Source organism: Zhouia amylolytica (genome assembly GCF_900116365.1).
Lineage (GTDB): Bacteria > Bacteroidota > Bacteroidia > Flavobacteriales > Flavobacteriaceae > Zhouia > Zhouia amylolytica.
The window spans coordinates 57672-173014 of sequence record NZ_FPAG01000007.1; the positions used below are offsets into that span (position 1 = coordinate 57672).

Annotated in this window: 100 protein-coding genes and 1 tRNA gene (2 of these 101 cut by a window edge); 48 read left to right on the top strand and 53 right to left on the bottom strand. The window is 34.9% G+C overall.

Annotation, left to right across the window (positions count from 1 at the left end; translation table 11 throughout):
- The 10 genes from BM361_RS12145 to BM361_RS12190 form a co-directional block, all read left to right on the top strand.
- On the top strand, positions 1 to 2683 hold the 3' portion of the coding sequence (locus BM361_RS12145; protein ID WP_074979133.1) for a beta-galactosidase, LacZ type. The gene continues 428 nt to the left of window position 1, outside the view; 2683 of the gene's 3111 nt are visible here — the last part of the coding sequence; the start codon falls outside the window, past its left edge; the stop codon is at positions 2681 to 2683.
- A gap of 114 nt (positions 2684 to 2797) precedes the next feature.
- Positions 2798 to 3430 (top strand): Crp/Fnr family transcriptional regulator, encoded by a 633-nt coding sequence (locus tag BM361_RS12150; protein ID WP_038263392.1) that lies wholly within the window; start codon positions 2798 to 2800, stop codon positions 3428 to 3430.
- Between the two features lie 574 nt (positions 3431 to 4004).
- Positions 4005 to 5318, top strand: a complete 1314-nt coding sequence (locus tag BM361_RS12155) for a TolC family protein (RefSeq protein WP_074979135.1) — start codon at positions 4005 to 4007, stop codon at positions 5316 to 5318.
- A gap of 5 nt (positions 5319 to 5323) precedes the next feature.
- Positions 5324 to 6400: an efflux RND transporter periplasmic adaptor subunit gene (locus BM361_RS12160; protein WP_074979137.1), complete on the top strand. Its 1077-nt coding sequence runs from the start codon at positions 5324 to 5326 to the stop codon at positions 6398 to 6400.
- A 7-nt stretch (positions 6401 to 6407) separates the two neighbouring features.
- On the top strand, positions 6408 to 9608 hold the full coding sequence (locus tag BM361_RS12165; RefSeq protein ID WP_074979139.1) for an efflux RND transporter permease subunit: 3201 nt from the start codon (positions 6408 to 6410) through the stop codon (positions 9606 to 9608).
- Position 9609: 1 nt separating this feature from the next.
- Complete coding sequence (locus BM361_RS12170; RefSeq protein ID WP_074979140.1) at positions 9610 to 9915, top strand: hypothetical protein; 306 nt, start codon at positions 9610 to 9612, stop codon at positions 9913 to 9915.
- A 17-nt stretch (positions 9916 to 9932) separates the two neighbouring features.
- On the top strand, positions 9933 to 10142 hold the full coding sequence (locus tag BM361_RS12175; protein WP_074979142.1) for a YgaP family membrane protein: 210 nt from the start codon (positions 9933 to 9935) through the stop codon (positions 10140 to 10142).
- Positions 10143 to 10269: 127 nt separating this feature from the next.
- Entirely contained in the window at positions 10270 to 10824 is a 555-nt protein-coding gene (locus tag BM361_RS12180) for a YeeE/YedE family protein (protein WP_139226718.1), read from the top strand.
- Positions 10825 to 10830: 6 nt separating this feature from the next.
- A complete protein-coding gene (locus BM361_RS12185; protein ID WP_038263415.1) occupies positions 10831 to 11244 on the top strand; it encodes a DUF6691 family protein in 414 nt (137 codons plus the stop codon).
- 12 nt (positions 11245 to 11256) lie between these two features.
- Complete coding sequence (locus tag BM361_RS12190; protein WP_074979146.1) at positions 11257 to 12333, top strand: AMP-binding protein; 1077 nt, start codon at positions 11257 to 11259, stop codon at positions 12331 to 12333.
- A 3-nt stretch (positions 12334 to 12336) separates the two neighbouring features.
- On the opposite strand, the gene BM361_RS12195 is transcribed toward BM361_RS12190, so the two are convergent.
- From BM361_RS12195 to BM361_RS12205, 3 genes are all read right to left on the bottom strand, one after another.
- A complete protein-coding gene (locus BM361_RS12195; protein WP_038265262.1) occupies positions 12337 to 12759 on the bottom strand; it encodes a DoxX family protein in 423 nt (140 codons plus the stop codon).
- Positions 12760 to 12845: 86 nt separating this feature from the next.
- Positions 12846 to 14462, bottom strand: a complete 1617-nt coding sequence (locus BM361_RS12200; RefSeq protein ID WP_074979148.1) for a M1 family metallopeptidase — start codon at positions 14460 to 14462, stop codon at positions 12846 to 12848.
- 25 nt (positions 14463 to 14487) lie between these two features.
- Positions 14488 to 16116 (bottom strand): acyl-CoA carboxylase subunit beta, encoded by a 1629-nt coding sequence (locus tag BM361_RS12205; RefSeq protein WP_074979150.1) that lies wholly within the window; start codon positions 16114 to 16116, stop codon positions 14488 to 14490.
- 157 nt (positions 16117 to 16273) lie between these two features.
- Here BM361_RS12205 and BM361_RS12210 point away from each other — a divergent pair, with 157 nt between their 5' ends.
- The 3 genes from BM361_RS12210 to BM361_RS12220 all read left to right on the top strand — a co-directional run bounded on the left by BM361_RS12210 (position 16274) and on the right by BM361_RS12220 (position 19463).
- Positions 16274 to 16456, top strand: coding sequence for a CAL67264 family membrane protein (locus BM361_RS12210; RefSeq protein ID WP_038263429.1), 183 nt, complete (start codon positions 16274 to 16276; stop codon positions 16454 to 16456).
- A gap of 28 nt (positions 16457 to 16484) precedes the next feature.
- On the top strand, positions 16485 to 18179 hold the full coding sequence (gene ettA, locus BM361_RS12215) for an energy-dependent translational throttle protein EttA (RefSeq protein ID WP_074979152.1): 1695 nt from the start codon (positions 16485 to 16487) through the stop codon (positions 18177 to 18179).
- A gap of 114 nt (positions 18180 to 18293) precedes the next feature.
- Positions 18294 to 19463, top strand: a complete 1170-nt coding sequence (locus BM361_RS12220) for a C1 family peptidase (RefSeq protein WP_074979436.1) — start codon at positions 18294 to 18296, stop codon at positions 19461 to 19463.
- Positions 19464 to 19491: 28 nt separating this feature from the next.
- On the opposite strand, the gene BM361_RS12225 is transcribed toward BM361_RS12220, so the two are convergent.
- A complete protein-coding gene (locus tag BM361_RS12225; protein ID WP_074979153.1) occupies positions 19492 to 20226 on the bottom strand; it encodes an MBL fold metallo-hydrolase in 735 nt (244 codons plus the stop codon).
- A 123-nt stretch (positions 20227 to 20349) separates the two neighbouring features.
- On the opposite strand from BM361_RS12225, the gene BM361_RS12230 reads away from it, so the two are divergent.
- Positions 20350 to 22548 carry a tetratricopeptide repeat-containing hybrid sensor histidine kinase/response regulator gene (locus BM361_RS12230; protein ID WP_139226713.1) on the top strand — a complete coding sequence of 733 codons (2199 nt, stop codon included), beginning with the start codon at positions 20350 to 20352 and terminating at the stop codon, positions 22546 to 22548.
- Here the strand turns inward: BM361_RS12230 and BM361_RS12235 are convergent.
- Both BM361_RS12235 and BM361_RS12240 read right to left on the bottom strand, forming a co-directional pair.
- A complete protein-coding gene (locus BM361_RS12235) occupies positions 22545 to 23015 on the bottom strand; it encodes a GNAT family N-acetyltransferase (RefSeq protein ID WP_074979156.1) in 471 nt (156 codons plus the stop codon). The genes BM361_RS12230 and BM361_RS12235 overlap by 4 nt on opposite strands.
- A gap of 192 nt (positions 23016 to 23207) precedes the next feature.
- On the bottom strand, positions 23208 to 24224 hold the full coding sequence (locus tag BM361_RS12240) for a formimidoylglutamase (RefSeq protein ID WP_074979158.1): 1017 nt from the start codon (positions 24222 to 24224) through the stop codon (positions 23208 to 23210).
- A gap of 126 nt (positions 24225 to 24350) precedes the next feature.
- Between BM361_RS12240 and BM361_RS12245 the strand changes: the two genes are divergently transcribed.
- Positions 24351 to 25241, top strand: coding sequence for an intermediate filament family protein (locus tag BM361_RS12245; RefSeq protein WP_038263447.1), 891 nt, complete (start codon positions 24351 to 24353; stop codon positions 25239 to 25241).
- Positions 25242 to 25292: 51 nt separating this feature from the next.
- Here BM361_RS12245 and hutI read toward each other — a convergent pair whose 3' ends face one another.
- On the bottom strand, positions 25293 to 26528 hold the full coding sequence (gene hutI / locus BM361_RS12250; RefSeq protein ID WP_074979159.1) for an imidazolonepropionase: 1236 nt from the start codon (positions 26526 to 26528) through the stop codon (positions 25293 to 25295).
- 125 nt (positions 26529 to 26653) lie between these two features.
- Here hutI and pta point away from each other — a divergent pair, with 125 nt between their 5' ends.
- Together pta and BM361_RS12260 are read left to right on the top strand one after the other, a co-directional pair.
- Complete coding sequence (pta, locus tag BM361_RS12255) at positions 26654 to 28747, top strand: phosphate acetyltransferase (protein WP_074979161.1); 2094 nt, start codon at positions 26654 to 26656, stop codon at positions 28745 to 28747.
- 13 nt (positions 28748 to 28760) lie between these two features.
- Positions 28761 to 29951 carry an acetate/propionate family kinase gene (locus BM361_RS12260; RefSeq protein ID WP_074979163.1) on the top strand — a complete coding sequence of 397 codons (1191 nt, stop codon included), beginning with the start codon at positions 28761 to 28763 and terminating at the stop codon, positions 29949 to 29951.
- 44 nt (positions 29952 to 29995) lie between these two features.
- Here the strand turns inward: BM361_RS12260 and BM361_RS12265 are convergent, their stop codons facing one another.
- Both BM361_RS12265 and fumC read right to left on the bottom strand, forming a co-directional pair.
- Positions 29996 to 30421: an META domain-containing protein gene (locus BM361_RS12265; protein ID WP_074979164.1), complete on the bottom strand. Its 426-nt coding sequence runs from the start codon at positions 30419 to 30421 to the stop codon at positions 29996 to 29998.
- A gap of 579 nt (positions 30422 to 31000) precedes the next feature.
- On the bottom strand, positions 31001 to 32398 hold the full coding sequence (fumC, locus tag BM361_RS12270; protein WP_074979166.1) for a class II fumarate hydratase: 1398 nt from the start codon (positions 32396 to 32398) through the stop codon (positions 31001 to 31003).
- 178 nt (positions 32399 to 32576) lie between these two features.
- On the opposite strand from fumC, the gene BM361_RS16995 reads away from it, so the two are divergent.
- A complete protein-coding gene (locus tag BM361_RS16995) occupies positions 32577 to 32750 on the top strand; it encodes a hypothetical protein (protein ID WP_038263462.1) in 174 nt (57 codons plus the stop codon).
- An 82-nt stretch (positions 32751 to 32832) separates the two neighbouring features.
- Here the strand turns inward: BM361_RS16995 and BM361_RS12275 are convergent, their stop codons facing one another.
- From BM361_RS12275 to prfB, 3 genes are all read right to left on the bottom strand, one after another.
- On the bottom strand, positions 32833 to 35334 hold the full coding sequence (locus tag BM361_RS12275; protein WP_074979167.1) for a TonB-dependent receptor: 2502 nt from the start codon (positions 35332 to 35334) through the stop codon (positions 32833 to 32835).
- 128 nt (positions 35335 to 35462) lie between these two features.
- Positions 35463 to 35804 carry an arsenate reductase (glutaredoxin) gene (arsC, locus tag BM361_RS12280; protein ID WP_038263468.1) on the bottom strand — a complete coding sequence of 114 codons (342 nt, stop codon included), beginning with the start codon at positions 35802 to 35804 and terminating at the stop codon, positions 35463 to 35465.
- A 20-nt stretch (positions 35805 to 35824) separates the two neighbouring features.
- A complete protein-coding gene (prfB, locus tag BM361_RS12285; RefSeq protein ID WP_051413426.1) occupies positions 35825 to 36919 on the bottom strand; it encodes a peptide chain release factor 2 in 1095 nt (364 codons plus the stop codon).
- A gap of 92 nt (positions 36920 to 37011) precedes the next feature.
- Here prfB and BM361_RS12290 point away from each other — a divergent pair, with 92 nt between their 5' ends.
- The gene (locus BM361_RS12290; RefSeq protein ID WP_074979169.1) at positions 37012 to 39411 is read left to right on the top strand and encodes a zinc-dependent metalloprotease; all 2400 of its coding nucleotides are present in this window, start codon (positions 37012 to 37014) and stop codon (positions 39409 to 39411) included.
- A gap of 18 nt (positions 39412 to 39429) precedes the next feature.
- On the top strand, positions 39430 to 40470 hold the full coding sequence (locus BM361_RS12295; protein WP_074979170.1) for a threonine aldolase family protein: 1041 nt from the start codon (positions 39430 to 39432) through the stop codon (positions 40468 to 40470).
- A 35-nt stretch (positions 40471 to 40505) separates the two neighbouring features.
- Here the strand turns inward: BM361_RS12295 and BM361_RS12300 are convergent, their stop codons facing one another.
- Positions 40506 to 40835, bottom strand: a complete 330-nt coding sequence (locus BM361_RS12300) for a YegP family protein (protein ID WP_038263478.1) — start codon at positions 40833 to 40835, stop codon at positions 40506 to 40508.
- 47 nt (positions 40836 to 40882) lie between these two features.
- Positions 40883 to 41206, bottom strand: a complete 324-nt coding sequence (locus BM361_RS12305) for a YbaB/EbfC family nucleoid-associated protein (protein WP_074979172.1) — start codon at positions 41204 to 41206, stop codon at positions 40883 to 40885.
- A 71-nt stretch (positions 41207 to 41277) separates the two neighbouring features.
- Here BM361_RS12305 and BM361_RS12310 point away from each other — a divergent pair, with 71 nt between their 5' ends.
- The 3 genes from BM361_RS12310 (at position 41278) to BM361_RS12320 (ending at position 45950) form a co-directional block, all read left to right on the top strand.
- On the top strand, positions 41278 to 43413 hold the full coding sequence (locus BM361_RS12310) for a S9 family peptidase (RefSeq protein WP_074979174.1): 2136 nt from the start codon (positions 41278 to 41280) through the stop codon (positions 43411 to 43413).
- Between the two features lie 71 nt (positions 43414 to 43484).
- A complete protein-coding gene (locus BM361_RS12315) occupies positions 43485 to 44525 on the top strand; it encodes a cysteate synthase (RefSeq protein WP_038263487.1) in 1041 nt (346 codons plus the stop codon).
- A gap of 165 nt (positions 44526 to 44690) precedes the next feature.
- A complete protein-coding gene (locus BM361_RS12320) occupies positions 44691 to 45950 on the top strand; it encodes a cysteate-C-fatty acyltransferase (RefSeq protein ID WP_038263490.1) in 1260 nt (419 codons plus the stop codon).
- A gap of 115 nt (positions 45951 to 46065) precedes the next feature.
- On the opposite strand, the gene BM361_RS12325 is transcribed toward BM361_RS12320, so the two are convergent.
- Positions 46066 to 47475: a TlpA family protein disulfide reductase gene (locus BM361_RS12325; protein ID WP_074979438.1), complete on the bottom strand. Its 1410-nt coding sequence runs from the start codon at positions 47473 to 47475 to the stop codon at positions 46066 to 46068.
- A gap of 172 nt (positions 47476 to 47647) precedes the next feature.
- Here BM361_RS12325 and BM361_RS12330 point away from each other — a divergent pair, with 172 nt between their 5' ends.
- The gene (locus BM361_RS12330) at positions 47648 to 49273 is read left to right on the top strand and encodes an ABC-F family ATP-binding cassette domain-containing protein (RefSeq protein WP_038263493.1); all 1626 of its coding nucleotides are present in this window, start codon (positions 47648 to 47650) and stop codon (positions 49271 to 49273) included.
- Between the two features lie 46 nt (positions 49274 to 49319).
- Here BM361_RS12330 and BM361_RS12335 read toward each other — a convergent pair whose 3' ends face one another.
- On the bottom strand, positions 49320 to 49559 hold the full coding sequence (locus tag BM361_RS12335; RefSeq protein ID WP_074979175.1) for a putative signal transducing protein: 240 nt from the start codon (positions 49557 to 49559) through the stop codon (positions 49320 to 49322).
- A 69-nt stretch (positions 49560 to 49628) separates the two neighbouring features.
- On the opposite strand from BM361_RS12335, the gene BM361_RS12340 reads away from it, so the two are divergent.
- Positions 49629 to 50363 (top strand): sulfite exporter TauE/SafE family protein, encoded by a 735-nt coding sequence (locus BM361_RS12340; RefSeq protein WP_074979177.1) that lies wholly within the window; start codon positions 49629 to 49631, stop codon positions 50361 to 50363.
- On the opposite strand, the gene BM361_RS12345 is transcribed toward BM361_RS12340, so the two are convergent.
- Together BM361_RS12345 and BM361_RS12350 are read right to left on the bottom strand one after the other, a co-directional pair.
- On the bottom strand, positions 50353 to 51075 hold the full coding sequence (locus tag BM361_RS12345) for a hypothetical protein (protein WP_074979179.1): 723 nt from the start codon (positions 51073 to 51075) through the stop codon (positions 50353 to 50355). The two genes, BM361_RS12340 and BM361_RS12345, sit on opposite strands and share 11 nt — an antisense overlap.
- Positions 51076 to 51300: 225 nt before the next feature.
- Complete coding sequence (locus BM361_RS12350; protein ID WP_038263505.1) at positions 51301 to 52779, bottom strand: nicotinate-nucleotide adenylyltransferase; 1479 nt, start codon at positions 52777 to 52779, stop codon at positions 51301 to 51303.
- Between the two features lie 214 nt (positions 52780 to 52993).
- Between BM361_RS12350 and BM361_RS12355 the strand changes: the two genes are divergently transcribed.
- From BM361_RS12355 to BM361_RS12365, 3 genes are read left to right on the top strand one after another with little or no spacing between them, the layout of a single operon-like run.
- Positions 52994 to 53761: an MBL fold metallo-hydrolase gene (locus tag BM361_RS12355; RefSeq protein WP_074979182.1), complete on the top strand. Its 768-nt coding sequence runs from the start codon at positions 52994 to 52996 to the stop codon at positions 53759 to 53761.
- A gap of 4 nt (positions 53762 to 53765) precedes the next feature.
- Positions 53766 to 54257, top strand: a complete 492-nt coding sequence (locus BM361_RS12360) for a hydrolase (RefSeq protein WP_074979184.1) — start codon at positions 53766 to 53768, stop codon at positions 54255 to 54257.
- 12 nt (positions 54258 to 54269) lie between these two features.
- Positions 54270 to 55229, top strand: a complete 960-nt coding sequence (locus BM361_RS12365) for a TerC family protein (protein WP_038263517.1) — start codon at positions 54270 to 54272, stop codon at positions 55227 to 55229.
- Positions 55230 to 55297: 68 nt separating this feature from the next.
- Here the strand turns inward: BM361_RS12365 and BM361_RS12370 are convergent, their stop codons facing one another.
- Together BM361_RS12370 and exaC are read right to left on the bottom strand one after the other, a co-directional pair.
- Positions 55298 to 55678 (bottom strand): DUF779 domain-containing protein, encoded by a 381-nt coding sequence (locus BM361_RS12370; protein ID WP_038263520.1) that lies wholly within the window; start codon positions 55676 to 55678, stop codon positions 55298 to 55300.
- Position 55679: 1 nt separating this feature from the next.
- Complete coding sequence (gene exaC, locus BM361_RS12375) at positions 55680 to 57203, bottom strand: acetaldehyde dehydrogenase ExaC (RefSeq protein WP_038263522.1); 1524 nt, start codon at positions 57201 to 57203, stop codon at positions 55680 to 55682.
- A gap of 205 nt (positions 57204 to 57408) precedes the next feature.
- Between exaC and BM361_RS12380 the strand changes: the two genes are divergently transcribed.
- Positions 57409 to 58314 (top strand): AraC family transcriptional regulator, encoded by a 906-nt coding sequence (locus BM361_RS12380; RefSeq protein WP_074979186.1) that lies wholly within the window; start codon positions 57409 to 57411, stop codon positions 58312 to 58314.
- 11 nt (positions 58315 to 58325) lie between these two features.
- Here BM361_RS12380 and BM361_RS12385 read toward each other — a convergent pair whose 3' ends face one another.
- The 6 genes from BM361_RS12385 to BM361_RS12410 all read right to left on the bottom strand — a co-directional run bounded on the left by BM361_RS12385 (position 58326) and on the right by BM361_RS12410 (position 64848).
- Positions 58326 to 58988, bottom strand: a complete 663-nt coding sequence (locus tag BM361_RS12385) for an alpha/beta hydrolase (protein ID WP_038263527.1) — start codon at positions 58986 to 58988, stop codon at positions 58326 to 58328.
- The gene (locus tag BM361_RS12390) at positions 58988 to 59317 is read right to left on the bottom strand and encodes a magnetosome magnetite crystal formation protein family (protein WP_074979188.1); all 330 of its coding nucleotides are present in this window, start codon (positions 59315 to 59317) and stop codon (positions 58988 to 58990) included. The genes BM361_RS12385 and BM361_RS12390 overlap by 1 nt, the downstream gene beginning before the upstream one ends.
- Positions 59310 to 60566: a dihydroorotase gene (locus BM361_RS12395; RefSeq protein ID WP_074979190.1), complete on the bottom strand. Its 1257-nt coding sequence runs from the start codon at positions 60564 to 60566 to the stop codon at positions 59310 to 59312. Before BM361_RS12395 ends, BM361_RS12390 begins: the two co-directional genes overlap by 8 nt.
- On the bottom strand, positions 60563 to 62482 hold the full coding sequence (locus tag BM361_RS12400) for a BatA domain-containing protein (RefSeq protein ID WP_074979192.1): 1920 nt from the start codon (positions 62480 to 62482) through the stop codon (positions 60563 to 60565). The genes BM361_RS12395 and BM361_RS12400 overlap by 4 nt, the downstream gene beginning before the upstream one ends.
- 63 nt (positions 62483 to 62545) lie before the next feature.
- Entirely contained in the window at positions 62546 to 63352 is an 807-nt protein-coding gene (locus BM361_RS12405) for a patatin-like phospholipase family protein (protein WP_074979193.1), read from the bottom strand.
- 8 nt (positions 63353 to 63360) lie between these two features.
- Complete coding sequence (locus BM361_RS12410) at positions 63361 to 64848, bottom strand: S10 family peptidase (RefSeq protein ID WP_074979195.1); 1488 nt, start codon at positions 64846 to 64848, stop codon at positions 63361 to 63363.
- 259 nt (positions 64849 to 65107) lie between these two features.
- On the opposite strand from BM361_RS12410, the gene BM361_RS12415 reads away from it, so the two are divergent.
- Together BM361_RS12415 and BM361_RS12420 are read left to right on the top strand one after the other, a co-directional pair.
- Positions 65108 to 66655 (top strand): PhoX family protein, encoded by a 1548-nt coding sequence (locus tag BM361_RS12415; protein ID WP_038263546.1) that lies wholly within the window; start codon positions 65108 to 65110, stop codon positions 66653 to 66655.
- A 76-nt stretch (positions 66656 to 66731) separates the two neighbouring features.
- Positions 66732 to 68534, top strand: a complete 1803-nt coding sequence (locus BM361_RS12420) for a cytochrome-c peroxidase (RefSeq protein WP_074979197.1) — start codon at positions 66732 to 66734, stop codon at positions 68532 to 68534.
- Positions 68535 to 68583: 49 nt separating this feature from the next.
- Here BM361_RS12420 and BM361_RS12425 read toward each other — a convergent pair whose 3' ends face one another.
- From BM361_RS12425 to BM361_RS12460, 8 genes are all read right to left on the bottom strand, one after another.
- Positions 68584 to 69363 (bottom strand): HD domain-containing protein, encoded by a 780-nt coding sequence (locus BM361_RS12425; RefSeq protein WP_074979198.1) that lies wholly within the window; start codon positions 69361 to 69363, stop codon positions 68584 to 68586.
- 67 nt (positions 69364 to 69430) lie between these two features.
- Complete coding sequence (locus tag BM361_RS12430) at positions 69431 to 70351, bottom strand: helix-turn-helix domain-containing protein (protein ID WP_074979200.1); 921 nt, start codon at positions 70349 to 70351, stop codon at positions 69431 to 69433.
- 90 nt (positions 70352 to 70441) lie between these two features.
- Entirely contained in the window at positions 70442 to 70867 is a 426-nt protein-coding gene (locus tag BM361_RS12435) for a DoxX family protein (RefSeq protein ID WP_074979202.1), read from the bottom strand.
- Positions 70864 to 71325: a carboxymuconolactone decarboxylase family protein gene (locus BM361_RS12440; RefSeq protein ID WP_074979204.1), complete on the bottom strand. Its 462-nt coding sequence runs from the start codon at positions 71323 to 71325 to the stop codon at positions 70864 to 70866. The genes BM361_RS12435 and BM361_RS12440 overlap by 4 nt, the downstream gene beginning before the upstream one ends.
- 77 nt (positions 71326 to 71402) lie before the next feature.
- Complete coding sequence (locus BM361_RS12445; RefSeq protein ID WP_038265279.1) at positions 71403 to 71972, bottom strand: Crp/Fnr family transcriptional regulator; 570 nt, start codon at positions 71970 to 71972, stop codon at positions 71403 to 71405.
- Between the two features lie 4 nt (positions 71973 to 71976).
- A complete protein-coding gene (locus tag BM361_RS12450; protein WP_074979206.1) occupies positions 71977 to 72741 on the bottom strand; it encodes a TIGR02757 family protein in 765 nt (254 codons plus the stop codon).
- Positions 72742 to 72749: 8 nt separating this feature from the next.
- Positions 72750 to 73421, bottom strand: coding sequence for an ABC transporter ATP-binding protein (locus BM361_RS12455; protein WP_074979208.1), 672 nt, complete (start codon positions 73419 to 73421; stop codon positions 72750 to 72752).
- A gap of 53 nt (positions 73422 to 73474) precedes the next feature.
- Positions 73475 to 75904, bottom strand: coding sequence for a DUF5916 domain-containing protein (locus tag BM361_RS12460; protein WP_074979210.1), 2430 nt, complete (start codon positions 75902 to 75904; stop codon positions 73475 to 73477).
- Between the two features lie 136 nt (positions 75905 to 76040).
- On the opposite strand from BM361_RS12460, the gene msrA reads away from it, so the two are divergent.
- From msrA to BM361_RS12475, 3 genes are read left to right on the top strand one after another with little or no spacing between them, the layout of a single operon-like run.
- A complete protein-coding gene (gene msrA, locus BM361_RS12465) occupies positions 76041 to 76598 on the top strand; it encodes a peptide-methionine (S)-S-oxide reductase MsrA (protein ID WP_038263566.1) in 558 nt (185 codons plus the stop codon).
- Positions 76588 to 77184: a GTP cyclohydrolase I FolE gene (folE, locus tag BM361_RS12470; RefSeq protein ID WP_038263569.1), complete on the top strand. Its 597-nt coding sequence runs from the start codon at positions 76588 to 76590 to the stop codon at positions 77182 to 77184. Before msrA ends, folE begins: the two co-directional genes overlap by 11 nt.
- Positions 77185 to 77190: 6 nt before the next feature.
- On the top strand, positions 77191 to 77499 hold the full coding sequence (locus tag BM361_RS12475; RefSeq protein WP_074979212.1) for a hypothetical protein: 309 nt from the start codon (positions 77191 to 77193) through the stop codon (positions 77497 to 77499).
- A gap of 43 nt (positions 77500 to 77542) precedes the next feature.
- Here BM361_RS12475 and BM361_RS12480 read toward each other — a convergent pair whose 3' ends face one another.
- The 7 genes from BM361_RS12480 to BM361_RS12515 form a co-directional block, all read right to left on the bottom strand.
- Positions 77543 to 79828, bottom strand: a complete 2286-nt coding sequence (locus tag BM361_RS12480) for a TonB-dependent receptor (RefSeq protein WP_074979214.1) — start codon at positions 79826 to 79828, stop codon at positions 77543 to 77545.
- 413 nt (positions 79829 to 80241) lie between these two features.
- Complete coding sequence (locus BM361_RS12490; protein WP_038263577.1) at positions 80242 to 80538, bottom strand: DUF6787 family protein; 297 nt, start codon at positions 80536 to 80538, stop codon at positions 80242 to 80244.
- A 29-nt stretch (positions 80539 to 80567) separates the two neighbouring features.
- Positions 80568 to 81020, bottom strand: a complete 453-nt coding sequence (locus tag BM361_RS12495) for a DUF6146 family protein (RefSeq protein WP_074979216.1) — start codon at positions 81018 to 81020, stop codon at positions 80568 to 80570.
- A 73-nt stretch (positions 81021 to 81093) separates the two neighbouring features.
- Positions 81094 to 81732, bottom strand: coding sequence for a DUF937 domain-containing protein (locus BM361_RS12500; RefSeq protein WP_074979218.1), 639 nt, complete (start codon positions 81730 to 81732; stop codon positions 81094 to 81096).
- A gap of 90 nt (positions 81733 to 81822) precedes the next feature.
- A complete protein-coding gene (locus tag BM361_RS12505; protein WP_038263586.1) occupies positions 81823 to 82773 on the bottom strand; it encodes a D-2-hydroxyacid dehydrogenase in 951 nt (316 codons plus the stop codon).
- 24 nt (positions 82774 to 82797) lie between these two features.
- Positions 82798 to 83862: a 3-phosphoserine/phosphohydroxythreonine transaminase gene (serC, locus tag BM361_RS12510; RefSeq protein WP_074979220.1), complete on the bottom strand. Its 1065-nt coding sequence runs from the start codon at positions 83860 to 83862 to the stop codon at positions 82798 to 82800.
- Between the two features lie 82 nt (positions 83863 to 83944).
- Positions 83945 to 85006, bottom strand: coding sequence for an acyl-CoA reductase (locus BM361_RS12515; RefSeq protein WP_074979222.1), 1062 nt, complete (start codon positions 85004 to 85006; stop codon positions 83945 to 83947).
- Between the two features lie 81 nt (positions 85007 to 85087).
- On the opposite strand from BM361_RS12515, the gene BM361_RS12520 reads away from it, so the two are divergent.
- The 5 genes from BM361_RS12520 to BM361_RS12540 all read left to right on the top strand — a co-directional run bounded on the left by BM361_RS12520 (position 85088) and on the right by BM361_RS12540 (position 92268).
- Positions 85088 to 85441, top strand: a complete 354-nt coding sequence (locus BM361_RS12520; RefSeq protein WP_038265285.1) for a 4Fe-4S dicluster domain-containing protein — start codon at positions 85088 to 85090, stop codon at positions 85439 to 85441.
- A gap of 96 nt (positions 85442 to 85537) precedes the next feature.
- The gene (gene ychF / locus BM361_RS12525; RefSeq protein WP_074979224.1) at positions 85538 to 86629 is read left to right on the top strand and encodes a redox-regulated ATPase YchF; all 1092 of its coding nucleotides are present in this window, start codon (positions 85538 to 85540) and stop codon (positions 86627 to 86629) included.
- A gap of 82 nt (positions 86630 to 86711) precedes the next feature.
- On the top strand, positions 86712 to 87629 hold the full coding sequence (locus tag BM361_RS12530; RefSeq protein WP_074979226.1) for a DMT family transporter: 918 nt from the start codon (positions 86712 to 86714) through the stop codon (positions 87627 to 87629).
- Positions 87630 to 87762: 133 nt separating this feature from the next.
- Positions 87763 to 89622 (top strand): DNA topoisomerase IV subunit B, encoded by a 1860-nt coding sequence (locus BM361_RS12535; protein ID WP_074979228.1) that lies wholly within the window; start codon positions 87763 to 87765, stop codon positions 89620 to 89622.
- Positions 89623 to 89655: 33 nt separating this feature from the next.
- Complete coding sequence (locus tag BM361_RS12540) at positions 89656 to 92268, top strand: DNA gyrase/topoisomerase IV subunit A (protein WP_074979230.1); 2613 nt, start codon at positions 89656 to 89658, stop codon at positions 92266 to 92268.
- Between the two features lie 26 nt (positions 92269 to 92294).
- Here BM361_RS12540 and BM361_RS12545 read toward each other — a convergent pair whose 3' ends face one another.
- The 3 genes from BM361_RS12545 to BM361_RS12555 form a co-directional block, all read right to left on the bottom strand.
- Positions 92295 to 93110, bottom strand: a complete 816-nt coding sequence (locus tag BM361_RS12545) for a TerC family protein (RefSeq protein ID WP_074979232.1) — start codon at positions 93108 to 93110, stop codon at positions 92295 to 92297.
- A 1-nt stretch (position 93111) separates the two neighbouring features.
- Entirely contained in the window at positions 93112 to 93489 is a 378-nt protein-coding gene (locus tag BM361_RS12550) for a hypothetical protein (RefSeq protein WP_074979234.1), read from the bottom strand.
- Positions 93490 to 93555: 66 nt separating this feature from the next.
- Positions 93556 to 93993: a helix-turn-helix domain-containing protein gene (locus BM361_RS12555; RefSeq protein ID WP_074979236.1), complete on the bottom strand. Its 438-nt coding sequence runs from the start codon at positions 93991 to 93993 to the stop codon at positions 93556 to 93558.
- A gap of 411 nt (positions 93994 to 94404) precedes the next feature.
- Here BM361_RS12555 and BM361_RS12560 point away from each other — a divergent pair, with 411 nt between their 5' ends.
- The 3 genes from BM361_RS12560 to BM361_RS12570 all read left to right on the top strand — a co-directional run bounded on the left by BM361_RS12560 (position 94405) and on the right by BM361_RS12570 (position 98798).
- Positions 94405 to 95529, top strand: a complete 1125-nt coding sequence (locus tag BM361_RS12560) for a M14 family metallopeptidase (RefSeq protein WP_074979439.1) — start codon at positions 94405 to 94407, stop codon at positions 95527 to 95529.
- A 91-nt stretch (positions 95530 to 95620) separates the two neighbouring features.
- Positions 95621 to 96100, top strand: a complete 480-nt coding sequence (locus tag BM361_RS12565; protein WP_038263617.1) for an Lrp/AsnC family transcriptional regulator — start codon at positions 95621 to 95623, stop codon at positions 96098 to 96100.
- Between the two features lie 109 nt (positions 96101 to 96209).
- The gene (locus BM361_RS12570) at positions 96210 to 98798 is read left to right on the top strand and encodes a phosphoenolpyruvate carboxylase (protein WP_074979238.1); all 2589 of its coding nucleotides are present in this window, start codon (positions 96210 to 96212) and stop codon (positions 98796 to 98798) included.
- A 43-nt stretch (positions 98799 to 98841) separates the two neighbouring features.
- Here BM361_RS12570 and BM361_RS12575 read toward each other — a convergent pair whose 3' ends face one another.
- The 5 genes from BM361_RS12575 to BM361_RS12590 form a co-directional block, all read right to left on the bottom strand.
- The gene (locus BM361_RS12575) at positions 98842 to 99531 is read right to left on the bottom strand and encodes an LOG family protein (RefSeq protein ID WP_038263623.1); all 690 of its coding nucleotides are present in this window, start codon (positions 99529 to 99531) and stop codon (positions 98842 to 98844) included.
- Between the two features lie 145 nt (positions 99532 to 99676).
- The gene (locus BM361_RS16880; RefSeq protein WP_139226714.1) at positions 99677 to 99844 is read right to left on the bottom strand and encodes a lmo0937 family membrane protein; all 168 of its coding nucleotides are present in this window, start codon (positions 99842 to 99844) and stop codon (positions 99677 to 99679) included.
- A gap of 97 nt (positions 99845 to 99941) precedes the next feature.
- Positions 99942 to 102773: an excinuclease ABC subunit UvrA gene (uvrA, locus tag BM361_RS12580; RefSeq protein WP_038263626.1), complete on the bottom strand. Its 2832-nt coding sequence runs from the start codon at positions 102771 to 102773 to the stop codon at positions 99942 to 99944.
- Positions 102774 to 102856: 83 nt separating this feature from the next.
- On the bottom strand, positions 102857 to 104533 hold the full coding sequence (gene ggt / locus BM361_RS12585; protein ID WP_074979240.1) for a gamma-glutamyltransferase: 1677 nt from the start codon (positions 104531 to 104533) through the stop codon (positions 102857 to 102859).
- Between the two features lie 6 nt (positions 104534 to 104539).
- Complete coding sequence (locus BM361_RS12590) at positions 104540 to 105145, bottom strand: acyl carrier protein phosphodiesterase (RefSeq protein WP_038263630.1); 606 nt, start codon at positions 105143 to 105145, stop codon at positions 104540 to 104542.
- 118 nt (positions 105146 to 105263) lie between these two features.
- Between BM361_RS12590 and glmM the strand changes: the two genes are divergently transcribed.
- Entirely contained in the window at positions 105264 to 106646 is a 1383-nt protein-coding gene (glmM, locus tag BM361_RS12595) for a phosphoglucosamine mutase (RefSeq protein WP_074979242.1), read from the top strand.
- A 127-nt stretch (positions 106647 to 106773) separates the two neighbouring features.
- Positions 106774 to 107553 carry an endonuclease/exonuclease/phosphatase family protein gene (locus BM361_RS12600; RefSeq protein WP_074979244.1) on the top strand — a complete coding sequence of 260 codons (780 nt, stop codon included), beginning with the start codon at positions 106774 to 106776 and terminating at the stop codon, positions 107551 to 107553.
- Here BM361_RS12600 and BM361_RS12605 read toward each other — a convergent pair.
- Positions 107550 to 108437 (bottom strand): lysophospholipid acyltransferase family protein, encoded by an 888-nt coding sequence (locus tag BM361_RS12605; protein ID WP_074979246.1) that lies wholly within the window; start codon positions 108435 to 108437, stop codon positions 107550 to 107552. The two genes, BM361_RS12600 and BM361_RS12605, sit on opposite strands and share 4 nt — an antisense overlap.
- 60 nt (positions 108438 to 108497) lie before the next feature.
- Between BM361_RS12605 and BM361_RS12610 the strand changes: the two genes are divergently transcribed.
- Both BM361_RS12610 and BM361_RS12615 read left to right on the top strand, forming a co-directional pair.
- The gene (locus BM361_RS12610; protein WP_038263639.1) at positions 108498 to 109145 is read left to right on the top strand and encodes a rhomboid family intramembrane serine protease; all 648 of its coding nucleotides are present in this window, start codon (positions 108498 to 108500) and stop codon (positions 109143 to 109145) included.
- 43 nt (positions 109146 to 109188) lie between these two features.
- Entirely contained in the window at positions 109189 to 109878 is a 690-nt protein-coding gene (locus BM361_RS12615) for an SIMPL domain-containing protein (protein WP_074979441.1), read from the top strand.
- A gap of 292 nt (positions 109879 to 110170) precedes the next feature.
- Here the strand turns inward: BM361_RS12615 and BM361_RS12620 are convergent.
- From BM361_RS12620 to BM361_RS12630, 3 genes are all read right to left on the bottom strand, one after another.
- Positions 110171 to 110253: transfer RNA gene (locus BM361_RS12620), tRNA-Tyr, on the bottom strand.
- A gap of 180 nt (positions 110254 to 110433) precedes the next feature.
- Positions 110434 to 111543: a TlpA disulfide reductase family protein gene (locus BM361_RS12625; RefSeq protein ID WP_038263642.1), complete on the bottom strand. Its 1110-nt coding sequence runs from the start codon at positions 111541 to 111543 to the stop codon at positions 110434 to 110436.
- A 126-nt stretch (positions 111544 to 111669) separates the two neighbouring features.
- Positions 111670 to 112167: a hypothetical protein gene (locus BM361_RS12630; RefSeq protein WP_074979248.1), complete on the bottom strand. Its 498-nt coding sequence runs from the start codon at positions 112165 to 112167 to the stop codon at positions 111670 to 111672.
- A 66-nt stretch (positions 112168 to 112233) separates the two neighbouring features.
- Between BM361_RS12630 and BM361_RS12635 the strand changes: the two genes are divergently transcribed.
- Positions 112234 to 115131 carry an FAD-binding and (Fe-S)-binding domain-containing protein gene (locus BM361_RS12635; RefSeq protein WP_074979249.1) on the top strand — a complete coding sequence of 966 codons (2898 nt, stop codon included), beginning with the start codon at positions 112234 to 112236 and terminating at the stop codon, positions 115129 to 115131.
- A 10-nt stretch (positions 115132 to 115141) separates the two neighbouring features.
- Positions 115142 to 115343, top strand: partial view of a glycoside hydrolase family 16 protein gene (locus BM361_RS12640; RefSeq protein WP_074979251.1) — the beginning only. Its footprint extends 587 nt past the window's final position; 202 of the gene's 789 nt are visible here — the first part of the coding sequence; it begins with the start codon at positions 115142 to 115144; its stop codon lies beyond the right edge, outside the window.

Here is a 115343-nt window from a genome sequence, read left to right on the forward strand (position 1 = left end):
TAAAAGATCATTTAATATACCGGATAATTGGAATGGAGAAGAGATTATAATGCACTTTGGAGCTGTTAAATCGGCATTTTATATTTGGATCAATGGAGAAAAGGTAGGCTATAGTCAAGGATCTAAACTTCCGGCTGAATTTGATATTACCGAATATATTAACACAGGTGAGAATACTGTTGCTTTGGAGGTTTACAGATGGAGTGATGGTAGCTATTTAGAATGTCAGGATTTCTGGAGATTTTCTGGAATTGAAAGGGATGTGTATGTCTATGCTCGTCCTAAAATGTTTGTAAACGATTTTACTATTCATGCAGGATTAACGAATAATTATAGAGATGGTTTATTTAATATTGAGGTATTATTAGAGAATCATAATGATAAAAGACAGAAGGGGGCTTTAGGAATTGAGCTTTTTAAAAGTGGTACTAAAATTTATTCAGAGGAAAAGACATACAAATCGGAGTCGGGAGAAACAATAGCTATTTCCTTCGAAAAAGAACTGAAAGATGTGGCAGCATGGTCAGCTGAAACACCAGAGTTGTATGAATTAAAAATAATTCATAGAAATCAAAAAGGTAATATAAAGGAGGCTATAATCAGAAAAATTGGATTTAGGACTTCTGAAATCAAAAATGGTCGTTTTTTATTAAATGGTAAAGCGATTCTATTTAAGGGGGTTAACAGGCACGAGCATGATCCGGTAAAAGGTCATGTGATTTCAAGAGAAGATATGTTGAAAGATATCCGTTTATTTAAAGAATACAATATTAATGCGGTACGAACATGTCATTATCCAAATGATCCTTACTGGTATGAACTCTGTGATGAATATGGTATTTATGTGATAGATGAAGCAAATATAGAATCGCATGGTATGGGTTACAATCTTACAAGGACTTTAGCTAACAACCCAAAGTGGTTAAAGGCCCATATGGAAAGGACTGAACGTATGATTGAAAGAGACAAGAACCACCCTTCTATTGTGATTTGGTCATTGGGTAATGAAGCAGGAAACGGATACAATTTTTATAATACTTATTTATTGGCGAAGGAAATGGATGCAACACGCCCGGTTCAATACGAACGTGCAGGTTTGGAATGGAATACCGATCTATATGTTCCGATGTATGCTACGCCTAAATGGGTTAAGGAATATGCAGAAGATCCCCAATATGAAAGGTCTCTTGTACAATGTGAATACGCTCATGCTATGGGAAATAGTATGGGAGGATTTAAAGAATATTGGGATCTATATGAAAAATATGAAAAGCTTCAGGGTGGTTTTATATGGGATTTCGTAGATCAAGGTTTGAAAACGGTTAAAAATGGCAAAGAAATTTATGCTTATGGAGGTGATTTTGGACCTGAAGGTACGCCTAGTTCAAACAATTTCTTAAACAATGGTTTGGTTCAACCTGACAGAAAACCAAATCCTCATATTTATGAGGTAAAACACATACAACAAAACGTCAAGTTTTATGAACAGGATTTAAATAATGGTTTAATAAAAATAAAGAACTGGTATTTCTTTAGAAATCTTGAAAATTATCAATTAAACTGGGAGGTAATTGCCGATGGAGAAATCGTAGAAAAGGGATCGCTGAATGATATAAATGTGACACCACAACAAACGAAAACCTTTAAGATTCCTTTTAGTTCTGATTTTAAAAGTGGACAAGAATACTTTCTAAATTTAAGTGCAGTTCTTAAAAGCGATGAGTCTTTACTTTCTCAAGGGCATGAAGTTGCATATCAGCAATTTCTATTAAAAGAGGGAACCATACTAAAACCATCTGAATCTGATGCAGCAGTTACATATACAACCAAAAAAGAGGGTATTGTAGAAGTTTCAGGAGATAACTTTGTTTTAAATTTTAATAAAAATAAGGGGAGACTTGTTTCGTATATCTATAATGGTTCCGTGATTATAAAAGATGGCCCGGAGGTGAACTTCTGGAGAGCACCTATTGATAATGATTATGGTGCAAGAACTCAAAATAAATTTAAAGAGTGGAAAGACGCTGGTAGTAGTTCTGAGGTAAGTTTTAATATTAAACGAATAACGAATAGTCAAATATCTATTGAAATTATTAAGGATATTTTTAATGGCGATGCTTCCTATACCCAGACTTTTGTAATAAATGGAGATGGGGTTTTAGAGGTAATAAATGATTTCAAGAAAGTAAAAGGGACGCATAGTAATATGTTTAAGTTTGGAAATGAAATTGTACTTCCTGAAACCTACACTAACATTTCCTGGTATGGTAAAGGACCTTTTGAGTCATACCCAGACAGGCAACATGCGGCAAAGGTAGGGCTCTATAATAGTTCAATTGAAGATCAATATTTTCCATATATAAGGCCACAGGAAACAGGAAATAAACTCGATGTTCGCTGGGTAGAATTATCTGGCGGTAAAACAACCAAAATAAAAATAATTGGAAACTCATTATTAAATGTTTCAGCACTCCATTATACAAAAGAAGATCTTGACTCTGGAGACAAAAAAACGCAAAAGCATGCTGGTGAGTTAACAGCAAGAAGAGACGTGTATCTTAATGTTGATGGATATTTACAAGGGTTAGGTAGTATAAATAGTTGGGGAGCACTTCCATTAGAGAAGTACCGATTGCCTTATGCATCTTATCATTACTCCTATTGGATTGTTCCAGAACAATAAAATATAAGGGTATTTAATAAAAAGAGGAATTTATCGAATTCCTCTTTTTTATTTAAGTTCAATCCTTGTTTTTTTTAAGATTAAAGTATCTTTATCTAACATAGAAATTAATTTATGGTAAATATTATAAAAGATCGGTACGGTTATATATTCGAGGATGAATTGATTAATGAGATTAATGAAGTTGCTACAATAAAAGAAGTCAAGGAAGGTGAAAAATTAATTGAAATTGGCGACTATATTAAATTAATGCCATTGGTAATTTCAGGTGCAATAAAAATTATGAGAGAGGATAGTGATGGCGATGAATTACTCTTGTATTTTCTCGAAGGAGGAGACACCTGTGCTATGACTCTGGCATGTTGCATGGGACAGAAAAAAAGTGAAATTAGAGCTGTTGCAGAAACTAAAGCTACTTTGATTATGATTCCAGTCCAAAAAATGGAAGAATGGATGACAAAATATAGTACGTGGCGAAGTTTTGTTTTGGAAAGCTACCAAAATAGATTAAACGAAATGCTTGAGGCTATTGATACCATTGCTTTTTTGAAGATGGATCAGCGATTACTGAAATACCTTAAAGATAAAGCCATGGTAACCAGAGATGATGTTATAAGCACGACACATCAACAAATAGCTTACGACCTTCATACTTCGAGAGTGGTGGTTTCAAGGCTGTTAAAAGCATTAGAAAAAGAAGGGAAAATAAAATTGAATCGAAATAGCATTTTGGTTAAGGATCTTTAAAATATCAGTTAAATTTCAGCCATATCTACCCCGTTCGAACGGGGTTTTTTTATTTATTGAATTATGTAACATAAGTTACTGTGTGTGTGCTAGTTAGTTTTTAATTTTACCACTAAGAAAACATAAGGTAGGTTGGTTTATATTTCATGATTGATTTGTTTATTTATTGAAAAGGGCATTCTGTTTATAAGAATGCTCTTTTTTTATGGTATAAATGATACCATTGTAGCTTTTAAAAACTTTAAAACAGTGTTTGTCATTGAAATGATATTAGTCATTGAAAATTTCTTAATTAATGCTGTAATTAGAGAGGTAGAATGCTAAAATGATATAACATAGCGTTTGTTTTAAGGTCATTATGCCTGGTAATATCAAAAACTTTAATATTACTTAAGGATTTGATTCTTTCAAAATGTATATTCAAACAATCTACAGGATACTTCAGTTTTATTAAATGAAGGGATATTACCCTTGATCTTCAACTTCATACTATTTGGCTAACCATAGTTGGTAACATTAGTTACTGACTGGCTTTACACTCAAACTTAATTTTGCTTACATAAATTATAAATTCATGAAAGGAAAGATTTTAATAGTAGTAATAACAACAATTCTTTATGGTAATAAAGTTTTAGCACAGGAGGAAGTCGCTATATCTAAATCACATGTTTTAGAGATGATTTCCGAGCGAAACATGTCTTTGAAAATTTCACAATATGACTACAAAGGTGCACAGGCTGATTACAGGCAGTCTAATACTTTGTTTTTGCCAAACATTTCCATTTCATATACAGGAATGGCGACGACAAATCCATTGATGGCCTTTGGCGCTAAGTTAAATCAGGAAGTATTAACCCAGAATGATTTTAATCCGGTATTACTAAATGATCCGGATCAGGTTGAAAATTATGCTACGGTAATAGAAGTTCAACAACCATTGATTAACCTGGACGGACTATATCAACGGAAAGCAGCTAAGGCAACAATGGAAGCTGTGAACTCACAAACAAAACGGACGGAAGATTATTTAATTCTGGAAGCTGAAAAAGCTTATATGCAACTACAATTGGCCTATAAAGCAGTAGCCGTAATTAAAAAAGCTCAGGAAGCTGCCGAAGAAAATCTCAAAATAGCACAAAATAGTTTTAGACAAGGATACCTTCAAAAATCGGATGTGCTGGCAGTTGAAGTTCGAGTGTCTGAGGTACAAAATCAATTACAGCAGGCCAAAAGTAATGTGAAAAATGCTTCTGACTATTTAGCGTTTCTAATGGATGAAAAGACCGATGAGATATATATCCCAAAAGATAGTCTGGTTGTCAATGCTTCAATAGAACAGTTTAAGGAAGAATTAAATCAGGAGCGAGCAGATATAAAGGCCATGGAGTTTACTACTGAGGCTTTTAAGCAAAATTATAAGGCAGATAAAATGGCATTCTTACCAAGTTTAAATGCATTTGGAAGTTATGAACTCTATGATGATGAAATATTTAATGCAGGAGCCAATGGCTATGTTTTTGGAGCTCAATTGAAGTGGGACATTCTCGAAGGTAGTAGTAGGTTTGGTAAATCTCAAAAGAGTAAGGCTTTATATGAGAAGTCTAAATTGGAATATGCCCAATATGTATCTCAAAGTGAATTAGAACTCAATAAAATAAAAAGAAAATTATTGGACGCTAAGAATAAATTAGAACTTACTTATTTGGCGTTGCAACAGTCTGAGGAATCCTTGCGAATACGCACAAACAGATTTGAGGAAGGACTTGAAAAAACTTCAGATCTTTTGTTATCTGAATCTAAATATGCTCAAAAGCAATTGGAGTACTATCAAACAGTATTTGAATTCAATTATACACAATCATACCTACAATTTTTAACTAAAGAATAAGAATAATGAGAACAAATAAGAATCTAATATTATTGGCCTTGGTAGCTTTATCACTTCAATCATGCGGTACGGACCATTCGAATAAGTCTGAAAGTTCAGAAATTATTTCGGTGAAGGTTAGCACTGTTAATGTCGATCAAAAAGAGGGTGTTTTGAATGCAAGTGGTAAAATCGAAGCAGTAAATAGTGCAAATCTAAGTACCAGAATGATGGGATATGTAAATAAGATTTATGTAAACATCGGTGAGAAGGTTAAAAAAGGGCAACTCTTAGTTTCCATCAGTAATAACGAACTCCAGGCACAGAGGGCTCAAGTCAATGCTAAAATTACTGAGGCTTCCGCTGCTGTTAATAATGCTAAGAAGGATTATGAACGTTATAAAAATCTTTATGAGCAAAATAGTGCTTCTCAAAAGGAGTTTGACGACGTTACCGCAAACTTTAAGATGGCCAAAGCACGTTTGGAAGCCGCAAATGAAATGAAAAATGAGATTGCTGCTCAATTTGCTTATATAAATATCCGAGCACCCTTTAATGGGGTTGTGATCAATACCTTTATAGATGAAGGAGATATGGCAAACCCGGGAGTACCCTTATTAGCAATTGAAGGACCTGGCAAATTTGAGGTAACCGCTATGGTACCAGAGAATGAAATTTCTAATATAAAATCAGGTATCCCTGTAGCGGTATTTATTAAGGCCATTGACACTACAATTAAGGCTCAGGTATCAGAGCTTAGCATATCGGCTAAAAATACTGGAGGACAGTACCTTATGAAAGCAGTCCTTGATGATACCGAAGCACCAGTCTTGTCGGGAATGTATGCTACGGTAATGATTCCTACCGAAAATAAGTTAAAAACCTCGACAGTTTATTTACCAAAGGATGTTCTTGTTAAAAAGGGACAATTGACAGGGATTTATACTCTCAGTGAACAACAAACGGCAATTCTTAGATGGCTAAGAATAGGTAAAACCTTTGGAGATAAGGTAGAGGTATTATCTGGCTTGAACCCAGATGAAAGCTATATAGTCAGTGCTAAAGGTAAATTGTATAACGGAGCCAAAGTCTCAATAGAATAAAATACTTATGAAAGAAGGATTAGCAGGAAAAATAGCTAAAGGATTTATTAGCTCTAAGCTTACAGTTCTACTGATGATCGTGTTTATGATCATTGGAGTATATAGTTCATTCTTAATACCCAGGGAGGAAGAACCTCAGATAGATGTACCCATGGCAGATATTTTTGTGGGATATCCCGGAGCAAGCCCTACGGAGGTGGAATCAAGGGTTATAAAGCCATTAGAAAAACTAATATCTAATATTAACGGTGTAGAATACGTATACTCCACTTCGATGAAAGAACAAGGAATGGTAATTGTTCAGTTTTATGTTGGAGAAGATATAGAAAGATCATTTGTAAAGCTTTATAATGAAATAAATAAACATATGGATGTCATGCCCCAGGGGGTAACTATGCCATTGGTAAAAACCAGAGCTATAGATGATGTACCTATGTTGGGATTAACGTTATGGAGTGAAACATACGATGATTTTGAACTGCGGCAAATAGCTCAAGAACTTACCAATGAGATAGAAAAGGTACAAGATGTTTCCTCTACCCGAAAAATTGGGGGACGTGATCGTCAGCTGCGCGTGGTATTGGATAAAGATAAGCTTGCTTCGAGCGGGCTGGATTTTTTATCCGTAGCCGAAATGATTAGGGTTAACAATGAGCAACTAATTTCGGGATCTTTTGATAAGAATGATACTGAGTTTATTATTAATACGGGTCAATTTATTGCATCTGTATCGGATGTAGAAAATCTTGTTGTTGGAGTACATCAAAACAAGCCAATTTACCTGAAGCAGATTGCCGAAGTTGAAGATGGACCTGAAGTGCCAAAAAACTATGTGTCTCATGGTTATGGGCAAGCCAGCCTTAAAGCAACTGAATTTAACGGAGAGTATCCGGCTGTAACTATTTCCGTAGCAAAGAGAAAAGGAGCCGATGCTATGAAAATCTCTGATGTAATACTTGATAAAGTAGACCATTTAAGACAAAATTTAATTCCAGATGATGTTCATGTAGAGGTAACTAGAAATTATGGTGAAACAGCCTCCCAAAAGGTTTCCGAATTATTACTACATCTAATCGGTGCCATAGTAGCTGTTACATTTGTTGTTATGTTAGCTATGGGATGGCGAGGAGGTTTAGTTGTTTTTCTATCGGTGCCAATAACTTTTGCACTTACATTGTTGAGTTATTATATGCTAGATTATACCCTTAACAGAATTACCCTTTTTGCCTTGGTATTTGTTACAGGTATTGTGGTGGATGATTCCATTATTATAGCAGAGAATATGCATAGGCATTTTAAAATGAAACAATTACCGTTTAAACAAGCGGCACTTTATGCTATTAATGAAGTAGGGAATCCTACAATTTTGGCAACGTTCACCGTGATAGCATCTGTTTTGCCTATGGCGTTTGTTTCAGGTCTGATGGGACCATATATGAGTCCAATGCCGATTGGCGCATCTATAGCAATGATATTATCACTCTTTGTGGCCTTGACAATTACGCCTTATCTGGGATATTTATTTCTTAGGGAGAAGGATAAAAAGAAGAAAGGTAAGACCCCTGTAAAAGAAAAACAACTTGAAGATTCATTCATTTATAGAATATATGAAAGATTGGAGCGACCGCTCATTGAGAATAAAAAGAAAAGATGGCTGTTTCTGGGTATTACAATAGTATTATTACTTGGGTCACTAAGTATGTTTTTTACAAATTCAGTGGCTGTAAAGATGCTTCCTTTTGATAACAAAAATGAATTTCAAGTGGTAATAGACATGCCTGAGGGAACCACTCTGGAGCGTACAGCGGTTGTAGTAAGAGAAATAGGTCAATACCTGGCAACGCGTTCGGAGGTTGTAGATTATCAGTCATATGTTGGTACATCTGCTCCAATTACTTTTAATGGTTTGGTAAGGCATTATGATTTAAGGAGAGGCAGTAATGTGGCTGATATACAAGTAAATCTTATCGATAAACATGATAGAAGTCAACAGAGCCATGATATCGCCAAGCTTTTACGTCCAGATATACAGAAGATAGCAGCTAAATTTAATGCCAACGTAAAAGTTGTTGAGGTTCCCCCCGGACCGCCGGTGTTATCAACGATTGTAGCTGAAGTTTATGGGCCGGATTACGACGGGCAAATTGCAATAGCTAATCAAATTCAAAATCTTCTTCACAATACGGATGATGTAGTTGATATAGATTGGATGGTAGAGGCAGATCAAACTGAATATCAGTTTATTGTAGATAAAGAAAAGGCTATGCTCTATGGTGTAGCTCCTCAACAAGTAGTTCATACTATGAATATTGCATTGTCAGAAAATCCGGTTACAACGTTATATGATGAGAATGCAGTTAATCAAGTTGGTTTGATCTTAGCATTGGATGAAAAGGAAAAATCCTCACTGACAGAAATATCCCAATTAAAGGTCGCTTCGAATCAGGGCAATATGATCCCGATATCCGATCTGGTATCGATTGAAGAAACGACTGCCGCTAAAAGTATTTATAGAAAAAACCAAAAGCGTGTGGTCTATGTTTTGGCTGACATGGCAGGTAAATTAGAAAGTCCTGTATATGCAATACTAGGTATGACAGACAAGTTAAATGAGTTAGAATTGCCAGCCGGATATAACATGAATGAATTGTATATCGAACAACCGCAATATGAAGATGATTATACGGTTAAATGGGATGGAGAATGGCAAATAACACTTGAGGTGTTCAGAGATTTGGGAATGGCCTTCCTAGGGGTAATTATAATTATCTATATGCTAATTGTTGGATGGTTCCAAAATTTTAAGGCGCCAATTGTTATGATGGTTGCAATTCCACTTTCCATGGTGGGAATAGTTTTAGGGCATTGGCTAATGGGGGCCTTCTTTACCGCAACATCCTTTATAGGCATGATCGCTTTGGCTGGAATAATGGTTCGGAACTCTGTATTGTTAATAGACTTTGTCAATCTTCGACTGGCAGAAGGAATTCCACTAAAACAGGCTGTAATTGAAGCAGGAGCAGTACGAACCACACCAATTTTATTAACCGCCGGTACTGTGGTGATTGGGGCTTTCGTAATTTTATTTGATCCTATCTTTCAAGGATTAGCAATCTCATTAATGGGAGGAACAATTGCTTCGACAGTATTAACATTATTGGTTGTCCCGTTGGTATATTATTTAATAGAACGCAAAAATCATAATTAATATGAAATTGTTATTAGTAACTGCGGTGGAAGAATTTCAAAAAGACATTCTGAAATTGTTTAGTGAGGCTAAAATAGAGAGCTTTAGCGGATCAGGTATAGACGGATACAAAGAACCAGCATCGGTAATGTTGACTTCGAGCTGGTTTCCTGCAGAAAAAGAAGCAGTTGAATCTATTATGTTTTTTTCATTTACAGATGACGAAAAAATAGATAAAGCCTTTGAATTAATTAAAACCTTTAACGCACAAATAGACACCAATAACCCAGTAAAAGCGGTGGTTGTGCCTATTGAAAAATGGATATAACTCAAAATTAAATTATTATGATCAATAGATATATTAGAGCAATAGCGGGTACTTTTGTAATTATAAGTGTACTTATGGGAATGTTCGTGAATCCAAACTGGCTTTGGTTCACATTATTTGTCGGTGCAAATTTATTTCAATCAGCATTTACTCAATGGTGCTTAATGGAAAAATTCCTGGTAAAGCTGGGAATAAAGGATGAAGGAGATTGTTGCTCCGAGAAATAAATAGACAAATTTATATTTAATGAAAAGATCATGATAATTCATGATCTTTTTTGTTTTACCAGGTTCTGATACTTATTTCATATAAAATATAGTATTTTCACAGTCTAATATTAAGTAGGTAACTATGATTGAAATTATTTCTCAACCTTGGCCATGGTACGTTTCTGGATTTTTAATAGCCTTGATCATGTTGGTTTTATTATTAATGGGTAAAAGGTTTGGTATGTCGTCTAATTTGAAAACTATTTGCACGATTTGTGGCGGGGGAAAGGCAAGTGATTTTTTTCGATTTGATTGGAGAAAAGATAGTTGGAATTTATTAATAGTCTTCGGAGCTGCTTTAGGTGGGTTTATAGCATCACATTATTTATCAGATAATACAATTCCTAAGGTTAGCGAAGCTACGATTGAAGCTTTAAGTGAAATGAACTTCAGTAGTGAGAATGCTTATTTGCCTAAAGAGTTGTTTTCACTGGAAGCATTCACCGATTTTAAAACGGTTTTAATTTTGATTATTGGTGGAATCTTAGTCGGTTTTGGTGCAAGATATGCTGGGGGATGTACTTCCGGACATGCAATCTCAGGATTAAGTAATCTGCAAAAAGGTTCGTTAATTGCTGTTATAGGATTTTTTATAGGAGGTTTGGTAATGATTCATTTAATATATCCATTAATTTTTTAGATCGCGATGAAAAGAATTTTATATATCATAATTGGTTTAATTTTCGGAATTGTTTTATACAAGTCTGAAGCTGCATCCTGGTTTCGTATTTATGAGATGTTTAGATTTGAATCTTTTCATATGTACGGAATAATTGGTACAGCTTTAATTTTTGGAAGTTTTTTTATTTGGAGTATAAAACGATTTAAAATCAAGTCTTTTGACGGGAGACCTATTACCATAGAACCAAAAGACAGTTCATTTCGAAAAAATCTTTTTGGCGGAATCATCTTTGGATTAGGCTGGGCTTTGGTAGGAGCTTGTCCAGGACCATTATTTGTGTTAATAGGAGCAGGGTTTGCACCTGTATTGTTGGTGTTAGTTGCTGCAGTATTCGGAACATTTTTATATGGAATTTTAAAAAATAAACTACCACATTAAAGTCTAAAGTTCATGACACCATCATTTGATAAAATACATAATCAGTTTAAAATTAATGGTTATCATTACGATAGGGAAGGATTAGCAGAAGTAGCTTACAGTTTTATTAAAGAAGGAAAAGCTTATGAAAAAAGTATTGGTGATTTTCTTTTAGATTGGCTTAGTTCAAATAATGAAATTCAAGTTTTTACTTCGGGTTCTACTGGAAAACCAAAGCAAATTAGCCTTAAAAAGGAACATATGGTCAATTCGGCCATTGCAACCGGGGATTTTTTTGGCTTGAAACCAGGGAATACAGTTTTATTGTGCTTGCCAGCGAATTATATAGCAGGTAAAATGATGTTAATCAGAGCTATAATCTTAGGGTTAGAAATTGATTTTGTTGAGCCAAATTTAGAACCTTTGAAAGGTATTAAGAAGTGTTATGACTTTGTTCCTATGATTCCTGCTCAAGTTGAGAAATCATTAATTCAAATAGAGCAAATCAAAACGGTTATAATTGGAGGTGCTCCAATTTCTTCGGAATTATCTAGCAAGTTATTAGGTAAGAATACCGAATTCTATAGTACCTATGGAATGACGGAAACAGTAACACATGTTGCGGTGAAAAAATTAAATCAATTGAAACCTGGTGAATCTTTTAATTTTAAAACGCTACCAAATGTTAGTGTATGTGCTGACGAAAGATCTTGTTTGGTAATAGACGCTCCATTGGTTTCAGACAAAAGAATAGTAACAAATGATGTAGTAAATATTATTTCCGAATCTGAATTTGAATGGCTAGGGCGATTTGACAACGTAATCAACTCAGGAGGTATAAAACTTTTTCCTGAAAAATTAGAAGATAAATTGTCTCAGGTTATAAAGGAGCGCTTTTTTATTGCCTCTGAACCTCATGAATCATTCGGTGAACAATTAATATTGGTGATCGAAAGTGATGAAGCTGATGCGAATGAGCTTTTCAGTAGTATAAGAGGCATAAAAACGATTGAAAGATACGAAATACCAAAAAAAATCTACTCCATTAGCAAATTTGTCGAATCTGAAAATGGTAAAATACTAAGGCATGATACGCTTCAAAGTATATAAGGACTATTTTTGCATTTTAAAGTAATAATCCGCTGAGTGCTTTCCGCTACCATAAACCAGGAAAAAGGCACAAATGACTAAAATAATAAGTGCGGATAAAAAACCTTTTGTATCCATAGGGCCAAAGAAATTAATAGCTACAGCCCCAATTAATATTGGTAACTGAGCTATAATGGCCCAACGGGTTAATAATCCAAAGGCAATTAACAGACCACCTATTAAATGAGCAGGTGCTACATAATGTACCATCATGAGTGATCCTGCCCAGTTTTTTAAAGGGTCAATGAGTTCTATAAGAAGCTCAGTGTTCCCAATAAAATGTATTCCTTTAAAAAATAAAAAAACACCTAAGGCAACACGTATTAAGTCTAGCGGATAATAAGTATGCGCATTCGCCCACTTATTTAAAGTTTTAACCGTTCCCATATCTATTTGATTTACTCTAATATACTGATTTTCATTAACTTTTAAAAGCTAAATCATAATAGATAATTAAGGTGTTTTATTTTAGACTACATGCGCTTTACGTTAATATAAAATTCAGAGGTCATAACTTTTAGATCGTCTACCCTTGATTTCTTTAGTTTTTTCCATCTAGTGGTAGGTGTTAATCTTTTAGGTTCAGATTGTAACGACACATCTACAGGCATGTTAAAGTTTGCTACATCAGCATTCCATCGGTACAAAATATCTTTTCCGTCTTGCTGAATTTCAAGGGTGGGTATTTTGGTATACCTAAGGTATTGATCAAATACGGGTTTTAACTTTAATCCTGATTCTTTTTCAAAATAATCTACAACATCTTTTGTGCTAATAATTTGATGTTTAAAGTGTTCAGCATAGCTACGTAAAATCGTCCACCATTTTGTATCATTGTCAATGATGTGTCTGATGGTATTAAGCATTAAAGCCCCTTTATAATACATATCTCCACTTCCTTCACTATTTACACCATAATCACCAATTATAGGGATATCGTTTTGGATCATTTTAGCGGTACCATTAACATATTTTTGCCCATCTTCATATCCCCATCTACATTCGGTGTATACGTTCTCAGAATAAGCGGTAAAACTCTCATGTATCCACATGTCAGCGATATCGGAAGAGGTTAAACTGTTTCCAAACCATTCATGACCTGTTTCGTGAATAATGATAAAATCCCATTTAAGACCCACGCCAGTACCTGACAGATCACTGCCCATATAACCCTTTTTATATTTATTTCCATATGCTACGGCGCTTTGATGTTCCATTCCCAGATGAGGTGTTTCAACCAATTTATAGCCATCTTCTTTGAAAGGATATTGTCCAAATTTTTCTTGGAAACAATCCATCATAGGTTTGACTTCTTCGAATTGAATTTTAGCTTTATCAAGATTATAACGCAATACATAATAATCGAGATCTAAACCTTTGTAGGTTTCACCAAAGTGTACATAATCTCCTATATTAAGAGCTACATCGTAGTTGTTGATAGGGTTTCTCACTTCCCAGTCCCAGCGGGTAAATCCATTACCCAGATCTTTATTTCCTTTAAATCTGCCGTTTGAAACATTCATAAGACCATTTGGTACGGCTACTTTTATGCTCATACCTTCTTCGGGTTCGTCAGACTGATGATCTTTATTTGGCCACCATAAACTTGCTCCTGTACCCTGACATGCTGTAGCAATCCAATCATTTCCGTTTGCATCTTTAGTAAATACAAAACCTCCATCCCAAGGAGCTCTTTTAGCTATGATAGGGTTTCCCGAATAATAAAATACAATACGATCTTTTGAACCTTTCTTAAAGTTACCATTTATAAAAACAGCATTAAATTCTCTTTTATAATTTAGCTGTTTTCCATGATGTGTTATGGAGTCAACATTCATGTTGTCAAACAAATCGATTTGAATTGTACTTAAATTTTCGTGAGGAATAAATTCAATTGTGTTAGATCCATTTATGAATTTTTTAGCTGGATGAACAGTAATATCTAGATGATATTTTTTAACATCAAAATTTCTTTCTGTTCTCAAAGAACCTCTAAGAGTATCAGCTCTTGTATATGCTCTTTGGCCTGTTAATACTTGCGCTTTAGAAGTTAAAACAGTAAGAAAGGCAATTAATAATAATTTTTTCATGAATGTAAGTTTTGATATTGAATGATCAGACCTGGATAACCCCAAGGTTAAATTTCTTCTCAATAGGAGCATGGTTAGCAGCATTAATTCCCATGCTAATCCATTTCCTTGTTTCTAACGGATCAATAATAGCATCGGTCCACAATCTTGCGGCAGCGTAGTATGGAGAAACCTGATCATCATACCGCGATTTAATTTTATTAAATAATTCTTCTTCTTGCTCTTTAGTTATTGTTTCTCCTTTTTTCTTGAGAGAAGCAGTTTCGATTTGAAGTAAAACTTTGGCTGCCTGAGCTCCTCCCATAACAGCTAATTCGGCACTTGGCCATGCAAAAATAAGCCTTGGATCATATGCTTTTCCGCACATTGCATAATTACCTGCACCGTAACTATTTCCAATCACTACAGTAAATTTAGGTACCACTGAATTACTAACTGCATTTACCATTTTGGCACCATCTTTAATAATACCACCATGTTCGCTCTTGCTACCAACCATAAAACCGGTAACATCTTGTAGAAATACAAGTGGAATTTTTTTCTGATTACAATTGGCAATAAAGCGTGTAGCTTTATCAGCAGAATCAGAGTAAATTACACCTCCAAATTGCATTTCTCCTTTTTTACTTTTTACTACTTTTCTTTGGTTAGCGACAATACCCACGGCCCAACCGTCAATTCTGGCATAACCCGTAATTATTGTTTTACCATAACCAGCTTTGTATTCTTCAAATTCAGAATCGTCAACTAAACGCTTGATGATTTCCATCATGTCGTATTGATCACTTCTGCTCTTGGGGATAATACCATAAATATCGTCAGGATTCATTTTAGGCTTTTTAGCTTTAACCTTATTAAAACCTGCTTGATCTGCATCTCCTATTTTACTAATGATATTTTTAATGGTATCTAACGCATCTTTATCATCTTTAGCTTTATAATCAGTAACTCCGCTGATCTCAGAATGAGTTGTAGCACCTCCGAGAGTTTCATTATCAATGGTTTCACCGATGGCTGCCTTAACCAGGTAACTACCTGCCAAGAAAATACTGCCAGTCTTTTCTACGATAAGAGCTTCATCACTCATTATAGGTAAATATGCACCTCCGGCAACACAACTTCCCATTACAGCTGCTATTTGAGTAATTCCCATACTACTCATAATAGCATTATTTCTAAATATTCTGCCAAAATGTTCCTTATCAGGAAAGATTTCGTCTTGCATAGGAAGGTATACGCCCGCACTATCCACAAGATAAATGATAGGTAATCTATTATCCATGGCAATTTCCTGAGCTCTTAAATTCTTTTTACCTGTAATTGGAAACCAGGCTCCTGCCTTCACAGTGGCATCATTGGCTACCACAATACATTGCTTATCCTGGATATACCCAACTTTGACGACAACCCCCCCAGATGGGCATCCACCATGCTCCTTATACATACCATTACCTGCCAGGGCTCCTATTTCTATAGACTCTTTATCCTTGTCTAGAAGGTAATCAATGCGCTCTCTGGCTGTTAACTTCCCTTCTTTATGTAGTTTTTCAATTCTTTTGGCTCCACCTCCTAATTTAATCTTTGCCAGTTTATTTCTTAAATCAGAAGCTAATAACTTATTATGATCTTCGTTTTTATTGAAGTTTAAATCCATAGTTCTTTTTAGTATGTTTGCGCTAAAATACAAAATAGGCTTATATATCATTCGATAATATTTGCTTAAATTGTACGACCTTTGTAGCGTTATAAAATTGCTACACGTGCAGTAATCATTACATTTTGCACAAAATTTTAAAACAGAACGGATTATTATGGGTATGAATAAGAATACGGTATTGGCATGGGCAACTTTTATAATGATTATCGTAGGGATATCGCTAATTGCATTAGGCGCATTTCGTTACGATGATGTAGCAGGATGGGGGTTTGCCTCTGTAGGAATTGGGTTCTTTGCAATTGCCTGGGTCTTTAATGCCCTTAAGGGACGTGTATAAAATTTTAAAGAATTAACTATAAATAAATATGTCAGACGATAAGAAAGTCATCTTTTCGATGAATAAGGTCAGTAAGACCTATCAAAGTACCAATAAGCAAGTACTTAAAGATATCTATTTAAGCTTCTTTTATGGAGCAAAAATTGGGATTCTGGGGCTTAATGGTTCTGGTAAATCAACATTATTAAAAATTATTGCTGGTGTTGAAAAGAATTATCAGGGAGATGTGGTTTTCTCGCCAGGATACTCTGTGGGTTATCTTGAACAGGAGCCAAAATTAGATGAAGAAAAGACAGTTATAGAAATTGTGAAAGAAGGGGCTGCTGAAACTGTTGCCGTTTTAGATGAATACAATAAAATAAATGATATGTTCGGCCTTCCTGAAGTTTATGAAGACGCAGATAAAATGCAGAAACTGATGGACAAGCAGGCGGTACTTCAAGATAAGATTGATGCCCTTGGTGCCTGGGAACTCGACAATAAGCTAGAAGTGGCTATGGACGCTTTGCGTACACCCGATCCGGATACTCCGATTAAGGTGTTATCAGGGGGTGAAAGGCGCAGAGTTGCTTTGTGTCGACTTTTATTACAACAACCAGACGTTCTATTATTAGATGAGCCTACCAACCACCTCGATGCAGAATCAGTTCTTTGGCTGGAACAACATTTACAGCAATATAAAGGAACAGTGATTGCCGTAACCCACGATCGCTATTTTTTAGATAATGTTGCCGGGTGGATATTAGAACTGGATAGAGGAGAAGGAATCCCTTGGAAAGGGAACTATTCATCCTGGTTAGATCAAAAGGCGAAACGTTTGGCTCAGGAACAAAAACAGGCCTCTAAGCGACAAAAAACACTTGAACGAGAATTGGAATGGGTTCGAATGGCTCCTAAAGGACGTCAGGCAAAACAAAAAGCCCGTCTAAATAATTATGATAAATTATTAAATGAAGATCAAAGAAAGCTTGAAGAAAAATTAGAGATTTATATCCCTAATGGTCCGCGCTTGGGTACTAATGTCATCGAAGCAAAAGGAGTGGCTAAAGCTTTTGGTGATAAGTTATTATACGAAGATCTTAATTTTACCCTACCACAGGCAGGTATCGTTGGTATAATTGGTCCAAATGGAGCTGGTAAAACCACCATCTTTAGAATGATAATGGGAGAAGAAACTCCGGATAAAGGAACTTTTGAAGTGGGTGAAACCGCCAAAATAGCCTACGTAGATCAATCTCATAAAGATATTGATCCTGAAAAATCTATTTGGGAAAACTTTTCAGAAGGTCAGGAATTAATAATGATGGGGGGAAAGCAAGTGAATTCAAGGGCTTATTTGAGTCGATTTAACTTTTCGGGAAGTGAACAAAATAAAAAGGTAGCAACATTATCAGGAGGGGAACGCAACAGATTGCATTTAGCAATGACGTTAAAAGAAGAAGGAAATGTTCTCTTACTCGATGAGCCTACCAATGATCTTGATGTGAATACTTTACGAGCGCTGGAAGAAGGTTTGGAAAATTTTGCAGGATGTGCTGTAGTAATTTCTCACGATAGATGGTTCTTAGATCGTATTTGTACACATATATTAGCCTTCGAAGGAGATTCACAAGTTTATTTCTTTGAAGGAAGTTTCTCGGAATACGAAGAAAATAAAAGAAAACGATTAGGTGCAGATGTAACGCCTAAACGAATTAAGTATAAAAAATTAATAAGAGATTAATAAAAAGCCCTGCGATCGCAGGGCTTTTTTATTCTTTACAAAAAGTTAAAAATTACACCAGATCAAGTTGTAATAATTATTTTAGCGAGCAAATTAAATTAATTCATGATGTATATAAAAAGATCTCTTCTATCCGTGATGCTACTAGCTTCAGTAACATTATCGGCTCAAGATGATTTAATTAAATCTCTCGAGGGAAATAAAAGTATTAAAGCTACGGAAGGATTTCAGTTTACCCCCGTGATCAATCTGGAAACTACTTCTGTGAAAAATCAAGGAAGTAGTGGTACCTGTTGGAGTTATTCCGGAAATTCATTTTTGGAAACCGAAATGATTAGAATGGGTAAACAACCTGTTGATCTCGCAGAGATTTATACTGCCAGATGTACATATATCGAAAAAGCTATTAACTATGTACGTATGCACGGTAATTTAGGCTGGGGAGATGGAGGAGAACTTCATGACGTGGTTAATATCTATAAAAAATACGGAGCTTTGCCTCAGGAAGTTTATGACGGATTAAACTATGGAACCGACATCAATAAGTTTGGTGAAATGCAAGCTGCTCTAAAAGGGTTTTTAGATGGCATTGTTCAAAATAAGAATGGCAAATTAACTCCAAATTGGTTGAGTGCATTTACTGCGGCCCTCGATAGTTACTTAGGTGAAATTCCGGAAGAATTTGAATATCAGGGTAAAACATATACCCCTCAAACATTCGCAGAAGAAGTAGTAGGAGTAAAGGCAGATGACTATATCGAAATGGTTTCTTATTCAGATCAGCCGTTGTATAAAGATGTATTTATGGCAGTACCTGATAACTGGAGTTTCGATACGGCTTATAATGTAGCCATGAATGACATAACGAAAACAATAGACAACGCCCTTAAGAATGGATACAGTGTAGGTTGGGCTACCGATGTAAGTGAAAAATATTTTAGCTGGAAAAACGGGATCGCCTATTTACCGGAACTTGATTACACTCACATGACCAGTGAAGAACGTCAAGCTATGTTTTCAGGACCAAAACCAGAACTTGATGTTACAGCTGAAATGAGACAACAGGCATTTGATGACTACACAACCACAGACGATCATGCTATGCAAATTGTTGGGGTAGTAAAAGATCAAAATGGAAAAGAATATTATATTGTTAAAAATTCTTGGGGAGTAAGTAATGATTATAACGGATATTTATATGTCACCAAAGAATTTGTCAAATATAAAACGACCGCTCTTTTAGTGCACAAGGATGCAGTTCCGAAAAATATTTTAAAGAGTTAAATAAAAGCCTGGAATTTTCCAGGCTTTTTTAATACCATTTTCGCAATCGTACATCAATGTTATTGTTTTTATCATTTACCTTCTTTTTAAAAAGGTTGATATCACTTACATCTGGTCTCCCTCTGTAATGATAAGGATAGATAATTTTTGGTTGAAATTCAAGAACAGCATCAGCTGCTTGCTCTATATTCATCGTATAGGGTAGATTCATGCAAACAAACGCAACATCGATATCATTCAAACTTCTCATTTCCGGGATGTCTTCTGTATCCCCACTTACATATATACGAGTGTTATTGAGTGAAATAATATAACCATTACCAACACCTTTTTTGTGTCTTGCGGTTTCATCATGAGGTAAGTTATACATAGGAAGGGCTGTAACAGATATCTCCTTAATTTGCTTCTTATTTCCATTGTTAAGTATTACTAATTGGTTTTTATATCTGGATGGTATTTTTTTAGCGACCGCTTCTGGCACAATAAAGGTTGCATGTGCTGTATTTAAAACCTCGAGCGTGTTTAAATCTAAATGATCACCATGAGTATGGGTAATTAAAATAAGGTCGGGATCTGAAATACCTTTAAATTTTTCAATTCCTCCATGAGGATCAACGTAGATGGTACTTTCATTATAGTCAAAAACAACAGAACCATGATAAACAGGGAAAATAGTTATACCATTAACGATGTCTGAATTATTTATTTGGGTAAAGCCTGATGAGGCATAGATAAAACAACCAATGGCAAGTATATATTTCATAGTTTTTAATTTAAAAATACAAAAAATTGAAAATCAGTTAAGATGTTCTTTATCGGTTAATAGTATAAAACCTTCAAGAAGATATAAATATTTCATAATATTGTATGTTATACAATTCGAATTTTGAGAACATACATCTGTTACATATTCTTCGTTTTATGCTGTTCTTTTTGGATGGAGGCTCAAGATTCAGAGCACCATTCAAAAACGCTGGATTCACTTACGAGAGCAGCAGAAAAAGCTCAGTTTAAATATCGTTTAAAAGAGTCCTTTGAAATTGCAAATAAGGTTGTAGATATTGCATCAAAAGAAGAAAGACCAGATTACCTAGCCAGGATTTATAATGTGATTGGAATTAATTATGAAATAATTCTGGATTATACCAATGCTGAAAAAAATTACCAGAAGGCATTGTATTATGCCGAACAGGATAAAAACATAAAGTTTATTGGATGGATTTATAATAATTTGGGGAATGTATACTCAGACGGACTTAAAAATCATGAAAAAGGACTGCAATATTACCAGAAATCTCTTGAAAGTGCTAAGGAAGTAGGAGATTCAATAGATATTTTAACCCCTATATTAAATATTGGTTGGACTTATATCGATGAAAATAAATTTGATAAGGCATACCCATATTTAATAGAGGCTTCCTCTTACATTGATCAAGTAGGAGATAAAACTAGTAAATTACAAATTAGTTATTTGTTGGGTAAATATTATTCCTCTAAGGAAGCCGATCAAGAAGCGGAAAAGAATTTTAATGATGCAATTGCTATTGGGGTAGAAAATGACTTTTACCTGGACCTGGCCGAAGTGTATAAAGCATCTTCTGAGCATTATAAAAATAAAGGAAACTTAAATCAGGCATTTAAAGATTTAGAACAGCACAATTTTTATAAAAATAAAGTTTTTGATAAAGATCGACTAAAGCAGTTAGAAGTTGCAAAAGCGAGATTTGATGCAGACGAGTATCGTCGGGATTTGGAACTGGCCAAAAAGGAACGGGAAGCCCAAAACCGTGTTTTAAAGAAATCCAAACAGCTTGCTTTATTTACTGGAATAGGTGTTTTGGTGTTATTCATTTTACTCATGCTCTTGCTTGCAAGTATTAAACATATAAAGCATATTAACAAAGAATTAGAGCTTCAAAATGTACAGCTTGAGGTCGCTAAAGAGGAAGCTGAAAAGCTTTCAAATGTTAAATCTCAATTTATTTCAACAGTAAGTCATGAATTAAGAACACCGCTGTATGGAGTGGTCGGCTTAACTTCTTTATTGCTGGAAGAAGCGAAATTAACCCAGAAAGAATTTCAATATTTAAAATCATTAAAGTTTTCAGGTGATTATTTATTAAACTTAATTAATGATGTTTTGCAATTAAGTAAAATTGAATCCAATAAAGTGGTTCTTGAAAATACTAAGTTTAATATAAAACAATTAGGGAAAAATATAATTAATTCATTTGGTTTTCAAGCTGAACAGAAAGAAAACACCCTTGAATTTCGATTTGATAATGAAATACCAATTGCCATAAATGGAGATCCGGTTCGATTATCTCAAATATTAATTAATTTAATAGGGAATGCTATCAAGTTTACTTCCAATGGTAATGTTGTATTGGCAATGAAACTCGTTTCGAAATCAGAAAAACATGTTGAGATTAATTTTAATGTGGAAGATAATGGTAAAGGAATTTCAAAAAAGGACCAGGAACAAATTTTTGAAAATTTTGCTCAATTAGATAGAGGTAATAATGAGTATCAAGGTACAGGTTTAGGATTGTCTATAGTTAAGAAATTAATAGAAATATTTGACAGTCAGATTACTTTAGAAAGTGAATTAGGAAAAGGTTCAAGATTTAGTTTTACAATAAAATTCGATTACAATGAGGGAGATATTATCGAAAATGTATATGAGGAATTGCCATCTATTCTTGGTTTCAAGAATAAGGTATTAATAGTTGAAGATAATAAAATCAATCAAATAGTAACGCAAAGTATTTTACAAAAAGTTAAGTTTAAATGTAAAATAGTTAGTGATGGTCAGGAAGCAGTTGAAATATTGAAAAAGGAACATTTTGATTTGGTACTTATGGATTTAAACATGCCCAATATGAATGGAATGGAGGCAAGTAAGCTCATTCGGGAGTTCAATAAAAATGTTCCAATAATAGCTTTAACAGCATTGCAAATAGACGAAATTCAGTCTGATATTTTTGAATACGGAATTAATGACATTATCAATAAACCCTATGACCAGCATGAGTTTTTTCAAATTATAGTGAAAAACTTAAATAAAGTTCAATCCCAAACTTAAGGGGTGATGGGTAGTTCCATCTTTATATCACACCTTAAATAAGAACAATTATCCTCTACAGGAATTTCTTTAAATCCAAATTTTCGGTATATATGAATGGCATTTTCAAGTTTGGTGCTGGAATAAATAATTAGCTTTTTCCATTTTTTTTCCCTGGCGAAATCAAGAGCATACTGCATTAATTTTTGACCGACCTTGAGACCTCTTTGCTCGGTTACGACCCCCATCTTGCTCAACTCAAAAATGCCCTCCTCAATTTTAATTAAAGCGACAGTTCCAATAATTGCATCATTGTGTTTTGCAAAAAAAATATGTCCTCCATTTCCAATAATATATGTTTCAGCATGATCCAGCACTTCCATGTCATGTTGTTCTACAAAAAAATATTTTTGTAGCCATTCAATATTAATGTCTTTGAAGTCTTTAGCATATTCTGGTTTGAATGGAATGATCTTTAATTCTTGCACAGTTTAATTGTTAAAGGATTTGATTTTAATTTTTCAGGGTATTTCGAAAGAGAGGATTCTCGGAACCCTCCATGTTAGTAATATGGGAAAAATTAATCAACCGGTTTATTATAATTTAATTATCAATATGTTTTGCTCTGGAGTGGTTGAATCATCCCCACGTTAAACGATATTAATTAATGAAAATTTTTATTATTTTCTTATAAAATCAGTTATTAAATAACTTATAAGTTTTCCGACCAGAATCATTTCATTTTCCAGCTTCGGGTTAGGAGCAGCTTCACATATATGTACGTATTGTATATTTTTACTTCTACTAAATTTATGCGTTAGATATCTGATGTCATTAACTGATAAACCAGACGGAGTCATCGCGCTGGAAGGTATATTTATTATGGAATCGCAATCGATCTCCAATCCAAAAAAGTCATCCTCAACGAAAGATAAAGCTCTCTCGGCCTCATGAATTATTTCTGTTTCTTTTCTAACCGCAAGAGACTCGAAGGTGTTATACTGAATTCTTTCGTCTTCGTCATTTAACATATTAAATATTTCTTTGGAGGTATAGTTTTCATGAAGTCCAAATATGAAATATTTATTTAAAAAACCTTCCTCAAAAGCATATGAAAAGCCATTACCACTATGTCTTGTTTCAGTGGTTCGAAAATCGGTATGGGCATCAATATTTATAACATTAACAGGTTTACCATGGGCAAGAGCACAACCCTTTAAAATACCATATGCATTATTATGACCGCCACCAATTATGATAGGCGTTTTTCCACTACTTACTATTAAGTTTATTAAATAGGTGATTTCTTTATCAATAATATTAATAACGTTCTGCAGCCTTTTAGGTAATTCAGGACTGTTGAAATCAACGTTTTCTACCTCTTTTGAAAAATCCAAATGTCCTAATAATAGTATTTTACCTCCTTTATTAAATTTATTTTGCTGTACATTAAGAAGCGACTTTAGCGTAGCGGTCCAGGCACTTTTAGCTCCAGGACGACCATAATTAGCCTGAACTCCATAATCTTCCGGAATACCCAGGATTACATGTTTTGTTTTTGAAGCTGTCAGTTCTTCTTTAAGAGCGGTAGGATCGTTTATAAATTTAAACTTTTCTCCTATTTTCACCTCTCCCTTTCTATGACCTATGTACTTATTAATTGTTTTTAATTGATAGGTAATTAAATATTTACTCATATTTTTCTTTACTAAATCTTTGAAAAAATCTAAAAATTAAATTGGAACGTATATAATAATTGTAATATGTTTATACAAATTACCAGATAAACCTAAATTTAAATTTAACTAATTAAAACCACAATCATGACTGCAACAAACAGTAGTAACAGTTTAAAAGTAATTGCCGGTTTGCTTGGCGCAGCTTTGGTAGGAACATTAATTTATACCATTAGCTTATACAACGATAAAAAGCAAACTACTGCAAAGTTAAACGAAGAAAAGGATCTAGTAATAGAAGATCTTAATAATCTTAAGTCTGATTATGATAAAGCAATCGCAAACAATGAGGAAACAAGTGGAGAACTTGAAGAAGCAAGAGATAAGATTGCAAGTTATATCGATTCAGTAAAAACGATGAAAGCAGATATTTCTGCACTTTACAGATATAGACGACAAGTTAATCAGCTGAGAAAAGAAAGAGAATATCTATTGGCTCAAAACGATTCATTGAAGAAGTCTAATGAAATGATTGCTATGCAAAGAGATAGTACAATTGTAGCACTGGAAGAGCAAACAACTTTTACGGATTCTTTAGTTGTTCAAAATACACAGCTGGCAAAAATAGTAGAAGCTGGATCTGCCTTAAACTTAAACAAGTTTAATGTCGATGCCGTAAGAGAAAGAAATAGCGGGAAATTAGTTTCAACGAATCGCAATAATAGAGCAGACAAGATTAAATTGTGCTATACGGTAGGAGATAACAAGATTTCAAATCCAGGACCAAAACAATTTTATATTCAGGTTACAGATCCTTCAGGTAATATTATGGGAGAAAAAGCTATAGCAGCTAATGAAGAGGAAGGAACAAATATTACTTATACCAAGGCGTCTAGTTTTTACTATGAAAATACTGCGTTAGATGTATGTGAATTTGTTTCTAAGGAAGGAAGTGAATTCCCGGAAGGAACATATACAGCTAAGGTATTTGATGATAAGTTGAGAGAGTTAGGAACCTCTACATTTACATTGAAATAAAGTAAATAATACTCTTTAAAAAAGGCGTCGTTTTAACGACGCCTTTTTTTATTAAATTTTTTTTCCATTAATGAAAACGCTGTCAATATTATTGGTGCCAAAGGCATAGGGTAGAAATCCATAAGATGGGATTTCCTTTGTAAGAATTAAATTTGCCTTTTTACCAACAGTAATGCTACCATGACTTTCTGCAATGCCCATGGCATAAGCAGCATTGATAGTTGCCGCATTAATAGCCTCTTCAGGAGTCATTTTCATTTTTATACAGGCGGTTGAAATAACAAAATTCATATTACCGCTAGGTGTAGAACCAGGATTGAAATCAGTAGCTAATGCAAGAGGTAATCCTGCATCTATTAATTTTCTTGCTGGGGTATATGGAATACTTAAAAAGTAAGAACATGAAGGTAATGCAACAGGCATTGTTTCTGAATTCTTTAATATTTCTATATCCTCATCAGATATCACCTCTAGATGATCCACCGATAAAGCATTGTATTCAACTCCTGCCGCAACACCACCAATAATGTTGAATTGATTGACATGAATTTTAGGCTTAAGTCCATATTTTTTTCCAGCTGCCAAAACTCGTTTGGTATCTTCTATTGAGAAATATCCTTTTTCACAAAAAATATCGATATAATCAGCCAGATTTTCATTTGCAATTGCAGGAAGCATTTCGTTAATAACTTGATCAATATAGCCAGCCGTATTATTTTTAAATGCCTTTGGTACTGCATGAGCCCCCAAAAAAGTTGCTTTAACAGGTAACTTATACTCCTGTTTAAGTTTTCTGATTACTCTTAACATTTTCATTTCAGCTTCCGGAGTCAAACCGTAACCGCTTTTAATTTCTACAGCCCCCGTTCCTAATTGCATGACTTCTTCTAAACGTTTCTTGGATTGTTTATACAGATCTTCTTCTGAAGTATTCTGAAGCTTTTCTGCAGAATTTACAATTCCTCCTCCGCGATTGGCAATCTCCTCATAGGTTAATCCGTTTATGCGGTCAACAAATTCTTGTTCACGATTTCCTGCATATACAATGTGTGTATGACTATCAATCCATGTGGGCATTACTATTTTACCAGTACAATCAATGACTTCGTCAGCAATACCAAAACAAGTATCATTCATTACCCCATAGTCAATTATTTCATCATCCTTAACAAGAAGATATGCATTTTTTATACTAGGTAAGATCTTCATTTCCTGACCGGAAACCTTTTCGATGGTAGAGGTTCTGGTTTGAAGTAACTCTTTTATGTTTATGAATATCGTAGTCATTATAATTTTTTTGTAGGGGCTAAAGTTATTTAAAAGAAATTACTTTAAAACTGATAATACTTAGTTTTTCTTTTGTTTAAATCTCCGTATTTTACATAAAATTTACCACTCATAATACGTATGCTATGAATAAAGGATTATATATTGCTACACTCGAGGCTAATAGTGGAAAGTCACTTATTGCATTGGGGCTTATGCAAACGCTTTTAGCTAAAACTCCTAGAGTTGGTTATTTCAGACCAATTATTAATGATCCAAAAGATCAAAATAAAGATAATCACATCGATACTGTTTTATCATTTTTTAATGTTGAAATACCATATGAAAAAACTTATGCTTATACAGTTAGTGAGGTTGTCCAAAAAAGAAACGAAGGTAAGACTGGTGAAGTATTGGATAACATCATTCAAAAATATAAAGAAGTAGAAGAAAACTTTGATTTTGTTTTGGTGGAAGGTTCTGATTTTTCAGGGGAAACCAGTGTTTTTGAATTTGATGTTAATGTACATATAGCCAAAAACCTTGGTATTCCCGTAATTATTATAGGAAGTGGAGTTAATAAGACAAAGGAAGAGCTTCTTGGGAGTTTGCAATTGGCCTATAATACATTTGTAAATAAAGATGTTAAAGTAATTGGAGTAGTAGGGAACAAAATCCAGGAAAATAATTTAGAAATCGTAAATGAAGGTATAAAATCCTTTTTAACCGATGACGTAGATGTTTTTACCATTCCAATGCAAGAAATGTTAGCAAACCCTACGATGAAAGAAATCGTAGAAGAATTGGATGGAGAAGTGTTATTTGGGGGAGACCTTTTGGATAACCAAACGGGTAGTTTTGGGGTAGGAGCAATGCAATTGAGAAATTATTTAAATCACCTTAAAGAAAATAGTCTGGTAATTACTCCGGGAGACAGAGCAGATATCATTTTGGGAGCCTTACAAGCGAATATATCAGCTAATTATCCCAGGGTATCCGGTATTATCTTAACTGGTGGTATTACTCCTGAGGATACCATTTTACGATTAATTGATGGTGTTTCTCAAGTAGTTCCAATCATTTCAGTCAAAGGAGGAACTTTCCAGGTTACGAACCAAATAGGTAATATTAAATCTAATATTTATGCAGATAGTATACCAAAAATAAATGCTTCTATCAGTGCATTTGAAAAGTATGTGAATGTTGATGGGTTAATGGAAAAGATAACGGATTTTGAAAATACAGGAATCACTCCTCGAATGTTTCAATATAGTTTGATTCGAAAAGCTCAAATGGAAAGAAAACATATAGTATTACCAGAAGGTATAGATGAAAGAGTACTAAAAGCAGCCTTTAGACTCTCTACCTTAGACTTGGTAGACTTGACGCTTTTAGGAGATGAAGACAAGATTAAAGAAAAAGCCACTGAATTAGGACTTCCGATTGATTTTAAAAAAGTGCATTTAATTAATCCTCCCAAGTCCAAATATTTTGATGATTATGTAAAAACATTTTATGAGCTTCGTAAGCATAAAAATGTGAATATGGATATTGCTCGAGATTGCCTGACTGATGTTTCTTATTTTGGAACCATGATGATTTATAAAGGTCATGCTGATGGCATGGTGTCAGGGGCAATGCATACAACTCAGCACACGATACGTCCGGCTTTACAGTTTATTAAAACTAAACCAGGTGTTTCCTTGGTTTCTTCTATATTTTTTATGTGTTTAGAAGATCGGGTTGCCGTATTTGGAGATTGTGCAATTAATCCGAACCCTTCAGCTAAAGACTTGTCAGAAATAGCCATATCATCTGCAGAAAGCAGTATCAATTTTGGTATTGAACCTAAAATTGCAATGCTGTCATATTCTTCCGGAACATCTGGGAAAGGAGAAGATGTTGACCGAGTTCGTGAGGCTACAGAAATGGTTAAAAATCAGCGTCCGGATTTAAAAATAGAAGGACCTATTCAATACGATGCAGCGGTAGACATTACAATCGGGAAAAGTAAATTGCCAGAATCTGAAGTGGCGGGTCAAGCAAGTGTTCTAATATTTCCTGACTTGAACACTGGTAATAACACCTATAAAGCTGTACAAAGGGAAACAGGAGCCTTGGCTATCGGACCGATGCTTCAAGGTTTAAACAAGCCAGTTAATGACTTAAGCAGAGGCTGTACAGTTGATGATATATTTAATACAGTAATTATTACAGCCATTCAAGCACAAGGAATTTAAATCTATAGATGGAATGAAAAATATTTTAGTGATAAACTCGGGGAGCTCATCCATTAAATTTCAATTATTTAAAATGCCTGAAGCTAAAGTTGATGCATCAGGCTTAGTAGAAAGGATTGGATTAGATGATGCAACTATTCATTATAAAACATCAAAACTTAATCTTCAGGAAAAAATAGCTATTCCTGACCATAAAACGGGTTTAAAAGAAGTAGCTAAACTACTAATGGACCCTGAAAACGGTGTTATATCAGATGCTAAGGATATTGATATTGTAGGACATCGGGTTGTTCATGGAGGGGCATCATTTTCTGATACAATTTTAATAGACAATATCGTAAAAAAGAAAATTAAAGATCTATTTAATTTAGCTCCTTTGCATAACCCTCATAATTATACGGGTATTGATGTAGCAGAAAATATATTTCCCAATGCCAAACAGGTAGCGGTTTTTGATACAGCATTCCATCAGACCATCCCTGAAAAGGCTTATAAGTATGCTATTCCTAATAAGTTTCTTGAAAAAAACCGGATACGTTTATATGGGTTTCACGGTACAAGTCATAAATATGTGTATACCAAAACCGTAGAATACCTGGCTAAACCTTTACCTAAGGTAATAACAGTACATTTAGGAAATGGGTGTAGTATTACAGCTATTCATGAAGGTAAAAGTGTAGATCATTCTTTAGGGTTTGGCCCTGTGAACGGATTAATAATGGGTACACGAAGTGGAGACATTGATCAATCCGTTATATTTTATATGATTGATAAACTAGGATATACTCCTGCTCAGGTCAGTGAATTGCTCCATAAAAAGAGTGGTATGTTAGGGCTAACGGGATATAGTGACTTAAGAAATATTGAAGAGGAAGCATCCAAAGGTAATACAGACTGTTTGTTAGCATTAGAAATGAACGCCTATAGAATAAAGAAATATATCGGATCTTATATTGCGGCAATGAATGGGATAGATGCTTTGGTCTTTACTGCTGGGATAGGAGAAAATAGTAGCACTTTAAGACGTATGGTTTGCTCAGAATTGGATTATTTGGGTATACAAATAGATCCAGATAAAAATAACATTCGATCAAAAGATATTCGTCTCATCAGTCATGAAGATGCAAGGGTTGATGTTCTGGTGGTTCCAACTAATGAAGAATTAGAAATAGCCAGGCAGGCATATGGCTTATTAAAAAACTAAACAAAAAAGCTCAGTTTAAACTGAGCTTTTTTGTTTGAAATAAACTATTGCTTTTTGAAACGCATTAGTTCGATATCATCCATATAGAAACTGAGGGTTTCATTTATTACTTTATAGCTTTCTATTTTTGAAAACAGTTTTGTGAATGCTTGCTCTCCACCACCTTCACAGAATCTCATGGTTGCTATAGGATCGTTGATGAAAATTTTATTTCCTTCAATGGTAATTTTACTGCTATAGGCATTACAACTGGTACTACCTCCAATACTGTTTTCTTCTAAATTGAAAATTAAAGTGGGTCTTTCTTTTGGGAATAAGCCTTCAAAAGAAATTCTCGGACCTGTTAAATAAACCAATTCCCAGGTGGCTCCTTCTAACTTATCAATATCCTTAGAGATACTATTTTTAGAACTTTTACAAGAAACTGCCGTAAATAAAATGAGCGTGCAAATAAAAATCTGATTTTTCATATGTGTGTGTATTAATTACGTTTTAAATGCTTTAAGATAATGTTATTATTAATTTTTAATTGTGTAATGTCTTTGTAATTGAGTTAACCGTTCTTTCTTCTACTACAGGTCTGTAATCTTAATTATAAGCATCATCATTTTTAAAGACTTCCCTGTTTGCAGTTAGTTCCTCTGAGGCAATTGATATCCTGCAAGAATCTTGTCTCCTTTGACCGTACCATTAATTATGCCATAACGGTATTCTTTTTCAAAGAATTAATATGATAAACTTCCAATTATTTTATTGTCAGTTATTTAAAGGGAAAGATTTATGACATATTTTGATTTGTAAACATATATCACTCCATGTCTTGTTTATTAATAGCTATTTAGGTGAGCTCTGAATTAGTTTCTTGAATAGTATTATGCCTCAAAATGGTATGATAAGAAAAAATAGAAACAGTAAGAATATAAATATAATAGATTGCATTATGCAATATCTGCTAAGTTCATTGTTTTCTAATTCAATCCATTTTAAAAATCCCTTAGGAACAAAAAAAGCATCCTTTAAGGATGCCTTTTTATGTTGTTAGATATACCTTATTTCAAGGATCCAACCATATCTTCTGGTTTAACCCATTCATCAAATTCTTTTTCTGTAAGGTAACCTAAACTAACAGCAGCCTGTTTAAGAGTGGTTCCATCTTCATGTGCCTTTTGAGCTATTTCTGCAGCTTTATAATAACCAATTTTAGTGTTAAGCGCCGTTACCAACATTAAACTATTGTCTAAAAGTTGTTTGATGCGCCCATGATTAGGTTCTATTCCCTGAGCACAATGTAAATCAAAGCTTACACATGCATCACCTATCAGGCGAGCAGATTGCAATAAATTAGCGGCCATCATAGGCTTAAAAACATTAAGCTCATAATGACCCTGGGTTCCACCAACGCTTATGGCTACATCATTACCCATAACCTGTGCACATACCATGGTTAAAGCTTCACATTGAGTCGGGTTTACCTTTCCTGGCATTATTGAACTACCTGGTTCATTTGCAGGAATTATGATTTCACCAATACCACTTCGAGGTCCAGAGGCCATAAGTCTAATGTCATTAGCTATTTTATTAAGTGATACGGCCAATTGTTTGAGAGCCCCATGAGTTTCAACAAATGCATCATGAGCTGCCAGGGCTTCAAATTTATTCAGTGCAGATTGAAATGGCAATTCTGTGAATTTGGCAATGTATTCGGCAACCTTTACCGCATATCCATTAGGGGTGTTTAAACCTGTTCCAACTGCAGTACCACCAAGTGCTAATTCAGATAAGTGATCCAAGGTATTATTCAAAGCCTTCAGGCCATGATCTAACTGAGAAACGTATCCGGAGAATTCCTGTCCAAGAGTAAGAGGAGTGGCATCCATCAAATGGGTTCTACCAATTTTAACTACATTGTTAAACTCTTTGGACTTTTTCGCTAAAGTATCTCTTAATTGTTTAACACCAGGAATGGTTTGTTCTACCACCATTTTATATGCAGCAATGTGCATGCCTGTAGGGAAAGTATCATTTGAAGATTGTGATTTATTTACATCATCGTTAGGTTGTAATGTTTTTTCACCTTCTCCAATTTTTTTACCAGCTATTTGATGAGCACGGTTTGCGACAACCTCATTCACATTCATGTTACTTTGAGTTCCACTTCCGGTTTGCCAAATTACCAAAGGGAATTGATCGTCATGCTTGCCTTCTAAGATTTCGTCACATGCTTTTGCAATTAAGTCTCTCTTATCTTCAGGTAAAACGCCCAATTCACAATTTGTATAGGCGGCAGCCTTTTTAAGATAAGCGAAGCCATATACAACTTCCAGAGGCATAGATGCAGGAGCTCCAATCTTAAAATTATTTCTCGAACGTTCCGTTTGAGCACCCCATAGTTTGTCAGCAGGTACTTTAACTTCGCCCATCGTATCTTTTTCTATTCTATATTCCATATAAATGCGTGTATTGTTTTTCTGTAGGACAAATTTAAGCTTTTCGTATTATTTCAGGAATATTCATTGCATCAGATTTAAAATATGTAACATAAAAACAAAAGGATTTTTTAAAATTTATGGGGAAATAAAGAATTGTGTGTATCTTTGAAGCGAATTCAGAAAATTTCCGGAAATTATGTTCGAATTTGATCAGTATCTAGGCTTTTTAGCGTTCTTAACCATTTTAACAATTGGTTTCTGGTTAATGATCTTTTTATTGACTTTTGTTATTCCTTATTGGGTAGGAGGAGCAATTATGGAGATGATTAAAGAAAAGAGAGAAGCTAAAAAAGCTGCACAGAACAGTTAAAAACAAAAAAGAAGCTCATGAGCTTCTTTTTTTATTTAGAAAAAGAAAGACTACCATTTGGTAGTCTTTCTTTTTGGTTCTGTTAGCCTTCGAAGTCCATATCTTCTCCGCCACCGTTTCTATTATTTCCACCGCCTCGGCCATTTCTTTCCTTAGGTTGATTGAATCTATATATAAAAGAAATATTGAATTGTCTTTCTCTCCATTGGAATTCACTTTCTGAGGTAAATCTTAGATTACCATTAGCGTCATAAGACTCAGTGAATGATTGTCTCTTACGACTGTTTAATAAATCTCTGACATTGAAGCTAATGGTCGCATTATCGTTCAATATGTCTTTACTGAAGGCAAGGTCTAATGAAAACATTCCTTCCGATTTAGTCTGTGAGTTTTCTCTAGGCCCCATGTAAAAAGCATTTGTTTGCCAGTCTATCTTTCCAGGTAGCGTTACTTTTGAACTAAATCTGGCAAACCAACTTGAACTTTTTGTTCCATAATCGATTCCATTAAATTCGCCATCAGAATCAAAATGGAAATAATTAAAACTACCGTTAAACCGCAACTTTCTTGATGGATTATACATCAAACTACCTTCAAAACCTACCCGTTGATTAGTAGCCAGGTTAATTGGGATAGAGCGGATGATTTCAATACCATCAGAGGTCGTTTCTCCTGTTTCTTCCTGAATACGTTCAAAAGCGTTGGTTTCACGTTGATAGTACACAGATGTGTTAAAAGTGATTTTTTCCCATCTTTTAAGGTAGCCTACATCAAAGGCATTGGCATACGCCGGATCTAAATCAGGATTACCTTGAAAAACATTCGTTCTACTAGATCTGGAAGGGAAAGGATTAATAAACCATCCTCTCGGTCTGTTTATTCTTCTGTTATATCCAATAGAGATATTTTCATACTCATTCAATTCATAAATAAGGTTTACCGTAGGGAATAGGCCCAAATAATTCTTATCGAAATTAGCCTCTACATTAATACCTGGAATATTGTCTACAGGTGTGCCATCTAATGTTTTTACCTTACCAATTAACTGGGTGTTTTCAAGTCTTAAGCCCAAGAGGAAAGAAAACTTTCCAAATTTATTACCATATTGAGTATAAAGTGCATGTACGTTTTCTGTATAATCAAAAATATTAGACAGATCATTATTGGTAATGTATTCATTAGAATTACGATCTAGCGTGTCTAATCTGTATTCATTTTGCTCTTTTTCAAAATCTCCACGGTATCCAGCTTCAAACTGCGCCTCTCCCATAGGAAGGACATAATCAGCTTGAATTAGGTAATCTTTTTGAGTTTCTATCTCATAAATATTTTCAGAGGCAATAAGTGAGTTGTTTGGATATGTAGCATTCTCAATAATATTTGAAAGAACGTCTTCATCATCAAAGGAATACTGTAGATCTGCTGTAAGTTGATGACCTTCATCATTAAACTTATTAATATAACTTAATGATACCTGATAATTGGTGTCATCCTCATTCTCCTCTTCCTTTCTATTGGTGCGACTATCTACGACAGAATTAATAAATCGTTCCGTTTTATTTTCTGTAACATCTTGTTCGTCTGATAATCTGGTAAAGAAGCTACCAGTAATAGAAGATTGATCATTAATGAAGTATTCCATACCTATGTTCATGTTAAACCCCTTATCTTTCCTGGACATATCCCGATCTTCTATAATTCTGTCAAATTTACCATCCTCGTAACGGTTGTCAAAAAAACCATTGCCAGGTGGTTCTCTATAAAAATATCCCAGGGTATTGAAGATATTAAACTTATCGGTTCTATAGTTGAAGTTAGTAGTGATCTGGCTACTATTTGGATATCCCATAGTTAAATTAGCAGACCCGTTAACACCTAAAGTTTTTTCCTTTTTCAGAACAATGTTCAAAATACCTGCTGTTCCTTCAGCATCATATCTTGCAGATGGACTGGTAATTACTTCTACTTTCTCAATGGCATCTGCCGGAAGCTGACGTAAAGCCTCAGTGCTACCAAAACCGGCCATGGCAGAAGGCTTACCATTAATTAGGATTCTAACATTTTCGTTTCCTCTTAAACTAATAGCTCCGTCAATATCAACAGTAACTGACGGTACATTATTCAGTGCCTCACTTACGGTACCACCACTTGTGGTAAGATCTTTTCCGATATTATAAATCTTCTTATCTAACCTAACCTCTACAGTAGTACGTTCGCTAACAACTTCTACGGCTTCAAGCTGGGCTACATCTAACGATAGTTTAATAACTCCTAAGTCTTTATTTTTGGTTAAATTTTGATTTTTAATTTCATAGGTGCCATATGAGATGAATTCAACACGAATGTTATAAACACCGGAATTTGCTTCGACATTAAATTTACCTTGGGCATCGGTAATTCCACCAGTTACATTATTGGGGTTTTTTACACTCTGTAAAACAATGGTGGCATATTCCAAGGGTTCGTTAGTGTCGGCATCTATAACTTGTCCTGTTAAACGAATTTTCTTTGCAATTGGAGATTGTGCCTCGGCAGTAAATAGGCCAATGATAATGACACAAAAAGCAAATAATTTAAATTTCATAGTAGTTTTTTTGATTTAGCTTATTTCGATTACTAAATCCATTGACCCTAAAAACGGCAACGGGTTTAATTGATTTTGGTTAAAAGATTGTTAAATAAAAAAGCCCGGTGTTAATACCGGGCATGTTTTTATAAAATAGATTTTATGTTTTCAGGAGGTCTTCCAATGATAGCCTTATTGTCTTTAATAACAATTGGCCTTTCAATTAACTTTGGATGTTCAAGCATGATATCAATAATCTCATCATCAGAAAGTAATTTACCTTTAAAGTTTTCTTTCCAGATAGATTCATTTTTACGAATTAATTGTTCTGGTTTAATATCAAGGCAATTCAGAACCTGTCTGAGTTCTTTTTCAGTTGGAACATCTTCCAGATACTTAATAATTTCAAAGGTTTCTCCGGATGCTTCTAGTATTTGAAGCCCCTCTCTGGATTTTCTACACCTTGGATTGTGATATATTTTAATCATAATTACTTTTACTTTTCAGATTATTCTTGTTTCTGTCCCATCATCATCAGATAGGATTTTAAAAATTCGTCAATAGCGCCATTCATTACACCATCAACATCGGCAGTTTCGTGACTAGAACGAACATCTTTTACTAATTTATAAGGATGCATAACATAATTACGAATTTGAGACCCCCATTCAATTTTCATTTTACCTGCTTCAATTTCATCTCGCATCGCTTGTCTTTTCTTTAATTCAATTTCATACAATTGAGATTTCAATAATTGCATTGCCTTAGTTTTGTTATCCAGCTGTGATCTGGTCTCTGAGTTTTCTATAATAATTCCAGTTGGATGGTGGCGAAGTCGAACAGCTGTTTCAACTTTGTTAACATTTTGCCCACCAGCTCCACTTGCTCTCATGGTTTCAAAGGTAATATCGCCTGGGTTTATATCTACTTCGATAGAATCATCTACTAATGGATACACATAAACAGAGGCAAATGATGTATGTCTTTTGGCATTGCTGTCAAATGGAGAGATTCGTACCAATCTGTGAACTCCGTTTTCACCTTTAAGCCATCCAAAAGCGTATTCACCGTCAATTTCTATAGTTACTGTTTTAATTCCGGCGACATCGCCATCCTGATAATTCAGTTCACGTGTCTTAAACCCATGATTTTCAGCCCACATTAAATACATTCTCATCAACATGCTGGCCCAATCACAACTTTCGGTTCCTCCGGCACCTGCCGTTATCTGTAAAATAGCACTCATGCTATCACCTTCGTCCGATAACATGTTTTTAAACTCTAATTCTTCAACCAGAGTTTTGGTAATTTCATATTGATTTTGAACATCTTCTTCTGAAGCTTCATTTTCCTTATAAAACTCATATAGAACCTCTAAATCACCAATGTGAGTTCTGCTTTTATTATAATCATCAACCCATTTCTTTTTTGATCTAAGCTGTTGCATGAATTTTTCAGCTTCTTTTGGGTTATTCCAGAAATCAGGGTCTAATGTTTTTTCTTCATCATTAGCAATTTCAATTAGCTTTGCGTCAATTTCTAAATATTTTTTTAGAGCATCCAGACGCGTAGAGAGTTCCTTAATCTGATCTGAGTTTACCATTAATTTTAATTATGTTAAGCAAAAATACTATTTAACGAAGGGAATAAAAACAATTATACATAAATTTAGCCAATACTCTTATTAGCAAAATTATGTATAAAAAATTTGTTCTAGCCGCCTTAATTTTCATTAACTATACGAATGCTCAGTTTCTAGAAAAGAAAAATGATTTAGAAAAACAGGAAGGTTTCTTTAACATTTACTACCAGCCAAGTGAAGATAAAATATTTTTAGAAGTAGATAAGCTGGAGGAAGAGTTCCTTTACGTGAATTCATTGAGTAGTGGAGTAGGAAGTAATGATTTGGGATTGGATAGAGGGCAGTTAGGAGGCGAACAAGTGGTTTTGTTTAAGAAAGCAGGTAACAAACTTTTATTAATACAACCGAATTTAAAATATCGTGCTAATTCTGAAAATGATTTAGAAGTAAAGTCTGTAGAACAGGCTTTTGCTAAATCTGTTTTATTTGGTTTTGAAATAAAAGAACATGAAGGCAAAAGTTATATTATTGATTTTACTCCTTTTTTATTAAGGGATGCTCATGGTGTTGCGAAGAAGTTAAAAGATAACGATCAGGGAACCTACAAATTAGATTTAAGTAAGAGTGCGCTCTATATGGCCAGAACGAAGGCTTTTGTTGAAAATAATGAATTTGAGGCCATGCTCACTTTTAATGGAGAGGCTAAAGGGAATTATATTAGATCAGTATCACCAAATTCAGATTTTGTAACAGTTGTTCAGCATCACTCGTTTATTAAATTACCTGATAATCAATACAAGCCAAGAGTATTTGATCCAAGAAGTGGTTCGTTTTCAATTTCTTACATGGATTATGCAACACCCGTATTTGAACCAATTCAAAAGAGATATATTACCAGACATCGATTGGAAAAAAAGAATCCTGAATTACCAATGAGTGAACCGATAGAGCCTATAATATATTATTTGGATAATGGAACACCTGAACCCATTAGATCGGCTTTGCTTGAGGGTGCAAGTTGGTGGAATCAGGCATTCGAGGCAATTGGTTTTAAAAATGCATTTCAGGTAAAAGTATTACCTGAGGACGCCGATCCTATGGATGTAAGGTATAATGTAATTCAATGGGTTCATAGGTCAACAAGAGGCTGGAGCTATGGCGCCAGTGTGAAAGATCCCAGAACCGGAGAAATTATAAAAGGTCATGTGAGTTTGGGTAGCCTTAGAATCCGGCAGGATTTTTTAATTGCTCAAGCCCTTATGAATAAACCTTTTGAAAAAGATGACGACAATTATGAACCGATGTTAGCGTTAGCTTTAGCTAGAATCAGACAATTGGCTGCTCATGAGGTTGGACATACATTAGGGTTTGCTCATAATTTTGCGGCAAGTGCATTAGATAGGGCTTCAGTTATGGATTATCCACATCCGCAGTTTAGTGTTAAAGATGGTCATGTCGATTTTTCTAAAGCATATGAAACCGGGATAGGTGAATGGGATAAAGTAACTGTTGCCTATTCTTACAGTGTGTTTTCAGATTCAATTAATGAAAATAAAGCTTTGAGTAAAATATTGAGGAATGCTTTTGAAGAAGGACATCAGTTTATTTCAGATAGTGACGCAAGAGCTAAAGGAGGAGCTCATCCAAATGCTCATTTATGGGATAATGGGCCTAGCGCAACAGAAGAATTGAAGAATGTATTAGCGGTTAGGCAAGCGGCCATTGAAAATTTCACAAGTGATAATATTCGAACTGGTGAACCCTTCACTGTTTTGGAGGATGTTTTTGTTCCACTGTATTTTTTTCATAGGTATCAGACAGAAGCGGTCATTAAAGTTATCGGTGGGGTAGATTATAATTATGCCGTAAAAGGAGGAAATCAAAAAGTAGTGGAAGAAGTTGATGTTGCAACTCAAAATGAAGCTTTAAAAGTGTTGTTACAAACTATTGATCCAAAAACATTAATGATTCCTGAAAATATTTTAAATCTTTTTCCGCCACGTGCATACGGATTTAATAGGAGTAGGGAATCTTTTAAAAGTCATAATGGTGTTACCTTCGATCCAATCGCCGCTGCAGAGACAGCAAGCGACTTTACTTTAAGTTTATTGTTCCATCCTGAAAGGGCAAATAGGCTTCTTCAGCAAGCTGCTTTGAATTCCAATCAATTGGGTTTAGAAGATTTAATAGATATTATACTCCAATCGACCATAGAGAATCCTTATCGTTCAGGTTACGAAGGTGAGATTCAAAAAATAATTAATTATAATGTTGTTAAAAGTCTAATCAGGTTATCAGTGAATAAGAACACCTCTCCTGGCGTTAAAGCAACAACTGATTTTAAATTGAAAAGATTGAAGACTTGGTTGGAAAGAAGGAAAAAAGATAGTTTTGCATCATTCTTAGCTACAGAAATAGACATTTATTTTAAGGAACCGCAAAAGTATCAGTTGTTTCAAACACCAAAAATACCGGATGGTTCCCCAATTGGAGTAGATTGTTTAATGAATTAAAAACTTTAGAATAAGAAAATGGAAGTAAATTTAATTAGTGATACCATAACAAAACCAACTAAAGCCATGTTGGAAGCCATGATGAGTGCTGAAGTTGGTGATGATGTTTTTAAGCAGGATGCAACCGTAAATGCTCTTGAAAACAAATTGACTGAAATGTTTCAGATGGAAGCTGCTTTGTTTTTTCCAAGTGGAACCATGGCTAACCAAACCGCAATAAAGCTGCATACCCAGCCATCAGATCAGTTAATTTGTGATAAAGACGCTCATATTTATAATTATGAAGGGGGAGGAGTGAGTTTTAATAGCGGAGTGTCATGTAAATTAATAGATGGTACGCGAGGTACTTTTACTGCGGCTCAAGCGGCGAGCTATATAAATCCACCTGATTTCTATCACAGTCCTTTAACAAAGTTGATTTGTACTGAAAATACAGCAAATAGAGGAGGGGGTACGTGTTGGGATTTCAATGAATTAATGAAATTAAAGGATGTATGTGAGCAACATCAGCTGGCATATCACCTTGATGGTGCAAGGCTATGGAATGCGTTGGTTGCTAAAAATGAATCTCCCGAGCAGTATGGACTTTTATTTGACACTATTTCTGTATGCTTAAGCAAAGGATTGGGATGCCCGGTAGGGTCTGTACTCCTGGGTTCAAAGGAACATATTGACAAAGCCTTGCGAATTCGAAAAGTATTCGGAGGAGGGATGCGTCAGGCAGGGTATTTAGCTGCTGCCGGTATGTATGCTTTAGACCATCATATTAGTCGTTTAGCAGAAGATCATAAAAAGGCATTGGAAATAAGAGATGCCTTAGCAGATAGACCATTTGTCAAGAAGGTTGAACCCGTAGAGACTAACATTGTTATTTTTTATTTACAGGATGATATAGATGAAGTTCATTTTATGAATGAACTCATGAAGAATAATATTAAGATAATTAGTATGGGTATGGGAAAACTCAGAATGGTAACACATTTAGACTACACGGATCCAATGCATGAATATCTCCTAAAGACCTTGAAAATTTTGAAAATAAAAAAAGCTGCTATTTAGCAGCTTTTTTTATTAGGGAAACCATGTTTGTTTAATTATTCAGTTTTGTCTTCAACCCCTGCGCTACTGGCATTAGTTTTAACAGACTCTATTCCATTTTCCATTCCAGCTTCGGAAGCGTACATTTGGCTACTACCAATAATTTGACCGTTTCCAGCTTTTAAGTTAAAATGAAACTTTCCGTTAGATGCAGTTTTACGTTCATATTTACTGTCATCTTCGGCATTTTCTTTAATTGAATTAATGCCATTAGAAGCTCCTGATTTACTCTCGTATCCTTGACTTGACAGGATTACCTGGCCGTTCTTAGCTTTCAGGTTAAAATAGAATTTGTCATTTTTTTCGCTTTGAAAAAGTTCAAACATGATGATTTTTTTTTATGATTAGTCTGTCATAAATATAACTAAATTCTTTATTTAAAAAAATCCATTCCTGGAATATTAGGCATGCCATCTTTTGCTACCGCTCCTAATTCGGCCTCATTTACTTTAGTTGCTTTTTCAATAGCTTTGTTGATAGTTAGCACCAGATAATCCTCAAGTTGTTCTTTGTCAGCAAGTAGGCTGTCATCAATATCGATTGATTTAATCTCCCTATTGGCCGTTAAAGACACTTTAAGCAATTCGTCGGAACTTGATTCATCTACTATTACAGAATCCAATCGCTTCTTTGTTTCTTCAATTTTTTTCTGGGTTTCTTTCAGTTTACCCATCATACCCATAAGATCTCCAAACATAATTTTATAATATTTATAAGTTTAAGCTCACGCAAAAATACTAAATTAGAGGCTGTACAATAAAAATCTTAATGGAAAACAAAATTTTTGTTTTAGTACTATGTGCTATTTTTGCTACCTCATGCAAACTGGAAAAGCAAAAAGATAATATGATTCACATTCAAGCTCCAAAGGCTAAGATAGAGCCTACCTCATTAGAAAAACACGGTGATATTAGAATAGATAACTATTTCTGGATGAATCAGAGAGATAGTAAAGATGTTTTGGCTTACTTAGAGGAAGAAAATGCCTATTACGATGAAATGACCAGGCATACCAAGGAATTTCAGACAAGCTTATTCGAAGAGATGAAAGGGAGGATAAAGGAAGACGATTCCTCAGTTCCATATAAATATAATGGATACTGGTATATAACGAGATATGAAACTGGCAAGGATTATCCTGTTTATACCCGTAAAAAAGGATCTTTAAAAGCCAAAGAAGAAGTGTTGTTCGATTGTAACCAAATGGCTGAAGGACATTCTTACTTTCATCTTAAAGGAATAAATATTAGTCCGGATAATAAGTTTGTGGCTTATGGGATCGATACAGTAAGTCGAAGACAGTATGATATAAAGATAAAAAATATTGAAACCGGAGAGGTACTTCCTGTAGTTATAAAGAATACAACAGGAGGAAGTGTTTGGGCTAATGATAATATCACTTTGTTTTATACTCGTAAAGATCAGCAAACCCTTCGCTCAGATAAAATTTACAAACATACTTTAGGAACAGATGTTTCTAAGGATAAGCTTGTCTACGAAGAAAAAGATGAAACTTTTAATGCATTTGTTTATAAAACCAAATCTAGAAAGTATATAGTTTTTGGAAGTTCGAGTACCCTTACGGCAGAGTATAGTATTTTACCCGCTGATAATCCTGATGCTGCATTGAAAATTTTTCAAGGTAGAGAGCGAGGTATGGAATATGGGTTATCTCATTTTAATGATTCTTTTTATATACTTACCAATGCAGATGGAGCTATCAATTTTAAATTGATGAAAACTCCTGAACATGCAACTGAAAAAGAAAACTGGATAGAAGTAATAGGGCATAGAGAAGATGTTTTATTGGAAGATATCGATATATTTAAAGACTTTTTAGTGGTTAGTGAAAGAAGTGAAGGATTAAATAAAATAAAGGTAATAAGATGGGATGGACAGGATGAATATTACCTTCCATTCGATAATGAAACCTATACAGCTTACTCCACAACTAACATTGAGTTTGATACTCAGATCCTTCGATATGGTTATACCTCCTTAACTACACCTGCCTCCATTATCGATTTTGATATGGTAACTAAAGAAAAAGAGGTTAAAAAGGAACAAGAGATTTTGGATCCGAAATTTGATAAAAGGAATTATGTTTCCGAAAGGGTTTGGGCAACTGCAGAAGATGGCACCAAAGTTCCGATTTCCTTAGTGTATCGTAAAGGGATAAAAAAAGATGGGTCAAATCCGCTTTTACAGTATGGATACGGGTCATATGGAGCTACTATTGATCCATATTTTTCTTCATCGAGATTAACCTTACTGGATAGAGGTTTTATTTATGCCATTGCACATATACGAGGTGGTGAGTATCTAGGAAGACCTTGGTATGATGATGGAAAGCTACTCCGAAAAAAGAATACATTTACTGATTATGTTGCTGTTTCAAAATTCTTAATTGATCAAAATTATACGTCACCTGAACATTTATATGCCATGGGTGGTTCTGCAGGAGGACTGCTTATGGGGGCCGTTATGAACATAGCGCCGGAATTGTATAATGGTGTAATTGCATCTGTGCCTTTTGTGGATGTTGTTACAACGATGTTAGACGAATCAATCCCTTTAACAACCGGCGAGTACGATGAATGGGGAAATCCAAATGATAAAGAGTATTACGAGTATATTAAATCATATTCTCCTTACGATAATATTGAAAATAAAAGCTATCCTAACTTACTGGTTCTTACAGGATATCATGATTCTCAGGTTCAATATTGGGAGCCTGCAAAGTGGGTGGCAAAATTAAGAGAATTAAAATCAGACGATAACAAATTATTATTTCATACGAATATGGATGCTGGTCATAGCGGTGCTTCGGGTAGATTTGAAGCGTTAAAAGAATTGGCAGAAGAATATGCATTCCTGTTGGATTTAGAACATATTCAGGACTAATTCAAAAAAAAGTTTAACTTTGCACCGTTTGAATTCAGCTAATAAACCATTTTGTACCTAACCCCACTATTATGGAACAAAAGATAAATGCTTACGATAATGTTTTAGACCTAGTAGGCAATACCCCATTGATTAAGCTAAGCAAAATAGCTAAAAATTTTAAAGGTAATTTTTATGCTAAGGTAGAAGCTTTTAATCCTGGGCACTCCACGAAAGATAGAATTGCTTTATATATTATTGAACAAGCTGAAAAGAAAGGGATATTAAAGCCAGGTGATACTATTGTAGAAACAACATCAGGTAATACTGGTTTTAGTGTCGCCATGGTGAGTATTATAAAGGGATATGATTGTATTCTTGCAGTAAGTTCTAAGTCTTCTAAAGATAAAATTGATATGTTACGGGCAATGGGTGCAAAAGTGTATGTTTGTCCAGCTCATGTAAAAGCAGATGATCCAAGGTCTTATTATCAGGTTGCAAAGCGCATTCATGAAGAAATGAAAGGATCTGTATATATTAATCAGTATTTTAATGAGCTAAATATGGATGCTCATTATAATTCTACCGGTCCTGAAATTTGGAAACAAACCGCAGGTAAAATAACTCACCTTATTGCCTGTAGTGGAACCGGAGGTACCATTTCCGGAACTTCAAAATTTTTAAAAGAACAAAATCCTAACATCAAAATAATCGGGGTTGATGCCTATGGCTCAGTGTTGAAAAAATATCACGAAACCAGAGAATTTGATTCCAATGAAATTTACCCATACCGCATAGAAGGGTTAGGAAAGAACCTGATACCAACAGCTACAGATTTTGATTTAATAGATAAATTTGTTAAGGTAACGGATGAAGAAAGTGCGCATACGGCAAGAGATATATCCAGAACAGAAGGAATGTTCGTTGGGTATACTTCCGGAGCGGCATGGCAGGCTATTAAACAATTGGAGATAGAAGGCGAGTTTGATGAGCATAGTAATGTAGTTGTAATATTTCCGGACCATGGATCTAGATATATGAGTAAGATTTATAGCGACGATTGGATGAATGAACAAGGCTTTTTCGATAGTGTGAATACCGAAGAAGAATGTAAAATAGAACACGTTAAATAATAGGAATTTAACGAATATAAAATAGCACCTAAGGGTGCTATTTTGCTTAAAAGTATTAATATAAATAGCATTTAGGCTATCGATTTTTTATGATATCAATCGAAAAATCTTTAGTTTTGCATGCTTTTTAATTTTAACTGAGTTGTAATTAACCCGAAAATCTACATGAGAGATTTATTTGAAAGAATACAGAATAACAAAGGGCCTCTAGGTAAATGGGCATCGCAAGCAGAAGGATATTATGTGTTTCCTAAGTTGGAAGGAGAATTGGGGCCACGAATGAAGTTTCGAGGAAAAGAGATACTTAACTGGAGTCTTAATGATTATCTGGGGTTGGCAACACATCCTGAAATTAGAAAAGTAGATGCGGAAGCAGCTGCGGAATATGGTGCTGCCTATCCTATGGGAGCAAGAATGATGAGTGGACATACGGACATTCATGAGCAATTAGAGCAGGAACTGGCTAGTTTTGTTAAAAAAGAATCTGCCTATCTGTTAAACTTTGGATACCAGGGAATGGTATCTATTATTGATGCTTTAGTTACAAAAAATGATGTTATCGTTTATGATGTAGATTCTCATGCCTGTATCATAGATGGTGTTCGTTTGCACATGGGTAAACGTTTTACTTATAAGCACAATGATATCAGTAGCCTGGAAAAGAATCTGGAGCGTGCTACCAAAATTGCCGAAGAAAATGATGGGGGTATTTTAGTAATTACCGAAGGGGTCTTTGGAATGAGAGGACAACAGGGTAAATTAAAAGAAATTGCCGCATTAAAAGAGAAATATAACTTTAGAATGCTTGTTGATGATGCACATGGTTTTGGTACACTAGGTGAGACCGGAGCGGGTGCAGGTGAAGAACAAGGAGTTCAGGAGGATATAGATGTGTACTTTTCTACCTTCGCGAAGTCAATGGCAGGTATTGGTGCATTTGTTGCCGGGAACAAAGATGTTATAGACTTTTTAAAGTATAACATGCGTTCTCAGATGTTTGCCAAATCCTTACCAATGATTTTTACCAAAGGAGCTTTAAAACGTCTTGATATGCTAAGAACCATGCCTCAGCTTAAAGCTAAGTTATGGGAAAATGTTAATATGCTTCAAAACGGATTAAAAGAACGTGGTTTTGATATTGGCGACACAAATACATGTGTAACTCCTGTATATCTGGAAGGTAGTATCCCTGAAGCCATGGCTATGGTAAATGACCTTAGAGAAAATTATGGTATTTTCTTGTCTATTGTGGTTTATCCGGTAATCCCTAAAGGAATCATCTTGTTAAGAATGATTCCTACAACCTCGCATAATAAAGAAGATATAGAAGAAACGCTTTCAGCATTTGAAGCTATTCGTGAAAAACTAACGAACGGTACTTATAAAAGATTGTCAGCTGCAGTAGCACAAGCCATGGGCGAATAACAATATTACATAAATACTAATCATAAAAAAATCCGTCCAAATTTGGACGGATTTTTTTATGAGGTTATACATCTTAAAGATATGATTCGAGTTTTATTCAATAAACTATAATGATTTATCGACTAATGGTGTTTTCTATATTTTGATAATTTGCATTAGCAAAAGCATTCGTAATGATTCCTTGGTTATCTGTAATAATAACCTTATTCAAATGGTCTATAACCAGCTTTTTGCTGGTTTCCTGCTGATTGACAGTCTTGTATTGCGATAATTGATTTAAACCATTCGCTTTTACCGTATTCAACCATTGTTCAGGTGAAATGTCATCGAAATTAATCCCAACAAATTGATAAGAAGGGTATTTATTTTGCAATTCAAGCATTCGCTTGTTAATATAGATAAGGTGTCTTTTTTGATTTGTTGACCAGAAATAGAAGATAGTACCTGAGGTTTTAGGATTTTCTACAACATCTGTAATATGTACTGTATCGTCGCTGATTGATGTTAGTAAAATGTCAGGTAGTTTATTCCCAGGTTGTAAATTTCGAATATTTTGAAAGACATTGTTAATTTCTGCTTTGTGACCTTTGTTTTTCGCCACCTCATTGTAAGCTGCAATGAATTGCTCATTATTTTTAAGGTTGTGGTCTCTCAAAAGATAGGAGTAAGCGGCATTTCTAAAGAGGTTATCTCTTAATTCACTACCATCAACCAAGCTATCAATCAAATGAAGTTTGTGAGTATGATAGTGAAGGGTGCGCTCTATTATTTCATCCTTGGAGCAGAACTTTTTACAGTTATTATAAGATAGATTGTTTAAGTGCATTACCAAGAAATCCATATATGGTTTGTAATGAACCATATCATCGTTTCCGTAATCGATAAAACTTCTGTAATCATAAAAATCTCCTGGCATTTCGGGAGCCTGTTTCAGTCCGTGATTCAATCTGTACATGGTAGGATAGTGCTCAAAGGACACAAAATGATTATAATCAATACTGGCTTTAGCAATTTTTTTGGCGCGTTCAGAAATGTCAAAATTTTGAGCGAAAGATTCGAACTGCTCCAGTTTCATTTCTTGAAGGGAATCCATCTTATGTTTAAATGTGAGAGGCTCCAGGCGATAGTAATTGTAAACAAGTTTTTTTTCATCCTCATCTAATAAGAACATATCGATAAGAAAGTTATTTTTTATGGACCCTTTACCAGAAAATACTAAGGAACCGTCAAAGTCAAGCGTATTTAAACGAAACAGGATACTGTCTCCTTTTTCTATAAAAACGTATTGATACTCAGGGTAATGTTTAAAGTTATAGAGTCCCTCTTGCAGATTGTCAAGTCTCATTAAAAATCGATTGTCTTGGTCTAAAACAGCAGAATCGACAACCTCTTCATTATGGTATAATACTACATAGTTTGCTTTAGGGTTTACGATTTCCCCACCAAAGTATGTCGTAGTATTCCGTTTTTCTTCTTGGCAACTGATTAGGGTAATAGTAATAAGAACTAAAAAGAATCTATTCATCTTTATTTCATTAAGCACTTTAGGTAGCTTACTTATAACAAATCTAACAAAGCTTGAGATTTCGTCGTGTTAATGGCTAGTTAAAAAAGTAATTTAAAAGTTATTTAACACCCTTAATTTCATTAGATATTTCTTAATTTTGCGGCAATTAAGAACATCAAAAATAGAATAAATGCTTACAGTATCAAATCTTTCTGTACAATTTGGAAAAAGAGTGTTGTTTGATGAAGTAAATGTCGTATTTACTCAGGGCAACTGTTATGGGATTATTGGAGCCAATGGTGCAGGAAAATCTACTTTTCTGAAAATATTAGCCGGAAAGATGGATCCTACAAGTGGAAATGTTCATTTAGAACCGGGTAAAAGGATGTCCGTTCTGGAACAGGATCACCATGCATATGATGAATATAATGTACTTGATTCCGTTTTAATGGGGAATAAACCTCTTCACAAAGTTAAAACAGAAATGGATGCATTGTATGCTAATTATTCTGATGAAAATGCCGATCGAATTGGAGAGCTTCAGGTTGAGTTTGAAGAAATGAATGGTTGGACAGCTGAAAGTGATGCTGCTTCTATGCTTTCTAACTTGGGTGTTACTGAAGATATGCATTATACTCAAATGGCAGATTTGGATCCTAAACTAAAAGTTCGTGTGTTATTGGCCCAGGCCCTGTTTGGTAATCCCGATGTGTTGATTATGGATGAGCCTACCAATGATCTGGATTTTGAGACTATTGGGTGGTTAGAGGATTTCTTGGCGAATTATGAAAATACAGTGATTGTTGTTTCCCACGACCGTCACTTTTTAGATGCTGTTTGTACGCATATTTCTGATATTGATTTTAGTAAAATCACGCACTTTACAGGGAACTATACCTTTTGGTATGAGAGTAGTCAGCTAGCAGCAAGACAGCGAGCTCAGCAAAATAAAAAAGCAGAAGAGAAGGCTAAAGAGCTTCAGGAGTTTATTCAGCGATTCAGTGCCAACGTAGCAAAAAGTAAACAGGCAACCGCACGAAAGAAAATGCTCGATAAAATTAAAGTCGAAGATATCAAACCATCAAGTAGAAGATACCCTGCTATCATATTTGATATGGATAGGGAAGTGGGAGATCAGATTCTTAACGTTGAAAACCTTTCGGCATCCCTGGATGGAGAAACACTTTTCCAGAATGTGGATATTAACCTGGCTAAAGGAGATAAAGTAGCCTTGATTTCTAAAAATTCCAAAGCAACATCGGCTTTTTATGAAATTGTAAATGAGAATTTAAAACCAGATACAGGTAAATTTCAGTGGGGTGTAACCACCTCTCAAGCATATTTACCAGCTGATAATTCATCTTATTTTGAAAGTGATGATAATCTGGTCGATTGGTTACGTCAATGGGCACAGACTGAAGAAGAGCGTGAAGAAGTCTATATAAGAGGATTTTTGGGAAGAATGTTGTTTAGTGGAGATGAGGCTCTCAAGAAATGTAATGTGCTATCTGGTGGAGAAAAAGTAAGATGTATGACCAGCCGAATGATGATGATGCGCGCTAATGTATTAATGCTGGACGAACCTACGAACCACTTGGATCTGGAGAGTATTACTGCCTTTAATAATTCATTAAAGAATTTCAAAGGGAATGTGATTTTAACAACACATGATCATGAGTTTGCGCAAACGGTAGCAAACAGGATAATAGAACTTACTCCTAATGGAGTTATTGACAGATATATGAGCTTTGATGATTATATGTCAGATAAAGGCGTTCAGGAATTAAGAGATAAAATGTACGGGGTAACCGTTTAAATAAAAAGCCGCTTAATAGCGGCTTTTTAACTTTTTAATTGAATTTTTAATTTCCTTCTTTTGCGATGTCGCCCATTTGATCCATTATTATTTGGGCTTTTTCCAGTTCATCTTCATGAACAAACACTTGTATATATCCGTAGACCTGCGGAGCGAAACCAGCGAGTCTTCCAGACTCAGATTCATCCTTTAAAAGTGGAATGATATCAACCTCTTTCAGCCTCGTAGCTATTTGATCAGCTATTACACCTGGACCCGTATAAATTCTTTTGTAATGTGATTCCATATCTATTTTATTTACTTATAAAGATAATCAGAATAATTTACTTAAATTAGAATTAGTTAGCCATCACTAATGAAAAATTTAGAATATTTCTTTTTGTTCTTAGCTCTTATAGCTGAAATAGTAGGGACTATTGGAGGCTTTGGTTCGTCTGTGTTTTTTGTACCATTGGCAAATTTTTATTTTGACTTCCAATCAGTTTTAGCTTTAACTGCATTATTTCATTTTTCCAGTAATTTGAGTAAAATAGCGCTGTTTCGTAGAGGTCTTAATAAGAACCTTTTAATTTATATCGGTATTCCATCAATAATATTGGTTATAATTGGTGGGGTCTTAACCAAATTATTTAAAACGGACCTACTGGAAATTGCATTGGGAGCTTTTTTGGTAATCCTTAGTCTGGTACTGCTTTTAAAAAGTGAATGGGTATTGAAGCCAAATAAAATAAATGCCCTGCTGGGAGGTAGTGTGTCGGGGTTCATAGCCGGATTGCTGGGTACAGGAGGAGCTATTAGGGGTTTAACCATGGCGGCTTTTAATCTGGAGAAGAGCTCTTTTATTGCTACATCGGCCTTTATAGACTTCTTCGTCGATTCATCAAGGACTATCGTGTATTACCTTAATGGGTATATGAAGAAAGAGTTATTCATTTATATTCCATTTTTATTTGTTATAGGATTTATTGGAACCTATATAGGGAGGTATCTTCTAAAGTTTATTTCACAAGATAATTTCAAAAGGGTATCACTAGGATTAATTTTATTAATTGGATTGGCAACATTAATTAAAATTATATTTACGCATTAAAATACTTACTATTCCAAATAGCATGATTAAAGTTTTTCCCTAGCGCAAAGCCATAAAAGATCACAATGCTACCAATCATTTTAAAAACAAACATATATAATAACCAAAAAGTAGCTTTATCCGGATTAGTAGTAAACAACCTAATGGGTAATAGGCTTGTTACCAAAAGGCTCAGTAATAAAACCAAGAGAATTAAATTTCTTAAATTTTTAAAAGGTAACATCAGGTATTTTCGTAATGGATGTAAATCTTTACCCCATTTATCAATTAAATAAAAATAATTATTACCAATCGGCGCAAATAGTAGCGGATCATCAGCGTTCTTTAATTTAAATAATTTGGAAGGTGCAATAATTCTATATCCTTTAATTTGAATTTGATGTTGTGTTTCAATTAATTTAATTTTGTTTATAGTTTTTTGAGGAAAATCACCTTTAAAATAGGTAGTGCTTAAAAAACGTAAACGGTAATCAATGCATATCTTTTTGATCTGGTTAATATGAAAAATGCTTTCAGTATTAAGGAGATCGAAATTAAAATTATTTTCTAATATTTCAGATTCGGAATCAAGCTGAGATTTTATTCTGATGTCTCTGTTTTCTTCCTTATTTAATATAGCATGTACCTCCTCCAGAATTAACTTGGATGATCTTAAAGCATCTCTGTAATTCTGAAGTTTTGAAACAACATCTACCCGACTTAAAATAGCCATTTGTCAACGTATTTTTTTGTTAACCATCTTAAAATTAAATAATTATGTTTTTTTCGCCAAGATTTCAATACGCAAATTTCTTCAATTAACACTTATGCTTTTGGTTTCTTAACGGTTAATAGAGTATAAGGAGGAGCGTTGTGGAGGAAATATCCTTCTTTGAGAAGAAATGAAATAAAAAAAGCTGTCTATTAAGACAGCTTTTTAATTTATCCATTCTATGAGTTAATTATCTTCAATTAAGTTCTTCGACTTCTTTTTATCAAAGTTTTGAGGAAGATAGCCAAAGAGTTGCTGTTCTTTAATTAATTGAGATATTCCTTCTGGTAATAAATCTTCCCATCCATCTTCACCATCGGCAATCATCTTAAGAACCTCTCTAGAGTATATTTTTAATATTTCAGGATTATAGTCAAATATATCTACTACTTTGCCATTGTATTTAAAAAACTTATATAGTTCTTTCATACGAGGATGCACCTTTAAGTTGTTACTGGTGCTTACAGAACCCGTTTCCGGATTAATCATTGGATACAGGTATACCTTAAGGTCTTTATAGAATAGTTTACCGAATGCCTCTAGTATTCCACCACTAAGATGTCTGTAGTACTTTTCATCAAATATTTCAACCAGGTTGTTAACACCCATAGTAAGAGCCATACGTTCTCTTGAGTAATTCGAAAAGTATTCAACCAGTTTGTAGTATTCCTGGAAGTTTGAGATCATAACCTTATGACCTAATGAACAAAGCAATTGAGCCCTATCCATAAAGTCTTTTTCATCGATCTCACCCTCTGCTCTAAGGTTGGATAATGTTATCTCAAATATCACTACTGCATTATCTTGCTCAACCTTATTCTCACGTATAAAAATCTCATAAGATTTCTTATACATATCCATATTCACAAGCGTAACCGGTCGGAAGCTTCCACGCAACGCTAATATATTTTTTTTGTATAGGACAGCCGCTGGCAATATATTATTACCATCAGGACCAAACATAACTGCCTGAGTCATGCCATTTTTTACAAGCTGCAAGCTCATTAATCGGTTATCAACATCTTTAAAGCTAGGCCCTGAAAAGTTGATTGTATCGATTTCTAAGGTATCTTTATCTATATGATCATATAGATATTTTAAAAGCTTTTTAGGTTTATCATGTTTGTAAAATGCACCGTAAATAAGGTTTAAACCAACAATTCCAAGCGTTTCCTGTTGTAGTCTGGCCTCTGTTTGTTTAAAACGAATATGGAGTACAATTTCATTATAGTCTTCATTCGGATCTACCTGAAACCTAATACCCATCCAACCATGTCCTTTATACTTTTTGCTAAAATCAATAGTAGCTACTGTGTTAGCGAAGGAAAAGAAAAGTTTATTCGGATGTTTTTCACGAGTTATACGTTCTTCCATAAGGCGCATTTCGTGAGAAAGCATTTTTTTAAGTCTAGATTCTGTCACATAACGTCCATCTTCTTCCGGACCATAAATTGCATCACTAAAATCTTTATCATAGGCACTCATCGCCTTGGCAATAGTACCGGATGCTCCACCAGCTCTAAAAAAGTGTCTAACGGTTTCTTGTCCTGCTCCAATTTCAGCAAAAGTACCGTAAATATCTTCATTCAGATTAATCCTAAGAGCTTTGGATTTTAAAGAAGGGATGTTTTCAAAATTTTTATCACCTTGTAAAACAATAGCCATTGTTAAGTTGTTTTGTTTATTGCAAAGTTAATAAGATTCATGAAGGTATTGCTGAAAAACCGGAGAAATTTAAATTGTTTCGACGATCCAATATTTCTTATAATTTCTGTGTTTTAAATACCACGAAAGTTAATTTTTTAAAAACTCTTCATTTTAACTTCAGCACTCTTTTAATGAGAAAAATTTATGTAAGTTTGATTTAAAATACAGCGATTTGAAGGTAACATTTTTAGGTACAGGAACCTCTCAGGGTATTCCTATTATAGGTAGTGATCATCCGGTTTGTTTGAGTGAGGACCCAAGAGATAAACGCCTGAGGGTATCAGTCATGGTTGAATGGGATGACTATCGTTATATTGTAGATTGTGGTCCTGATTTCAGACAGCAAATGCTTACAAATAATGTAGATAGAGTAGATGGTATTTTATTTACCCATGAACATGCAGATCATACGGCCGGCTTAGACGATATTAGGCCTTTCTATTTTCGTCAGGGAAATTTACCTATTTACGGGCATAAAAGAGTTTTAAGATCTTTAGAGAAACGTTTTGATTATATATTCGTAGAACCGCATCAAAGATATCCCGGAGCTCCTGAAGTTGATCAATATGAAATTAAAAATAACCAATCATTTAAGTTAGGAAACTTAAATATAATCCCTGTTAATGTATGGCATCATAACTTACAGGTGTTTGGATACAGGTTCGATAAATTTGCATATTTAACGGATGTAAAAACTATAGATGCTTCAGAACTTCAAAAGTTAAAAGGACTGGATGTGCTAGTGATCAATGCCTTGCGAATTCAGCCACACATATCCCATCTCAACCTCGAGGAGGCATTGGCATTGATCGAAAGAATTAACCCCAAAAAGGCATACCTGACTCACATAAGCCATATGTTAGGTTTCCATGCAAAAGTAGAAGCTAATTTACCAAATAATGTATTTTTGGCTTTCGATAACTTAACTATAGAAATATAACGCTATGAAGAATAAAATTTTCATGTTTTTGTTTTTTTTCTCAGTATTGTTCATTTTATTTCAATACGTGAATTCTAAAAAATATTTTGATGCTGAAACAAAGAAAATGGAAGATCTGAAGGAACAACTAAAAGTCTTAGATGATTCTATTCAGCAACTTACCCTTAATAATTTTAAACTACAATATTTTTCTCTGGAGAATAATGATGATGCACTTACTTATTTTGATGCTGTCAACATAGATGATCTGCCGAGGTATATAGCGGATAAATTATTGGAAACTAATGAGATTAAAGGAGATAATCCCTTAGTTCCATATGCAGGAATGAACGGGTCTATAAAGATTAATAAAATTAAGGTTTTAAACCATAAATGGATTATTGCTGATTTCTCTGATGGTAAATACTGGGGAGAACTTTTTATAAAATATGAACTTAAAGAGGATCTTGGAGTAGATTTTACATTAATTGATCATTTACTTTATACATCGTATTAGGGTAGGGGAAATATGGAAACAAATTTAGTTTGGGGAATTTTTATAGCTGGTATCATCGTTTTTTTAGCGTTGGATCTCGGAATATTTAATAAAAAAGCCCATGTGATTAGTAATAGAGAAGCTGGATTTTGGACGACTGTTTGGGTTAGTTCAGCGTTATTGTTTTCCCTGGTAGTGTACTTTATTTATTCTAAAGGATATATTGATAATCCTGATGATTTAACTCCATCAAATGCTACCCTTAAGTATATTACCGGATATTTAATAGAGCTCTCACTAAGTGTAGATAATATATTTGTGATTGCAGTTATTTTTTCATCCTTTAGTATTCCTCAAAAATATCAACACAGAGTATTGTTTTGGGGAATTTTAGGTGCTATTGTCTTTAGGGCTCTGATGATATTCTTTGGTGTTATTTTGATTAAAAAGATTTATTGGGCAACCTATGTATTTGGAGGATTTTTAATTTTTACGGCTATAAGGATGCTCTTTCAAAAAGAGGAAAGTTTCAATCCTAAAAACTCTTTTGTTTATAAATATGTTCGTAAGGTAATTCCAATTACATCGCAGATTGACGGAGAACATTTTTTGGTTAGACGAAGACATATTTTGGCAGCCACCCCGCTATTAATAGCTTTGATTGTTATAGAATTTACAGATGTACTTTTTGCACTCGACAGTATACCGGCAATTTTAGCAATTACACACGATCCTTTTCTTGTTTTTAGTTCGAACATTATGGCTATAATGGGCCTTAGATCGATGTATTTCTTTCTATCCAATATGCTTAACAAATTTTCTTATTTAGAATATAGTTTGGTGATAATATTAATCTTTGTAGGGATTAAACTAATTGTTTCGCATCATTATAGTTTACCCGAATGGTTGTCGTTAACAATCATCGGAGGTTCGCTTGCAGGAGGAATACTAGCTTCGTTATATTTAAAGCCAAAGAAAAATAAAGAACATTAACTTTAGAAAAAAAGGCTTGCCCCAAGCATTAGACAAGCCTTAAATCTAAACAACCTAACCAACTATTACTATTCTATTTCCGTTGCTAACTTTATTGGAGATAGATTTGCTGTCTCACCCTCAGAATAAAGTCTGGATTTAATAATGAATCGTATTCCTAAAGGTATTTCCAGTGAAAAACTGGAACCTCTTCCTTTTACGATATCAACGGTTAATTGGGTGTGTTTCCAATATTCGAATTGTGACTTAGATATAAAAAAATCGCAATTATGAATAGTACCAAGCCAGATATCATTATGGTCTAAGATAAACTCTCCTTTTGGAAAACACATTGGGGAAGACCCATCACAACACCCTCCACTTTGATGAAATATTAGTTCACCGTGTTGGGCTCGTAATTGATCTATAACCTCTTTAGCGTTATCGCTAATTTCAACCCTCTTTACCATCTTAGAAAAAACCTAAAGCTTTTTTATCATAAGAGATCAACATATTTTTAGTTTGACGATAATGATCTAGCATCATTTTATGTGTTTCACGTCCGATTCCCGATTTTTTATAACCACCGAAAGGTGCATGTGCCGGATAATTATGGTAATTATTTACCCATACACGACCCGCTTTTACAGCTCTTGAAATTTGATAGGCCTGATGCATATCTCTTGTCCATACTCCAGCTCCAAGACCATAAAGGGTATCGTTCGCTATTTCTATAGCTTCAGCTTCATCTTTAAATGTGGTTACACATACTACAGGTCCGAATATTTCTTCTTGAAAAACTCTCATTTTGTTATTTCCTTTCAGAATGGTAGGTTGAATATAGTAACCGCCGTCAAGACCTTCATTATATGCCGCTTCACCACCTGCCAGAACTTCGCAACCTTCTTCTTTTCCTATAGCGATATAGTTTAATATTTTTTCATATTGATCATTTGATGCTTGCGCTCCCATCATGGTAGCCGGATCTAATGGATGTCCCAGTTTAATAGCATTAGTACGTTCAATAACTCTTTCTATAAACTTATCATAAATACTTTCTTGCACTAATATTCTGGAAGGACAAGTACAAACCTCCCCTTGGTTCAATGCGAACATTACAGCACCCTCTAAACATTTGTCAAAGAAATCATCATCTGCGTCCATTATGCTTTCAAAGAAAATATTCGGAGATTTCCCTCCTAATTCAAGGGTTACCGGTATAATGTTTTTGGAAGCATATTGCATAATTAATTGACCAGTTGTTGTTTCACCTGTAAAGGCTACTTTGTTAATTCTTGGGTTAGATGCTAAAGGCTTTCCAGCTTCAACACCAAAACCATTGACAATATTTAAAACCCCAGCAGGAAGAATATCTTCAATTAGCTCCATTAAAACCATGATACCAACAGGCGTTTGTTCTGCGGGTTTTAAAACCACACAATTACCAGCTGCTAAGGCTGGAGCGATTTTCCAGGTAGCCATTAGTATCGGGAAATTCCAGGGTATAATCTGTCCTACCACTCCAAGTGGTTCTGGCACGTTTAGTGAAACTGTATTAGCATCAAGCTCACTCACAGTTCCTTCTTCTGCACGAATAACACCGGCAAAATATCTAAAATGATCAATCGCTAAAGGTAAGTCGGCCGCCATAGTCTCTCTAACCGCTTTACCATTATCCCAGGTTTCAGCTCTTGCCAAGCCTTCCAGGTTTGCTTCCATTATATCAGCGATCTTTAGCAAAAGATTACTTCTTTCAGTTGCTGATGAATTGTTCCAGGAAGGAGCTGCTTTCCATGCAGCATCTAATGCTAATTCTATATCCTCGGCTGTTGAACGAGCTACTTTTGTAAATGAATTTCCGTCAACGGGGGAGATGTTTTCAAAATACTGACCTTTAACAGGCGGGATCCATTTTCCACCGATATAATTGTCATATTGATTTTTGAATTTAGGCTTTTCTATAGCATTTTTTTCAGTTGTTTTGACGTTGCTCATAATTTAATTTTTAAGTTAACATACTGGTTATGAATTTCATAGTGATCTAATGAGGTCACTAAATCAAAAATAGGGAAGCACGCGTTTCTAATTATGAACTATACTGCTATTATGATGAACAATTCTATTAAAAATTGATAATATGACATATTTAGGCTAAATTTATTGAGTATTATTACTTCTGAAGAATATAAAATTATGCATAATGCAATTACCTGAAAGTTTTTTTAAACAAAGGAGGCTCGAAACCTTAGTAGAAAATCAAACCTCCTACACACTTGAAAATGCAGCTTTACATGTTTTTGAGACTCATAAACAAGCAGAACATGTTTTATTACAATTTGATAATCCTGTTTTGGCTAGTATGCTTAAGGGAAAAAAGATAATGCACTTAAAAGATCATAGGTCATTTGATTTTTTGCCAGGAGAATCTTTAATTTTACCTTCAGATGAATTAATGTGTATTGATTTCCCTGAGGCCAGAGAAAACAGTCCTACACGCTGTCTTGCAATGGCAATTTCTGATGACTTAATTAAAGAGGTCATCTCCTTTATGAATGATAAAATGCCTAAATGCGATCAAAGAGAATGGAGTTTTCTTGATTATAATTTCCATTTTACGAATGATATAGGTATTCATCAAATTCTACAACGACTCTTGTTTTTATTTACTGAAGCACATCCTTCAAAAGATTATTTTGTCAACAACATGCTTAAAGAGTTGATAATTAGAATAATGCAAACAAACTCAAATAAGATTTATACGGAAAAAACCATGGATTCATCTAAAGATGGCAGGCTTTCTTATATTATAGAGTACATAAGAAAAAACTTACAAAAATCTATAAGTGTGATGGAGTTAAGTAAAAAAGCCTATATGAGTGAATCCAATTTTCATCGGGTTTTTAAAAACGAACTTGGAATGTCTCCGGTTGATTTTATTAACAATGAGCGAATTAAGTTGGCTTCGAGTTTACTTCAAGATCCCAACCTTAAGATAAAAGAAGTTTTTATGCGCTGTGGCTTTGAAAACCGCTCTTATTTTAATAGATTATTTAAGAGAATTAAGAATGTTTCTCCCAGGGAATATCAAAAGAAGATATTTAAATAGGGTATAGGATGCTAAATATGTTCTTCTAACCATTTCTTTAAAGAAAAGAAGTTCTGTGGAGCGACACCATGTCCAACTGGAAATTCTTCATAAGTACAATCAACATCTAAAGCCTTCAAAAATCCTGGGGTCTTTTTGGCCCATTCTACCGGTATAACCTGATCAACTGTACCATGGGAAGCATAAATACTGAGTTTACTAAAATTATTAGTAGTATAGTCAGGTGCAAGTATTCCCTCATTTATGTAACCGCTAAGAGCTACCACATTTTTAACTTTTTCAGGGTAAGACAGGGCAACAGCATAACTTAAAATTGAGCCTTGGCTAAAACCGAATAAGGTGGTATTCTCCTTGTCCAATTCATAAGCTTCACAAGCTTCATCTATAAAATCTTTAATTAGTTCTCTCGATTTTATAGCTTGTGAATCATCACTCCACTTTCCATCTTCAGCATCGAAATGAATGGCATACCAAGCATAACCAAATCCAGACATTGAGTATGGTGCCCGAACTGAAATAATGAAGAGCTCTTCAGGAAGTTCATCAGCGAAAGAAAATAAGTCATCCTCGTTACTTCCATAGCCATGAAACATAAAAAGAACAGGTGTTTTTTCTTTTTTTAATCTAGGCTGTTTTATAAGGTGATCTAATGAAAGGTCTTGTATTTTTTGCATTATTGAATAAACTTAAACCATTTTTGAAACAATTCACCAACCAGGGGAACTATCGTTTTTCTACCCTTTAGGGCTCCGGAAAATCCATAAACCCATAAAACCAATGAAAAGACCCAAAAACCATAGTAGGCGTAAATATTTTCAAAGAATCCAAGAATAATGGCAATTGAGATATATAACAAATGAATGCCAAAGGCTTGTCGAATATGGAAACGAGCAAATTCATTTTTTGATTCCATATTCATAGAATAAGCAATTAAAGCTCCGGCAATGGTAAGGTAACCTATTATTGCTGTAGTTTTTCCTTCCTTTACAATTGAGTTATTCATTGGTAATTAATTGTCCGTTGTTGTATATGCCGATAACTTTTCCTTTTAATCCTTGTCCAATAAAAGCACTATTTTTTGATTGAGAGTAGATGTTTTCTTTATCAAAAATATATGTTTCTTCAGGGTTGAAAAGAGAAATGTCAGCTTTTTCCCCAAGTGCTATTTTCGAAGTATTAAGACCAAAACGTTCTTTCCCCTTGGTTAATAGTTCGATGGTTTTTTCGGTTCCAAAAATAGTATTCAAGGCACCAAAGGCACTTTCAAGCCCGATAGTTCCGTAAAGCGCATGCTCGAACTCTCTTTTTTTCCATTCTACATCGATTGGATTGTGATCACTGGTCACAAAATCTATGATACCCTCTTTCACACCTGTAATAAGAGCTTCAATATCCGATTGAGTACGTAATGGAGGAAGTACTTTGTAATTAGCATCAAAAGTGTTTAAGACATCGTCGGTCAAAACCATATTATGAATGGCAACACTACAACTTACATCAAGGCCTTTTTCTTTAGCTTCCTTAATAAGCTGAACAGATTTAGCCGTTGAAATGGTTGGAATATGAAGTTTACCTCCTGTATACTCAAGAATGAATAAGTCTCTTGCAATATTTAATTCTTCAGCTAGCGCAGGGATTCCCTTTAATCCTAGTTTCGTAGCGTTAACCTCTTCGTTAACCACGCCTTTACCCGCGATTTTCTTTTCAGAAGGAAATGAAAGTATTAACCCGTCAAAGTTTTGAACGTATTGCAAAGCAATTTTAACAAGGTTAGCATTCGTAATTGACTTTTGATAATCACCAAAAGCAATTGCTCCTGCGCTTTTCATATCATATACTTCAGACAAATCAACACCTTCACTGTTTACAGTAAGGGCACCGATAGGGTATAAATTAACAGCATTACCGAGCGCCTTGTTCTTAAGAAAACCGATATCAGCATTAGAATCAATGACAGGGTTTGAATTCGGATTTACAGCTACTGAAGTAAATCCACTTTTTGCAGCCGTAAGTAATCCATTAGCAATAGTTTCACGTTCTTCATAACCGGGTTCTCCGAAACTTACACTAGTATCAAACCACCCATTAGATACATGGAGTCCCTTAATACTAAGAATTTTAGTCTCTGTACCTGGAGCGATCTCATCTTCTATTTTAGAAATAACTCCATTTTCAATAAAGATGTCTTTAGCTTTTAAGTGATGTTCACTTGAAGGATCTATTATTTTGGCAGCTTTTAAGAGGATGTTCATTTAAAATATTTTAAGATGAGCGATTCAATAATTAAAAATATTAGTGCAAAAATAACAAACCATTTCCAAAGCTCCTTCACTTTGTTTTCGGATTTTAAGTCTTGAAAAAATTCCGGAATAGACTCTGAAATGGTTATATTATTTAATTGATTGATATTTAAGTATTCAAGATTACTTTCATTTCGGTTGGCATTAAAACTTATATTCTGAAGTTTTTCATCTTTTGTATAAATTCCATAATGCCCTTCGGTTGAAACACTGTTTGCAGTATTAATTCGAACCTTTTGACCATAATTCTCCTGGATAGGAATGAAATTATATTGATCATTCTTAATGGTTATGGTCTCATCCTGACTCAATGAAATATTAAAATCAATATCCTCTTGAGCTCCCAGGGTATAATATAACGTTGGTTGAGATAAGCTTTTTTTACCCAAATTATAGAGTATTGGTACAATAAGTGGAGAGTTTTTAAAATTAGAATTTGATTCGTCTAAAGAAGCAGTAAAACTATAATTAGTTTTATTACTGATTAAAAAGGGTTCATTGTTTTCTAAACTCAAAACACTGTTAAAATTACCTGTAATATGAAAGTACCCCTGAACTTCCGGATACTGAAAGTTAGAAACGGGATATTCAAATACCCCATTGAACAGCGGGTGGTCAAAATTGATATTTGTGATTTTTTTACTACTTATAATAAGACTATCAAAAATAACACTCGGAATACCGGAAAATGATTCTTTTACAGGTTTGGAAATATTTGGGATAAAGAGTGTGTTGATACCTTTCTTACTCAAATTGTTTAATGTATTAATCAATGAGGTGGTTGGTGTTAGTTGATTTATTATTATAAGTTGTTGCTTTTCTAAACGATTATAATCCAGTTTGTCAATTTGATAAGATTCGTAATTAAATTCATCTGTTGTGTATATTTTTTTTAAAAAGGAATCATCGGTATCATTAACAGATAGAATATTAATTTTCTCTGGTTCGTTCACAGAAAAATAAAAGTTATTATCATAAGCTAGTCCATCATCAGTAATCGATATCATACCGCTAACACCTGACAGATTGGTAACATCAAATATGGCTTCTGCAGAATTTTTGTCTTTAAAAGATACACTGGTTTTAGCAATTAACGAATTATTACTATTAAATAAAGAAACAGGGATGTTGTTATCTATTTTACCTTGTCTCGATAATTTTGTACTAAGTTGTTTTCGTCCCTCATTATCTTCAATTAGACTAATACTGTCAATACTGATGTTGCTATCAATTATAGATTGAGATTTAATGAGGTTGATATTAAAATTCGTTGTCGTAAATTCAGATACCCGCTGATCAGGAATCTGAAAATCGGAAATTATGACAAGATTTTTAATGCTCGAACTATCCTTTGAAAATAGACTTTTAGCTTTTAAAAGTATTTCATTAAAATCGTATTGGTTTTGGGTATAGCCAATATTTAAAAGTCGCGCTTGAAGTTCACTTGGTCCTACCGACTTTAGTGTAAGGTCGTTGGTGAAAATAGCCACGTTATTATTTTTTGAGACATGGTCTATTAGTTCATTAATGCTTCGTTGTAAAAGTGGACCATTTTCACCCCTTGCTTGCATGCTGTACGAGTTGTCCAGGTATATTATAGTTTCCGTTTCTGCATCAATAAATTCTTTATTTGTGATAAAGGGTTGGGTGAACGCAACTATTAAAAACGAAAGGGTCAGAAGCCTGGATAGAAGAATTAACCATTTTTTTAGTTCCGAACTTTTACGGGTTTCAACGCTAATTTTTTTAAGTAACTGAACGTTCGTGAAAGGCGTTTTTTTGAACTTACGTAACTGAAATAAATGGACTATAATTGGTATAACCAATAACAGAAATGCCCAGAGAAAATCAGGATGTTTAAAATTCATTCGCTTATAGGCTTACATGTCAAATATATGATTTTAAAAAATAGCAACATTCAGCACCTGAAACTATTTGGTAAATAGTTTTGCAAGATTATTTTTAATCTTTTGAAATAACGATTTCTCCAAATGAAAATCCAGGCTCATGGTATAATCATATCCTAATTGGAACATATCATCAGCTTTGGAGGTGTCAAATAAAGAATACTCTCTGAGTTTCATGGGTTCAATATAAAGATCTGCCCTGGATTTTTTAGCCTCATTAGCAGCATTAACGGCCAATTGAAATGTGCGTCCCGCAATATCCATTATTCCACCGAGGTATTGTATTTGTTGAAGTGGACTAATACTACTAATAATAACATGATCACATAAATGTGCAATAGGCTCCATGGGAGTGTTATTAAATACACCTCCATCGACATAATAACTTTCATCGATTTTTACAGGGGAAAATAAAACTGGAATGGAAGCAGAGGCCATTACTATTTTAGATAAATCCCCACGATTAAAGTATTCAACATGTCCATTAAGGACATCAGTTGCTGCCACATACAAGGGAATTGGTAGATCCTCAATCCTTACTTTACCCAGTTCGGATTGAAGTAAACTTTCTAATTTCTGAAAACTTAATACTCCTGTTTTGGGAATTTGAAAACTAGTAAGGTCACTGAATTTATGTGCCTTCATAATTTCAAAAGTTTCTTCAATCGATTTTCCAGCAGCGATAAATGCCCCAACAATGGCTCCTGCGCTAACTCCTGATATAATACTGGGTTTAATTCCTTTTTCTTCCAAAGCTTTTAAAACACCCAGATGCGCAAAGCCTCTCGCACCACCACCACTTAAGACGATTCCATATTTAAATGTTTCCAATATATTAATTAATATTTTGCAGGTTTACCTTCAGTTATACTGTTAGAAATGAACTCTCTGATATGATCATTGGCAGCTTTTAAATCCTCTTTTCTCAGATACATCATATGTCCGCTTCGATATCCTTCAAACTGTAAACGATCTTTCATTTTACCACTTGGATCTAATTGCCACATCGTATATTTTGCATCAAAATAGGAGGTAGCACCATCGTAATACCCGGATTGAATTAACACTTTAAGATAAGGGTTTTGAGCCATTGCCTGTCTTAAGTTCTCACCTGTATTATTCCCTGAACGATCCCATGGGTGTACCGGGCCAAACATATTGTATTTAATATCAGTGATAAAATTTAATTCTTCACGTAAATAATAATTAATCGCTGGGGTAAATGAATGTAACCATGATGTTAGTTCCGAATTATAGTCGGGAGATGTACCTGCTTCTTTTTTATCAATACCTAAATATCTGGAGTCTAACCGTCCAACAGTAAATCCTTTTTCTCTTAAGAGATCTTTCCAAAAGAAACTCACCGGAACATCTAAATTATTTCTTAGAATTGATTGTTCTGAAAGACCAGAATAATAAGCCATTTTGGAAGCAACTTCTCGGCGTTTGACTTCATTTAGGAAACCTCCTTTGGCAAGTGCAGGTAGTAAGTCATTAATGGCATATTTTTCAACTTCAGGTAATATTACATCTAGATCCTTAGCCTGTAATTCAGGTTGAAGAACTTTGTGATGCCATGCGGCCGCAGCAAAGTAAGGTAATCTGTTGGCTGCCTCAACAGCACCGTCACGTTCGATACCTAAACCTGTTGGAGATACCAAAATAACCCCGTTCAAGTACATCCATTGCCTGTTTTGTAAAGCAAGAGCTAAACCAGAAACCCTGGTGGTACCATAACTTTCACCAATAAGGTATTTTGGTGAACGCCATCTATTGTGTCTTGATACAAAAGTGTTAATCCATTCAGCTAAATATTGAATATCAGCATTAACTCCAAAAAACTTAGAAGTGTCAACCTCTCCATCACCTGTAGAAACACTTCTCGAATATCCGGTGTTTACCGGATTGACATAAACGATATCTGCTACATCTAAAATTGAATACGGATTCTCCTTAACACCGTATGGCTGTACCGGATATCCTTCATCATCAATCTTCAAAATACGCGGACCCGTATATGCCAGATGCATCCATACAGAAGCAGAACCGGGTCCACCATTGAAGGAAATTAACAATGGACGTTCCTGATTGCTTTTAACATCAGTTCTTTCATAATAAGTATGATGTAAAGCAGCAATAATTTCCCCTTTTTCATCCCAAACAGGCTGTGTACCTGTAGAAGCTTTATAAGGAATAGTCTTGTTATTGATGGTAACTTTATGATTTGTAACAATTAGGGTGTCATTCGGAATCGTTTTTTGCTGTGCCATAATAGCACATGAAAACACCATTGAGGTAAATAGAAATAGTTTGTTTTTTACAATCATAGTATGAAAACGTTTATTTTCTCTAAAAATATAAATTATCTCACATCAAAAAAATCTATGCATCACCTTTAATATGAACTTATGAATTTAATTCGGTTTCCATTGATTTCAGATAACTTTAGATATGTTGAAGTTTATTAAACTTTTTATTTACATCTTAACATAAAATTACAAATAACGTAAAAGAATGGTGATTTTGAATTAACGCATTCGATTTATTAGCCTGATACTTTTGTGTCAAACCAAAAAAAACAAATCGATGATTAAATTAAACTTAATTTCAAAATTATTACTAATTCCGATAATCGGGTTATCCATTGTTAGTTGCGACGGTGAAGATGGAGCAGATGGAGTTAACGGAAAAGACGGTCAGGACGGTGTTGACGGAAAGGATGGTCAAAACGGTGAAGATCTTGTAACTCAGCCTACCATGTTTGAAAATAAGTCTGAAACAAAGCCTTTGGTCGCTATGTCAGGGCAGTTTAATTATGTTGAGGCTTATTCATTAATCAGTACACCAGATGTTATTGGTGAAAATTTTCAACTTGCAGGTTCTGCAGATGGTGCAGGATTTCTTAAAGATGGGGAAGGTTATATGTATGTGGTAAACTGCGAAGATAGCTATGCAGTTGCAAGGATACGGTTTGATGAACATATGAATCCGGTATCAGGAGACTATTTATTAAATTCCGGAGTAGCAGACTTTGCAAGACAATGCTCAGCTACTATGTGGGAAGCTGCAATTCACGGAGGTACTAAAGATTTGTTCTTGTCGGCTTCAGAAAGCATTAATTACGATGTTAAAGGAATTGACCCATGGGTAGAAACGCCAACTCCCAGTGCAGATTTTGGTCTTGATGCATTAGGGGAGTTTTCATGGGAAAATGCAGTGCCGTTACCTCAAAATTCTTATGCAGGTAAAACTGTTATAATTGGAGGTGATGATGATTCCAGCGATTCAGAAGGACAAGTCGTAATGTATTATTCTGAAAATAGTGATGATGATCTGGAGAACGGAAAGATATATGTATTACGAACAAAGCAGATTTCAGATGGAGCTGATGGCATAGCTCCGGTTGTTGACGGAACTGCGTATAATGAATCAAACTTTGATAGAGGAGCCACTTATGATGTTGAATTTGTAGAGATAGAAAATGGTGCATCTTTAACAAAAAGTGAGATGGAAACGGCATGTATGAATATCAATGCTACACAATTTATGAGAGTGGAGGATGTGGATTATCAAAAAGGTTCAGATGAAAATGGACGTAACGTGTATTTTGCTGTAACAGGAAGAGGTCCGGGAAGAGGCACCTATAATGACTGGGGGACTGTTTATAAGCTTGAATTAGATGCAGATTCTCCGTTAACTGGTAAGTTAACTCAGGTTATCAGTGGTAACACAAATTCAAACAATATGGATGGTAATGTTGCAGAATTGCAAAGTCCTGATAATATATGTGTAACAGAAAATTTTATTTATACACAAGAAGATCCAAATTCATTCGACAGAGGGCATCCTGCTTATATTTATCAATCTGATTTAAATGGTAACAATACAACTAAAGTTTTAGAGCTTGTAGTAAGACAGGATTTAGACCCTGATTACAGCTCAGGATTTAGTGGAGAGTTTGGTTCGTTAATTGATGTTTCAGATAAAGTTGGAGAACCAGGTACATTCATTTTAGCTGTACAACCACACTATTGGAGAAATGATAACTTCATGAATCTCGATGGTCATACAAACGCTGATTATGAAGATAATCAGTCTTCACAAATTGTATTATTAAGGGGTTTACCTAGATAGTTAGTTTAAGTTAGTTTTAGCAAAAAGGCCACCATGTTTATGGAGGCCTTTCGTATGTATTTGAAAAAATTATAATATGTTGAAACGATCATTTAAGATATTCTTTTTAACACTCCTTCTTATTTCATGTAAAAAGGAAAAGACCGTAACTGTACCCGATTGGAAAATTACAGAAGAATTTTATATCAATGCATTGGAAAATGCAATATTGTATGCTGATTCCATTAGAATGACTGGGATAAACGGAGAGAAAACGAAATACTATTTTTCAAATTTACGTAAGGAGTTTAAAAAGGCAGAACCTTTTGCATCTTATATTAATCCAGAGGTTGGGCATAGAGTAAACGGACCGGCCTTACCTGTTTTTAAAGAGGATAATCAAAAAACTCTCTCTCCTGTAGGCCTCCAAAAATTGGAAGAGAGTATTTATGAAGGAGGTGTTACTGCTGATGAATTTATACGTGAATTGAATATAACCACTGGTATGCTGACTGTGCTTCAAAAAGGAATGAAGAAAAGAAATTTAAATCCACAGCGATTCTTTGTAGCTACGCATCAGCAGCTGTTAAGAATCATAGCTTTTTCAATTTCAGGATTTGACACTCCTGTAAGCCATTTATGTATAGACGAAATCAATGTATCCTTAGACGGTTTAGCAGAAGTATACAGAAGGAGTGTACAATCTATGGTACAGGTGAATAAGGATGACCTAGATTCACAATTCATGAATCAGATAGAAGCTGCTAAATTATTTGTTTCTAATAATAATGATTTTGAAAATTTTGATCGATATCGATTTATCAGGGAATTTATGAACCCTATCACCAGAAGTTGGGTAGAAATAAGGAAAACAATTGATATTTGGAATGGGTCAGAGGATTTTCCATTCAATTTTGATGCTCCTACCTTTTTTGAGGACGATTCATTTAACCTAAAATATTTTACGGCCAATACGAATAAGAATCCAACGCAAATACAAATTGAATTGGGTAAAAAATTGTTTTTTGAACCTAAATTGTCAGCGAATGCTAAAATGTCTTGTGCTAGCTGTCATATTCCGGAAAAAGGATATGCTGATGGAAGGGTTTTTAATGTCGGAAACAAAGGCTTGGAATTGCAAAGAAATACCCCCACATTATTAAATGTTGCTTTTCAAAAAAACTTTTTTTGGGACGGTAGGGCTGCGGATCTGTTAGATCAGATTTCAGCCGTTTTTCTAAATGAAGATGAATTCAATACAAGTGTACACGAATTTTCATTGGAAATTCTAGACGATAGCATATATAAAGCATCCTTCGAAAAAGCATTTGGAAGTGTGCCGAATAATAACCTTAATACAATTAAAGCCATCTCGTCATATGTAAGTACATTAAATAATTTCGACTCTAAATTTGATAAGAATATGAAGGGAGAGGAGGACACTTTTACGAAGGAAGAAATACAAGGCTTTAATTTATTTATGGGAAAAGCGCTGTGTGCTACCTGCCATTTCATTCCCTTAACCAATGGAACGGTCCCTCCATTTTATAGCGAGACCGAAAAGGAGGTAATAGGAGTTCCGGAAACAGCTGCTAATACTGCTATTGATGAAGATTACGGATTTTATTGGAAATTCAATGAAGCTACTCATAAAGGAATGTTTAAAACGCCGGGAATTAGAAATATTAATGAAACCGCACCCTATATGCATAACGGCGTTTATCAAACACTCGAAGAGGTAATTAACTTCTATAACCTTGGTGGAGGTGGAGGACTCGGTTTTGAACTTCCGCATCAAACCTTGCCGTTTGATAAATTAGATCTTTCGGACGATGAGCAAAAGGCACTGGTAGCTTTTATGAAGACCCTTTCGGGTTCAAGAATTGTCGATACATATTAATGAATCAATTGGAAAGATAATAAAGCCGTTACGCAACGGCTTTATTAAATTAACTGTATAATCTGTCAAGCGGATTGTCTTTGGCAAATTTAGAAAATCCTAACCGATACAAGTATCCTGCTCTGGAGTCTTTCTGATGGGGAAAAGACATGGTTTTAATGATGTCATTTTTAAATTGAGCCCTGGGATATTTGTCATGAACCTTTTTTAGTATGAGAGGAGGGATTGTATGATGCCTGGTTCCCAATACATCAAGCAAAGCACCCGATCCGAGTAGAAAACTTTCATTTCCATAGATCTTCGAATCAATTTTCGGGTTAAGATGGGCACTTATGCTTGTGTAGAGCTTTACAGATCGCCTTTCATTCCATGAATTCTTTTCAGCAATAGATTTGGCAACTTTAGCACCTTCCATGGTAAAGCAACAACTACATAGATTTTCATTATCCTTGTTTGTTAATCCTAAATCGTGTAAAATGCTTCCTACAAACAAAAGTTCATGATCAATGGAATGGATTCCTTTCACCTGGGCAATGAGTTCTCCAAAAACAAAAGTTCTGTAGCAATGATTCAATAGTACCTGACTACATTGGTCTGTTGCATAGGAGAGGGCCTCTTTACCAGCTTTGCTTTCAGGAAATTTAATTTTATATAAATCTATTTTCTTTAAATCATGTTTTGTTAACCCGATGCGATAACTTAATGCTGATAAATGGTTAGTTACCTGGCTTATCACAAGTTGCTGTACTAACTTTTTCTTTTCTTTTTTTGATAAAATACCATTGGTTTCTTTACACCAATCATAACTGCCAATTTTTTGTGTACTCATAAGATAATTATTTATTGAGTACAAAGATTTTTAAGAATGAGGATTTGTCATGAATACTTTTAAATCATTATTTGGTATTATTCAATCTGTTTTGATATTCTGAAGGAGTGAATTGGGTATGCTTTTTAAAATACTTGGTAAAATAAGATTGGTCTTGAAAATTTAAATAATAGGCAACCATGCCAACAGTGTTTTCCGGATTTGACAGCAATACTTTTGCCTCTAAAATTAGTGCCTCAGCGATCCAGGTACTCGTTGTTTTTCCCGTTACCACCTTAAGTGTTTTATTTAAATGATTTTCAGAAATATGAAGTAGTGAGGCATAGTAACTAGGTGATTGGTGACTAATGATTCTTTCAAATAACAAATCCTTGAATCTCTGAGTAATGTATGTAGGCCTGCTTGTTTTCTTTTCAATGATCGTTTCATTGAAATTAGCTTTTGTTTCAAGTAAAATTGAAATAAGGTAAGATGAAATCAAAGCATGATTTAATTCATTTTTAAATAGGTAATTCATTCTTTTAAAGGTTTCATAAATGATCTTGAATGATGACCTTGATAAATTAACACCCTCATAAAAAGTTCTTTTATTAATTTCATCGAGATCCTCTAAAACTTTATATTTGGGATGGTACTGAAACATATAATTCAAGTCGAAGTGACAATAAAACCCTTCAATGTCATCAGAGAAATTATCAACAGTAGCTATTTGATTTGCAGACCACAAATGAATTTCTCCTGATTTAACGGTAACCTTGCTTAAATTACACCCTTTAGTGATGCTGCCCCTGGTTATAAATACAATTTCAGTAATTGGTCTTCTGTAATGAGTAATAGGCAACTTCATTATTTTCCTGATATCTCGAAATTTGGCTATTAGAAAACGTTCATAATCATTGACAAACATTTTATTAGCTTCATTTTCGGGACTGAAAAATTTCTTCTTAAAGGTTTCGGTGGTATAAAACGGGATGGGTCTTGAAATCATGATAGTTGTTGGTAATTATCAGTCATCAAAATACATAATTATATTAAAATACACGGAAACTTTCATAGTAAGTTACCGTGTATTTATGTTTTAGTCCTTGGTAAATAATGAATCTATTTCCAAAAAGGATTGCGTCATACTACTAAGGCTAAATGCTGCTGCTGAGGCAATATAAACTGAATAATCCAACGTCCCTTTTATACCGTAGAAAAAAGTCATCGACAAAGCAAAAATCAAAAGCAAGATTCCACTTAATTTAGCAATCAATTGAGTTTGATACCCAACAAGTAAAAGAAGGGCAAAAAGAAGTTCTAAAACCGTGGCAATTCCGGCGATATATGGAATACTAAAATCTGGTAGGTAGGGTAGGAGTGATTGTGTATAATTCACAAAATTTTGCCAGTTACCCCAAACGGAAATATGTTCATCCCACCAACCAAATCTATCAGCAACGGCCGATATGAATCCTAGCGCAATACTTAATCTTAGAAATAATTTAATATAGATTATTTTCATTGATGATGATTTTTAACTTGATAATTTCCGGGAGTAAAGCTAAAGGCTCGCATCAGTCTGGTCCATGTGTTAATTTGGGCAATAGCTAATGTTAATTGACAAATCTCATTTTTAGTAAAAAACCGGCCAAGATTATCTAATAAAGATTGACCTATTGAATGATCTTTTAAAATAGTTAGTTCTTCCGTGAATTGCAAGATGAGTCGTTCCTTTTCAGTGAAATAAGGGGTTTCTTGCCATACACAAAGCGAGGCTAATCGTAATTCAGTGTCCCCTGTATTTCGAAGCTCTTTATGGTGCATATCTACACAATAGGCACATTTGTTGAGCTGAGAAACTCGTAATCGTATTAATTCCAAAAGGCCAATTTCAATCGGAATTTCTTTGAGGTAGTTTTCGACCACCATCAATTTTTCATAATATCCTGGTGGAATATCTTGTTCTTTTATTTGTATCATAAGTTTATAGTTTTAATTATGCTACAAAATTATAGGGAGTCAAATGGATTTTCATTAAGATATCTTAAGAAATACGGCTAAATATCTTTTCTGAGGGAACTTAAGTATTCCGGTGATATTTCAAGATAGGAGGCAATCATGTATTGAGGTACACGCTGACTAAAGTCAGGTAAAGCCGCTATCATTTGTTGATACCTTTCTTTGCTACTTTTTTTCTGATAGAACTCATACCGCTTTTGAATGGCCACTAACATATTTTCAGTAATAATTCTAAAAGCTCTTTCTAATTTAGGAATACTTTCAAAAGCTAATTCTAAATTTTCTTTAGAAATTCTAAGTACAGTGGTTTTTTCAATAGCTTGTATAAAAAGTGCGGAAGGTGAGAGATTTTTATAACTGTCAAGGTTGGTAACCCACCAGTTTTCTATGGCGAATTGGGTGATTCTTTCATCACCTTTCTCATCGATATAATAAGATCTAACAAGCCCTTCTGTAATAAAAAATTGATATTTACACAATTCATCTTGAACAAGGAGATGTTCCTTCTTTGGGAAGGTTCGGTATTCAAATAGTTTAAATAATATATTCATTTCCTCTTCACTGAAAATAACATACCTGTTTAGATAATTATGTAACTGATCTTTCATACCCTCAGAATTTTTCAAAAACACCTAATCCGAACAAGGCAAAATCGTATTTAACAGGATCTTCTTTGTCAAATTTCCTGAGACTTTTATCTAATTCTAATAATGCCTTAGCGTCGTTTTGCTTTCTTTTCAATAGACCCAATTTTCTGGCTACATTACCAGAATGTACATCCAAAGGACAAGAAAGTTGGGCAGGAGAAAGGGTTTTCCAAATACCCAGATCTACACCTGTATTGTTTGGCCTTACCATCCATCGTAAAAACATATTGATTCTTTTGGCAGCAGACCCTTTCATTGGATCAGAAATATGTTTTTGAGTTCGTTTTAAATGCTCAATTTCGAAAAATATTTGCTTGAAATAAGAAATGGATTCCTGTAGAGAATCTTCTGAGGCATGCTTTGCAAAAACAGCTTCAAGACCATTATGATTCAGGTAAATGTGGCGCAATGATTTAATAAATTGTATGAAGTCTTCTCCATTGAAGGTCCGGTGTACAAATGGTAATAAATCTTGTTGGTCATCTTCAGTTGAGTTCATTACAAAGTCATGAGGAGTATTGCCCATCAATTCCATCATCTTTCTGGCATTATTGATAATACTTTTTCTATTGCCCCAAGCAATAGTCGCAGCTAAAAACCCTGCAATTTCAATATCTTCTTTTAAAGAAAACTGATGAGGAATTTGTATTGGATCGGATGCTATAAAGCTAGGATGATTATAGACTTCAACCTTGGTGTTCAAAAACTCTTTTAACTCTTTCTGAGTCATAAATTTGCCTATTTATCTTCATCTACAATCTTTCCATCAACCATAACCAATTTTCTATCTGCCATATTAGCAAGCTCTTCGTTATGGGTTACAATAACAAACGTTTGTCCGAATTGATCTCTTAATTCAAAAAATAACTTATGTAAATTATCTGCTCCCTCTGAATCTAAATTACCACTAGGCTCATCTGCAAAAACAATAGAGGGATTGTTAATTAAAGCTCTGGCTACAGCAACGCGCTGTTGTTCGCCTCCGGAAAGAGCATTGGGTTTATGATGGATTCTGTGAGAAAGTCCAAGGTAGTCTAAAAGCTCCTTAGCACGACCTTCAGCTTCCTGTTTGGAAGTTTTTTTAATAAAAGCTGGGATACAAACATTTTCTAAGGCAGTAAATTCTGGTAGTAACTGATGAAATTGAAATATAAACCCAATATGTTCATTTCTAAACCTGGCCAGATCTTTATCTTTCAAATTATTCACCTTGGTACCGTTAATCATTAATTCGCATACCGGTTTTTTGTCTGGAGCGTCCAAGGTTCCTAAAATCTGCAAAAGAGTAGTTTTTCCTGCACCTGATGCCCCAACCACTGAGACTACCTCGCTTGTTTTAATATGTAAATCTACACCTTTTAATACCTCAAGTGTACCAAAGGTTTTGTGAATATTTGAAGCCTGAATCATTTTTTAAAATTAGATTCGTGAAAGTAATCATTCCAAAGTGAAATTTGAAAAAATTACCCCTTAAATGAATCGTTTATGTTATTTATATCTATGAAATATACAAGTCTTAACGATAAGGTATGCTGGTTATTTTGTTTAAATAAGTTTTGAAGACTATTACCATAGCTCAGATCAGAGAACCTATCATTATTGAAGATAGCATGTCTGTAGAGTATAACAGCTTCACTTCCCGGAGCAAACCGCCAATTAAATTTCAAATCGATGTTCCAGATATTAAAATTTGTGTTCGGATTGTTATTTTCTATATCGTAATTATATGGCGTCCTGGTTCCATCATTATTTAATATGAAAAATTGTTGATCTCCATAATTGGCTACACTCCAGAAATTTCTGAATTTTATATTGATGGCCTTATAGGGATCAAAATTATAACTTGCATTTAAAGCGTTTTCGACGCTTTGAATATCTCTTTGTCCAATATAAATATGAGCCTCATCGTGGCCAACATAACCAAAATCATTATTGTGCCAAGCCATACTGGTTTCCCAAAGCATAAAAAAGCGATCTGAAAAACGATAACGCGGAAGAATACTTATTTCAAAGAAATCCTGATCCTCTTCAAACCATGTTCTTGCTTCGGAACGGATATCATAAGCAAATTTTTGACGATAATCTGATGATACAAATCCGTTAATTCCTGCATTTTTATTATAGGTAATAAACCGTCCATCTACTCTGGGCTCGAAATAATCATCTTTTTCACCATAGTAATCAGCACCAGCTCCAAAGGCAAATCGGGAAGGTTTTATAAAGAAAGTGTCAAAACCAAAGGAATCACCAGTAGCAACATTCGGGTCCAATAATCTTCCATGTCTTCCCCAAAATGATAATCTGTACTTATTAAATGTTTTGGTGGGCTCGAATATCTCATAGCTCAGTTCACTAAATACATTGTTGAAATTATTTTCAAACATAATTCCCATGTCATTACTATCGTATGTTTTATTAGCCAGGTAATGACCAATAAACCACCTGAATTGACCTTTGGTTTTACTAAATTCTAAATTAGATCTAAATCCCGATTTGAGATCGTTAGGGATACGTACCTGACTCATTCTGGCACCACCTTCTAAACGATATGAATTGGATTTATTAGAAAGGTCAAACAACAGGGCAGAAACATTAGCATCTCTGAAACCTCCACTTCTTAATACACTGGTATTAACAACCGAAATTGATGAGTTCTTATTGAATTGCTGGTCTAAAACAAAAATATTGTAATTCGCCAAAGATTCAGTAGTGAATTTGCGTACTTCGTTGGTAACTGTATCCTTAATAATTGCAGCTGTTTCCTGGGTTATAGCATTAAAAACACCAATGCCTAAATTATCTTTGGTGCGCCCCGATACTTTTACGGCATTGAGAAGTTTTGCATTAATCGGGTTTTCCAATATCACTTCATTGGCATCCAAGTTATTTACAACTTGATTTCTTCTTGTAGGAGCACCTCCAATTCGGCGACTGTAAAAAAGATTACCTTTAGCGAACATTTCTGTTCCTTCTATAAAAAACTGTCTGTTTTCATTTAATTCCTGTTCAAAGGGGCCAAGGTTTAAAATGATGTTATCAAAAGTTGTTTGACCAAAATCAGGAATAAGGGTTGCATCCAGTGTAAAATTATCACTAAGCCCATACTTAACGTCCATACCCGCTGAAAAGTCTGTCTTGGTCTCACCCCCAAATGTAGTTACTGCTCCTTGTGTGAAAGGAAACAGCAGTAGTCGAATAGGAGGGTTAATATGCGCTAGACCGGTTATTAAACCATTATACTGAGTGATCTGCCCAACTTTTCTGTCAACATAACTCCAGGAATATTGTTCATTTAAGTGCTTTATTTTACGATGAAAGTTAATACTCCAATTTTGAATAGCTGTTTCCGGGAACCTTAGTGCATTATAAGGAATCTTAAATTCAGCATACCATCCCTTCTCGTCTAATGACATATTAGCTTTAAAAACCACATTATAACTAAAGTCCTCATTGTTTCCATTAGCTCTCGCATCTCCTATAGTTCCGGCTGAAGTAATGAAAAACCTTGTCTCATTGAGCCCGTCATCAAGTGTATTTATCGCTATAGCAAATAAATCTGCCTGAGCATCAATATCATCCCGTTGTGTAAATTGACGTAATATCTTTGAGGAATCATTGTCATACATATAAGCGGCAAAGTATACGGCGTTATCGTCATAAGCCATTTTAACTTCCGTTTTATGCGTATTTCTCTCTAAACTTCCATCATTTACCGGTTCAAAAAAGAAAAAATCCTTGGCGGGTTCAATAGATTCCCAAACAGGATCATTCAGTATACCATCAATTTTTGGAGGGGTTTCGATACGGTAAGCTTGAATTGATTTTCTCTTTTCTTGTGCTTCACTGATAATGAAACATAGAAACCCTAGAAGAGTAAGCGTTAGTCTGTGCATAGTTAGTTGTAAAGTTTAACAAAACTATAAGACTGATTAACGATGCTGTCTTAAATAAACGTTAAAATAAATCACAGTTATTTAGTATATTTATTAATTATAACACGAAATTTAAATAAAGTTTATTTAGTTTGGTATGCCTATATCCAATTTAAGTTATGTTGTCTTTGCGGGAGGATGCTTTTGGTGTACCGAAGCAATCTTTAACAGACTTGAAGGTGTAAAAAGTGTTGTTTCCGGTTATACTGGCGGTAAAACCAAAAATCCTTCTTATCAGGTGGTTAATGAAGGTAGTTCAGGTCACGTTGAAGCCGTTAAAATATTTTATAATGAGAATGTTATTTCTTTTCTTACATTAATGGAAATATTTTTTGCCACACATGATCCAACAACACTGAATCAACAAGGAGTCAATAAAGGAACGCAATTTAGATCTGTTATTTTCTACGCTGATAATAATCAAAAAGAACAAGCCGCCTCTTTCATTAAATTATTAAATGATGAAAAGGTATTTCAAAATCCGGTTATTACGACAGTAGAGCCACTAAGTGATTTTTATAATGCTGAAAAAGAACACCAAAATTATTTTGAAAATCATCCAGAAGAGGAATACTGTAGAGTGGTAATAAAATCTAAAATTGAAAATTTAAAACATTATTATGCTAATAAATTAAAAGATAAACATGCCATATAAAAATATAGAAGAATATAACATTAAAATTACGGATGAAGTCCGTGAGCGTTATAAACATATTATAGAAGAATTAGGAGAAGATACAGCCAGAGAAGGTTTAGTTAAAACTCCTGAAAGAGCAGCCAAAGCCATGATGTTCTTAACTCAAGGTTATCATCAGGATGCGAAAGCGATTCTGGAAAGTGCTATGTTTAGTGAGAATTATAATGAAATGATTATCATTAAAGATATTGAAGTATACTCTCTATGTGAACATCACATGCTTCCTTTTTTTGGTAAAGCTCATATTGCTTACATCCCTAATGGAAAAATTGTAGGTTTGAGTAAGATTCCTAAGGTGGTTGATGTTTTTGCAAGAAGGCTGCAAGTTCAAGAACGACTTACCAAGGAAATTTTAGAATCCATTGATGATGCCTTAAGACCACAAGGTGTTGCAGTGGTTATAGAAGCTGCACATCTATGCATGATGATGAGAGGTGTACAAAAACAAAATTCAGTAACCACGACTTCTGGTTTTAAGGGCCAGTTTGAAAAGAATGAAACCAGAAATGAATTTTTAAAATTAATCAGTTCAGATTTACGTTAAAAAAATATGTCAGAGAAAAATAAAGGTAAATACAAAAAGTTAGTACTAGGTATAGTATTAGATTTAATAGGGATGCTTTCCTTCGTAATACCTGGAATAGGAGAGTTTTCAGATATTATTTGGGCCCCAATGTCCGGATGGATAATGACACGTTTATACAAGGGCAGGGCTGGACAAGTAGGGGGAGTGGTTTCTTTTGTTGAAGAACTGGTTCCAGGTCTTGATATAATTCCAACCTTTACCATCATGTGGTTTTATACCTACGTTTTTAAAAGAGAAGATTCAGCTAAAGATAAATTAGCAGATGCAAAATAAAAAAGGGCAGTATAATACTGCCCTTTTTCTTTTCGACTTTATATTAGAAAGGCATATTAATTCCAAAATTAATATTTCGTCCTATATTATATATACCATCTCTTTTTAAACGAGATAAATGCGAATAATAACTTTCATCTAATAGGTTATTAACGCTTAAATTAAGGTTGAGTTCTTGTCTGCCCAAGCTTATTTTGCCACCAAGACCTAAATTAAGTAGCACGTAACTGTTCGTTGGAGTTTCAAATTGACTGGCATTATTCTGATCAAAAACATTTTTAAGGGTAATAAAACCATAACTGTTTTTAACAACCTTTTTATCCTGATCAAATTCAACTCTGAAAGTATTAGTTAAGGAGCTAGCTGGTATTAAAGGTAAATATTCACCGGTATTTTGTTCGCCAAATACAATTTCAAAGCTAGATTCAAAGTGTAACCAATCTATTGGGTGTGGATGCAGATGAAATCCTGTTTCACCACCAAAAAGTTTAGCATCTTCCTGAACATAATTAAATACAGGGTTATCATCCAGAGTTTCCCCATTCGGCTCCAAAAAGATATAATCATTAATCTTATTGTAAAATCCGTCAAAGAACGCTTCGAAATGTTGATTTTTATACTCCAGGGTAAAATCAGTTTGCAGGTTGCGCTCGTTGTTAAGGTTTGAATTTCCAATTTCATAACGGTTCGTACCATGATGAACTCCATTAGAAGTGAGCTCTGCCAGGTTTGGAGCCCTGAAGCCACTAGCTATGTTCAGCCGTAAGTCGATATGATCGGTAAAATTAATTTTTGTACCGAAAGAGGCATTAAAACTATTAAAGTTTTTATCTATAGCCGCAATATAATGTTCATCAGTAATTTCACCATGTGCGTCAGTATCAATAGATCTGATATCGTAACGGATACCAAATTGAAAATCAAATTTTTCTAAATGATAATGTGAAGTAGCGAGCAGTCCGAAGTCGGATGTAGTTGCATCAGGGATCAATATTTCTTCACCAAAATTTTTATTAGTCTGATACATTCCCTGCACTCCAATGATAGTTTCAAAGTTTCCTAACTTAGGTAAATTGTATCGTATGTTATAATTGAAGGTGTTAAGGTCCATATTCAGAGCCGCTTCTTCTCCATGTTCTTCTCCATGTTCTTCTTCGAGATGCTCCTCTTCTCCGGGTACCTCTTCTTCTTCATGATGGTGATGTTCTTCAAATTCTTGTCTGTCATTATACGTGTAGCCGAGAATTACATCTAAACTACTGTTATCAAAAAACAAACTTGATTTTGAACTGAAAATATGGCTGGTAATCTCCTGATAAGGCTCTAAAGGTGTTCTGTCTTTACTTTGTAAACCAACTTCTTCAGGAATGCCTAGTTTAGACTTATTTAAATTGTAACGTATTTCAGATATAAAGTTTCCCGACTGATAACCAATTCCTGATTTCAAATCAACTTCGTTAAACCTGGTGTTGGTAACACGTTCTCTAGCTCCTGTTTTATAATCTGCATGTGAACTATAGGTACCACGAATCAAAAATTTAAATTTATCTCCTGAAGTTTTAAATCCTCCATTGGTGCTATACCCTAAAGTATTGGTGTAATAATTTAAATTGATATCACCTTCACTACTATTGCTGTTAGCAAAGCGCTCAGGGTTCAAATATAATACACCTCCGAGGGCATCTGATCCGTATAAAAGAGAGGCTGGTCCCTTAATAACTTCTACACTTTCAATTCCGGCATCATTAACTCCCAAACCGTGTTCATCTCCAAATTGTTGGTTCTCTAATCGTATCCCTTGCGTATAAACCAAAACCCTATTGCCACTTAAACCACGAATAACAGGTTTTCCTATTCCTACACCTGTAGAAACACTTTCTACCCCCGATATATTATTAAGTCCTTCAGCAAGGGTTAGCGCACCTTCAGCTTTTAATTTGGAAATACTTGCGCGTTCTACTTTCATTACATTATCGCTTTGTAGTTTATGAAATGGAGTAGAAACTATAACCTCCTCCATCTCTATAGCGGATGGATTGAGGCTAATAGAAAGTTGATTAGTTAATCCCGTTTTTACATTGGATGTAAAAGTGGTAAAACCTACCGATGAAACCACTAATTTGTATGTGCCGTCAGGAAGGTTTTCTATGGTAAAGGAACCTTTACTGTCAGTTTCTGTTCCCTTTTCAAGTTGAGGAAAGTAAACAGAAGCGAAAGGAATTCCATTAGTTGTTTTAGCATCTGTAACAACCCCCTTTATAGTGTTTTGAGAATGGGCTGCATGAATTGTAATCACACCTAATAGTATGATTTGTATAAAATTTTTCATTAATTTTTAAAATCTTAGAGTTTATTATATAGTAAGTTGTTTTCTTTTTAATAAAAGAAAACTTAATTATGCCCGAGAATTATGAACAAAACTCGGTGGACCTCTAAGATAAAAGTGAAGTGCCTGGTATTCGCTTAAATATGAATAATAATTGAATGTATTAACGGTAGGTAAAACGAGGTCTTCTAATTCAAAAACCTTTGGAATCAGGTCAACATAGTAATTCGACTTGAACTTGAAAATCTCGCACTCCACATCTTTTTTATGGAAGTGTGTAGAGTCAAAATCATAACATTCAAAATGATTATGTTCAAGAAGACTATGGGCAACACTTAAAATAGTGGGAAAAAAAAGAATTCCACTTAAGGCAAAGCTAAAAGCAAATAAAACAATATGTTTAATGAGTCTTTGTCTCATTTAAGTTTAATTCCTATTCTTTTAAGCATTTTTTTTTCAAAACCCCAGAAAAATTGAAATTGTCCAAATACCCAACCAAAAAACACCAGTAAAACCTGGTAAATAGGGAATATAAGAACAATTCGAAGCATCCAGTAAATCCACGGATTGGTAGTTTCTTGCCTCAAAGTTAACAGTTCCATTAGCGGTCCTGCTAATTTTGCAGCACTACTACCCGTGATTGCAAAAACCAACAAAATAACAAAAAGCTGAATATTAGATTTAATATTCCAACGTTGTTTCAGTTTTTCCATGTGTGCAATTTGAGGGCAAAGATAGGGTTTTAATTAATACGAGGATAGAATGGCCCTAATCGTTGATTGTACTTCCTTTGAAAATAAATGAAGTAGTTGTACAATTGATAATTCGCCTCATACCCGTAATCAATATCCGATCTGTAATCAATTTGCATTTCATAAAGATTAGGACTGTAGCGCATAGGTTGCATCACCCTTTGATTCCAGTTAATGACATAAATTTGATTACGATTCTCTAAATAGTTTTGAGAATAAAAACCACGAGGTTTGGCTATACTATTCAGCCACGTATAAAATCCCGGATCTATAATAATGATTTCATATTCTAAACTATCATTGGCAATTTTGACAGTATCTTGTGGGCTTTCTTTCGTGTTAAAGGCTGATTTTTCCTCTTCGGAGATGTTCAGCGCTTCCTTTGAAGAAGAACAACCCCAAATTAGCATGAATAAAAATAATATAGATACGATGTACTTCATAATTGAGGCCTTTTATTAAAGATACAAAAAAAGCCGAACATGATGTCGGCTTAAGGCTGTGAATAGGCGAGTTTTATTTATTTTCAAATAACCCTCCAAGCATACCTCCTAAATCACTTTTTTTATTTTTTCCTCCCAAAAACATATCAGCAACATCATCAATAACACTACCATCTCCATCTGCATCCAGAACGGCTGTAATGAGGTTTTGCTCATGTTTAGGTTGACTACCCATTAAATTACCTAATAAATCATTTATATCATTCGAAGAATTGATTTTTCTGGACCTTTTTTGCTTTCCTAAATAAGACATAATTATGGGAGCAGCAATTTTAAGGATTTGCGCTATGGTACCAGAGTCTAACCCTGCTTTTTGACTCAATGCATTTTGTACAGTAGATTGTTTACTACCTAAAACATGTCCCAAAATACCTTCACCATCTTGCAGTGAATCATTATCGACACCCCCATCAAAAAAGCTCCCCAGGTTCTCTAATATACTTCCATCATGCCTCGAAGAGTCTAAAGCCGTCAACAAACCTTCAGCTCCTTTGGTTGAAGAAGTGTTACGTTGCATAGCACTAAGTAATAAAGGCATTGCAGAACTTAAGACATCAGCTGTTTTGTTTTCAGGTGCTCCTGTATGAGAACTTACACCATTGATTATTTGTCGTCCCAAATCACTATTCAGTAAATCTAATATGCCAGACATTTTTATTATTTTATTGATTAATAGCACCCTAAGGTACAAAAAAAGCCTTTCTTAAGAGAAAGGCTTTATTATTATTAAGTTGTTTAATTGTTACTTAAGGAGTTCTGATATTTGGGTTGCGAGCTCTGTTCCGATTCTATCTTGAGCTTCAGAAGTAGCAGCACCAATATGAGGTGTTAATGATACCTGTGGGTGCATTAAGACCTTCATAGCAGGTTTAGGTTCGTTTTCAAATACATCAAGACCGGCAAAAGCTATTTTACCACTTTCCAGAGCATCTAATAAGGCAACTTCGTCTAACACACCACCACGGGCTGCATTAACAATACCCACACCATTTTTCATACTATCTAATTCCGGTTTCCCGATTACATATTCTTTTTGAGCTGGAACATGAACAGTGATAAAATCAGCTTGTTTTAAAACCTCCTCCTTAGAAATGGTTTCGATAGGGAAGTTAACAGACTGTCCATCATAGAAATCAACTTTGATATCTGCTTTCTCAATAAATGGATCATAAGCAACAACTTTCATTCCTACCCCTAAGGCAATTCGGGCAGTGGCTTGTCCAATGCGACCTATTCCTATAATTCCTAATGTTTTACCTCTCAATTCCATACCGCCGGCGTAGGCTTTTTTAAGATCCTTAAAACGAGAATCTCCTTCTAAAGGCATGCTACGGTTGGCGTCATATAAAAATCTTACGCCACCATACAGGTGAGCAAAAACTAATTCAGCAACTGATTCTGATGAAGCTGCGGGAGTATTAATAACATGTAATCCTTTTTCTTTAGCATATGCAACATCAATGTTGTCCATTCCAACACCGCCACGTCCTATTAGCTTCAAAGAAGGACAAGCATCTATCAGCTCTTTCCTTACTTGAGTGGCACTTCGTACTAAAAGTCCGTCAATTTGATTCTCATTTATGTAGTTGATCAATTGTTCTTGAGCAACTTTAGTTGTGATGACCTCAAAACCATTTTTTTCTAAAGCATCCACACCACTTTTAGAAATTCCGTCGTTTGCTAGTATTTTCATTTTAATTTTGTTTTATGTAGTATTTTAAGCTCGTTTTTCAAATTCCTGCATTGCTTGTACTAAGACTTCAACACTGTTAAGAGGAAGTGCATTGTACATAGAAGCTCTGTAACCTCCAACACTTCTGTGTCCATTTAAGCCATTAATGTTAGCCTCTTTCCAAAGGGAATCAAAGATATCCTTGGTAGTGTCATCTGTCAGGTTAAACGTTGCATTCATGTTTGAACGATCTTCCGTAGCTGCAAAACCTTTAAATAATGGGTTTCGGTCTATTTCATCATAGAGAAGATCTGCCTTCTCCTGATTAATTTTTTCGATGGCCTGAATACCACCTAAGTCCTTTAACCACTGTAGCGTGAGCATCGAAACATAGACAGCGAATACCGGAGGAGTATTAAACATGCTATCCTTGTCTATATGAACCTGGTAGTCAAGCATAGAAGGAATAACTCTTTCTACTTTTCCTAAAACATCCTCCTTAACAACAACCAAAGTAGTACCAGCTGGTCCCATGTTTTTTTGAGCACCGGCATAAATGACATCATATTTAGAAAAATCTCTTTGACAAGAAAAGATATCTGAACTCATATCAGCAACCAATGGAACACCAAAATCATAGTCTTGTTTGATTTGAGTACCAAAAATAGTGTTGTTTGTAGTTACGTGTAAATAATCCACGTCTGAAGGAACCGAGAATCCTTTTGGAATGTAATTAAAATTTTGATCTTTTGAAGAAGCAACTTCAATGAGTTCGCCGAATAACTTCGCCTCCTTGATAGCTTTGGAAGCCCATGTCCCGGTATTGAGATATGCAGCTTTTTCATTGAGTAAGTTATAAGCAACATTCAAGAATTGTGTACTTGCTCCACCTTGTAAAAACAGCGCTTTGTATCCCTTGTTTTCCAACCCAAGAAGTTCTAAGGCAAGGTTTTGAGCATTATCCATTACTTCGATAAAATTTTTATCGCGATGCGAAATTTCAATAAGAGATAATCCTAACCCGTTAAAATCAATTATTGCTTCTGAAGCTTTTTGAAAAACCTCTTGAGGCAAGATGCATGGTCCTGCACTAAAATTATGTTTTTTCATTATAAATAGTTGGTTGTTCGTGAATGCATACAAAGGTGCTAATTAATTCGGGAAAATTTGTTATAAACATTTTAGAATTTTGTTAAATACGCAACAGAAAATCCATAGTATCCACACCATCTGCATAATCATGTAATTGAGGCTTTTGTGTTTTACCAAAATCTACCTCATTCTCTAGAATGCCACTACCTACAATACATTGAATTTTATCGCTATCTTGAAGAAGTTTTTCACGAATGGAGTCTAGTGACTTGTATTCTTCATAGAATAAAGTGGCGATAGGAGAGGCGTAACTTTCATCTTCCTTGAGCATTAAAAAACCGTTTTCCAGAATATTAAAGAGACTCATTAAGTAAACAGCCTTGTTGTAATCATAATTATTAGCATACTTTTGATAATCGATCACATTCCTATAGCTATAAATAGCCTTAAAGAAGGAGTCAAAGTTGTAACCTTTTGGGACAAATATTTTGGAGACATTGCGACAACCTAAACCATAGTACCTGAAAATATCTTCTCCAAGGGCTTCCAGTTGTTCTTCGGTCTCATTTCCAGTAAGTACTGCTACCGAATTTCTGTTTTTTCTAATAATATTTGGCTTACTCTTAAAATAATAATCAAAATATCTGGCGGTATTGTCACTTCCTGTGGCTATAACTGCATCAAAACCTTCAAGCTTCTCCTCCGTAAAAATGATCTTACCCTTAAATTCAGGATTCACATATTCAAGATATTTAGCTAAAAATGGAAGTAAATGTTTGTCGTTAGATGATAACTTGGCAATCACCGAATGTCCGGAAAGTAAAACAGATAAAAAATCATGAAACCCTACCAGTGGGATATTTCCGGCCATTACGATAGCGACTTTTTTAGGAGTAACATTTTCAATTACATAATTTGAAAGCCATTGACTTAAATTTTCGTTTGTAAGAGCCTCAGACCATTGAGATAATGCAAAAGAAAGATTCTCTCTAGTAAACCAACTGTTGTTTTCCTTCGCCAATTTCAATTGATGTTTGAATCCATCAAAAAACAGGTCGTTATGTTCCAGGTTCTCCTTTTTAACAGGATCTATTTCGATAAATTGATTTAAAAAATCTCCTAGTTTAACAAATGCATCAATCTTGTTGCGAATATCACTCATTATATTTGTTTATGTTTTACTTCAACAGTATTTTTGTTCCAGCAAATTTATGGAAATTTAAACGACTCAAAGGAAATTGCTATGGCTATTATAATAACAGATGAATGTATAAATTGTGGTGCTTGCGAACCTGAGTGCCCAAATACAGCGATATATGAAGGGGCTGACGATTGGAGGTACAGTGATGGGACTTCTTTAACGGGCAATGTTGTTTTACCTAATGGAAAAGAAGTCAATGCTGATGATGCTCAAACCCCTGTTAGTGATGAAATATATTATATTGTACCTGATAAGTGTACAGAATGTAAAGGATTTCACGAAGAACCGCAATGTGCTGCAGTTTGTCCTGTAGATTGTTGTGTACCTGATGATGATCATGTGGAAAGCGAAGAGGAATTACTGGGTAAGCAAAAGTTCATGCATCCTGAGGAATAATTAATCAGTAAACTGATAATCTTAAATCCCAAGCTAGTTCTTGGGATTTTTTTATGAATAAAATATAGTATATTTGCGCGTCTAAAATTAAAGTGAATGAAAGCAGGAATTGTAGGATTACCGAATGTTGGGAAATCAACATTATTCAATTGTTTGTCGAATGCTAAAGCACAGAGTGCTAACTTTCCGTTTTGTACCATTGAACCAAACCTTGGGGTGGTAAATGTACCTGATAATCGCCTTCAAAAACTAGAAGAACTAGTGAATCCGGAACGCGTATTGCCTGCAACTGTGGAGATTGTAGATATCGCCGGTTTAGTAAGAGGTGCCAGTAAAGGAGAAGGGTTAGGGAACCAGTTCTTAAGCAATATTCGAGAGTGTAATGCGATCATTCATGTTTTAAGATGTTTTGATAATGATAATATTGTGCATGTCGATGGGAAGATAAATCCTGTTAGTGATAAAGAGACCATCGACATCGAATTACAATTAAAAGATCTTGAAACCGTAGAGAAGCGATTAGATAAAGTGAATCGTGCAGCAAAAAGTGGTGACAAAGATGCAATAAAAGAAAAAAGTCTACTCGAACGTTTTAAAGAGGCTTTGGAAAGTGGTATTTCTGCACGTGCAGTTGAATTAAGTGATGAGGAAGAGGAGTTGGCTAAAGGTTTTCAATTGTTAACCGCAAAACCTATCTTATACGTGTGTAATGTAGATGAGGGGGCAGCCAAGGATGGAAATGATTATGTAGAGCAAGTGAAAGAAGCGGTAAAGGATGAAAATGCAGAAATTATTGTATTGGCAGTTGCAACCGAAGCTGACATCGCTGAACTTGAAACTTATGAGGAAAGAGAAATGTTTCTGGATGATTTGGGTCTGGAAGAGCCCGGAGTTTCTAAACTAATCCGTGCGGCATATAAATTACTTGATTTACAAACTTATTTTACGGCAGGAGTCAAAGAAGTTCGGGCATGGACTGTTCCTGTTGGAGCAACCGCTCCACAAGCTGCTGGTGTGATACATACAGATTTTGAAAAGGGATTCATCAGAGCAGAGGTGATAGGATATAACGATTACGTTGAATATGGCAGCGAATCTAAAGTGAAAGAGGCAGGTAAAATGAGAGTTGAAGGTAAAGAATACATCGTGAAAGACGGCGATGTAATGCACTTCCGTTTCAACGTTTAAGATAATCTTTAACTATCTGACTATCGTATAATAGTTATAGAGATTACAGTGATATCATAAAGAGGTATGTATTTTTGCTCCTATGTTTAAAAGCAACAATACATACCTCGCTGTTTTTATAGGTATTTTAGGAGTAGTCTTTTTCTCTGCAAAGGCAGTAATGGTTAAGCTGGCCTATCAGTACGATGTTTCATCTGTGAATCTGTTAATGTTCAGAATGCTTTTTGCATTACCGTGCTATGTGGTAGTTCTATATTTTATACAAAGCAGGAAGCGAGTAAAGTCTCCTGTAAATTTCAGGGATGTCCTCTGGTTGCTTTTTTTTGGGTTCATTGGTTACTACCTGGCTAGTTATTTCGATTTTTTAGGGTTGCAATATATCAAGGCGAGCATTGAGCGTGTTATTTTATTTATTTACCCCACCATAGTTGTATTGCTTTCTGCGATTTTCCTCAAGAGAAAAATCAATGCGTTGCAAATATTGGCGATTGTAATTACCTATATAGGTGTTTTTGTAGCCTTCTGGGATGAATTTAAAATAGAAGGGACTGAATTTTTAATAGGAGCCGGGCTGATTTTTTTAAGTGCACTTACATATGCTTCATATCTTACCGGAAGCGATTTTTTAATACCAAAGTTCGGAGTATTGCGTTTTACTTCCTATGCCATGATTATTGCTTGCATCTGCGTATTGGCTCATTACTTTATTATTGAAGAAACTTCTTTGTTTGGTTATCATGAGAATGTATATTGGCTAGGATTGGCAATGGCAATTCTCTCTACCGTAATACCTTCCTTTATGGTCTCTTATTGTATAAAAGAGATTGGAGCTTCTAATTTTTCCATTTTGGGTAGTTTAGGGCCCGTTTCCACCATTATATTGGCAAATATTTTTTTGGGAGAAAGGTTTTCTACTCTTCAAATGGGAGGAACACTTATTGTAATCTTTGGGGTGGTCATAATCTCTTTCCAAAAGAATGTTAAAACAGTAAAAAAATGAGCCGCTCATAACTGGTTGATTTACATTATTTAACTTTTATTTTAATAACCTTGTTAATTACTTTAACTATCGGATATTTTATTTTTACAGTTGTTATAGTATATTAGCGATTGTACACGAAATCCCTTTATTTATGGCTGACACTACTCAATATACCGAAGATAATATTCGTTCGTTAGACTGGAAGGAACATATTCGTATGCGTCCCGGAATGTATATTGGTAAATTAGGAGATGGGTCTTCAGCTGATGACGGTATTTATATACTGTTAAAAGAAGTTTTAGATAATAGTATTGATGAATACGTCATGGGGGCCGGAAAAACCATTGAGATATCTGTCCAGGGCGAAAAAGTCATTGTGCGTGATTACGGTAGAGGGATACCGCTGGGAAAAGTAGTAGATGTTGTATCTAAGATGAATACTGGTGGAAAGTACGACACCAGGGCGTTTAAAAAATCAGTAGGTCTTAACGGTGTTGGTACCAAGGCGGTAAATGCCTTGTCGAATTATTTCAGGGTAGAATCTACCAGAGATGGTAAATCAAAATCTGCCGAATTTGAAAGAGGTGAGTTGACTAATGAAGAAGAACTTGATGAAACTTCAAGAAGAAGAGGTACGAAAATAACGTTTATTCCTGATGACACCATATTCAAACATTATAAGTTTCGCAATGAGTATATAGAGAAAATGTTACGAAACTATGTGTACCTGAATCCAGGATTAACCATAGTTTTTAATGGTGAAAAATATTATTCAGAAAATGGTCTTAAAGACCTCCTTCAGGATAATACTAATGTTGATGATATTCTATATCCGATTATTCACCTGAAAGGGGAAGATATAGAGGTAGCAATAACACATAGTAAAACCCAATATAGTGAAGAGTACCATTCTTTTGTTAATGGACAAAACACAACTCAGGGTGGTACCCATTTAGCGGCATTCAGAGAAGCTGTAGTGAAAACAGTTCGAGATTTTTACGGTAAAAATTACGATGCTTCAGATGTAAGGAAATCTATCATAGCTGCAATTTCGATAAAAGTAATGGAACCAGTATTTGAAAGTCAGACCAAAACAAAGCTGGGTTCTACCGATATGGGAGGTAACCTGCCTACGGTACGTACTTTTATAAATGATTTTGTAGGGACACATCTGGATAACTTTTTGCATAAGAATCCGGAAACGGCTGAAAAATTGCAACGTAAAATATTGCAGGCCGAACGAGAACGTAAAGAGTTATCCGGTATAAGAAAACTTGCGAAAGAACGTGCAAAAAAGGCTAGCTTGCATAATAAGAAGTTGAGAGACTGCAGGGTTCACTTGGGCGATATGAAAAAGGACAGAAGGCTTGATACCACTTTATTTATTACAGAGGGGGACTCGGCATCCGGTTCAATCACTAAATCCAGAGATGTAAACACTCAGGCAGTCTTTAGTTTACGAGGTAAACCATTGAACTCTTATGGAATGTCTAAAAAGATTGTTTATGAAAATGAAGAGTTCAATCTATTACAAGCTGCACTTAATATCGAAGAATCTTTAGAAGATTTAAGATACAATAATATTGTAATTGCTACCGATGCCGATGTAGATGGAATGCACATTCGATTATTGTTGATTACATTTTTCTTACAGTTTTTTCCCGAACTGATTAAAGAAGGACATTTATACATATTACAAACACCCCTGTTTAGAGTTCGTAATAAGAAAGAGACTATATATTGTTATAGTGAAACGGAAAGAAGGGAAGCAGTTGAAAAATTAAAAGGAAAACCAGAGATAACTCGATTTAAGGGTTTGGGTGAAATCTCGCCAGACGAATTCCAACACTTCATAGGTGATGACATCCGTTTAGAACCTGTAATGCTAGACAAAGCAATGTCTATCGAAAAGCTTTTAGAGTTCTATATGGGTAAGAACACGCCGGACAGACAAGAGTTTATCATAAACAACCTTAAGGTTGAATTGGATGTAATTGAAGAAAAAGCCTAATCATTAACCACTAAATAAAATCGATTTTCTTTCATGGATGAAAATCAAGAATTGAACGGACACGCAGAAAATGAATCTCCAGATACTATTACTCGGGTAACGGGTATGTATAAAGATTGGTTTCTGGATTATGCATCATATGTAATACTGGAAAGAGCAGTTCCTGCCATTGAGGACGGTTTTAAACCGGTTCAGCGAAGAATCATGCATGCCCTAAAAGAACTCGATGATGGCCGCTACAACAAAGTGGCTAACATAGTGGGACATACTATGCAATACCACCCCCATGGTGATGCCAGTATTGCCGATGCCATGGTTCAGATTGGACAAAAAGATCTTTTGATAGACACTCAAGGAAACTGGGGTAACATACTCACAGGAGATAGTGCGGCGGCTTCAAGGTATATAGAAGCTCGATTGTCTAAATTTGCGCTTGATGTCGTGTTTAGTCCAAAAGTTACGGAATGGCAACTAAGCTATGATGGTCGTAAAAATGAACCCATAAATTTACCAGTAAAATTTCCCCTGCTTTTAGCTCAGGGTGCAGAAGGGATTGCCGTAGGTTTATCAACTAAAATTCTACCTCATAATTTTTGCGAACTGATTGATGCTTCTGTAAAATATTTGAAAGGTAAAAAATTTACAATTCTTCCTGATTTTCCGACGGGAGGGATTATGGATGCAAGTAATTATAATGACGGTGAACGTGGAGGGAAAGTAAGGGTGCGAGCCAAAATTTCTCAATATGATAAAAACACGCTGGTAATTAACGAAATACCTTATGGCACTACAACCACTTCTTTAATAGATTCTATCCTGAAAGCCAATGACAAGGGGAAGATAAAAATTAAAAAAATAGAGGATAATACAGCTGCCGAAGTTGAAATTCTGGTGCATTTGCCAAATGGGATCTCACCCGATAAAACCATTGATGCGCTTTATGCATTTACAAATTGTGAAAATTCAATTTCTCCACTAGGTTGTATAATTATTGATAATAAACCTCATTTCATGGGGGTTTCTGAAATGTTACGTCGCTCTGCGGATCATACAGTAGATCTTTTAAAGCAGGAACTGGAAATCCAATTAAGTGAATTGGAGGAAAAATGGCATTTTGCTTCCCTGGAAAGAATTTTTATTGAAAACAGGATCTATAGAGACATAGAAGAAGAGGAAACCTGGGAGGGAGTAATCTCGGCTATTGATAAAGGCCTGAAACCGCATGTAAAACATTTAAAGCGTGAGGTAACAACTGACGATATTACGCGCTTAACGGAAATCAGGATAAAAAGAATCTCTAAGTTTGATATTGACAAAGCTCAACAACTTATTGATTCATTGGAAGATGAAATAGAGAAGGTAAAGTATAACTTAAATAATTTGATACCGTTTACCATCGATTATTTCTCGACCTTAAAAAATAAATACGGAGAAGGAAGAGAGCGTAAGACAGAGATTCGCCTATTCGAGGATATAGAGGCTACCAAGGTAGTGATTCGTAACTCTAAATTATATGTAAACAGGGAAGAAGGTTTTATAGGTACGTCTCTCAAGAAAAATGAATACGTCTGTGATTGTAGCGACATTGATGATGTTATTGTATTTACGCAAGAAGGTAAAATGATCGTAAGTAAGGTGGCAGACAAAACCTATGTAGGTAAAAACATTATCCATGTGGCAATCTTTAAAAAGAAAGATAAACGCACCACCTATAATATGATTTACCGTGATGGTAAGGGTGGAGCGAGTTACGTGAAGCGATTTAATGTTACAAGTGTCACCAGAGACCGTGAATATGATCTAACAAACGGTAAAGTCGCTTCAGTAGTTAGTTATTTCTCGGCCAACCCGAATGGGGAAGCCGAAGTTGTTACTATACATTTAAGACAGGCTGGTAGTATTAAGAAATTAAAATGGGATCTTGACTTTTCGGATATTCTGATTAAGGGTAGAAACTCTAAAGGAAATGTAGTGACTAAATATGCTGTAAAACGAATCGAACTTAAAGAAAAAGGTGTATCAACACTTAAACCACGTAAAATTTGGTTTGATGATGTGGTACAACGCTTAAATGTTGATGGAAGAGGGGAATTATTAGGAGAGTTTAGAGCCACAGATAAACTTCTTGTAGTAAATCAAGACGGTGAAGTAAAAACAATAGCGCCGGAATTAACAACCCATTTTGACTCCAACATGATCCTGCTCGAAAAGTGGCAACCTGAAAAACCAATTTCAGTCATTTATTTTGATGGAAATAAAGAACGTTACTATGTTAAGCGCTTCTTAATAGAGAATGGAAACAAAGAGGAATTGGTGATTTCTGATCATCCTAAATCCAATTTAGAAATTATTTTGACCGATTGGAGACCAATGGTGGAAATAGAATTTGTGAAACCTAGAGGTAAAGACCCAATCCCAAATTTAGAGGTTGATTTAGAAGATTTTATAGCCATTAAAGGAATTAAAGCTTTAGGTAATCAATTGACTGCCGATAAAATTCGTCAAATTAACAGATTAGATCCATTACCCTACGAGGAACCTGAAATAGTACCTGCCGAAGCTATGGAAGTCATAGAAGAAGAAGAGGTGCATGAAGATAAAGAAAATTCAGAAGGAGAGTCACAAACATCTATAGAATTTGAATAAAAATAAGCGCCTAATGGCGCTTTTTTTTATTCGTTGTTTTTTCTGTTTTCAGTAACTGCAATTTTCTTTTTAAGCTTCATATTCAGAAATTCCACAAGTAATGAAAAGGCTATTGCAAAATAGAGATACCCTTTGGGAATAGCACCTATTTCCTGACCGAATACTACAGCATGTGATAAATGTGCAGCTTCAGCAATTAGCATAAATCCGATAAGGATCAGAAAAGAAAGGGCCAATAATTGCATGGATGGATGCTTGTTGATAAAGACTCGTATAGGATTGGCAAAGACCATCATGATAATTATAGAAATCACGACAGCTATAATCATTAAAATAAGAGCATCAGTCGGTTTAGATCCAATACCATTAGTCATTCCCACTGCCGTCAATATCGAATCTATTGAGAAAATAAAGTCAATGATAACAATTTGAAATATTGCCTTTGATAATTTTGTAATATTTTTTGATTTAAGGACCGCCTCATCGTGTTCAGGAATCTCTACCTTTTCATGAATTTCAGATGTACTTTTGTACAGCAGGAACAATCCTCCTAATAAGAGAATTATGGCTTGCCCACTTACACCCATGGTTAACCAGGTAGTGTCAATATGATAAAAAGGCTCTTTGAGCCCTACTAAATAAGAAACCGCAAACAGTAATATAATACGCTGAACCATAGCTAATAACAGCCCCCAATTTGTAGCTTTTCTTTGGTGTTCTTTGGGTAACTTATTGGCTACTATCGAAATGAAAACAATATTGTCGATTCCGAGTACGATCTCTAAAAAGGTAAGCGTTAAAAGTGCAACCCAAGCGTCTACACTGGTTAGAATTTCAAACATATTAATTGATTTTTATAGCAGTTCCTTTCTGTTTGTTCTTTGAGTCTCCAACAAGAGAATATTCAAAGGTATACGCGTCCTCTGAAGTCTTAAGAATTTTAATGTGTACAGCTTTTTTATCCGAATTAGATTTCGGATTAAGTTTACGAACTACAAACTCACAATCATTGATCCACTTAACGCTGTTCGTATCCACCTTACCTTCTACATATTCGAATTCAAGACTGTCAGTTCGAGTGAATTTATTAACGTGTTCTTCTCCATTAACTGTATAGTGAAATTCAAATTCACCCGTTTTGAAATCCGAACACTCTCTCTGAACACTATAACAAGAAATAAATAAGGGGATAAAAGTAAGTAGTAGTAATAATTTCTTCATTGTGGATCTTTTGTTTTGAATTTCAAAAATAAGCAATAAACGAGGAATATGAATTGGTTGGAGCTGTTAAGATTCTATAAAAGTTTTAAAAGTACCGTCTGTGTAAAAAATAATAATCTTTTCAATATTCTTTTTTTGAGCGCTCTTTATCGGATCTTCCTGTTTAGTTGAAACTTCCGGTTCCACATCAACTTTAGCAATAGGAACCTCAGGATTTTCTCTGGGTGGAGCAGGATTTGAAAATAAGGTGCCGCTTGTTTCTTCAACCGAATCAGGTTTTTTAGGGAATGTTCCCTGACCGTTTAGTAACCAATACAATTCAACCTCAGGAAAAGTATCCAGTATTTTAAGGACAAAATCCAGGCTAGGCTTATTTCGACCAGACATCAAATGAGAAATAGAGGCTCTGTTTACTTGTATTTTATCAGCAAAAGCAGAGGCGCTTAAGCCGTAGTAATCTAGTACTTTTTGTAAGCGTTCTATGAATTCAGCAGTATTAACCATATGTTTACAATGTTAAACAATGAATATTCGTTCTTCATGTTTACAAATGTAATGAATATTTATAAATATACCCACAATAAGACCTTAAATACACATAACCACTTGATTTAATAGTCTAGATAAACAACCATAACTATCTAGAATACAATTATTTAAGTTGTTTATTATAAAATTGTAATTTTCAGAAACATCTGTGTCTGTAATAGTACAAATACTGTATACAATACTTAACAAATAAGTATCGAAATCATAGAAAACTTTGTTTACAAATGTAACTAATGTTTATTAACAATGTTAAACAGATACTTGTTTACCTTTGTAACATTCGGTTTTAAATGCGTTAGATTTTATAACTGTAAGGATGGACAACTTTATAATTCTCTATTTTTGCAATACAAAATAATTATAGCCATGAACCATTCACTTACGCACCATGAACAGTACCTGGAAAAACAGTTGCATGGTCGATATATTCATATGAATCACATTGAAAAGATTCTTAAAAACCTGCCAGATACTTTTACCGTTAGCATTGCAGGCAGATCTGTAAAAGACCAGCCTATTTATACACTTAAGGCAGGTAATGGCCCAATTAAGGTTTTAATGTGGTCTCAGATGCATGGAAATGAATCTACAACTACTAAAGCGGTATTTGACCTGCTTAAGCTCTTGCAAGACGCTGATAATCATTTTGGACAGTGGTTAATGGAAAAATGTACTGTTCTTATAATGCCTATGCTTAATCCTGATGGTTCAGAGGCCTATACAAGAGTAAATGCTAATAACATAGACTTGAACAGGGATGCACAAAACTTATCTCAGCCGGAAAGTAAGGTTTTAAGGACTGTATTTAATGAATTCGAACCTGATTACTGCTTTAACTTACATGATCAACGCACGATATTTAGTGCCGGGAGTGTAAAAAAGCCGGCAACAGTATCATTTTTATCACCATCAGAAGATATAAACAGATCAGTAACCGAAACCAGAAAGAAAAGTATGGAGGTTATTGTAGCTATGAATAAGGTTTTACAGGGATATATCCCTGGCCAAATTGGAAGATATGACGATGGTTTTAATTTAAATTGTGTTGGGGATACCTTTCAGTCTTTAGGAGTTCCAACTATTTTATTTGAGTCCGGTCATTTTCCTGATGATTATCTACGGGAGGAAACCAGGAAATACATATTTATAGCCATATGCACGGCTTTAGAATATATAGCAGAAGACAAAGTAACCGGAAATGCAGATCTTTTGTACGCTGAGATCCCTGAAAATGATAAATGCTTCCTGGATATCATTGTAAGAAAAACAAATGAGAATGGGGAAAGAGAGGATGTTGGAATTTTGTTCAAAGAAACCTTAATTCAAGATAAGCTTCATTTGCTCCCAACTATTGAAAAAACTGGTGATCTCAAAGAATTTTATGGCCATATCGAACTGCAGAATGCTGTAAACTCTACTAAATCGTTTGAAATAAAGGGGTTTGGGAGGGTAGATATTACAGAAATCTTAAAAAATAGGCAGAATAGTTAATAATAATTTAACGTTTAGTCCAAATTTGACCAAAAAAACTAACGTTTGTGTATATATTTTTGATATTTTTGCTTGAAATTTAATTATAGTTATGGCGAAATTTAAATTAGACGAAGTCGATCACCAGATACTGGATATGTTGATAGACAATACCCGTACTCCTTTTACAGATATAGCAAAAAAATTACTTATATCTGCAGGTACAGTGCATGTTAGAGTTAAAAAAATGGAAGATGCAGGGATCATTAAAGGCTCATCCTTAACCCTGGATTATGAAAAGTTAGGTTATTCTTTCATCGCTTACGTTGGTATTTTTCTTGAGAAAACACACCAAACTAAATTTGTTTTGGAACGTCTTAATGAAATACCATATATAACAGTAGCATCAGTTACAACCGGGAAGTTTAATCTTTTCTGTAAAATAAGAGCTAAAGACACCAAGCATGCTAAAGAAGTGATCTTTGAAATTGATGATATTGATGGTGTTTCTAGAACTGAAACAATGATCTCTCTTGAAGAAAGTATTAATGATAAAAAGAGATTGATGCACACGATTTTCAACGAACTGTAATATCTGAAACATTTTGTTTAATTTCTGTGTTAAACACTTAAACAAGCCCTTTCAAGTCTGGTATTTGGAAGGGTTTTTTGTATTTTCACGCAAATAAAAATACCGACCTATGTCAAGAAAACCAAAGATAGACCGATTTAATGAAAGCGTACTTGCTAAGTATCAGATCTATAACAGTATTTTTATCACCTTACCTTTTGATGAAATTACGAATACAGGGGTGATGTTACCGTTGTTTAGTGAGTTCTGTGAAAAAGGTTTTGATAATGATAAAAACCCTTCGGAAATTGTAGAAGCCTTTTTTACAAAGTATTTTGATAATCCGAGTGAAGAAGAGAAAACAGCACTTCTTTTCAGGTTCATTCAATATATTGAACGTCAAGTTGTATTATTTGATGCTATTGAGGATGCCGCATTTCCTGTTATTAATAACATGAATGGACGTGGAACACTTAGAAACCTGAAAGAAGAGGCACAAGCCAAGAATAAACGTAAAGAGTTGGTTGAAAACCTTAAAAAGTTCAATGTGAGAACAGTGTTAACTGCTCACCCAACTCAGTTTTATCCCGGACCGGTACTAGGTATTATTACTGATTTAGCAAAAGCAATTGAATCGAATGATTTAACATTAATTAAAAAGCTACTCGCTCAGTTAGGAAAAACTCCATTCTTTAAAAAAGAGAAACCAACTCCATTTGACGAGGCCGTAAGTCTTAATTGGTACCTGGAAAATGTCTTTTATCAGGCAATGAGTAGTATCTATAACTATATTCAGGATAATATTTTAGAAGATGAAGAAATAGATAACGACATCGTTAATCTAGGATTTTGGCCAGGAGGAGATAGAGATGGAAATCCTTTTGTAACCACAGAAATCACCCTGAAAGTTGCTAACAGGCTGAGAAGTACCATTATTAGAAACTACTATCGTGACGTTAGACGTCTGAAAAGGAAGATTACCTTCAATGAAGTAGATGTAATGATTTCTGACTTGGAAGCACGTTTATATGAAAACATTTTCAAGGAAGAGGAAAAACCAACGGTTACAGCTGATGAAATTTTAAAAACGCTAACAACCATTAAGCAAATCCTTATAAAAAAACACCAATCATTGTATGTAGATGAGATCAGTAGCATGATCAATAAGGTGAAGCTTTTCGGACTCCATTTTGCAACTTTAGATATCCGTCAGGATTCCAGAGTACATCATAATGTACTTTCTAATATCGTAAAAGAATCAAGAGCTATGGGCCTTGATGTGTTCCCTAAGGACTATGAGTCCTTATCTGAGGAAAATCAAATAGAAATACTAAGTAAGGTAGAAGGCAAATTAAATCCTGAATTATTTCAGGATGATATGGCTAAAAAGACCCTGGCTTCCATTTATGCAGTAAAGACCATTCAGGATATGAATGGAGAAAGAGGATGTAACAGATATATCATCAGTAATAATGGTAGTGTTATAAATGTTTTAGAGGCATTTGCTATGATTCGCTTGTGTGACTGGAGTCAACCAAATTTAGATGTTATTCCTTTATTTGAAACCGTAGATGATCTTGAAGTAGCCCACCAGGTTATGGAGACTTTATATACTAATAAAGCTTACGCCGAACATTTAAAACGAAGAAGGAATAGACAAACTATAATGCTTGGATTCTCTGATGGTACTAAAGATGGAGGTTATTTAATGGCAAACTGGGCTATCTATAAAGCTAAAGAACGTCTTACCGAAATTTCAAGGAAATACGATATCAAAGTAATGTTCTTTGATGGTCGAGGAGGACCTCCGGCAAGAGGTGGTGGTAAAACACACCAATTTTATGCCTCATTAGGACCAACCATTGAAAATGAAGAAGTACAGTTGACGATTCAGGGACAAACCATTAGTTCTAATTTTGGAACAATAGAATCTTGTCAATACAATTTAGAGCAATTAATTAGTTCTGGTGTCGCCAATCAAGCTTTTGGTCAGGAAGAAGAAAATCTTCTTAGCAAAGAAGATCGTGAGACGATGAACAGATTAGCTGAAATAAGTTATAATGCTTATGTTGATTTTAAAAAGCATCCTAGGTTTTTGTCTTATCTGGAGCAAATGAGCACATTAAAGTATTATGCAAAAACAAATATCGGTTCCAGGCCATCAAAAAGAGGGAAGTCTGATAAACTTGTGTTTTCTGATTTAAGAGCGATCCCTTTTGTCGGTAGCTGGAGTCAACTAAAACAGAATGTACCTGGTTTTTATGGAGTAGGACTTGCATTTGAAGAGTTTGCAAATAATGGAGAATGGGATAAATTGGAGTCCCTTTATAAAAACTCTCTGTTTTTCAGAACCTTGTTAGAAAACAGTATGATGAGTTTAACAAAATCATACTTTAAACTAACAGCTTATATGAAACACGATAAGGAATATGGTGCTTTCTGGAATCAGATTCATGATGAATATCAGCGTAGCAAAGCAATGATCTTAAAGCTTACAGGTTACTCTAAACTAATGGAGGATTCACCAACAATGAGAGCTTCTATTCATGTCAGAGAGAAAATAGTATTGCCTTTGCTTACGATACAGCAATATGGTTTACGTAAGCTGCAAAAAATGCATAGAGAGAATAAAATTGATAAGAAAGAGTTAGAGACCTATGAAAAAATGGTTACTCGATCTTTATTTGGAAATATTAATGCCAGTAGGAACTCAGCATAATTAAGTAAAACAAAAGCCGCTGATAACAGCGGCTTTTGTTTTTTTAAAAGTTCGGACTCAAATTGTATTTTTTATAGAATGCATCCAAGGCTTCTATGACCTCTTCTTCTGAATCTACAATTTTTATCAAGTTTAAATCTTCAGGACTAACTTTTCCATGCTTTTTGAGTAATACTTCTTTAACCCAATCAAATAAACCTTTCCAAAATTCAGAACCTACAAGAATAATAGGAAATCGTCCTATTTTTTTAGTTTGAATCAGGGTCATAGCCTCAAATAATTCATCCAAAGTTCCAAAACCACCAGGCATTACAACAAATCCTTGAGAATATTTTACAAACATTACTTTTCGCACGAAGAAGTAATCGAATTGAAGATTCTTATCACTATCAATATATGGATTATCGTGTTGTTCAAACGGAAGATCAATATTTAAACCTACAGAGGTTCCGCCTCCCAGGTGAGCACCTTTATTCCCAGCTTCCATAATTCCCGGTCCGCCTCCGGTAATGACACCATATCCAGCTTCAACAATTCGCTTGGCAATACGTTCTGCTAATTTATATTGTGGATCTTCAGGTTTCGTACGGGCTGAACCAAAAATTGAAACACATGGACCGATTTGACTCATTTTTTCAAATCCGCTAACAAATTCACCCATAATTTTGAATATGGCCCATGAATCATTTGTTTTTATTTCATTCCACCCTTTATGATGTGATTCTTTTCTCATAGATTGTCAGTATTATATTTCTTATCAAATTTATAAATATAGGAGCTAACTTAGGTTGCTCAGTGTAAAAATATTTACCGATTATTGGACAAAAAAAAGCAAACCCCATGGCTTGCTTTGTTCTAACACTTTAAATCAAATGTAACTAAAGTGGTTTTCGTCCGGATATGACATTGTATAAAACAATAATGACAGCTATTACAATTAGAACATGTAATAAGCTGCTGGTACTTAAACCGGGAATGATTCCCAACAATCCCAGTACCCAGGCAACGATACAGATTACTGCAACTAACCAAAGAATGCTTCTCATAATGTAGTTTTTAATTGATTTCAGTCTAAGTTACTGATTATTAGATTAAAAACGTATTTTCTGTCAATTAAATTGCTCTTTAATGACATTATTGAGATTAAACTAACTCCTTTTTTAAAAATTTAGCCGTATAACTTTTCTTATCCTTGATTATTTCTTCCGGAGTACCTGTGGCCACAACTTTTCCTCCACCTTTACCGCCTTCATAACCAATATCGATAATATGATCAGACATTTTAATAACATCCATATTGTGCTCAATGATTAACACCGTATTTCCTTTATCGACTAGTTTATTCAATACAGACATCAATACATTGATATCCTCAAAATGAAGTCCTGTTGTAGGTTCATCCAGAATATAAAAGGTGTTTCCAGTATCTCTCTTAGATAATTCTGTGGCTAATTTTATACGTTGGGCCTCACCACCTGAAAGAGTAGTAGACTGTTGTCCAAGTGTAATATAACCAAGACCTACATCCTGAATGGTTTTTAGTTTTCGATATATTTTAGGTATGTGTTCGAAGAATGTAACAGACTCGTTTATGGTCATTTCCAATACATCAGCAATAGATTTTCCTTTGTAACGAATCTCCAGGGTTTCTCGGTTAAAACGCTTTCCGTTACATGTTTCACATTCGACATATACATCCGGAAGGAAATTCATTTCAATAACCCTTAAACCACCTCCCTGGCAGGTTTCGCATCGTCCTCCTTTAACATTAAAGCTGAATCTGCCTGGCTTATACCCCCGAATCATTGCTTCAGGAGTTTTGGCAAATAAGGATCTTATTTCACCAAAAACACCAGTATAAGTTGCAGGGTTAGAACGAGGAGTCCTTCCAATGGGCGACTGGTTGATGTCGATAACCTTATCAATGTATTCCAATCCCTTAATTTGTTTGTAAGGCATTGGCTTTTTTACCGCATTAAAAAAATGCGCATTCAATATAGGGTAGAGGGTTTCATTAATAAGAGTAGATTTCCCACTTCCTGAAACACCAGTAACGCCAATCATTTTACCTAATGGAAAAGTAACATTTACATTTTTAAGGTTGTTTCCCCGACAGCCAGTTAGCGTAATTTCATGACCATTCCCTTTTCTTCTTTCATCAGGTATTTCAATCTTCTTATTTCCATTAAGGTATTCAGCAGTTAAGGTGTCATGCTTCATTAGCATCTCAGGAGTACCCTGTGAGATGATTTCTCCACCATGTTTACCCGCCTTCGGACCTATATCAATTACATGATCCGCACGTTCTATCATGTCTTTATCGTGCTCCACAACAATAACTGAATTCCCGATATCCCTTAGCGATTCCAATGATTTTATTAATCGTTCATTGTCTCGTTGATGCAATCCGATACTAGGTTCATCTAAAATATAAAGTACGCCCACCAATTGCGATCCAATTTGAGTAGCGAGACGTATACGCTGAGCTTCACCTCCTGAAAGAGATTTTGAACTTCTGTTTAATGAAAGATAATCCAATCCAACATCCAATAAAAACTGAATCCGGGCATTAATTTCTTTTAGAATTTCTTCCGCAATCTTAAACTGCTTTTCAGACAGGTATCCGGATAAGGTTTTAAAGAATTGAGCCAGGTCAAGAATATCCATATGAGCCAGATCCGCAATACTCCTGTTATTGATCTTAAAATACAGCGACTCTTTACGTAATCTTGAGCCTTCGCATTCCGGACAATTAATTTTATCCATATACCCTTTAGCCCATCGGGTAATTGAAGAGGAGTTGCTCTCTTCAAACTGATTTTTAATGAAGTTAACGATACCCTCAAAATCAATTTTATAATCCCTCGTTATTCCGAGGGTCTTTGAAACCACTGAAAACTTTTCTTTCCCTCCATAAAGGATGACATTCATAGCTTCATCAGGAATGTCTTTGATAGGATCAGATAGTTTAAAGTTATAGCGTTCAGCTATTAATTGGATCTGCTTATAAATCCAACTATTTTTTTGTTCGCCGAGGGGAACAATCCCTCCACTTTTTATATTCGAATTTTTATTGGGTATAATTTTGCTTAAGTTGACCTCATGAACCATACCGAGTCCCTTGCAATTCGGGCACATTCCTTTAGGAGAGTTAAATGAAAAAGTATTAGGTTCAGGATTTGGATACGAGATCCCCGTCGTAGGGCACATTAAACTTCTACTGAAGTACCTTGCCTCATCCGAATCGTTATCAATGATCATTAAAACATCATCACCATGATACATAGCAGTATTGATGGTTTCCATTAACCGTTTGACGGTATCGGGGTTTTCGTCAACTTTTAATCGATCAATGACGATCTCAATATCATGAGTTTTATAACGATCAACTTTCATTCCATGCTCAAGATCTCTTATTTCACCATCTACCCGAACTTTTAAGAATCCTTGTTTAGAAATTTGCTCAAATAATTCTCTGTAATGCCCTTTACGACTTTTAATCACAGGTGCCAGTACATTTATTCTTTTGCCTTTAAAATCCTCATAAATGAGATCCTTTATTTGCTCATCACTGTAACTAACCATCTTTTCTCCAGTCTCATAACTGTATGCATCAGCAGCTCTGGCAAACAAAAGCCTTAAAAAATCATAAATCTCGGTAATGGTTCCAACAGTTGATCGAGGAGATTTGGATGTTGTTTTTTGTTCAATTGCTATAACAGGTGATAACCCATCAATTTTGTCAACGTCAGGACGTTCCAAACCTCCCAGAAATTGACGTGCATAGGCAGAAAAGGTTTCTATATACCTTCTTTGACCTTCAGCGTAAATGGTGTCAAAGGCCAGAGAAGATTTTCCACTTCCAGACAAACCTGTAATTACCACAAGTTGTTCTCGGGGAATATTAACGTCTATATTTTTAAGGTTATGAACGCGTGCACCCTTAACCTCTATAAATTCTTCAAAATTATTCATAGTAATGAAACAAGATGCGAATTTACAACTTTAAGTGCTAAAAATGAAGCCATATTCTATTTGAATATCAGGAAATACAGTTTCTAAAAACCTGCTGCAGCATCATCGCCTCGATGATCTGCTCCCGCTTCCAAACGTCCACTTTCAAGGCGTAATATTGCATCAACTTTTCCTATTATTTTAGAAGAAGTTTCATCAATCTCATAGCCTGATTTATAAAGCTTTCGTTTAAGGGAGCGGTTAAATTGTTTGGGTTCCATTTTTACGATGTCTGGTAACCACTGATGATGAAACCGTGCCGCATTTACTGCTTCCTGCATACTCATACCAAATTCATATACGTTTAGTATGGTTTGTAGGACAGAAGTGATGATAGTCGAACCGCCTGGAGTTCCAACAACCATAAATAACTCACCATTCTGTTCTACTATCGTCGGTGTCATACTACTTAACATCCGTTTTTCGGGTGCAATACTGTTGGCTGTTGCTCCTGTGAGTCCAAATTTGTTAGGAACTCCCGGCTTTGCACTAAAGTCATCCATCTCGTTGTTGAGAAAAAAACCTAGTTCATCGCAATATAATTTAGATCCATAAGCTCCATTAATGGTGGTGGTAACCGAAACAGCATTTCCATATTGATCAACAATAGAGTAGTGAGTAGTTTCATCACTTTCCACGATTGTGACATTTCCGTGACTAACCTGATGCGATGGTGTTGCTGCCTTAAACGAAAAGTCACGCATTCTATCTTCTAAGTATTCTGACGATAAAAGTTCTCGCAAGGGTACGGAAACAAAATCAGGATCTCCTAAATAATAATTTCGATCTGCATAAGCTCTTCGCTCAGCCTCCGTTATTACCTGGATGGTTCTTTTGGAATTATGTCCATATCGGTCTAACGGATACCGTTCAATCATTTTCATAATTTGAGCTAAAGTTACACCGCCACTGCTGGGAGGTGCCATAGAAATAACCTTAAGGTCTTTGTAGTTGAATATGATAGGTTTACGCCATTTAGGAGTATAATCCTTTAGATCCTCCATCGTAACAAAACCTCCTTCTGATTGAATAAAATCAATCAGTTTACGAGCAGTTTCACCCGTGTAAAATTCTTGTGGCCCATGCTTTAAAATTCGACGAAGAGTTCGGGCTAGTGCATGGTATTTTATAGTGTCCCCTTCCTTATAAGCTCCGGAAAACAATGTATTTACTCCACTTAGCTCCACAATTTTATCCTGATATGTTTCAATCGTTTTTTCTTGTTTTCTGGTAACAACGACACCGCGTTCAGCTAAAGAAATAGCCGGTTGTATTATCGCTTCTATCGGGAGCTTACCAAACCTGCGGTGACTTTCAAAAATTCCGGCAATACTACCGGGAACTCCAGTTGAAGTAGCTCCATACCAGGACATATCCGGAATAACATTCCCTAAAGAGTCTAAATACATGTCTCTGTGGGCAAGTTTTGGAGCTTTTTCCCGATAATCCAGAGATCCAACTTCACCATTGTTCAAACGATATACCATAAAACCACCCCCACCAATGTTTCCGGCATAGGGATAAGCTACTGCTAAGGCCAGACCTGTTGCTGCCATAGCGTCAAAAGCATTTCCTCCTTTAGCAAGAATCTCTTTCCCAATTTCAGAAGCTTCCACACGTGCAGAAACTACCATGGCTTTTTCTGTAACTAATCCGGAAGTTTTGACTGTTTTACAGCCTATGAACAGGCAAATTGCAAATAAGGAAAGTGTTATTCTCATAAATCGCTAGTTGAAATCGGTTTCTTTTTGAAGTGATTGAAGTTTATGTGCTGAATAAGTTCTGAGTTCCTCAAAAAAACTGTAGAACTCTTCTTGAAACTCTTCGTAATATTCTTCGAGTTCATTAACAGCGAAGTTCATCTTCGATCTATTATTTGTTCGCCTGTTCATTCCATTTAAAACCCGCGAAATACCTTCGATACTGGCATAATTCAACAACCAGTTATCACTGATCATATAAGGCATCATTTTCTTGGTGTTAAGAGGTAGAATATCGTAATGTTCTCGAAGCAAATCATAAAAATCAGCTACAAACTCCGATAGAGGAATGTCGCTGTATCGATCCCAGTTTTTCGCTAAAAAATGATCGTAAAATATATCTACAATAACACTGCTGTAGTGATGGTAATTTTTATGAAGTTTTTTTGTGCTTAACCTTACAGTTGGATGAGCATCTGTAAAAGTATCAATCGCCCTGTGTAGTATAACTCCATTTTGAAATTGAACAGGATAGCTTAAATATTTTTTACCTCGAATACTGTCGGCTACAAAATTACCTATTTTAACAAGGGGCTCATCGCCAGAAAGATAAATGTGTGCTAAAAAATTCATTTTCTAAAAATACAAATTCACTTAGGCTTATCACCATTTTATTCATTTTTTAATGGACGAAAGCTGACTTTTGTATGAAATAATTTGCAAATTTGTTCTTAAATCAAAATAAAACTAAATGACCTTAATAAAATCTATTTCAGGAATACGCGGAACCATAGGAGGTAACATAGGAGACAACTTAACACCAGTCGATGCAGTTAAATTTGCGGCAGCCTATGGAACCTGGCTAAAAAAAGAAGTAGGGAAAGATAAAGTAACAGTAGTAATTGGACGTGATGCCCGCCTTTCTGGCGAAATGATCCAAAATTTGGTAGCATCCACCTTAGTAGGGTTGGGAATAGATATTGTAGATTTAGGACTAAGTACTACTCCTACGGTCGAAGTTGCCGTTCCAATGGAAAAAGCAGACGGAGGAATTATTCTGACCGCAAGTCATAATCCAAAACAATGGAATGCTCTTAAACTTCTCAACAATAAAGGTGAGTTCCTTAGTGGAGCAGATGGAGCTAAAATATTACACCTTGCAGAAAATGATGACTTTGCATTTGCGGAGGTTGATGATCTTGGTGTGATTTCAAAAAATGATGCTTATATAGACATTCATATTGATGAAGTGTTAAATCTTTCGTTAGTAGATGTAGAGAAAATTAAATCCGCCAAATTTAAGGTGGTTGTAGACGGGGTTAATTCCACTGGGGGTATAGCGATCCCAAAACTTTTAAAAGAACTAGGGGTAGAGGTGGTTGAACTCTATTGTAATCCTACAGGACATTTTCCACATAACCCGGAACCTTTAAAAGAACATCTCACTGATATTTCGGACCTGGTGATAAAAGAAAAAGCTGATTTGGGTATCGTGGTAGATCCCGATGTTGATCGTTTAGCCTTTATCAGTAATAATGGGGAGATGTTTGGGGAAGAATATACTTTGGTAGCATGTGCTGATTATGTTTTAGGGAAAACGAAAGGGAATACAGTATCCAATCTAAGCTCATCCAGGGCCCTGAGAGATGTTACTGAAAAGCATGGGGGAACTTATGAGGCTTCAGCAGTTGGTGAAGTAAATGTTGTAACACTCATGAAAAAGAATGAAGCCATTATTGGTGGGGAAGGAAATGGGGGAATTATATACCCGGAAATTCACTACGGTAGAGATGCACTCGTAGGAGTAGCACTTTTTTTAACACATCTTGCTGAGTTAGGTATCTCAGTTAAAGAGCTCCGGGATAGTTATCCTTCTTATTATATGAGTAAAAAGAAAATTCAATTAACGCCTGAAATTGATGTGGATGCTATTCTTAAAATGATGGAAGAAAAATATGCGACTGAAGATATTTCTACGGTCGATGGGGTTAAAATAGATTTTCCAGATAATTGGGTTCATTTACGAAAGTCGAATACAGAGCCTATCATTAGAATATACACCGAAGCAAAATCACAAGTAGAAGCAGATAATTTAGCAGATTCAATTATTGCCGAAATTAAAGAGTTGGTATAATTGACATCCTAATTTAAATACAAAATATGTTTTGATTCGAAACTAATCGTAATTTTTATAGTTTCAATATTTTTCTTATTCATCTCTATTTGTATCTTAGCACTACTAAATTTAGAAACTTGAGAAAATGAAAAACATATTTTGTATTATTTTGTTCTTATCGGTATTAGCAGTTCCTGCGCAAAATAAACCTGATACTTTAAAAGTGATGACGTTTAATATTTTGCACGGAGCTACCACCAAAGGTGATTTCAATCTGGAGGCAATTGCGGGGGTTATTAACAAATACAATCCTGATCTGGTTGCCATGCAGGAAGTCGATTTCAAAACCAAAAGAGCAAAAAAATACAACTTACCACTAGAATTAGGATATAGGACTCAGATGATGCCCCTTTATGCAAGAGCGATGTATTATGATGGAGGAGAATATGGTGAAGCTGTATTATCAAAATACAGTCTGACATACACGGAGAATATTGCATTACCACATCAAAAAACATCAGAACCTCGAGCAGCCCAGGTAGCCAGATTTGAAACCAGGCAAGGAAATACCATTCAGTTTGTAGCTACACACCTGGATCATTTGAGGAATGAGACGGATCGTTTAATGCAGGCTGATGCATTAGTAAAAGAGTTTAAAAACGAAACATATCCTACGATTTTAATAGGAGATCTGAATGCGCAGCCCGATAGTGAAACAATGAAAAAGCTATATCAGGTGTTTCATAAACCGGATATGGAAGAGGCATATAAACCAACTTATCCATCAACAGGACCTAAGATATGCATAGACCATATCATGTTTAATCAACCTGAAAAGTGGTCTGTTTTAAACTATGAGATTATTTGTGATGATTATGTAACGGATCACTGTATTGTGGTGGCGACCTTGATATATAAACCCTAATTAATTTTAGGACCTTTGTCTTTATGCTTGAATCTTTTGTGAGTCCACAAATAGTATTCAGGCTTTTTCTTTATTTGGGCCTCCAATAACTCAGTAAAACGATCTGTGATTTCATAATCAGGAAGGTCTTTGGGTTCTTCTGAAATTACACTGAACGAAGTTTCGTAATACCCGCGTTTTATTTTTTGGATGTCTAAGAATAATACCGGGCAATTAAGACCTTTGGCAATTTTTTCAGCGCCTACAAATACAGGCACCTCAATCCCGAAAAACTCACGCCAATATTTGGCTCTGCTTGGCATAGGAGATTGGTCAATAGCTAAACCATAAAGCGCAAGCTCACCTTCTCTGTACTTTTGTAAAATCGTCTTGGTGGTATCGTACCTGGATATTAAAAAAGCCCCATGACGCGTTCTTATTTTTTTTACCAGGCGATCGAAATACTTATTATTAATAGGTTGATAAACAGCATAACCATTGTGCCTAATCTGGTAACCTAAAGACATTAACCATTCATAGCTGGCATAATGTCCACATAACAAAACAACACTTTTATTTTGATTTTCATAGGCTTTAAGGACTTCGATATTCTTAAACTTAAACCTTTTTTGCATTTCCTCCTTTGAAATGCTCAGAGATTTAATCATCTCCAGAAATAAATCACATAAATGATGGTAAAACTTTTTTTCAATGATTCGTATCTCAGTTTCATTCTTATCAGGAAAGGCCAGCTTCAGATTCCCTCGAACTACTTTTTTACGGTAACCAATAAGTCGGTAAACAATAAAGTAAACAAAGTCAGAAACTTTATAAAAAATGGGGAATGGAAGCTTGGAGGTAAACCAAAGCATCGGATATATAAGAAGGTATACAAGTAACTGCATGAATAGATTCTTTGCTTCGGCAAATATAACTATATTTGACTCTAAACATTTATATTTAATATGAATTTACAACTAGTTACTATTGCAATTATAGCCGCCAATGTCATTATTTCTATGAAAGGATTTAATGATTTTTCTTTTTTTGAACGGTACAAATTTCACGTTGGGAGTATTCGACGAGGAGAGCAAATTCGAATGCTTACTTCGGGTTTTTTACATGTAGATTGGTCTCACTTGTTTTTCAACATGTTTACCCTATACTTTTTTGCGCCGGTGGTTATCATGTATTTTGGAACGGTAAAATTTTTATTGATATATCTTATTAGTTTATTCGCTGGTAATTTACTTGCCCTGTTTTTTCATAAGGATGAGTACCATTATAGCGCAGTAGGTGCAAGTGGTGCTGTTACAGGTGTTTTGTACGCAGCAATATTGCTACAACCGGATATGAGATTAGCACTAATGTTTATCCCTATACCTATTCCTGCCTATATTTTTGGAATCTTATATCTTCTTTATTCGATATATGGAATGCGTAATAGGGTAGGGAATATTGGCCATACTGCCCATTTTGGTGGTGCTGTCGGTGGCTATGCCGCTACCTTAATTTTCAGCCCTCGATTATTAGAAACTGATACCTTGATGGTTGCGTTATTAGCTGCGCCAATTGTAGTACTTTTTATACTTGAAAAAGCGAAAAAGAATTAGTTTGGCACGAGTGTTGTTTAAGGTATTGATAAATTATCAAACTATGAAAAAAGCAATATTAATTTTAGTAGCAATGACTACAGTAGGTTTACAGGCCCAAAACAACAAACAGATAAATCCATCAGTTTCAGTAACCGGTGAAGGTCTGGTGAAAGTGGTGCCAGATCAGGTGCTCATAAATGTAAGGGTTGAACATGAAGGGAATTCAGCTTCTGAAGTAAAACAGAAAAACGATGAGTCTATTAGTCAGGTGTTCTCTTTTCTGAAAAAGATGAAAATTGACAAAAAAGATGTCAGAACAGAATACCTGAACCTTAGAAAGAACTATAACTATCAAACTAAGGAGTACAGATATGTAGCGAACCAGTCAGTGTCGATCCTTTTGAGAGACCTTAATAAGTATGAGGAATTGTCTCAGGGATTGGTAAGTTCGGGTATCAATAGAATCGATGGCGTTCAGTTTAAATCTTCAAAAATGGAGGAATACATGTCTGAAGCCAGGATTAAAGCAATTTTAAATGCCAAACAAAAAGCCGGGGAGTATGCTGGAGCAATTGACCAGGAAATAGGTAAAGCAATACATATAAGCGAAACAACAGCTTCGGTTCCTCCGAGACCGATGTTCAAAATGATGGCAGCAGATACTATTGAATCAGGTGGTGCAGAGCAAACTATTGCTACTGGAGAATTAGAAATTAAGGTAACAGTGAATGTCGCTTTTGAATTGAACTAAATAAACTTTTATATGAATTAAAAGCTCAGCCAGTTGGTTGGGCTTTTTTTTGTTTAAATGATTCGGTGTGGTAAGGATTGAACTATTTAAGTTTCGCGGCGTGTAAACAATTTATTTTTACGCTTGTCCAAAGGTGCCTAAGGGATAATTAAAGACTACTCAAAAAGGCTCTAGGCCCGGTGCAAAGGCATAGATAAGGCATAGATAAGGTATATATAAAGTATGGATACAATAAGGTTAGAAATATAAAAAGCGACTAAATAAATCTAGTCGCTTTCTTTTCTTATGGTTGTGGGGAGAGCAGGATTCGAACCTGCGAAGGTAAAAACCAACAGATTTACAGTCTGTCCTCGTTGGCCGCTTGAGTATCTCCCCAGCCTTTGCTGTCACTACCGTATCGGTGGTTAAGCGGTTGCAAATATACTACAGTTTTTAGTCTGTGCAAGTAAAAAATAATATAATTTTAAATGTTTTTCATAAGCCGTTGAAATAGTGAAAAATAAAAAAGCCACTCATTTGAGCGGCTTTAGTAAATATCTTAAATATTAATTGAGCTTAGTCTAAAATCTCAGCAACTTTAGCTCTCAATTCTTCACCTCTTAGGTTTTTGGCAATAATTTTACCATCCGCATCAATAAGATACGTAGCCGGGATAGCTCTGATATTGTATAATTGAGCTACTGGATCTTGCCAGAATTTTAAGTGAGAAACATGGTTCCAGGTAAGACCGTCGTCTTCAATAGCCTTTTTCCAATCTTCTTCTTTTCTGTCTAGAGAAACACCAACAATGTTAAGGCCTTTATCGTGATAGTCATTATATAGGGCTACAACATTTGGATTTTCTGCTCTACAAGGCTTACACCATGCAGCCCAGAAATCTATTAAGGTAACTTTCCCTTTTGCTTGACTAAGAGTTAAAGAGTCTCCCTCTACAGTAGGAGCAGTAAAATCCGGAGCTACAGCACCAACACTTAACTTGTTAAGTTCAGTTAACTTCTCTTTAATGTTCTGTCCTTGTTCCATTTGCTTTAAATTATCAGCAAAGGCTTCAAAAATAGGAGCTAAAACATCAGGTCCCTGAGCACCAGAGTTAAGAACTCTCTCCATGATCAGTAAAGAAATAAACGAGTTCGGATTTTCTTTTAAGAAGTTTAATTCATAGTCCTTATTCTCTTCTTGAATCTCCATATAAGCTTCTTGAATGGCTTTCATTGAAGTTGTGTCGTTTTCTTGCCTCGCAGTGTTGAATTCTTCTCTTAAAGCACTAATTTTTTTACCCATTTGCTTAGTGCCTTGCAAGTATTTATAGAAATCTTCATTAGATGGAGTTCCCGATATAACAGATGCATTTAAGCTATCTTTGTAGGCAGTAATATTGATAACACCTTCTTCAGCTACAAAAGGAACAACTCCTTGTACACCTTCTATTCTTATCAAGTGCATCGTAGGATCTTCTGCTTTACCAGAGAACTTTATTTCTCCTTCGGTAACTTGTACAGTGTCAATCACCTGAGGTGGGGTGTTTCCCGATGGCTTTTGTAGATAAACATTAGTACCATCTTCCACGCTTCCTGCATCTACTATAACCTTAAAAGTGTTTTTTTCTACTCCGTTACTACATGCTGTTATAGCAACAGCAAGTATTAATAATCCCAATTTTTTCATTAAATCTTATTTTTTCGCTTTGTGCAAAGTTAAACTTTAAAGTATATTATAAAAGTTTATTTAAAAACCATTAACAAAAAAAGCCTTCTTTATAAACAGAAGGCTTTTAATATGTTAAAAATATGTTTAGAATTGATACCTGATACCTAGAGCGATATCAAAATCAAAATCATCATCAAATCCGTCATATCCAACTAATCCTAATTCAGGTCTAAAATCCAATGACAATAAAAGCGGAATGTCAAAATTATATTCAATACCGATATCACCAGCAGCGAAAATAAAAGCCCCATCATTGTCATCATCAAATCGATCATCGTTGAAATCAACACTTCCGATACCACCACCGGCACCAACATACCAATTGAATCTTCCCTCAATAGGCATTACCCATTGATATAATCCAGTTAGTTTAAAGGCGTCAAAATTATTGTTATCTCTCCAGCCAAGATCAAACTCCAATCGATTCATATTTCTTCCCAATGCTCTTTGATACGAAATCTCCGCACCAAATCCATCACTGTCTCCTAAGCGAAGTCCTAAAGCATTTTCCGAAACTTCCTGAGCATTAGAGTTTAATGCAAATCCAATTGATAGTAAACCTAAAAAAAATAATTTTTTCATACGTATTGTTTTTGTTAATAACGTTTACAGCGCTAATTTAGTTCAACATTTTTATTTATTTATAAAATGAATCCTAAAAATAAGTTGAATAATCTGGTTAAACAGCTTCATGGAGAATTACACCATGATGCGCTTCATAAAGCTATTTATGCCACCGATGCTTCGGTATACCGAGAGTTACCAACCGCTGTTTCATTTCCTAAAGATATATACGATCTAAAACTGTTGATAGATTTCGCGAGGAAAGAAAACACTTCATTAATACCTCGCACGGCAGGTACGTCTTTAGCCGGACAATGTGTGGGAGAGGGTATTGTCGTTGATGTGTCGAAATATTTTACAAACATACTGGAATTAGACGAACAAAATAAAACCGTTACCGTTCAACCTGGAGTAATCAGAGATGAATTGAATCAGTACCTGAAGACCTATGGTTTATTTTTTGGTCCGAATACTTCAACGGCTAACAGGTGTATGATAGGGGGTATGGTTGGCAACAATTCCAGTGGTACAACCTCCATTAAATATGGAGTAACACGAGACAAGGTTCTGGAACTTGAAGTACTTCTATCTGATGGTTCTGAGGTTGTCTTTAAACCATTACTTCCTGAAGAGTTTAAAGAAAAACTGGAATTACATTCTTTGGAAGGAGAAGTGTACAGAACGGTTTTTGATTTATTGAATGACCAGAAGAATCAACAGACCATAAAAAGTGAGTTCCCAAAACCTGAAATTCATAGAAGAAATACAGGGTATGCCGTTGATGAATTACTAAGATTACTACCCTTTAATAAAAATGGCGGTAAGTTTAATATGTGTTCTTTGCTGGTAGGAAGTGAAGGAACCCTTGCTTTTACTACCAAAATAAAACTCAAACTAGATCCATTACCTCCTCAACATAATGTAATGGTCGCAGCACATTTTAAAAGTGTTAGTGAAGCCTGTAAAGCCGTAGTTCCTGTTATGAACCATGGCTTATACACCTGCGAAATGATGGATAAGGTAATCCTCGATTGCACAAAAAATAATAAAAGTCAAGTGGCGAACCGGTTTTTTATAGAAGGAGATCCGGAGGCCATTTTAATGTTGGAACTGGCCGATAATGACCTTGAAAAGCTTGAAGTACAGCGTCGAAAACTCATCGAGACACTAGAAAAGACAACTTCGTCTTACGCACATCCTTCGCTTTATAAAGAGGATATAGATAAGGCTTTGGAGCTCAGAAAAGCAGGACTTGGACTTTTGGGTAATATCGTTGGGGATCATAAAGCAGTAGCCTGTATAGAAGATACTGCGGTAGCAATTGAAGATTTATCAGATTATATTGATGAGTTTGCACAAATCATGCAGAAATATAATCAAAAGGCAGTCTATTATGCACATGCAGGGGCAGGAGAACTGCATTTAAGACCAATCCTCGATTTAAAAACATCAGAAGGGGTTCATTTATTCCGGGCTATTACTACCGATGTGGCCGTGCTGGTTAAGAAATATAAGGGATCCATGAGTGGAGAACATGGTGACGGAAGGGTGCGATCGGAGTTTATAAAACTAATGATTGGCGAAGCTAATTATAATTTGCTTGAGCAAGTTAAAACGGCATTTGACCCGGAGAATATCTTTAATCCTGGTAAAATAGTGAACTATGTAGCCATGGATGAGTCACTGCGATATGAAAAAGATCGTCAAGAGCCACACATAGAAACCTTAATGGATTTTTCGGATTCAGAAGGAATCTTAAGAGCTGCAGAAAAGTGTAATGGTAGTGGAGATTGCCGTAAAACACATCATGCAAATGGTGCCATGTGTCCTAGTTATCATGCTACCAAAAATGAAAAGGATACCACGAGAGCCAGAGCGAATGCCCTGCGTGAATTCTTAACCAATAGTGATAATAAGAATCGTTTTAGTCATAAAGAGCTTAAAGAGGTTTTTGATTTATGCCTTAGTTGTAAGGCGTGTGGAAGTGAATGTCCAAGTAATGTTGATATTGCATCATTAAAAGCGGAATTTCTATATCAATACCAATCGGAAAACGGCACTACGCTGAGAGATAAGGCTTTTGCCTATAATACGAAACTAAACAAGTTGGGAAGTAGATTACCATTTCTAATAAACAATCCAATCTCGAGAAAAATTGTTAAAAGTATATTGGGGGTTGCTCCGGAACGTTCGCTTCCTGAAATTTCAAGCTATAATTTCGACAGACACCTTCAAAGTGCTAAAAACAAAAATATTACAAATAGAAAGGTGCTGTTATATATTGATGAATTTACAGAGTTTTTAGATATAGAACTGGGTAAAGATGCCATAGATTTATTACAAGCTTTAGGTTACGAAGTTGAACTTTATTACGGTGAAAGCGGAAGGACGTTTATTTCAAAAGGCTTTTTAGCTCAAGCCAAAAAAATTGCCAAAACGAACCTTACCAGACTAAATAAATTAGTAGACGATGGTTGTCCGTTAATCGGTTTAGAACCTTCAGCTATATTATCGTTCAGAGACGAATATCACAGATTATTACCAAATGATGCGAATGTAAAAAGAGTGGCTGAAAACGCATATTTAATAGAAGAATTTCTTGCCGGTGAAATAAAGGATGGTAAGATAAACAGCTCTATGTTTACCAAAGAAAATAAAGAAATAAAGATTCATGGTCATTGTCATCAGAAAGCATTATCGAATCAAAAGGTTACGTTTGACATACTTAACTTGCCGGATAACTTTAAGGTAAGCATTATAAATTCCGGATGTTGTGGAATGGCAGGATCTTTTGGATATGAGAAAGAGCACTATGAGGTAAGTATGAAGGTAGGCTCGCAAAGATTATTTCCCGCCATAGAAAAGACCGCCCCTGAAACTATTATAGCAGCAAATGGCACTAGTTGTAGACATCAAATTTATGACGGAACCAAACGCACAGCGAAACACCCGGTAACCATATTAAAAGAAGCATTAATATAATACCTGAATTATGTTTAAGTATATCTCTGTTTTAATTCTATTGTTAGTTGGTTGCAAATCGTCTAAAATGGAAACCCTCAGTAAAAAGGAATGGAATATTATCTGGGAAGATAATTTTGACAAAGACAAGGCTCTTGACCACAGTAAATGGACCAAAATAAAAAGAAACAAGGCAGATTGGGGAAATTATATGACTGACTATGAAGGCTGCT

Bases quoted from the DNA above. Each gene is read 5' to 3' on its own strand.
- BM361_RS12150 (WP_038263392.1), top strand. From the start codon at position 2,798: ATGGTAAATATTATAAAAGATCGGTACGGTTATATATTCGAGGATGAA.
- BM361_RS12155 (WP_074979135.1), top strand. From the start codon at position 4,005: ATGAAAGGAAAGATTTTAATAGTAGTAATAACAACAATTCTTTATGGT.
- BM361_RS12160 (WP_074979137.1), top strand. From the start codon at position 5,324: ATGAGAACAAATAAGAATCTAATATTATTGGCCTTGGTAGCTTTATCA.
- BM361_RS12165 (WP_074979139.1), top strand. From the start codon at position 6,408: ATGAAAGAAGGATTAGCAGGAAAAATAGCTAAAGGATTTATTAGCTCT.
- BM361_RS12170 (WP_074979140.1), top strand. From the start codon at position 9,610: ATGAAATTGTTATTAGTAACTGCGGTGGAAGAATTTCAAAAAGACATT.
- BM361_RS12175 (WP_074979142.1), top strand. From the start codon at position 9,933: ATGATCAATAGATATATTAGAGCAATAGCGGGTACTTTTGTAATTATA.
- BM361_RS12185 (WP_038263415.1), top strand. From the start codon at position 10,831: ATGAAAAGAATTTTATATATCATAATTGGTTTAATTTTCGGAATTGTT.
- BM361_RS12190 (WP_074979146.1), top strand. From the start codon at position 11,257: ATGACACCATCATTTGATAAAATACATAATCAGTTTAAAATTAATGGT.
- BM361_RS12195 (WP_038265262.1), bottom strand. From the start codon at position 12,759: ATGGGAACGGTTAAAACTTTAAATAAGTGGGCGAATGCGCATACTTAT.
- BM361_RS12200 (WP_074979148.1), bottom strand. From the start codon at position 14,462: ATGAAAAAATTATTATTAATTGCCTTTCTTACTGTTTTAACTTCTAAA.
- BM361_RS12205 (WP_074979150.1), bottom strand. From the start codon at position 16,116: ATGGATTTAAACTTCAATAAAAACGAAGATCATAATAAGTTATTAGCT.
- BM361_RS12210 (WP_038263429.1), top strand. From the start codon at position 16,274: ATGGGTATGAATAAGAATACGGTATTGGCATGGGCAACTTTTATAATG.
- ettA (WP_074979152.1), top strand. From the start codon at position 16,485: ATGTCAGACGATAAGAAAGTCATCTTTTCGATGAATAAGGTCAGTAAG.
- BM361_RS12225 (WP_074979153.1), bottom strand. From the start codon at position 20,226: ATGAAATATATACTTGCCATTGGTTGTTTTATCTATGCCTCATCAGGC.
- BM361_RS12240 (WP_074979158.1), bottom strand. From the start codon at position 24,224: ATGAGTAAATATTTAATTACCTATCAATTAAAAACAATTAATAAGTAC.
- BM361_RS12245 (WP_038263447.1), top strand. From the start codon at position 24,351: ATGACTGCAACAAACAGTAGTAACAGTTTAAAAGTAATTGCCGGTTTG.
- hutI (WP_074979159.1), bottom strand. From the start codon at position 26,528: ATGACTACGATATTCATAAACATAAAAGAGTTACTTCAAACCAGAACC.
- pta (WP_074979161.1), top strand. From the start codon at position 26,654: ATGAATAAAGGATTATATATTGCTACACTCGAGGCTAATAGTGGAAAG.
- BM361_RS12260 (WP_074979163.1), top strand. From the start codon at position 28,761: ATGAAAAATATTTTAGTGATAAACTCGGGGAGCTCATCCATTAAATTT.
- BM361_RS12265 (WP_074979164.1), bottom strand. From the start codon at position 30,421: ATGAAAAATCAGATTTTTATTTGCACGCTCATTTTATTTACGGCAGTT.
- fumC (WP_074979166.1), bottom strand. From the start codon at position 32,398: ATGGAATATAGAATAGAAAAAGATACGATGGGCGAAGTTAAAGTACCT.
- BM361_RS16995 (WP_038263462.1), top strand. From the start codon at position 32,577: ATGTTCGAATTTGATCAGTATCTAGGCTTTTTAGCGTTCTTAACCATT.
- BM361_RS12275 (WP_074979167.1), bottom strand. From the start codon at position 35,334: ATGAAATTTAAATTATTTGCTTTTTGTGTCATTATCATTGGCCTATTT.
- arsC (WP_038263468.1), bottom strand. From the start codon at position 35,804: ATGATTAAAATATATCACAATCCAAGGTGTAGAAAATCCAGAGAGGGG.
- prfB (WP_051413426.1), bottom strand. From the start codon at position 36,919: ATGGTAAACTCAGATCAGATTAAGGAACTCTCTACGCGTCTGGATGCT.
- BM361_RS12290 (WP_074979169.1), top strand. From the start codon at position 37,012: ATGTATAAAAAATTTGTTCTAGCCGCCTTAATTTTCATTAACTATACG.
- BM361_RS12295 (WP_074979170.1), top strand. From the start codon at position 39,430: ATGGAAGTAAATTTAATTAGTGATACCATAACAAAACCAACTAAAGCC.
- BM361_RS12300 (WP_038263478.1), bottom strand. From the start codon at position 40,835: ATGTTTGAACTTTTTCAAAGCGAAAAAAATGACAAATTCTATTTTAAC.
- BM361_RS12305 (WP_074979172.1), bottom strand. From the start codon at position 41,206: ATGTTTGGAGATCTTATGGGTATGATGGGTAAACTGAAAGAAACCCAG.
- BM361_RS12310 (WP_074979174.1), top strand. From the start codon at position 41,278: ATGGAAAACAAAATTTTTGTTTTAGTACTATGTGCTATTTTTGCTACC.
- BM361_RS12315 (WP_038263487.1), top strand. From the start codon at position 43,485: ATGGAACAAAAGATAAATGCTTACGATAATGTTTTAGACCTAGTAGGC.
- BM361_RS12320 (WP_038263490.1), top strand. From the start codon at position 44,691: ATGAGAGATTTATTTGAAAGAATACAGAATAACAAAGGGCCTCTAGGT.
- BM361_RS12325 (WP_074979438.1), bottom strand. From the start codon at position 47,475: ATGAATAGATTCTTTTTAGTTCTTATTACTATTACCCTAATCAGTTGC.
- BM361_RS12330 (WP_038263493.1), top strand. From the start codon at position 47,648: ATGCTTACAGTATCAAATCTTTCTGTACAATTTGGAAAAAGAGTGTTG.
- BM361_RS12335 (WP_074979175.1), bottom strand. From the start codon at position 49,559: ATGGAATCACATTACAAAAGAATTTATACGGGTCCAGGTGTAATAGCT.
- BM361_RS12340 (WP_074979177.1), top strand. From the start codon at position 49,629: ATGAAAAATTTAGAATATTTCTTTTTGTTCTTAGCTCTTATAGCTGAA.
- BM361_RS12345 (WP_074979179.1), bottom strand. From the start codon at position 51,075: ATGGCTATTTTAAGTCGGGTAGATGTTGTTTCAAAACTTCAGAATTAC.
- BM361_RS12350 (WP_038263505.1), bottom strand. From the start codon at position 52,779: ATGGCTATTGTTTTACAAGGTGATAAAAATTTTGAAAACATCCCTTCT.
- BM361_RS12360 (WP_074979184.1), top strand. From the start codon at position 53,766: ATGAAGAATAAAATTTTCATGTTTTTGTTTTTTTTCTCAGTATTGTTC.
- BM361_RS12365 (WP_038263517.1), top strand. From the start codon at position 54,270: ATGGAAACAAATTTAGTTTGGGGAATTTTTATAGCTGGTATCATCGTT.
- BM361_RS12370 (WP_038263520.1), bottom strand. From the start codon at position 55,678: ATGGTAAAGAGGGTTGAAATTAGCGATAACGCTAAAGAGGTTATAGAT.
- exaC (WP_038263522.1), bottom strand. From the start codon at position 57,203: ATGAGCAACGTCAAAACAACTGAAAAAAATGCTATAGAAAAGCCTAAA.
- BM361_RS12380 (WP_074979186.1), top strand. From the start codon at position 57,409: ATGCAATTACCTGAAAGTTTTTTTAAACAAAGGAGGCTCGAAACCTTA.
- BM361_RS12385 (WP_038263527.1), bottom strand. From the start codon at position 58,988: ATGCAAAAAATACAAGACCTTTCATTAGATCACCTTATAAAACAGCCT.
- BM361_RS12390 (WP_074979188.1), bottom strand. From the start codon at position 59,317: ATGAATAACTCAATTGTAAAGGAAGGAAAAACTACAGCAATAATAGGT.
- BM361_RS12395 (WP_074979190.1), bottom strand. From the start codon at position 60,566: ATGAACATCCTCTTAAAAGCTGCCAAAATAATAGATCCTTCAAGTGAA.
- BM361_RS12400 (WP_074979192.1), bottom strand. From the start codon at position 62,482: ATGAATTTTAAACATCCTGATTTTCTCTGGGCATTTCTGTTATTGGTT.
- BM361_RS12410 (WP_074979195.1), bottom strand. From the start codon at position 64,848: ATGATTGTAAAAAACAAACTATTTCTATTTACCTCAATGGTGTTTTCA.
- BM361_RS12415 (WP_038263546.1), top strand. From the start codon at position 65,108: ATGATTAAATTAAACTTAATTTCAAAATTATTACTAATTCCGATAATC.
- BM361_RS12420 (WP_074979197.1), top strand. From the start codon at position 66,732: ATGTTGAAACGATCATTTAAGATATTCTTTTTAACACTCCTTCTTATT.
- BM361_RS12425 (WP_074979198.1), bottom strand. From the start codon at position 69,363: ATGAGTACACAAAAAATTGGCAGTTATGATTGGTGTAAAGAAACCAAT.
- BM361_RS12430 (WP_074979200.1), bottom strand. From the start codon at position 70,351: ATGATTTCAAGACCCATCCCGTTTTATACCACCGAAACCTTTAAGAAG.
- BM361_RS12435 (WP_074979202.1), bottom strand. From the start codon at position 70,867: ATGAAAATAATCTATATTAAATTATTTCTAAGATTAAGTATTGCGCTA.
- BM361_RS12440 (WP_074979204.1), bottom strand. From the start codon at position 71,325: ATGATACAAATAAAAGAACAAGATATTCCACCAGGATATTATGAAAAA.
- BM361_RS12445 (WP_038265279.1), bottom strand. From the start codon at position 71,972: ATGAAAGATCAGTTACATAATTATCTAAACAGGTATGTTATTTTCAGT.
- BM361_RS12450 (WP_074979206.1), bottom strand. From the start codon at position 72,741: ATGACTCAGAAAGAGTTAAAAGAGTTTTTGAACACCAAGGTTGAAGTC.
- BM361_RS12455 (WP_074979208.1), bottom strand. From the start codon at position 73,421: ATGATTCAGGCTTCAAATATTCACAAAACCTTTGGTACACTTGAGGTA.
- BM361_RS12460 (WP_074979210.1), bottom strand. From the start codon at position 75,904: ATGCACAGACTAACGCTTACTCTTCTAGGGTTTCTATGTTTCATTATC.
- msrA (WP_038263566.1), top strand. From the start codon at position 76,041: ATGCCTATATCCAATTTAAGTTATGTTGTCTTTGCGGGAGGATGCTTT.
- folE (WP_038263569.1), top strand. From the start codon at position 76,588: ATGCCATATAAAAATATAGAAGAATATAACATTAAAATTACGGATGAA.
- BM361_RS12475 (WP_074979212.1), top strand. From the start codon at position 77,191: ATGTCAGAGAAAAATAAAGGTAAATACAAAAAGTTAGTACTAGGTATA.
- BM361_RS12480 (WP_074979214.1), bottom strand. From the start codon at position 79,828: ATGAAAAATTTTATACAAATCATACTATTAGGTGTGATTACAATTCAT.
- BM361_RS12490 (WP_038263577.1), bottom strand. From the start codon at position 80,538: ATGGAAAAACTGAAACAACGTTGGAATATTAAATCTAATATTCAGCTT.
- BM361_RS12495 (WP_074979216.1), bottom strand. From the start codon at position 81,020: ATGAAGTACATCGTATCTATATTATTTTTATTCATGCTAATTTGGGGT.
- BM361_RS12500 (WP_074979218.1), bottom strand. From the start codon at position 81,732: ATGTCTGGCATATTAGATTTACTGAATAGTGATTTGGGACGACAAATA.
- BM361_RS12505 (WP_038263586.1), bottom strand. From the start codon at position 82,773: ATGAAAATACTAGCAAACGACGGAATTTCTAAAAGTGGTGTGGATGCT.
- serC (WP_074979220.1), bottom strand. From the start codon at position 83,862: ATGAAAAAACATAATTTTAGTGCAGGACCATGCATCTTGCCTCAAGAG.
- BM361_RS12515 (WP_074979222.1), bottom strand. From the start codon at position 85,006: ATGAGTGATATTCGCAACAAGATTGATGCATTTGTTAAACTAGGAGAT.
- BM361_RS12520 (WP_038265285.1), top strand. From the start codon at position 85,088: ATGGCTATTATAATAACAGATGAATGTATAAATTGTGGTGCTTGCGAA.
- ychF (WP_074979224.1), top strand. From the start codon at position 85,538: ATGAAAGCAGGAATTGTAGGATTACCGAATGTTGGGAAATCAACATTA.
- BM361_RS12530 (WP_074979226.1), top strand. From the start codon at position 86,712: ATGTTTAAAAGCAACAATACATACCTCGCTGTTTTTATAGGTATTTTA.
- BM361_RS12535 (WP_074979228.1), top strand. From the start codon at position 87,763: ATGGCTGACACTACTCAATATACCGAAGATAATATTCGTTCGTTAGAC.
- BM361_RS12540 (WP_074979230.1), top strand. From the start codon at position 89,656: ATGGATGAAAATCAAGAATTGAACGGACACGCAGAAAATGAATCTCCA.
- BM361_RS12545 (WP_074979232.1), bottom strand. From the start codon at position 93,110: ATGTTTGAAATTCTAACCAGTGTAGACGCTTGGGTTGCACTTTTAACG.
- BM361_RS12550 (WP_074979234.1), bottom strand. From the start codon at position 93,489: ATGAAGAAATTATTACTACTACTTACTTTTATCCCCTTATTTATTTCT.
- BM361_RS12555 (WP_074979236.1), bottom strand. From the start codon at position 93,993: ATGGTTAATACTGCTGAATTCATAGAACGCTTACAAAAAGTACTAGAT.
- BM361_RS12560 (WP_074979439.1), top strand. From the start codon at position 94,405: ATGAACCATTCACTTACGCACCATGAACAGTACCTGGAAAAACAGTTG.
- BM361_RS12565 (WP_038263617.1), top strand. From the start codon at position 95,621: ATGGCGAAATTTAAATTAGACGAAGTCGATCACCAGATACTGGATATG.
- BM361_RS12570 (WP_074979238.1), top strand. From the start codon at position 96,210: ATGTCAAGAAAACCAAAGATAGACCGATTTAATGAAAGCGTACTTGCT.
- BM361_RS12575 (WP_038263623.1), bottom strand. From the start codon at position 99,531: ATGAGAAAAGAATCACATCATAAAGGGTGGAATGAAATAAAAACAAAT.
- BM361_RS16880 (WP_139226714.1), bottom strand. From the start codon at position 99,844: ATGAGAAGCATTCTTTGGTTAGTTGCAGTAATCTGTATCGTTGCCTGG.
- uvrA (WP_038263626.1), bottom strand. From the start codon at position 102,773: ATGAATAATTTTGAAGAATTTATAGAGGTTAAGGGTGCACGCGTTCAT.
- ggt (WP_074979240.1), bottom strand. From the start codon at position 104,533: ATGAGAATAACACTTTCCTTATTTGCAATTTGCCTGTTCATAGGCTGT.
- BM361_RS12590 (WP_038263630.1), bottom strand. From the start codon at position 105,145: ATGAATTTTTTAGCACACATTTATCTTTCTGGCGATGAGCCCCTTGTT.
- glmM (WP_074979242.1), top strand. From the start codon at position 105,264: ATGACCTTAATAAAATCTATTTCAGGAATACGCGGAACCATAGGAGGT.
- BM361_RS12600 (WP_074979244.1), top strand. From the start codon at position 106,774: ATGAAAAACATATTTTGTATTATTTTGTTCTTATCGGTATTAGCAGTT.
- BM361_RS12605 (WP_074979246.1), bottom strand. From the start codon at position 108,437: ATGCAGTTACTTGTATACCTTCTTATATATCCGATGCTTTGGTTTACC.
- BM361_RS12610 (WP_038263639.1), top strand. From the start codon at position 108,498: ATGAATTTACAACTAGTTACTATTGCAATTATAGCCGCCAATGTCATT.
- BM361_RS12615 (WP_074979441.1), top strand. From the start codon at position 109,189: ATGAAAAAAGCAATATTAATTTTAGTAGCAATGACTACAGTAGGTTTA.
- BM361_RS12625 (WP_038263642.1), bottom strand. From the start codon at position 111,543: ATGAAAAAATTGGGATTATTAATACTTGCTGTTGCTATAACAGCATGT.
- BM361_RS12630 (WP_074979248.1), bottom strand. From the start codon at position 112,167: ATGAAAAAATTATTTTTTTTAGGTTTACTATCAATTGGATTTGCATTA.
- BM361_RS12635 (WP_074979249.1), top strand. From the start codon at position 112,234: ATGAATCCTAAAAATAAGTTGAATAATCTGGTTAAACAGCTTCATGGA.